Source organism: Candidatus Planktophila sp., assembly GCF_036734405.1.
Classification (GTDB): domain Bacteria; phylum Actinomycetota; class Actinomycetes; order Nanopelagicales; family Nanopelagicaceae; genus Planktophila.
In genome coordinates, this window is the sequence record NZ_DAIMYR010000005.1 from 57672 (window position 1) to 152292 (window position 94621).

The following is a 94621-nucleotide window of genomic DNA, read 5'->3' on the forward strand; positions in this document are numbered from 1 at the left end:
TCTTCAGTCATTTCGCGCGCGTAACCACCGGCTCCTTCTAACGCTTCAAGTTCGAGTTCAATAAATGTTGCACCCATTGAACGAACTTCATCGGCAGAAGCTGGTCGAACATCGTATGCAGAAACAACTGCGCCTAAACGTCTAGCAGTTGCGATTGCTTGCAAACCTGCAACACCTGCACCAAGTACCAATACCTGTGCAGGTGTAACTGTTCCTGCAGCAGTCATAAGCATTGGGAAAAAGCGTGGAGAAAGTTCTGCTCCAATAACAGCTGCGCGGTATCCGGCACACAATGCTTGTGAAGTCAGCGCATCCATTGATTGTGCGCGAGAAATACGTGGAACAAGTTCTAGTGAAAATGCGGTTACACCCGCAGCAGCTGCTGCATCAATGGAATCAACTGCGGTAACGGGGGATAAGAAGGAAATTGTGATCGCGCCTTTTTTCAAGGTAGCCATTTGCTTGGGAGTTAATGGCTGAACTGACAAAACAACATCTGCATCAGAAATAACATCGCCAGGCTTTACCGTTGCACCAGCTGCGGAAAAATCAGCATCTGTTGCTTGCGAATGTGATCCTGCGCCAGATTCGACAGTTACATCCAGACCTAGCCGAGTTAACTTATTGATGATGTCAGGGACAAGCGCAACGCGCTTTTCTCCCTCTTTGATTTCCCGTGGGACGGCTACGCGCATGACGGAAATGTTAGTGCGTATAGCCCTTTAAGTCACCACGAACCAGGTGGTACAGGATGGATTGAATCGTGGTTCTGCGGTGGAAAGCCTCGCGCCAGATGACCGAGCGCGGCCCATCAATGACTGATGCCTCAACTTCTTCACCACGGTGTGCAGGTAAACAATGCATGAACAACGAATCCTTGCTTGCTAACTTCATTAAATTCTCGGTCACTGCAAATGGCGAGAGTGCCAGCACCTTCTCTTTGCGATCACTTTCTGAATCACCCATCGACATCCATACATCTGTGTACAGAACTGATGCATCTTTTGCTGCAGCTTCAGGATCATTTGTGACTTCAACTTTTCCGCCACTTTGTGCTGCAATATTTTTTGCAACAGCGACAACAACTGGATCCGGCGACCACTTACCACTTGGAGTTGCTACAACAACATGTGCGCCCATGATTGCGCCCATGATTAACCACGCATGAGACATATTGTTTCCATCGCCCAAGTAAACAAATTTGCGCCCTGAAATATCAGTTCCAAAGTTTTCGCGAATCGTTAACCAATCAGCTAACAACTGCGTTGGATGATCAACATCGGTTAAGGCGTTAATAACTGGAATAGTTGAATAAGCACCCAATTGATCAACATCAGATTGAGCAAAGGTTCTAATAATTAAGGCACTGCAATATCCGCTGATGATCTTTGCGGTATCTTCGATAGTTTCGCCACGACCTAATTGCAATTCATCGCCACGAATAAAAATTGGAGTACCACCCAAATGGGCAACAGCGGTTTCTGAAGAAAGACGGGTACGGGTCGATGGCTTTGTCATATAGATAGCGACAGTTTTGTTGGCCAAAGCGGTGTTTGAACGCAGTGGATTCTCAGCAAATTCAGCCGCAGTTGATAGCAATAGTTCGACATCAGCACGGCTTAAATGCTCGGTTCGCAGTAAGTCCTTCATTTGTGAATTCTACCCGTAGTTTTGGGCTTCACATAGGTATTCTTATCCACCTCATGGGCATCTTTCGAAAATTAGGAATTGAATCGGAGTCTGATACCGATCTCTTGACTCGCCCGTCCCTGGATGAAGATCTTCAAGAAGATGATGGTGGCCACGATCGTTTTGCGCACTATGTGAAAAAAGAGAAGATTGTTGAATCTGCAGTAACAGGAAAAGCAGTGAAAGCTCTATGTGGAAAAAAGTGGATGCCTTCTCGTGATCCCCAGAAGTATCCAATCTGCCCAACCTGCAAAGAGATTCACGCTGGGTTGAAACCAGATCCTGAAGAAAAGTAACGATGAAGCGCTTTACTGCCTTCGCACTTACATTAATTACAGTTGCAACGCTTACAACTCATATCACGACCGCACATTTAGCAGCTGCCGAGGATAAACCGCCACGCAAAGTTGTAACTGGTTGGCTTCCATATTATTCAGTTCGAACAATCATGCCACTAGTGCGAAAGTTACCAACGGCGCAACCAACAGTTGCTGGCAAGCCACCCGTATGTGACGAATCCCAATACGGCCCAGCAGAAAACCAAGCTATCGAATCTTCGTACCTGTTTAAAAATAAAGATTTAATGAAAGAGGTAATGCCTTTCTGGTTTTCAATTAAATCTCCAACAGTTATTCGAAATGACTATGTAACAGGCAATCCTTCCTGGCCCATGGCAGACACCGTGTGTTTGATTCGTCGCGCAGGAATACAAGTCATACCAACAATGACCGATGGAACGGGAAAATTAGAGCTTTCCAATTACCTAGCAAACCCTGCAACTCGAGCAACTATTGTTAAAACAATTGTCGATCTAGTTCTGACAAATAACTTTGATGGCATTGATCTTGACTATGAAGGTTTTGCTTTTGTTGATGGAAATACAACATGGACAAAGACTGCCCCTCGTTGGGTTGCTTTAGTTAAAGAACTGAGCGTTGCTTTGCGCTCCCACAACAAGTTGCTTTCAATTTCAACACCGTATGTGTATGACCCCAAGGAAAAACAAAAAGGTTACTTTGTGTACGCCTGGGCAGATGTGGCAAGCAGTATTGATCGCTTACGCATCATGACGTATGACTATTCAGTAGCTAAACCAGGTCCTATTGGTCCTATTTCATGGACCGAGAAGACCCTTAAATATGCAGTCAGCATTATGTCTCCTTCAAAGGTGTTCATAGGTTTACCGGGTTATGGTCGTGACTGGATTACATCGGTAAAAGGAAAGTGCCCAGTAAGTGCGCCACCGGGATTAAAAGGTGGTGCAAAAGCTGCAACATTTAAAACAAGTTACGCATTAACAAAAGCTGGTATTGATAAAGCAACACCAGTCTTTGATGAAAAGTTTAGTGAAGCAACATATTCCTATACACAAACGTATAACGGCCTTTCGGAAGCTGGTGCATCAACTGAATGCACAGTAAGCCGAACTGTTTGGTATCAAAATGATCGAAGTTATGCAGAACGAATGGCACTTGTTGCCAAGTATCGTTTAGGAGGCGCGGCGTTGTGGACGCTTGCAATGGAATCTCCTGAAGCAACTTTAGAGTTACGTAAAGCAGCGCTTGCGATTGCACCAGATCCAGTTGTAAACACTTTAAGTATCGAAGGTGCACCACAGAACACAATTAATTATGCCGGATTGTTTACAGTTAAAGGCTTACTAACACTTAAGGATAAAACACCAATTGCGGGGCTAAAAGTTTCACTAGAAATCAAACGCGCCAATGAAACTGTGTGGACCCAGGTAACCGAACTTGTAACAGGGGTTGATGGAGTTGTTTCCACTCCAATGACCCTTGGCGCAAATGCAGCGCTACGTCTGACCACTGTTGGAACGTGGGAACAAGCAGAATCAGTTTCACAACAAGCAGCAATGATCGTGAAGAGCACCCTGCAACTGGATCGCCCGGTATCTGTCTCAAAGGGCGCGCCAATAGTTGTAAAGGCGCAGTTGCTGCCACGTTTGGCAGCAAAGTCTGCGCAATTACAGAAAAACATCAACGGTAAGTGGCAAAATGTAGGTACACCAGTGCTCTCTGATGCAGATGGTTTGTTTACCTTTACTACCGTTGAGCCAAAACGAGGAGTCATAACAATGCGAGTTCAGTTGATCGGCGATATCGCTTCTGAGCAATTTGCAATTGTTGTTCGTTAATCATGCCTAAAATTAAAAGCAAACCTGATGTTAATGAAAAATTGGATGAAGAACTTAAAGCAATCTTTAGTGGCGATATTCCATGGGTAACAATTGTTTGGGATGACCCAGTCAATTTGATGACGTATGTGACATATGTGTTGATGGAGCTTTTTGGATTTAGTAAAGAGAAAGCTCATGAACTGATGATGAAGGTGCACACCGAAGGCAAGGCGGTTGTTTCAACCGGAAGTCGCGAAGAAATGGAACATGATGTTGCCAGACTTCACGAATATGGTTTGTGGGCAACACTGCAACGTGGTGACCAAGCGCTATGAGTGAAATACAACATGGATTCTTCCGACATGGAGACAACGCTTACTTAGCTAACTTCTCTGAATCAGAACGCGAAGTCTTACTTAATCTGACGGAGCAGATCATCGAACTGCTTGCTGAGCGAGTTGATCATCACAACGATGACCCGCTAGCTGCCATGGTGGGCATCACCGCACATGACACGCCTCCCGATGATGATGTGTTGCTGCGGCTACTTCCTAATGCATATGCGGATCAAGTGGATGCATCAGAATTTCGTCGCTATACCGAATCAACTTTGCGCCAAAAAAAGCAAGCACACGCAATGGCGATGCGAATGCACATTAAGACCGCAATCGATGGTGTCATTGAATTAGATCATGATTCAGCAAATGCCTGGTTAGGTGCAATGAATGATGTGCGACTTGCTTTAGGAGTTCGGTTAAAAGTTGCGGAAAATACACATCAAGAGCTAGAACTGTTGGCACCAGATGACCCAATGCGTGGTGTTTATGCTGTTTATAGCTGGCTGGGCTGGCTACAAGAGAGTTTGATTGATGCGCTAATGGATGAAAATCAATAGTTCGTCAACCAGTTAGACCATAAGTGCAAGGTAGGCTTAGCCTGTGAGTGATGCCCCGATTGGAATCTTTGATTCAGGTGTAGGCGGATTAACCGTTGCACGTGCAATTCTTGATCAACTTCCTAACGAGTCAACGCTTTATATTGGCGATACCGCGCGTGGACCTTATGGACCACGACCTCTTGCTGAAGTTCGTGAGTTTGCTTTAGAGACCATGGATTTTCTTGTCTCGCAAGGCGTTAAAGCCATTGTTATTGCATGCAACACCGCATCGGCCGCCATGCTTCGCGATGCACGCGAACGCTATTCAATTCCTGTTATTGAAGTAATCCAACCCGCAGTCCGCCGCGCAGTTGCGGCCACACGAACTGGAAATGTTGGAGTTATTGGAACCCGAGCAACAATTGATTCAAAAGCATATGTAGATGCATTTGCCGCAGCGCCTCAGCTGAACATCACATCGATTGCCTGCCCGCTTTTTGTGGAATTTGTTGAACGTGGTGAAACTTCTGGAACAGAGATTACAAAAGTTGCGCGGCAGTACTTAGCACCAGTTATGGATGCCAAGGTAGACACATTGGTGCTTGGTTGCACGCACTATCCACTGCTAACTGGCGTGATCTCTTATGTAATGGGTGAAGGCGTGACTTTGGTTTCTAGCGCTGAAGAAACCGCTAAAGATTTGTACCGAACTTTGGTTGAAAACGGTTTGCTGCGCAACCAATCAACAACATCTGCCACACATAAGTTCTTAGCTACCGGTGATGCCAAGGCCTTTGAAACCTTAGCCCGTCGTTTTCTAGGCCCAGAAGTAACTAAAGTCGAACACCAAGTTCTATAACTTTCCACTTCAATAACTAACAAAATAGGAGTAAAGATGCCACGCAACGATGGACGTTCTGAGAAAGATCTGCGCGAGATTAAGTTCACTCGTGGTTGGTTAGATCATGCAGAAGGATCAGTCTTAGTTGAGTTTGGCAAGACTCGCGTTTTGTGCGTTGCATCATTTACACCAGGTGTTCCGCGCTGGTTGAAAGATACGGGCAATGGTTGGGTTACATCTGAGTATTCAATGCTTCCACGTGCAACGCACACACGTTCAGATCGTGAAAGTGTTAAGGGCAAGCTAGGCGGACGCACACAAGAGATTTCTCGACTAGTAGGACGCTCGTTGCGCGCTGTAGTAAACATGAAAGAACTTGGCGAAAACACAATTGTTATCGACTGTGATGTTTTACAAGCAGATGGTGGAACACGCACCGCTGCAATTACTGGGGCATATGTTGCGTTAGCTGATGCAATCACTTGGGCAAAAGCACAAGGTCACATTAAGGAAAACGCAAAGCCACTTAATGATTCTGTTGCCGCAGTAAGTGTCGGAATTATTGACGGTGTTCCGATGCTCGATCTTTGCTACGAAGAAGATGTTCGGGCAGGTACTGATATGAATGTTGTTGTCGCAGGTGATGGACGTTTCATTGAGGTTCAAGGAACCGCAGAGGGTGAACCATTTGATCGTGCGCTCCTTAACCAATTACTTGATTTGGCAGTTGCTGGTTGTTCAACATTAAATCAACTGCAGAAAGATGTGCTTGCTGAGTAATGTCCCACACACTTGTTCTTGCAACGCGTAATCAAGGAAAGATCACAGAATTTCGACGAATTCTTGATGAGCTTGCTCCAGGACAGATTGAATTAATTGGTGTTGATCAATTCCCAGATTTGGTCGATGTAGATGAAACCGGTTCCACCTTCGAAGAAAACTCTTTGCTGAAATCCCGCTACACCTGCGCAGCAACAGGGTTGCCTGCGATCGCAGATGATTCGGGATTGTGCGTTGATTTTCTAAACGGTGATCCAGGCATTTTTTCAGCGCGCTGGGCCGGAAACCATGGAAATGATCAAGCAAACATTGAAAAGCTGTTAGAACAACTTAAGGATGTTCCGGATAACAAACGCACAGCGCACTTCACCTGCATCGCTTCGTTAGTTATGCCTGATGGTCGGGAACAGATTGCCGAAGGTCGCTTTGAGGGTCACATTCTCCATGCCCCAGTCGGTGAGAACGGTTTTGGCTACGACCCAATTTTTCAGCCCCTGGGATTGAGTATTTCCTCCGCACAAATGAGCGCGCAGGAAAAGGATTTAGTCAGTCACCGCGGAAAATCGCTTCGTGCTATCGCACCGCATGTCATACAAATGCTCGCGAGCCTGGGGTAACCTTTACCTATACAAGTGCGTTAAAAACGTGCGTACCGCAACCCAAGGAGTTCCACGTGGCCGTTAAGAAGACCGCAAAGAAAGCAGCAAAGAAGTCAGCTGCGAAAAAGTCACCAGCTAAGAAGGCTGTTGCAAAGAAGAAGTCACCAGCAAAACGAGCCGTTGCAAAAAAGGCCGTTGCTAAAAAGAAGACAGCAAAGAAAGCAGTTGTTAAAAAGACTGCAAAGAAGCCTGTTGCTAAAAAAGCTGCAGCAAAGAAAACTGCGGCCAAGAAAAAGGTTGCTAAGAAAGCTCCTGCAAAGCGCGTAGTTAAGAAGGCTGCAGTTGCAGTCACATCTGCACCACGCCCTGTTGCTACGCCAGCACCGGTCAAGGCAGCAGCTCCTACTCCTGTTAAGCCAGTTGCTGCACCAAAGCAATCAACATCTACCCGCACAGCATGGTTAGTAGTAATAGGAATTGCAGCACTCGCAATTATTGTTTGGTCACAATCATCAAGCAGTGATAGCGATGACGCAGCACCTGCCCCTGTTGCTTCACAATCAGCAGAACCATCAGCAGAACCAACTGAGTCTGAAGAACCAGCCGCAGCGGTTGCTGTAGTAGAAGCACCAACAAAGTTTGTTGCACTAAACGCTGAAGGCGGACTAAAGCTTCGCTGGGTAGCACCTATGGCAGTTGAGGGTCTAACTGGATACAACGTCGAAGTCCGTGCAAACGGAACTGGAGATTGGATTGTTATCGCAACGGTTCCAGCAGATCAACTTACACAGAATGTTTCAAAGGCAAGTGATTCAGGATGGACTCAGTTCCGCGTTTCATCTGTTTACTCAGATGGACAAACTGCATCAGCAACAGCTTTTGGAATTCCAGGAGAGTTCAAGTAAATCGTTAATTAGTTAAAAAACCTCTCACCGAATGGTGGGAGGTTTTTTAATGTTCAAAAACAGATTATTGAGAGTCGCTTAGTTGCGCAGCAATCGCATCCACATATGCACGAACACCTGCAGGAACTAGATGAACTCCATCTGGCCCAAAGTATTCGGGATGCTCGGCAGAAATACTGGCCCAGTCGATTAATCTGGCACCGTATTGAGCGGCATACTTTGCGATAAGTGAATTGTTTTCATCGCGCCACCCACGGGGAACAGCGGTGTTTACAACAATTATTCGTGGTTGTTCAGCGATTTCAGCAAAAATAGCCGCCACTTGTTCTTCGGTAAGTTTATTGTTGTTTCCAAGGTTGAAAACGATTGTGGAACCAACCATGTTGGCCTTGTCGTTTTTTATAACCTCCAAAAGCTCTGGTGCTTGGCGGCCAACGCGCGCATTAATCAAACCAATGTTTTCGCGAGCATCTAATTCGAATCTGATTCCTAAAATTACTGAATCTCCAGTTACCCATAAATCACCAAGCACCACCGGTGCGGTTACAGGTGGTTGCTCTAGTTGTTGCTTGAGCTGATTAAGTTGCTTATCTCCTTCGGCTATTGCACTGATTGCAGAAGTTGCAGTGATACCTAAAGTTGAAAGAACAATTAGCACGACGCCAATTTTTTGACGAATCTGAACCCGCTTTGTTCGATACTTCATGCCTTTGAACCAGTAGTCAATAAGGCCAGTTCTTACAGGTAATTCAACAAGTCGCAAGGAAATATCGGCTAAAGCAAAAACAATTAGTACTCGCAAGGTGTAGAGCGCCCAAGGGGAACCCTCTAGATCAAATTCGGGGCGGGTAAGTTGAAAAACAACCCAGTGCCAAAGATAAATGGCGTAAGAGCGTTCTCCAATCCACACAAATGGTTTGCTACTAAGAATTGGTGCAAAGCGAGATGCTGGATGCACAATCGAGGTAATGATTGCGCAACAAAAAAGTCCCGCCAATGGAAAAGCAATTTTGTAAAGAGTTGGATCGCTTTCATCAACAAAGAGAAATGCTGAAATTATTCCGACTAATCCAAAGATTCCAATTCCATCAATAAAGTCTTGGGCTTTTTTTGAAACAGTCTCGCTTAAGTTTTGGGGGATCCATCTAACAGCTAAGGCTGCACCAAGGAATAAGCCAATACTGTGGGTGTCAGTACCAAAGTAAACATGGCTGACTTTTGAGGTATTGGATGCATCGATCTGCAGCGAAACAACAAAAAGGGAAATGCCAGAAAATGCCGCGATTAAGAGCGCTGCTCCAGAGATTCTATTTTTGCCAAAGTAACGCAGAACCAGCAAAAGGATTAATGGCCACACTAAATAGAACTGAGCTTCAACTCCAAGTGACCAAGCGTGTTGCAGCAGTGGTGGGCGACCAATTGCTTCAAAGTAATCTGTCTGGCGGAAAACCAGCCACCAATTCATGCCACCCAGTAATGCAAAAGGTGTATCAATAACAAACCTGCGCATTGTGTCTGGTGCCCACACGTTAATGAAAACCATCGTTACGATGATCATAAACACGAGTGGTGGCAACAAACGTCGAATGCGTGCAGCATAGAAAGCACGCAGATCTAAACCACCACTTCTTTGAATTGAATCAAGAAGCAATCGCGTAATCACATATCCAGAAATGACAAAGAACAGGTCTACACCTAAAAATCCGCCTGGAATCCAATCAAAACCAATGTGATAGAGCATCACCGCAATAACGGCTACGGCACGCAAACCATCAATGGCAGGTATGTAACGAATGCCGCGGGAAGTGGACATGGCTGTTATGAGCTAATTGAAACTAGCGCTTTGCAGTTTTCTTAGCTGCGCTCTTCTTGGCTGGAGCTTTCTTAGCTGTTTTCTTGGCACTCTTTGCGGGAGCAGCAAGTGCTGGACGAGTGCGCTGGCTAGAAACCTTAAGTGGACCTGGGTTAATCAAGGTGTCATCAGCGTTTAGATTTTCAATGACACTCTTTTGTAGCTCTTCTAACCGCTGGAAGGCACCATCAAGCCGGTTACGAGATTGTTGAATTGCAGACTCTGCAGCATCTAGTGATTGTTTTTGAATTCGATACAAACGTTCAGCCTCTGAAATAACACCAGCTAGCCATTGGCGATAACCTGAAACTTCGGTAGTTGCTTCTGCGACGATTCTTTCGCCTTCACGACGTGCTGCGGTCGCAAGCGAAGCAATTTCGCGCTTCTTACTTTCCATCAAACTTTCTGCTTCAGCTTCTGCAATTGCCAGTTTTTCTTCAGCTTCTGCTTCTGCAGTCTGAATGTATTTGCGTCCGCGTGATTCAGCGCCTGAAAGAATTGAGCGGGCTTTGGCATCTGCTGCCTCTAGCTCTTCTTTTGTCGCACGTGTCGTTTCAGCAACTAAGCGCGATGCTGCCGCTTGCGCCTTGCTCTCGCGCGCTTGCGCAGATTTGATCATGGACATTGCTGTCTCAGTTGCAAGAATCTCAAACTCTTCTTTTGTTAAACCTGTGATGTCACGACGGGATTTCAAATCCGCAATCTGTGCTTCTAGTTCGCGAATGCGATCAACAGATGAAGGTTGGTTAGAACTTTCATCCTCGCCAGTAAAGCCCACCCAGTTAAGGAAGCTCTTCTTTTCAGCCATCACGCACCCCGCAGCCAGTTCAAATGTATATAGAAAGTATGTCTAGTTGGGGCTTAGGTTAGAGCAAGGGCCTATTTACTGTAAATCGCCACAGAAATGGCTATGTATTGCGAGATCCACGCGGCTAACACGAAGATATGGAAGAGCTCATGGAAGCCAAAGTACTTGGCCGCGCGACCTGGGCGCTTGAGCGCATAGAAGATTGCGCCCACCGAATAAAAAAGTCCTCCAATGGCGATTGGAAGTAACACCCATAAACCACCCGCCCGATACAGCGCTGGAGTATAAAAAACAGCAACCCAACCCAAGAGCAAGTAGTTAGCAACGTAAAGCCAACGTGGTGCGTTGAGCCAAAAAATTCGCAAGCCAACACCCATTGCCGCGCCGATCCAAACGACCAATAGCAAGATTGTTCGGTCGCGACCTTCTAGTAATGCAACTGCAAATGGTGTGTATGAACCGGCAATCAGCAGATTGATATTGGCATGATCCCAACGGCGCCACAACTTCTTTTTTGTGGGAACCCAAGGAACGCGGTGATAAATCGCAGAGACACTAAAAAGCATGATTGATGTAATGGAAAAGATTGCCACCGCAAACTTCAGCGATGATTCACTCAAGATAAAGAGCACTAGCGATGCGATTATTACCGCCGGAGTAGCACCCAAATGAAACCAACCACGAAGTTTTGGGGGAATTACGGGTGATTGGCTCATTGAGTCAGCCTAGGGCACTAAATTGAATTTAACCGTGGACAAAGACCAAAGCCACTGCCAAACTTGCGCAATGACACATAGATCACCCATATTTGAAATCAGCGATGTATATATCGATCAAGAAGCAGCATTAAGTCCGATGGGTTGTACCTATCTTGGTAATGGTTTAAACCAGGACAAGCTAGATGATTTCTCAATCGCAGCTGCAGAAGTTAGTGCAAACCTAACGCGTGAGACATTAAATAAGTTGGCAGCACTAGAGCCAATCGATGAAATCGATCGCATTGCCAAGGCGGTAATGACCGAACGCCTTGAATCAGGTCTTGCACTACACGATAGCCAAGAGGCATTTGTTTTATGGAATGTTTTAACATCTCCTCCATCAAATGTTCGTTCCATCTTTGAGTTAATGCCAAAGAGCACCGCACAAGATTTCGACAATATCGCTAAGCGTTTGGCGGCAGTAGATGGCGCATATAAATCATGGTGTGAAACCATTTTGACCGTTGCTAAATCGGGAAAGACAACCGCGCAACGTCAAGTAAATGGTGTAATCGCGCAACTAGATAGCTATGCCAATGGCGGTTACAGCGCGATGTGCAAAAACTTTGATGCAGCTGGCAACTACCCCCCAATTCACGAGGCTGCAAAGCTTGCTGAAAAAGCATCTGCTGATGCTGCGCAATTTTTGCGCACGCAGTATCTTCCAATCGCAACTCCGCATGATGCAGTTGGCGCAGAACGTTATGCAGTATGGGCTCGCTACTTCACTGGAGCACAACTAGATCTTCCGGCAACTTATGAATGGGGAAAGCAAGAGCTCAAGGCGATTAACGATCGCATGTGGGAGCTTGCAAAGATTATTAATCCTCAAGCAAAAACTTTGCGCGAAGTCGCAGACACTTTGGATAATGATCCTAAGTACAAAGTTGTTGGCCCTGAAAATGTAGTTAAGTACTTGCAAGATTTCACTGATGCGGCAATGAAGCGCATGAATGGTGAGTTCTTTGAAATCGATCCACGAATCGCAATCTGTGAAGCCCGAATAGCTCCAGAAGGCAGTGCGTCGGCTCCTTATTACAATCCACCATCTGAAGATTTATCTCGTCCAGGTACAACGTGGATTCCGATGTTGGGTAAGAATGAAGTCAGTAACTGGCACCTTGTTTCAACCTGGTATCACGAAGCAGTCCCAGGTCACCATCTTCAAATCGGAACAGCAACCGTTGAAAAGGATCGCTTAAGTCGTTACCAACGCCAAGCTGCGTGGGTGAGCGGATACGGCGAAGGTTGGGCGTTGTATGCAGAACGTTTCATGAATGAACTTGGCGCATTTGATGAGCCAGGAATTGAAATGGGTTACCTATCTGCGCAAGCGCTACGTGCAGCTCGAATCGTTGTAGATATTGGAATGCACCTTGGTTACAAGGACTTTGATGGCAATGTTTGGAATGCTGAAAGTTCCCGTAAATTGCTCAATGAGCAAGCACTCCTTGATGAGGATCATTCACGCAGCGAAACTGATCGTTACTTGGGATGGCCTGGACAGGCAATTTCCTACAAGGTCGGAGAGCGTGTCTGGATGAACTCTCGCGAAGATGCAAAAGCTCGACTTGGCGATAAGTTCAACATGAAGAAGTTTCACAACTACGCATTGAAGTTAGGACCAATGGGTCTTGATCCATTTGCTGCCGAAATGAAAATGTGGGCAGGCCAATAAGTTACTAACAAGTAATTCAAAGAATGGGGCGGTACTGGTCGGTAGACCGATACCGCCCCATTTTCACGCTCAATTTCTAAAAAAATAATTAAAAAATTCGGAAAAAAATGCCGTAGGAAGGTGCAAAAGGCTCGCAAGAGGTTCACACTATGGGTATCGATGGTCAAGGGAGCTCCTCGAGGTCTCCCAGGGTCAACGGTTTGCGAGAGGTCAAAAGGACCTCTCCACATAATCCTCACGGAGGCTAATTAAATGCAACTAGATAGCAACCAATGGCAATTGGTCTATAACGTATTCTCGTTTGGACTAATTTCAATGCTCGCTTGCACGATTTACACACTAGTTTCACAGCAACGTGTTCTACCTAAGTACCGTAACGCTCTAGTTATGTCATCAATGGTTACATTCATCGCTGGCTACCACTACCTACGCATCTTTGATTCATTCAAGCATGCTTCAGAAGGTGGAATGGTCAAGCTTGATGGATCTCAGGATGCATTCAACGAGGCATACCGCTACGTAGACTGGCTACTAACTGTGCCACTACTACTAGTAGAGGTAATTGCAGTACTAGCTCTAACTCGCGAAGTTTCACGCTCACTTATCATGCGTCTGGTCCCAGCTTCAGCTGCGATGATCGCGCTTGGTTACCCAGGTGAGATTTCAAACGATCAGAACACACAGGTTCTATACGGTGTTCTATCAACACTTCCATTCCTTTACATCCTTTACGTTCTATTCGTAGAACTAGGAAAGTCATTGGATCGCCAGCCAGCTGGTGTTGCAGAGACTGTAGGCCGTTTGCGTCTACTTCTTATCGCAACATGGGGTGTTTACCCAATCGCGTACATCTTCAACATCGTTGGTGACGCTTCAGCATCATCATTCGTAACTGTTCAGGTTGGATACACAATCGCTGACGTTCTAGCGAAGTGCGTATTCGGTCTAACAATTCTGAAGATTGCACGTATGAAGTCAATCGCAGAAGGAATGAAGGACGATCACTAATCTTTGATTAGTGGTTTCTTTTAACTAAGAATCCTAAAAACAGGAGTGTCGCGAAAGCGGCACTCCTGTTTGCTTTCATAGACTATTCACATGAGCGCAGCGGATAAAGATAAAGTAAAGTCAGAAAAGTTGGATAAGTACTGGATCAATAACTACCGCATGGGTGGCTACATGCTCTTTGCTTGTGGTCTGATTAATCTGCGCTACCAATGGGGAGAGCCAGACATCATCTCCCGCAGCTTGCTAATTTTTGGCCCAGGAGCAGCAATTCTTGGTGCAACATTTGTGCCATCAATGGTTTCAATCCTTGGACGCCGTGAAGTTAAAGCGCTTATGGCAGTAGCTGGTATTGCATTAATTGCTTACGCATTTAGCAACTAGTTATTCAGTATTTGTTTTTTTGATTACTTTCTAAAGGACAGATCAGCCTTTTTCATTTCTACAGTCAAAATGCGAATCGCATTTGGCCCCATGCCATGTAGCTCTTTAACCGCTGCTAATGAGGTTTTGCGCAGATCTGACAGTTTGAATAAGCCGTCATCAATAAGTGCTCGTCTGGCAGGACCTGCCAGCCCTAATTCACGCCAGACCTGATCAACTGATGCGTAGTAATCCAAGTCCACATCACTGCTTGTTTGATGGATTTCTGATTGGGAATTTAGCCTTTGCATTTTTTTCTCTTCACGGCGAGCAGCAGCGGCACGCTTTATTTCAGCGGCTTCTTTTTTGATTTTGGCTGGTGACTTCTTTGCCATAGCTGAACTCTAACTTTGAATTGGAAACTATTATTAAAAAACTAGTGTGCGGGAGGCGGGACTTGAACCCGCACGTCCGAAGACACAGGTTCCTAAGACCTGCGTGTCTGCCATTTCACCACTCCCGCAAACCCTTACCAAAGCGTTACCGCCTAAGTATGGATAGGGGACAAGATTAGAGGTAAGTTAGCAATGTTCCAAAACGGCCCCTTGGGCCTTCCTAGAGCGAGAGGTTCACGCGCAATGTCACTTAATCCAACCCCTGCAGACAAGTTCACCTTCGGTCTTTGGACTGTTGGTTGGCAGGCACGCGATCCCTTTGGTGATGCCACACGTGATGCGCTCGATCCAGTTCGAACTGTCAACGAGCTTGCAGCACGCGGTGCCTATGGCGTGACCTTCCATGATGATGATCTGATCCCATTTGGAAGTGATGAAAGCGCACGACGTGGACATATTGATCGTTTCAAAAAGGCGTTAGCTGAAACTGGCATGAAAGTTCCAATGGCGACAACAAATTTATTTACGCACCCAGTCTTTAAAGATGGCGCATTTACATCTAACGATAAAGACATCCGTCGCTATGCAATTCGTAAGGTCATGAAAAATATTGAACTTGCTGTAGAACTTGGCGCAACCACATATGTGTGTTGGGGAGGCCGCGAAGGTGCTGAATCAGATGGTGCTAAGGATGCCTACATCGCACTGGATCGTTTCCGCGAAGCTTTTAATACCCTTGGAGAATTCGTAACTGACAACGGTTATGACATTAAGTTTGCAATTGAACCAAAGCCAAATGAGCCACGTGGAGACATCTTCTTACCGACAATTGGTCACGCACTTGCTTTCATTAACTCGTTGGATCGCCCAGAGCTTGTAGGACTTAATCCAGAAGTTGGCCATGAACAAATGGCGGGACTTAACTTTGTGCATGGAATTGCACAAGCTTTGTGGCATAAGAAGTTGTTCCACATCGATCTAAACGGACAACATGGTCCAAAGTTTGATCAAGATTTAGTTTTCGGTCATGGAGATTTGAAATCTGCATTCTTCTTGGTAGATCTGCTCGAACGCTATAACTACAGCGGTCCAAAGCACTTTGATTACAAGCCAGCACGCACTGAAAGCGATAAGGGAGTGTGGGAATCTGCAACGGCAAATATGCGCACATACCTTGCGCTTAAGGAACGCGCAGCAGCCTTCCGCGCAGATTCACGAGTGATTGCAGCGATGAAGGAATCAAACATTCCTGGTCTTGCCGAGCCAACTCTTGCTGCAGGTGAAACGTGGAAGGATCTTGCAAAGGATTCCTTTGATGTGGAAGCTGCGGGCAAGCGCGGTTACGGCTATGAAGCCGTTGATCAACTAGCGCTAGAGCACTTGATGGGTCTAACTAGCTAAGTCGCGTTGGCTCCGCGGCGTGAGATCGCATCAACTCCTGCAGAGATCAGCAATACAAGTCCGGTAACAATGAACTTGATACCTGCTGCATAACCCAAAAGCCCCATGCCGTTATCAATAACGGCAACTACAAGGCCGCCAAGGATTGCATCGCGCATCTTTCCTTTGCCACCAAAGAGTGAAGTTCCGCCAATAACTGCCGCACCTACTGCGTACAAAAGCGTTGAGCTTCCACCTGTAGTTGGTGAAATCGAGTTTTGACGTGAAGCAAAGATCAATCCAGCAATAGCTGCTAAACCAGAACAAATCATGAAGGCATAGATTCGGATTCGCTTTACATCAATGCCTGCACGGCGCGCAGCTTCGGCATTTCCACCGACTGCATAGATGTGGCGACCAAATGCGGTGCGACCTAAAACAAATGTTCCAATGACAAGTAGCAACAAGATAACTGGAACAACATATGGAATTCCCTTAAGACTTACGAGATCTGGGTTGTTGCTTCGTTCCAGGTTTAGTGCGAAGACTGCCAAACCAGTAATCAACAAAAGCCCTACAGTCTTGATAATCCATAACTTCTTAAGTTCGGTCTTTAAGCCAGCTTTGCGACGAGAATTCATGGATGCCAGACCCGAAAGAACATATGCCACCGCAACCACAAGGAAGAAAATCCAACTTATTGTTGGTGACATGTTCGAATTTTGAACCGCCAAAACTGTTGGATCTTCAACACGGATAGTTCCACCTTCGCCGGCAAGCAGCAGAAGAACGCCTTGAAAAGCTAAGAACGCCGCCAAAGTAACAACGAATGATGGAATACCAAGTCGGGCTACCAAAGAACCTAATAAGAAACCAAGGAATACACCGACTGCAATACTTGCAACCAACGCTACATACCAAGGCTGTCCTTCATTTGTAATCAAAATAACCAGCACCGCACCTGTTACACCGGCTGTATATCCAGCTGATAAATCAATCTCGCCTAACAAAAGTACAAAGACCAGACCCATCGCGATAACAATTACTGCAGCTGCCTGGGTAATTAAGTTTGCAAAGTTTCCCGGTGTTAAGAACACATTCGATAGCGAACCAAAGACAAGGCACAGCACAACTAAGCCCAAAACTGCTGGCAAAGAGCCGATATCGCCAGCCTTTACCCGAGCCCAGTAGTCAGCTACAGCGCCCTTAATTGTTGGAGCTTCAACTTCAGTATTCATGCTCATTTGGTTGCTCCTGAATTAGCAGATGGAGCGTCCACTCCAGCAGATTTTCCGGTGGTGATTAGCTCAATAACTTGTCGAGGAATAACCTCATTTTTGTTTACTTGTGCTGCCATGTTTCCTAAATACAAAGCTGCAATGTTGTCGGCAACCTCAAAAACATCGTTGAGGTTGTGGCTGATCAAAACAACAGCCAAACCATTATCTGCAAGTCGACGAACAAGATTCAAGACTTGTTCGGTCTGAGCAACACCCAGAGCTGCAGTTGGCTCATCAAGAATTACTACCTTGCTATTCCACAGAACTGCGCGAGCAATTGCAACGGTTTGACGTTGTCCGCCTGATAAAGATGACACAGTTTGTCGAATTGATTTAACTGTACGCACACTCAAGCCATCCAAAGTTTTGCGGGCGAGTGCTTCCATAGAAGTTTCATTTAAAACAGGTCCGCGCTTTTGTTCGCGACCTAAAAACATGTTGTGGACGATATCCAAGTTATCGCACAGCGCTAGATCCTGGTACACAATTTCAATTCCAAGTGCGGTCGCATCACGAGGTCCGCCAATAGAAACTTTATTTCCTTCAAAGAGAAATTCGCCAGCTTCAGGAGTGTAGATACCAGCGATGCACTTGATCAGCGTGCTCTTACCGGCACCGTTGTCACCAACTAGTGCGGTTACCTGGCCAGCATGAACATCAAAGTTGACATCCTTAAGTACATGAACGGGTCCGAAGGATTTATTAACTCCTCGTAAGGACAGTAGCGGTGTTGTCATGAACTCTCCAATTTTTTAACTAACGATTGGTTCTCTCATTAAATTCTCTGTAAAGAAGTTGCGGCCCGGAGAAACCTCCGAGCCGCAACCCATATCTTTTCCTGGTTTAACTACCGGAAATTAGATTCCGTTAGCTGTGCAGAGCTCTTCGATTCCTTCGCAAACTGCTTCGCGAGTCTGGAATCCATCAGCAATAACGTCCTTGACGTTTGCCTTTGTGATACCAGTTGGAACCAATAGAACTGAAGGAACATCAATTGAACCGTTGTTTACTGATCCAGTTGCTGTTGTTGCTTCTTCACCATTTAGAAGCGCGATTGCAAGTGCTGCTGCAGCTTCTGCTTCAGCCTTGATCGCCTTGTAAACAGTGTTTGATAGGTCGCCTGTCAAGATTGCGCGCAATCCATCAACAGTTGCATCCTGACCAGATACACAGACCTTGCCGTTTAGCTTGTTCTTCTTTAGAACTGCTACAGCTGCAAGTCCAAGACCTTCGTTAGCTGAAACAACTGCATCAAGCTTTCCGCCAGCCTTTGTTAGCTGCTGTTCGAAAATTACGCCACCCTTTGCGTTATCCCAGTCTGGGACAGCTTGGTCATCAACAAGTGTGTAGTTCTTTGAATCAATCAAAGGACGAAGAATTGAATCGTAACCAGCCTTGAATAGTGTTGCGTTGTTGTCAGTTGGTGAACCGTTCAAGTAAACGATACGTGCATTTGTCTTTCCTGCTGCATCAAGACATGCCTTGATACCTTCACCCTGTAGACGACCAACTGCTTCGTTATCGAATGAAACGTAGTATGAAGCTGAACCATTAAGTGTTAGACGGTCGTAGTCGATTGTCTTTACACCCTGTGCTGCAGCCTTGTCCTGAACAGCCTTAGCTGAATCTGAATCTAGGTTTACAAGGATTAGAACTTTTGCACCAGCTGTAAGCATCTGGTCTGCAATTGTTGCGAATTGTTCCTTGTCACCGTTTGCGTTTTGAATATCAACCTTAACTCCGGCTGCATCAAATGCCGCTTGTAGGAATCCGCGGTCAGCAGTTTCCCAACGGTTTGATGACGCTGCATCAGGAAGAATTACACCGACGAAACCATCGCCAGCTGAATCTGATGAGCTTGAGCAACCTGTTAGTACGAGTGCGAATACAGCAACAAGTGCTGTAAGCGCGTAACGAAGCTTCTTCATATATCGAACCTTTCAAAGGTGTCTTACCCCTGGCCGAACGATTTCGACCAGATGTGGAGGGCAATAACGTGTGTAAAAAGTAGTCCGAAAGCCGCGAAAGGTCACTAGGTTTTCCCAGAAATCTCACCCCTTTACCTAACGATTCGGTAACGCCCTTGCGGGGCCGCGATAACCTTGCGCAATGCCCACTCAGGTAGAACAACTAGAGACCGCGCTTATGGCTGCAATCGGCCGTGCGCTGGAATCGGGCTCGCTCAAGGGCGCAGCACCTGAGTCGATCAAGCTAGAACGCCCGAAGGATCGCACCCATGGCGACTATGCATCTTCTATTGCACTGCAGCTAGCAAAGCCTGCAGGGATGAATCCCCGCGAAGTCGCGCAGATAATTGCAGACCAATTAAATGGTGTTGATGGGATTTCCAAGGTTGATATTGCAGGTCCCGGATTTATCAACATCACTTTGAACCGTGCAAGCCAAGCCGCACTGGTGGAAACGATTCTGAAAGCAACCAAGGATTTTGGAAAAGGTAATGCGCTCGCTGGCGTAAAGATCAACCTTGAATTTATCAGCGCTAACCCGACTGGACCTTTGCACCTTGGTCATACTCGTTGGGCAGCAGTGGGTGATGCACTCGGTCGCGTATTAACTGCAGCAGGTGCGCAAGTGACTCGTGAGTTTTATATTAATGATCGCGGGAATCAGATGGATTACTTTGGCCAATCTGTCGAAGCGGTTGCGTTAGGCAATCCAGTTCCTGAAAATGGTTATCAAGGCGAATACATAAAAGATTTAGCAGCCGATGTAGTTGCTCAGAATGCAGCAATTAAAGATCTTCCTGCCGATGAACGCTTTGTTGCATTTAGAGAAGCCGCGTATCAATTGCAGTTAAAGGATCAGCAACGAGTTTTAGATACCTTTAACACCCACTTTGATGTGTGGTTCTCCGAGCGTTCCTTGCATGAACAAGGCGCAGTTGAACATGGCATGGAAAAACTGCGCAAACAAGGGCATGTCTTTGAAGTAGATGGCGCGGTCTGGCTGCGAACAACTGATTTTGGCGATGATAAAGATCGTGTCATGACAAAGAGCGATGGTTCTCTAACTTATTTCTCTTCAGATACCGCCTATTACATCAATAAACGTGAACGTGGTTTTGATATTTGTATCTATATGTTGGGCGCCGATCACCACGGGTACATTGGTCGTTTAAAGGCAACTGCAGCATGTGCTGGAGATGATCCTGAATACAACATTCATGTTTTGATCGGACAGCTTGTAAAGATTATGGAAGGCGGCGAAGAGGTCAAGCTTTCAAAGCGCGCTGGAACAATCATTACGCTGGAAGAGCTAGTTAAAAAAGTTGGCGTTGATGCTGCGCGTTACACCTTGATTCGCTACCCCGTCGACACACCAATGGTGATGGACCTAGATATTCTGAAGCGAAACACTAATGAGAACCCGGTGTATTACGTTCAATATGCGCACGCACGTATTGCTGCGGTGTTACGTAACGCTCAAGAACTAGGTGCGACGTTAGATCTGAAAGTTTTTGATCCAGCTCAACTTTCTCACGACCGCGAAAATGAATTGTTGGGTGCATTAGCCGAATTCCCACGCGTTGTAGCCAGTGCCGCTGAATTCCGCGAACCACACAGAATTGCACGTTACCTAGAAGAGTTAGCGGGCACGTATCACGGCTTTTATAACGACTGTCGCGTTTTGCCGATGGGGGATGAACAATTAACTGCGCTGCATACCGCGCGTCTATTACTGTGTACTGCAACAAAGCAGGTCATCAGCAACGGTCTTGATCTATTGGGTGTTAGCGCACCGGAGAGGATGTAACCCATGTGGTCTTCATCCGTTCAAACCGGAACAGAAATTTCTATTGCAGGAATGACGGCAAAGAATTTGGCTAAAGATTTTGGCACACCAACTTTTTTTGTCGATGAAGCTGATTTTTATTCACGTGCGACAGAATGGAATGCCGCCCTTAAAGAATCCTTTGGGGATAACGCGGGCACGGTGTATTACGCAGCTAAAGCCTTTATTTGCACCGAAGTAGCCCGCTGGATTAAAGATATTGGGATCGGTATTGATGTTTGCACCGGCGGTGAACTAAGTGTCGCCCTTGCTGGTGGAATTGATCCAGCAAAAATTGAATTGCATGGAAACAATAAGTCGGTAGCAGAGATTGAAAAAGCGGTTGCAAGCGGTGTCGGAACAATTGTTCTTGATTCGCTGTATGAAATCGAAAGAGTGGCTACTGCTGCGGCAAAGGCCAATAAAGTCCAGCGCGTTCTTTTGCGTTTGACTCCTGGAATTGAAGCCCACACCCACCAGTCAATTGCGACCGCACATGAAGATGTGAAGTTTGGCTTTTCAATCGCTAGCGGTTCTGCATGGGATGCAATCGCTGCGGTGCGATCACATGCATCACTTGAACTTCGCGGATTTCACGCACATATTGGTTCCCAGATTTTTGGTTACGAATCCTTTGAACTTTCAGCAGAGCGCTTAATTGGTCTGCTTGCAAAGTATCGTGATGAGTACAAGAGTGAGCTGCCAGAACTAGATCTAGGCGGTGGCTACGGCATCGCATACCTGCCAGGTGATGCCACAGTGATTCCAGCAGATGCGATGATAGCTTTGTCTGCCGCAGTAACAAAGAATTGCCAACTACATTCCTTAAAGGTTCCAACTATTTCCATCGAACCAGGACGTGCAATTGTTGGCCCAACCATGTTTACCTTGTATGAAGTTGGCACAGTTAAAGATGTAACTCTAGAAAACGGCACGCATCGTCGTTATGTATCAGTCGATGGCGGCATGAGTGACAATATTCGCCCTTCTTTATACGGCGCCGTGTACACAACTGTTCTGGCTAATCGCACCAGCAGTGCAAAAAACGTTTCTAGCCGACTTGTTGGAAAGCATTGTGAAACCGGAGACATTGTTATTCGCGAAATCGATTTGCCCGATGACATTGTTCCTGGGGATTTATTAGCTGTGCCGGCAACAGGTGCATATGGACGCAGCATGGCGAGCAACTACAACCATGTTCCTCGTCCACCTGTTGTTGCAGTAAAAGATGGAAAAGCTCGTGTAATTGTGCGCCGAGAGACCGAAGATGATCTTCGGATGCTCGATATTTAACGCCGATCAAAGCATCTGTGAAAGAATGGCCCCATGAACTCGGGCTCAAAACAACTCTCTATTGGCATGCTCGGCTGCGGTGTTGTTGGCAGCCAGGTTGCTCGCCTGCTCCAAGATGATGAGCAAGAGTTATCAGAGCGCTCAGGCGCGGTTCTTAAACTATCTAAAGTTGGAGTACGTACTGCTGGTGCACGTGAAGGTGTAGATCCAGCGCTCATCACAACAGATCTTCAATCAATTGTTTCTGATCCAAGTATCAATATTGTTATTGAAGTAATGGGTGGAATCGAGCCCGCTAGAACTTTAATTCTGGAAGCGATTAAAAATGGCAAGTCAGTAATCACTGCCAATAAAGCCTTGCTTGCTACACATGGTCACGAACTCTTTAATGCCGCTGATGCTGCCAAAGTTGATTTGTATTATGAAGCAGCTGTTGCAGGTGCAATTCCAATTATTCGTTCAATGCGCGAATCATTAGCGGGGGATCAAATTACCCGTGTGATGGGAATTGTTAATGGAACTACTAACTACATTCTTACCAAGATGCATGAAGAAGGCCGCGCCTTTGATGAAGTTCTAAAGGAAGCACAAGCCCTTGGCTACGCTGAAGCTGATCCAACTGCAGATATTGAAGGCCATGATGCTGCAGCAAAGGCAGCCTTGCTTGCCAGCCTGGCTTTCCACAGCACAGTAGTCATCGATGAAGTTTATTGCGAAGGTATTTCAAAGATTTCAGCTGATGATGTTGCAGCTGCTAAGTCAATGAACAGTGTTATCAAGTTACTTGCGATCGCTGAGTTAACCGTTAAAGATGAAATTTCTGTTCGTGTTCACCCAGTTATCTTGCCTTTGTCACACCCATTGGCATCAGTGCGTAATGCATTTAACGCCGTCTATGTTGAATCTGAAGCTGCTGGTCAGTTGATGTTCTACGGACGTGGCGCAGGTGGCGCTCCAACAGCATCAGCAATCTTGGGCGATTTGGTTGCAGTTGCCCGCCATGCTGCTTATTCAACTGTTGGTTATGGCGAATCAGATTACGCAGACTTAGATATTGCACCTATTGGCGCAGTTAAATCACAGTTCTTCGTGCGCTTACATGTTGCTGATAAATCAGGTGTTTTGGCATCAATTGCGCAAACTTTTGCCAGCGAAAACGTTTCTATTCAAACAGTTCGCCAAGCTGGACTAGGTGCAGATGCCGAATTAGTAGTTGTTACACACGCAGCATCTGAAGATGCTTTAGATGCCTGTATTGAAAAGTTACGAAAGATGGACATTGTCAGCAAAGTTGAAAGCGTTATTCGCGTTGAAGGAGCACAGAGCTAATGGGTTTGTTTGGTAAGAAAAATAGCGGTGCTCATCAGTGGCGCGGAGTTATTGAGGAATACCGTCACCGTCTTCCGGTAAGTGCCAAGACACCGATTGTTTCTTTGCGCGAAGGTGGCACACCACTTATTTATGCATGCAATCTTTCAGAACTTCTTGGCAACAATGTGTGGATCAAGTACGAAGGCCTTAATCCAACCGGTTCCTTTAAAGACCGTGGCATGACAATGGCGATTTCAAAAGCTGCCGAAGATGGCGCCAAGGCTGTTATCTGTGCATCAACCGGAAATACTTCAGCATCAGCGGCTGCCTATGCGGTCAAAGCAGGAATGCGTCCAGCGGTTCTGATTCCTAAAGGCAAAATCGCCATGGGAAAGCTTGCACAGGCAGTTATTCACGATTCAACAATTTTGCAAGTAAATGGAAACTTTGATGATTGCTTAACTCTTGCTAAAGAACTTTCAGAAAATTATCCAGTTGCACTAGTTAACTCGGTTAACCCATTTCGTATTGAAGGCCAGAAGACTGCAAGTTTTGAAGTTGTAGATATGTTGGGCGATGCACCAGATATTCATGCACTTCCAGTTGGAAATGCTGGAAACATCACTGCATATTGGAAGGGTTACAAGGAGTACAACAAGGATGGGCTTACAACAAAGCTACCGATGATGTACGGCTTCCAAGCTGCAGGTGCTGCTCCTATTGTTAAGGGCAAAGTTGTGAAGAACCCAGAAACAATCGCAACTGCAATTCGCATTGGAAATCCAGCGTCCTGGCAGCAAGCTGTAGAAGCTCGCGATATGTCAGGTGGAGTTATTGATTCAGTAACTGACCGCGAAATCTTGTCTGCATACCGTTTAATTGCGGCTAAGGAAGGAATTTTCGTCGAGCCTTCATCTGCTGCTGGTCTTGCTGGCCTGATCAAGTACAAGAAGGCGGGCAAGTTACCTAGGGACAAGACAATTGTTATTACTGTTACAGGGCATGGTCTAAAGGACATTCCTTACGCACTAGATGCAGCAAAGAAGCCAGTTGTTGTTCCAGTCAACGCAAAAATCGCAGCTAAAGCCTTGGGACTTGCTTAAAATGAAACCAACATTCAAGGCACAACCAATGCAGGTGCAAGTTCCTGCCACTAGTGCCAATTTGGGACCAGGTTTTGATTGTCTTGGTTTAGCGTTAAACCTGCATGATCGTTACATGGCGCAAGTTATGGATGAACCAGGTGTTGATATTGATGTCACCGGAGAAGGTGCAGATTCAGTTCCAACAACTGATAAGAATTTAATCATTAAGGCAATGTACAAAGGTTTTGATTTCTTAGGTGGACGTCCCCGCGGAATTGCGTTGCGTCAATTAAATGTCATTCCTCATGGTCGTGGCCTTGGTTCATCTGCTGCAGCAATTGTTGGTGGGTTAGCTCTTGCTCGCGCCTTGGTTCTTGGTGGTAACGAACGCATGTCACATGAAGATATGTTGAATATCGCCAATCAAATGGAAGGCCATCCTGACAATGTGTCGGCTGCAATTAACGGCAGTGCCAATATCGCGTGGCAAGAAAGCCAACGTGGAAATGTAATTGCGCAATCACTACGCATCGATGTAGATCCACGTATTGGTGCGCTTGCTTTTGTTCCAGCAACTGAGTTGTCTACGTCAAAGGCTCGCAAGATGTTGCCAGAATCAATTCCACATCAGGATGCGGTTCGAAACTCAATTAACACAGCGGTTTTGGTGCAAGCACTGCAGAGTCGTCCAGATCTTCTATTGAGCGCTACTGAAGATTATTTGCATCAGAGTTACCGCAGCGATGCCATGCCACAAAGCTATGCCTTGATGACAAAGCTGCGTAAGGCTGGGGTTGCAGCCTTTATTTCGGGTGCGGGTCCAACTGTTCTAGTTCTTCACACAGGTGGCGATGCTGAAGCTGCCGAATTAGAACGGGCCGCAGGGGATAAGTTCCAGATGATTCCATTGGGGATTTCACGCACAGGTGTTGCGGTCGTTACCGCGTAATTCTGCTCATTTTGCGATTTCCTGCTCAATCCTGCTAACCTTCACTCATCTGAACGGCTCATCTAGCAGCCAGTAACTCATCAGATATTTTCAAAAAAACAAAAATCCCAGGCTCTTTCGGGTTTATAGCCCAGAGCCAATAGCGAAAAGATATACATGACAACAGAAATTGAACCAGTTCGTTCAAACAGTCCAGAGCTTGCTGCAATGACCCTTCCAAAGTTGAAGACGGTAGCTACACAACTAGGTGTTGATGGCGCAGCAAAGATGAAGAAGGACGCACTAGTGGAGGCAATCGCTGATTTACAGGCGAAGAACCGCGAAGCTGCAAAGGCTGAACGCGAAGCACGTCGCGAAGCGCGTAACAACCGCAAGAAGGAATCAAAGCCTTCGAATAACACACAAGATTCAGATGATGACGGCGATGATGATTCAGCGCCGCAGTCAAACAATGATCGTGGCGGCAATGATCGCAACGACCGTGGTGGTCGCTTTGATCGCAACGACCGTGGCCGTGGACGTGACCGCAATCGCGATCGCAACCGTGACCGCGCACCACGTGAAGAGCGTGAGCCAGTAATTGGCGAAGATGATGTTCTAGTTCCAGTTGGTGGCTTACTCGATATTCTAGAAAGCTACGCATTTATCCGCACAGGTGGATACCTGCCCGGACCTAACGATGTTTATGTTTCATTGCAGCAGGTTCGCAAGAACGGTCTGCGCAAGGGTGATGTTGTAACTGGCCAGGTTCGCCAACCTCGCGAAGGTGAAACCAAGCAAAAATTCAACGCTTTGATCACCCTTGAAACCGTTAACGGAATGACTCCTGAAGAGGCACGTAACCGTGTTGAGTTCGGAAAGTTAACTCCGCTTTACCCTCAGGAGCGTTTGCGCCTAGAGACTGAGCCAAATGTTCTTACAACTCGTGTTATCGATTTGATTGCACCAATTGGTAAGGGTCAGCGTGGTCTTATTGTTTCGCCTCCAAAGGCCGGTAAGACAATGGTTCTTCAATCAATTGCTAACGCGATCACAACAAACAATCCAGAGTGTCACTTGATGGTTGTTCTAGTTGATGAGCGTCCAGAAGAAGTTACAGATATGCAGCGATCAGTTAAGGGTGAAGTTATTGCTTCAACATTCGATCGCCCAGCTGATGATCACACAACAATTGCTGAACTTGCTATCGAGCGCGCAAAGCGTCTTGTTGAACTAGGTCACGATGTTGTTGTTCTGCTTGACTCAATTACTCGTCTTGGTCGTGCATACAACATCGCAGCACCTGCATCAGGCCGCATCCTTTCTGGTGGTGTGGATTCAGCTGCGTTGTATCCACCAAAGAAGTTCTTCGGAGCAGCTCGTAACATTGAAGATGGTGGATCACTAACGATTCTTGCAACCGCATTGGTTGATACAGGTTCTCGTATGGATGAAGTTATCTTCGAAGAGTTCAAGGGAACTGGAAACATGGAATTAATCCTTGACCGCCGTATGGCTGACAAGCGAATTTTCCCTGCAGTTAATGTTGTTGCTTCAGGTACACGTAAGGAAGAAATCCTTATGGGTTCAGAAGAGCTCAACATTGTGTGGAAGCTACGTCGTGTATTGCACGCACTAGAGCCACAAGCTGCCCTGGAACTGCTGCTTGAGAAGATGAAGGGCACTAAGTCCAACGTCGAGTTCTTGATGCAGATCCAGAAGACAACTGCGGGACCGGATGACTCAAAGTAAGCGTAAATTTCTCAATTGTGGGCTTATCGCCTACCCTTGAGCTCTGTTAATCGTCCGTTTGGTTCACTTGGAGACAAGACCCAAACATTAAAGAAGGAATAACCATGAAGCCAGATATCCACCCAGAGTACAAAGACACCCAAGTAACTTGTGGTTGCGGCGAGAAGTTTGTAACTCGTTCAACAGTTGCTAGCGGATCTATCTACGTTGAAGTTTGTTCTGTATGCCACCCGTTCTACACAGGTAAGCAGCGCATCCTTGATACTGGTGGTCGCGTGGCTAAGTTCGAAGAGCGCTTCGGTAAGAAGAACTAGCTTTCTAAAGGAACCGCATCGCAGCCCTGGTCGGGTTGCGGTCGCGGTTTTTTTATTTCCCATTCTCAATCTAAATTGACCAGAATCGAAATAGAAAGGAGCAGTCGATGAGCAATGATCGCTTTGCATCAGCACATGAAATGGTGCGCGAGTACGCCGAACTAGAAGAAAAGATGGCTGATCCTTCTATTCACGAGGATCAAGCAAATGCTCGCAAACTTGGACGACGGTACGCCCAACTTGGTCCCGTCGTTTCCGGATTCAAAGCCTGGAAGTCATCAGAGGATGATTTATTGGCTGCAGCAGAATTAGCAGCGGTTGATCCTGAATTTGCTGCAGAGATTCCAGCGCTTGAAGCTGCACGCGATGCGGCAGCTGAAAAGCTAGAAGAGTTGTTGTTGCCACGTGATCCCAATGATGATCGTGATGTTATTTTGGAAGTTAAAGCAGGTGCTGGTGGAGATGAGTCGGCGCTATTTGCAGGCGATCTATTGCGCATGTACATGCGTTATGCAGAAAAGCACAATTGGAAAGTTGAAATTATTGATGCCACCGAAAGTGAAATGGGTGGATACAAAGATATTTCGGTCGCAGTTAAGTCAAAGGGAACTGCAGCACCTGGAGAATCACCGTATGCACGTTTGAAATTCGAAGGCGGAGTGCACCGTGTACAGCGCGTTCCGGAAACTGAAAGCCAGGGGCGTATTCACACATCTGCCGCTGGAGTTTTAATCCTGCCTGAAGCCGAAGAAGTAGATGTCGAGTTAAATATGAATGATGTACGTGTAGATGTCTACCGCTCATCAGGTCCTGGCGGGCAGTCCGTTAATACAACTGACTCTGCTGTGCGTTTAACCCACGTGCCAACCGGCATCGTTGTTTCTTGTCAGAACGAAAAGAGCCAGCTACAAAACAAGGAATCTGCGCTGCGTATTTTGCGCGCACGTTTGTTGGCTGATGCTCAAGAAAAGGCGGAAGCGATTGCATCTGCAGAGCGTAAGAGCCAGGTTCGAACAGTTGATCGTTCGGAGCGAATCCGTACCTACAACTTTCCAGAAAACCGCATCAGTGATCACCGCGTTAATTACAAGGCGAATAACTTGGATGCAGTCCTTAATGGCGATTTGGATGACATGATCCAAACTTTGCTAGATGCAGATAAAGCAGCACGTTTGGCCAACGCTAACTAACATGATCATCAAAGAGATTCTGCGCGATGCTAAATCGCAGTTAGCCGAATCTGGTATTTCTGAAGTTGATGCAGAACACCTGCTTGCACATGTTCTAGGACTATCTCGCATGGATCTTCATAACCCTGTAATGACTGAATCAACTTTGCTCGGTATCGAAGACAAAGGTGTTTTAGAAGAACAGTTTCATGATTTGTTGGATCGTCGCCTTAACTTTGAACCCTTGCAGTACTTAACTGGAACAGCTGGATTTAGATACTTAAACATTGAAGTTGGCCCAGGAGTCTTGGTGCCACGTCCAGAATCTGAACTATTGGTCGAAGCTGTGTTACAACACATCGAAAACTTGCCAGCACCAGTAAGTGTTATCGATCTAGGTGCAGGTTCTGGTGCATTGTCATTAGCAATTGCAACAGAAGCACCAACAACCCGAGTAATTGCAGTAGAAAAAAGTCCAGAAGCACTGGTCTGGCTTAAGAAAAACGTCTCAGTAATCGCTGAAAATGTGCGAGTTGTCGAAGGCGATGTGTCAGATGTGCTGCCAGGTATTAAGTGCGATGTAGTAATTGCAAACCCGCCTTATGTTCCAGATTCACAAGAGTTGCCGAGAGATGTTGCAGGCTTTGAGCCTCACATTGCACTATTTGGTGGCCCCACTGGAATGGAAATTCCGCAACAATTTATTACCGCTGCGGCACGGCTGCTAAAGCCTGGGGGAGTTTTAGTTATTGAACACACAGAAGATCAGGGTTTAGCAATTGCAGCCGCGCTGTCAGTAGATTTTTCAGAGGTTGCCCTGCATGATGACCTAGTAGGCAGACCACGTTGGACGAGTGCGGTGAGGAGTTAGCTATGGCAAAAGATATTGATCTTAAGAAAGGCGAACTTTCTCGTCACGTCAACAAAGCCGCAAAAGCTATCGCTGATGGTTTCATTATCGTTATTCCTATGGAACACAGCTATGCCTATGTGTGCGATGCTTTCAATCAAGATGCGGTTCGCGCGATGCATGTACTGCGCGGAGACCCATTGTTTACCGCAGCTCAAGTAATTGTTGGAAGCGTGAAAACTACTGATGGAATCATTCGCGAAGTAACCCCTGAAATTAAAGCTTTAATGAAAAAGTTTTGGCCAGGAATGTTGTCCTTAAATTTGCGTCCACAACTTGGACTTAGCTGGGATCTTGGTGACAACAATCAACTAGACCGCGTCAGTGTTCGAATTCCAAAAGCTAAATTTGCCAAAGCTTTAGTGACAAAGACTGGTCCACTTGCTGTTGCAAGTGCAGCACGTAAGTCAATGGCAGCACCAAAATCATTGGGTGATGTGTGGGTTCTTGAATCAGATGTCGCGCTGAAGTTTGATAATGGCAATCTTCGCAAGGGCCCAATTTCTACCGTCATTGAGGCCGATGAAACCGGTGTGCGCTACCTGCGCGAGGGGGCAATCTCACTTGCAGAGATTCAAGCCATCGTTCCCGGAGCAACAGGAATTTAACCCGCTTGCCCGATAGGGTTTAGCCATGTCCGAAACCTTCTATGGCCCAGATTTTAACCTTTTAACCTCGCAGGATCCTGAAATCGCCGCGGTTCTTTTATCTGAACTCAAGCGTCAACAGACCAACTTGCAGTTAATCGCATCTGAAAATTTCACATCACGTGCAGTTCTAGCCGCATTGGGTTCGACGTTATCTAACAAGTATGCCGAAGGTTATCCAGGCAAGCGCTACTACGGCGGGTGCGAAGAAGTTGATAAGGCTGAATACCTAGCAATCGATCGCGCAAAATCTTTGTTTGGCGCAGAGCATGCAAATGTTCAGCCACATTCTGGTGCATCGGCAAATGTCGCGGTGTATCAAGCATTTACTAAGCCAGGTGACACCGTACTTGCAATGGACTTGGCACATGGTGGTCACTTAACTCATGGATCGCCAGTTAACTTTTCAGGTAAGTGGTTCAACATTGAATCCTACGGAGTTCGCCAAGACAACGAACTTATTGATTACGACCAATTGCGTGATCAAGCCATTCGCACCAAGCCAAAGATGATTTGTTCGGGAGCAACGGCCTATCCATCACTGGTTGATTTTGCAAAGATTCGCGAGATTTGCGATGAAGTTGGCGCAATCATGTGGGTAGATGCGGCGCACTTTATTGGTTTGGTTGCCGGTAAGGCGATCCCGTCTCCAGTTCCTTATGCAGATGTTGTTTCATTTACAACACACAAAGTTTTGCGCGGTCCACGTGGTGGAATGATTTTGGCTAAAGCACAACATGCTGCAGCAATTGATAAGGCGGTTTTCCCTGGAATGCAGGGCGGACCGATTATGTCTGCAGTTGCAGGCAAGGCGATTGCATTGGCAGAGTGCGCGACACCTGCGTATCAAAAGTACGCCAAGGATGTAATTATCAACGCAAAAGCTTTAGCTGCAGCGCTTGAAGCAGAAGGTATGCGCGCAGTATCTGGCGGCACTGAAACACACTTAGCGTTGATGGATATTCGTAGTACCGGCATTAACGGCAAGGTGGCAGATGAGCGTTGCGGAGCTGCCGGAATTGTTATGAATAAGAATTCGATTCCTTACGATCCAGAAAAGCCAGGAATCACAAGCGGTATTCGTGTGGGTTCACCTGCAACTACAACGCAGGGAATGGGTGTTGAAGAGATGAAGCAAATCGCTTCCTTGATTTCACGGGCAATCAAAACTGATGATGCAGCTGCACATGCTGGGATCAAAACTGAAGTCCATGCACTAACCGCCCGTTTTCCAATTTACCAGGCGTAATTTCCTGTAATGCGCGAGTACTTAATTACCCTGCTGATATCAGCAGCGCTGTGTTATTTAATTACTCCCTTAGTTCGCACCCAAGCAATTCGTTTCGGGGCAGTCGCTGCGATTCGAGATCGCGATATCCATAGCGTTCCAACTGCGCGTTGGGGTGGCGTTGCAATGTGGGCAGCGATGGCACTTACTTTTGCCATTGTTAATCATTTGCCACTTGTTGGTAAATCCTTTGGGCAGGAAACACAAGGTATTTTCTTAGCGTCAACGGCCATTGTTCTATTGGGAATGGCAGATGATCGCTTTCAGTTAGATGCTCTGACAAAACTTGCAGGACAAGTTTTCGTCGCCGGAATTTTGCTTATCTATGGAATTCAGATCTTGTGGTTACCTATCAACGGTGTCATTACATTGCCATCAAGTATTGGTCAGCTAGTAACAGTTTTGATTGTTTTAGTCGTCATAAATGCGGTTAATTTCATTGATGGCATGGATGGATTAGCCGCAGGAATCGTGGCTATTTCAGGTATCGCATTCTTTGCTTTTGCATACTTATTGGCTGTTGAATACGGGTTTAGCCGTGCGGGTGCGCCATCACTAACTACCGCGGTTTTAGTGGGTATTTGCTTAGGTTTCTTGCCCCATAACATCAATCCAGCCAAGATCTTTATGGGCGATAGCGGATCTATGTTGTTGGGACTTCTTCTTTCAGCAGCTGCAATTACTTTAACTGGCCAGGTAGACCCCAACGCAATTTCTGCCGAATCCCTTGGACCGACTTTGCTGCCGTTATTGCTTCCATTTGCAGTTCTTGCAATTCCTTTCTTGGATTTACTGCTTGCAGTTGGTCGCCGTGTAAAAGCTGGACGTTCTCCGTTTGCACCAGACAACCAACATCTTCACCACCGATTGCTCAGTGCTGGTAATTCAACAAATAGAACTGCGGTTATTTTGTATCTATGGACTGCAACGATTGCTTATCCTGTGACTGTTCTTGCATTTGCCCCATGGTGGGTTGCACTTATTACTGTCTTAGTATTAGTAGGAGCTAGTGTTGCAGTTATGAAAAGCAAGAAGAAGGTAGATGCATGAGCAAGTCAAGTAATCCCAGTAATGAAGCGCAGCTGTTGAAAGGTGCGGTAAAGCCAACTGCAATCACCGGCTTAATTTCAATTATTATTTCAGCAATATTTGCCGGCTTACCTGGTCTTTATGGCGCACTTCTTGCACAGTTCATCGTTGTCATATTTTTTGCCGTCACTTTGGGGGTTTCCAAGATCTCAAAAGATCTTGATCCACTTTCTACAATGGGTCTTGCGCTTTTTTCCTACACAACCAAACTTTTGTTTGTTGGCCTTTTCTTATGGGCAATCACCAACTTCACCGAGCGTGAAACCATCAACCGAACCAGCTTTGGAATCGCCGCGATCGTGCTAACCCTGAGCTGGCTAGGCGGGGAGATTGCCAGTTACATGAAGCTGCGCATACATTTACCCCTGCCCGATAGTTCCACGAGCAAGGAGAAGTAATGAGCCGCACTAATGAAGGCGCAGCCTGGACCATTTTGGGGTACCTACTTTCTGGCCCGCTTTTCTGGGGTGGAGTCGGCTATGGCCTCGATGCTTGGCTTGGTACCGGCTACTTCTTAGCCTCTGGGCTTTTGCTGGGAATGGGTGCGGCTTTGTACCTAGTGTGGCTGCGTTTCGGGCGCTAAAAGAGTCCTAATCCACAGATATTCGATTTCGCCCAAAGGCTCATTTACGCATAGGGTATGCCCGAAGAACAAGCCCTTAACCTCATGAGGAGTACGCGTGCGCTCGATGTATAGCTTTCTTGCTGAAGGCGACGAGTTCGTTCCCCCAAGTAGTAAAGACTTCGTTTTACCTCCTATTTTTGGCGAAAACCCGTACACAACAAAACCAATTTTCCTAGTTTTTCTCTCAGTAATAGTTCTTTCAATTTTCTTCTTAATGGCATCTCGCAAAGCGGCAGTTGTTCCTTCTAAGCTTCAATTTGCCGGTGAATCTGTGTATGCATATGTGCGCAATGACCTTGGTAAAGAGATCATCGGTCATGAATTCATGCGCTTCGTGCCATATCTATTCACGCTCTTCACATTTATTTTGGTGAACAACTGGTTCGGAATTATTCCGATGTTGCAGTTCCCAACAATGTCTCGAATCAGTTTTGCTTACGTTCTTGGAATTATTACCTTCGTAGTTTTCCACTACGTGGGTATCCGTCACCACGGAATCATCAAGTACATGAAGGACATCCTCTTCATGCCAGGTGTTCCTAAGCCGGTTTACATTCTTTTGACACCAATTGAAGTTGCGACCTACTTAATTGTTCGTCCTTTGACTATCTCGCTTCGTTTGTTCGCAAACATGTTCGCTGGTCACTTGCTTCTTATGATCTTTATCCTGGGTGGAGAACATCTACTACAGGGTGCTATTGGCTTGAAGTTGGTTAGCCCATTTGCTTTCGCATTTGGAATCGCATTGACCTTCTTCGAGTTCCTTGTTCAATGTCTTCAGGCGTACATCTTTACCCTGTTGACCGCCCTATACATCGGCGGCGCTATTGCTGATGAGCACTAACTAGAGTTCCACAGCAGTAAAAACACGTACCACCTACTAGAAATACCAACGGAAAGGTAAGAAAAATGACAGGCACACTCAACCTCGTCGGTTACGGTCTTGCAGCAATTGGACCAGGACTTGCAGTTGGAATGATCTTCTCTGCGTACATCAATGGCGTTGCACGCCAGCCAGAAGCACGCAGCGTTCTACAGCCAATCGCATTCCTAGGCTTCGCTATGGCTGAAGCTCTAGCGCTATTCGGCCTCGTACTCGCATTCGTTCTCTAATTCATATTCGATAACTAGCTAGAGGAATACAGATGTCATTCTCATTGCTCGCAGCAGCAGGTGCGCCTAATCCGCTTTTACCTGCAACAGCTGAAATTGTTGTCGGATTCGTCGCTTTCGGTTTGCTGTACATGGTTATGCGCCGCAGAGTGGTTCCAATGTTCGAGAAGGCTTTCACTGCTCGCACAGAGGCAATCCAAGGTGGAATCGAGCGTGCTGAAAAAGCACAAGCAGATGCTGCCCAAGCGCTAGTTCAGTACACAGAGCAACTTTCAAAGGCACAAGCAGAATCGCAAACAATTCGCGAAGAAGCACGTGCACAAGGAGCAGCAATTCTTGAAGAGCTTCGCACAAAGGCGCAGGAAGAAGCAGCACGCATTACCGCTGCAGCTCACGCCTCAATCGAAGCAGAACGTCAACAGGCGGTTACATCTCTTCGCAACGAAGTCGGCGCGCTCGCAGTTGAACTAGCTTCAAAGATTGTTGGAGAAGCACTCGATGATCAGGCGCGTCAATCACGCATCGTTGATCGTTTCCTTGATGATCTAGAAAAATCTAAGTAGTAGATAAAAGAAGAAGCAGAGAGAAAAGGTAAATGAGAGCTCAACTCGGAGGCAGTAGTCGTCAGTCACTTGTGGCTGCACGAACAGCACTTGATGCTGCTGTTAAGGGTGTCGATGCACAGACTGCATCGACGTTGAGCGCTGAACTTTTCTTTGTTGCAGATGTCTTGGGTTCCAATATCTCTGTACGTCGCGCCCTTACCGACACATCTCGTGATGCTGCCGCAAAAGGTGTATTTATTAAGGATCTATTAGCTTCAAAGGTAGGAAAAGCAACGGTTGGACTACTAACCGATCTATCTGCACTCCGTTGGTCTGGAGCGAAGGATCTAGTACAAGTTATTGAGCAGTTAGCTATTGAAGCGGAGGCGACAGCAGCTAACATTTCAGGCGAATTAGATCGTGTGGAAAATGAGATGTTCGTTATTTCAAATACGATTTCTAATTCATCAGAGCTACGCAAGGCTTTTAAATCAGATGCACATGTAGCAAAGGCGCAATTGGCAGCCGAGCTGCTCAAGAATGCATCTTCTTCGACAACAAAGTTAGTCTCACAAATGGTAAACGCTTGGCGTGGCCGAAGCATCGAATCAGCATTTGCTGATTTCCAATGGGCATTAGCCGCACGACGCAACCGTGTGATTGCACTTGTTCGAGTTGCAGCACCAATGTCCCAAGCACAGCAGGATCGCTTGGAAGCCGCGCTGAATAAGCAGGTAGGACAACCTGTTCGTATGAATATTGAAATCGATCCAACAGTTTTGGGTGGAGTTTCAGTGAAGTTTGCAGATGAAATGGTTGATGGTTCAGTTTCAAATCGTTTGGCTGGGGCCGCACGTGCCTTGGCTGGAAGCAAATAAAGGGAGAAACACATGGCAGACCTAAAGATCAATCCTGAAGAGATTCAGGGTGCCTTAGCGAACTTCGTTAAGTCATACGATCCAGGCGTTGCGGCTCGCGACGAGGTAGGAACAGTAAGCCAGGCAGGCGATGGCATTGCACGTGTTGAAGGTTTGCCTTCGACAATGGCAAATGAGCTATTGCAATTTGCTAACGGCACACTAGGTCTTGCACTCAACCTAGATGTTCGCGAAATCGGAACAGTTATTTTGGGTGACACAACAGGAATTGAAGAAGGATCATCTGTTCGCCGCACTGGTGAAATTCTCTCCGTACCAGTTGGTGATGGCTTCCTAGGTCGCGTCGTTGATGCACTTGGAAATCCAATTGATGGCAAGGGTGAAATTAAAGCTGAAGCACGTCGTGCACTAGAACTGCAGGCTCCCTCTGTAGTTCAGCGCCAACCTGTTAAGGAGCCTCTTGCAACTGGTATCAAGGCGATCGATGCAATGACAGCGATTGGTCGCGGACAGCGCCAGTTGATCATTGGTGACCGTCAGACCGGAAAGACAGCTGTTGCTGTTGACACAATTATTAACCAGAAAGAAAACTGGAAATCTGGCGATAAGAAGAAGCAAGTTAAGTGTATTTATGTTGCTATTGGTCAGAAGGGTTCAACGATTGCTGCAGTAAAGGGCGCACTCGAAGAAGCTGGCGCAATGGAGTACACAACAATCGTTGCTTCACCTGCATCAGATCCAGCAGGTTTCAAGTACTTAGCTCCTTACACAGGTTCTGCAATTGGCCAGCACTGGATGTACAAGGGCGAGCACGTTCTTATCGTGTTTGATGATCTATCAAAGCAAGCCGAGGCATACCGTTCAGTCTCACTTCTACTTCGTCGTCCACCAGGCCGCGAAGCGTACCCAGGAGATGTTTTCTACTTACACTCACGTTTGCTAGAGCGTTGTGCAAAGCTTTCTGATGAACTAGGTGGCGGTTCTATGACCGGCTTGCCAATCATCGAAACAAAGGGAAATGACGTTTCTGCGTTTATTCCTACAAACGTAATTTCGATTACTGATGGTCAGTGCTTCTTTGAAACAGATCTTTTCAACGCCGGTGTTCGCCCAGCGATCAACGTAGGTGTTTCTGTTTCTCGTGTAGGTAGCTCTGCGCAGACTAAGGCGATGAAGAAGATTGCTGGTCGTCTACGTCTTGACCTAGCTCAGTATCGTGAACTTGAAGCTTTCGCAGCATTTGGTTCAGATCTTGATGCTGCATCAAAGGCACAGCTAGAGCGCGGTGCGCGCATGGTTGAACTTCTCAAGCAAGGTCAGTACTCACCGTACTCATTGGAGCGTCAGATCGTTTCAATTTGGGCGGGTACAACTGGAAAGCTTGATGATGTTGCAGTCGCTGACATCCGTCGCTTTGAAGCGGAACTTCTCGAATTTATCGGCCGCGAACGCAAAGAGATCAACACTGTTATCTCTGAAAGCAAGCAGTTAGATGATGACACCATCGCAAAGATGGAAGAAGCTGTCACAGCATTTAAGAAGCTATTCAAGTCATCTGTTGCTGCGGCACTTAATGAAGCGCCAGCAGATGCTCTAGATGGCGAAGATGCAGAGTCAGTGACTCGTTACGTTCAACCGGCGGTGAAGAAGTAACCCATGGGTGCCCAACTTCGCATATATCGCCGACGGATGCGATCCGTTAAAGCGACCAAAAAGATTACGAAAGCAATGGAGTTAATCTCTGCTTCACGTATCGTTAAGGCGCAGCAACGAGTCGCAGCTTCAACTCCTTATGCAAATGAGTTGACCCGTGCGGTATCTGCAGTTGCAACTTTTTCTACAACAAACCACCCATTGACTACGGCATCAGAGAATCCAAAGCGTGCAGCGGTGTTAATCATCTCTGCAGACCGAGGTATGGCTGGTGCGTACTCAAACAACGCAATCAAGGAAGGGGAGCAGCTCGCAGCCCTTCTTCGTGAGCGCGGTTTGGAAACCAAGTCATACCTAGTTGGCCGTAAAGCGGTTAGCTATTACAAGTTCCGCAATCGCGAGATTGCTGGACAGTGGACAGGTTTTTCTGACAATCCAACTTATGAAGATGCACGTGAAGTTGCCGACGCTTTGATCGAAGCATTCATTCTTGATGCGCAGGTAGATGTCAATGGAGTCGATGAGATTCACATTGTCTTTACTGAGTTCAAGTCAATGCTTACTCAAAATGCGATGGCAAAGCGCATGCTTCCGCTAGAAGTTGTAGAAAGCGAAGCACCAGCACCAGCTGGATTGCTACCAATGTATGAATTCGAACCTAGTTCCGAGGTTGTGCTTAACGCACTGCTACCTCGTTACATTCAGGCTCGAGTATTTAACGCGATGTTGCAATCTGCAGCTTCAGAGCATGCAGCTCGCCGTCGCGCAATGAAGTCAGCAACTGACAATGCTGATGATCTAATCAAGTCGTTAACGCGACTTGCGAACGCGGCTCGTCAGGCCGAAATTACTCAAGAGATCAGTGAAATTGTTGGCGGCGCAGACGCGTTGGCCTCAGCTAGTGCAGGGAGTGAATGATGTCGAACTCAAAAAAGGGCCGCGTAGCTCGCGTAATCGGACCGGTGGTGGATATTGAATTCCCCGCGGATTCAATGCCAGCGATCTTTAACGCGCTACATGTAGAGACAACCATGTCAGGTACTACTCGTACCCTGACACTTGAAGTTGCTCTGCACATCGGAGATAACCTGGTGCGCGCAATCTCAATGCAGCCTACCGACGGTATGGTCCGTGGCGCAGAGGTAACAGATACGGGAACACCGATCTCAGTTCCTGTTGGTGATGTAACAAAGGGTCACGTGTTCAACACACTTGGCGAATCTTTAGATGTACCAACCTCTTCACTCGACATCAAAGAGCGTTGGCCAATTCACCGTAACGCACCAGCATTTGATCAGTTGGAATCAAAGACTGAGATGTTTGAAACCGGAATTAAGGTTATCGATCTACTAACACCGTATGTAAAGGGTGGAAAGATCGGTCTCTTCGGTGGTGCAGGTGTAGGTAAGACAGTTTTGATTCAGGAAATGATTTACCGTGTAGCTGAAAACTTCGGTGGTGTATCTGTATTCGCCGGTGTTGGTGAGCGTACTCGTGAAGGTAATGACTTGTTCCTTGAAATGACCGAGACCGGTGTTATCAATAAGACCGCGTTAGTGTTCGGTCAGATGGATGAACCACCTGGCACGCGTCTACGTGTTGCTTTGTCAGCACTAACAATGGCTGAATACTTCCGCGATGTTCAAAAGCAGGACGTACTTCTGTTCATCGATAACATTTTCCGTTTCACACAGGCAGGTTCTGAGGTTTCAACACTTCTAGGCCGTATGCCATCTGCTGTGGGTTACCAGCCAACTTTGGCTGATGAAATGGGTCAGCTACAAGAGCGCATCACATCAACACGTGGTCACTCAATTACCTCTATGCAGGCAATTTACGTTCCTGCTGACGATATTACCGACCCAGCGCCACACACTACTTTCGCGCACTTAGATGCAACAACAGTGTTGTCTCGTCCGATTTCAGAGCTTGGTATCTACCCAGCTGTGGATCCACTCGATTCATCATCTCGTATCCTCGATCCTCGCTACATCGGCGAGCACCACTTCCGTGTTGCTAACCGCATCAAGCAGATCTTGCAGCGTTACAAGGATCTACAGGACATCATTGCAATTCTTGGTATCGATGAATTGTCAGAGGATGACCGCGTACTCGTAGGCCGCGCACGTCGTATCCAGCGTTTCCTTTCACAGAACACATTCGTAGCGAAGGTGTTTACAGGAATCGACGGATCATTCGTTCCGCTATCAGAGACAATCGAAGCATTCGAAGCACTTGCAGATGGAAAGTACGATCACATTCCAGAGCAGGCATTCTTCATGTGCGGTGGTCTTGCAGATGTAGAGCGCAACGCGGCTGAACTAGCAGCAAGCTTGGCGAAGTAATAGCTCATGACACTTAAAGTCGAACTTGTATCTCCAACAGCGCGTGTATGGTCGGGTGAAGCTACTTCAGTTTCAACCCGTACCATCGAAGGTGACATCGGAATTTTGACCGATCACACTCCGCTGTTTGCAGTACTTGTCGACGGTAAGGTTGTAATTCACGGCACCAACGGTGAAAATACAGAGTTCAACGTCAGCGGAGGTTTTTTGTCTGTCGCTAACAATCGCGTATCAATCCTTACGGAGTCCGTTAACTAATTTTTACTCTCTGGTGACTTGAGCCCCAAGGCTTTGTAATTGCTCGGCAAAGTTTGGGTAACCGCGGTCCACGTGGAAAGCCTGATCTACAGTGGTTTCACCTTCGGCCACTAACGCCGCCAAGATTAATCCTGCACCGGCGCGAATATCGTGTGCTTCAACGGGTGCGCCAGATAGCTCTTCTACGCCTGTAATCGATGCATGATGGCCATCTACGCTCACCTGTGCGCCTAAACGGCTCAGTTCGTTGACGAACATAAAGCGGGATTCAAAGACATTTTCAGTTACCAATGAGTGTCCATCGGCAATTGAGTTCAGGGCGATGACCATTGGTAACAAATCGGTTGGGAATCCTGGGTAGGGAAGTGTTGCCACATCAATTGCCTGTGGTCGTACATCCATCTTTACGCGGATTCCATCTGCAGTAGAAGTAATAATTGCACCAGCTGATGCTAATTTTTCTAAAGGTAATTCAAGATGTTCTGGAACTGCGCCATGAATTGTGATGTCGCCACGAGTCATTGCTGCGGCAAAGGCCCAGGTTCCGGTGATGATGCGATCAGTAATTGTTGTGTGATCAGTTGGTTGCAAGGTTTCAACGCCAGTGATTGTGATTAGCGGAGTACCTAAACCTTCGATCTTTGCACCCATTGAAATAAGGAATTCCCCAAGATCAACGATGTCGGGCTCGCGCGCCGCGTTATCAATTGTTGTTACACCCTTTGCTAAAACCGCAGCGGTCATGATGTTTTCTGTCGCACCTACACTTGGGAAATCAAGTTCAACAGGTGCACCAGTTAACCCATTAGGTGCTTCCGCAATTACATACCCATGTTCAATGTGGGCTTTTGCACCTAGAGATTCAAGACCCTTGATATGAAAATCTAATCCACGTGAACCGATTGCATCTCCACCAGGTAAAGCAACATCGGCTTGACCAACTCGTGCAACCAATGGACCAAGGACATTGATTGATGCACGCATCTTTCGAACTAAATCATAATCAGCGCGATGTGCGGGTTCTTGAGGCACGGTAATTGTGACGGTATCTGCCCCACGAACAACGGTGCAACCAAGCCTGGTCAAAAGGTCAGCCATGATGTCTACATCGGCGATGTCTGGAACGTTTCTAATTGTTGTTGTGCCAGCGGCCAGCAATGAGGCTGCCATAAGCTTTAAAACTGAGTTCTTGGCACCTGTTACAGAGACTTCTCCCCGCAGGGAGGTTCCGCCAACTATGCGGAAGCGGTCGTGAGATGCCATAGCGGCAGTCTACTTATAGGGTAGGCACATGGTTAATTTAACGCGCATTTACACAAAGACTGGCGATGACGGAACTACATCTCTGGGAGACATGAGCCGTACCTCAAAAAATGACCCACGTCTTGAAGCATATGCCACAGTTGATGAGGCGAACTCAAGCATCGGTGTTGTTCTTTCAACTGATGGCTTAACTGAAGATGTCCGCGCATTGCTAGTGCGTATTCAAAATGACCTTTTTGATGTTGGCGCGGATCTGTGTACACCAGTTGTTGATGCTCCAGCTTTTGAACCGCTTCGAGTTTTAGAGTCACAGATTAGCTACTTGGAAGAACAGATTGATAAGTACAACGCAGATCTAGAGTCATTGCGTTCATTTGTACTTCCATCTGGAACTCCAGCTGCTGCTCACTTACATGTGGCACGCACAGTTGTTCGTCGCGCAGAACGTTGTACCTGGGCGGCTATCCATGCATTTGGTGGGGGAGTAAATCCTCTGACTGCAAAGTATTTAAATCGTTGCTCTGATCTTCTCTTTGTGCTTGCACGTTTTGCCAACAAAGAAATTGGCGATCAGCTGTGGGTGCCAGGAGCTAATCGCTAAGGAACAATTGTGTAAGTCGTACCGGGAACCTTTTCCTGCGGCGAATCATTTCTACACACTGCTTTGATGTTTGAAATTGAGTGGTCTAATTCAATTGGCTCTTGGCTGATAATCAAAATAGTCGCATATTTTCTGGCCGCAGTTTTGCCAATGGTTGTACGAACCGTTCCAAATATCTTTTGAGTTTTATCTTCCTCAGATGTTCTACCTTTAAGGTTTGCGGTAACTACCCACCACATGCAACCTACCGCTGAAGCAACAGTTACAGCCCCGCATGAAAACTTCTCACACACCGGAATTCCATCGATTTCTGCTGCCAAAGCAGCGGTGAGTTTTTTGTCATTGGATGCTAACCCAACTAATTCTTTTTGAGTTGGAATCTTGGCAAAGGTATTTCCATCTTTGCTCTTGATAAAGCCTTTAGGTGGCCAAACCGGCGAAGGTGATGGAGTAATTTTTGCCTTCTTTGTTGCAGCGACGTGTGATGTTTGGGCGGCATGTGCACCTGGAGCTAGTACAACTAGCGCCAGAACGAGTGCAATTGCCTTCTTAATCGCGATCCCACTTGAACTTACGAACGCTGAAGAAAATTCCAATAATCAGCCACACGACTAAAACCACAAAGGTAGTTTGGAGTTCCCAAGACTTTGCAACTTCCTGAGATGCAAATGAATCAGGAAGGAAAACTGATCGCATGCCTTGAGTAAGCCACTTCAACGGGAAGATTGCTGCAACCTGTTGCATCCATCCTGGTAATTGCGTGAAGACAAAGAAGACTCCACTGAAGAACTGCAAAATGATGACTATCGGAGACACAACGGCTGAAGCCCCACGGCCGCTTTTTGGAACAATCGAAAATGCGATACCAAGTGCGGTTGAACAGGCACTTCCAAGTAGAACTAACCAGGTAAAGGTCAGCCACTTACTAGTTTCTGTCGGCATATCTAATCCGAAGAAAGCAATTCCAAAACCTAGAAGCAGCAGAATCTGAAGGACCATGCTGGCAAAGATGAGAATAGCTTTGCCAATAAAGTAACTTGATGCCGGCATCGGAGTTCCACGCAAACGCTTAAGCGCACCTAGTTCGCGCTCCATCGGAATAGTGATTGCTAACGCTTGGAAACCAGTGTTAACAAGGCCAGATGCGATCATTCCGGCAACAAAGTACTGCGAAAAGGTGACACCAGGTGCGATCGTGTCTTTGAAAACCGAACCAAAAATCGCCAGCAAAATAACCGGAAATAACAGAGTAAAGACCACTGATTCTCTTTGGCGAGCAAACTGTCGAATCTCTAGGCCACCACGTCTGATGCCTAATTGAAGCGCGCTAGGAATCTTATTCATGTGCGCCGCCAATCATTTCAATGTAAATGTCCTCTAACGATGGACGGGTGACAACTAGTTCTGGGATCTCACCATTAAAGTGTGCAGAAAGAGCGGCAATAACAGCTGTTGGATTATCGGTTTTCTCAGATTTGATCTGATTTCCATCTCGCCATTGAACAGTCGCTTGAGATGTTGCTCTTCCCCCTAATTCAGATGGAGTGGAGATTTCTACAATTACACCCTTGTTGATGACTGCGACTCGATCAGCAAGTGCTTCGGCTTCATCCAAGTAGTGCGTAGTCAGCACAATTGTGGCGCCATCGCTTCGTAAACTCTTGATAAGAGACCAAAAGGCACGGCGAGCTTCAGGATCAAAACCCGTTGTTGGTTCATCCAAGAAAATGAGTTCGGGGTTACCAATGATTCCTAGCGCGACATCTAAGCGCCTGCGCTGCCCACCTGAAAGATTTCGAATGAGTGCATCTTCTTTTTCTTTCAATCCAACTGAATCAATTACTTCATCTACATCGCGTGGATTTGAATAATAACCGTGGAAGTGATTGATGGTTTCAAAGACGGTTAGATCGCCAGCATCACCGGATGTTTGTAAAACTATGCCGATTTGGTTGCGCCACTCTCGAGATTGATGTCCCCGAGTGTTGGGATCAAAACCCAACACTGAAACTGTGCCGGAATCACGAGTTCTAAATCCTTCAAGTATTTCCACGGTGGTCGTCTTACCGGCACCGTTTGGACCCAATATCGAAAAGATCTCTCCTTGTTCGATATTCAGGTCGATGCCACGCACAGCATGGACATCACCGTAACTTTTTGTGAGGCCTTTTACTTCGATGAGGCTCATGTGGTTACTTTACTATGCGAAAATACACCTGTGAGCCCGCGTAGAAATTACCCAAAGAAGCGCCAAAAGCCTGAAGAGCCGCGTGAAATCAATATCGCCTCTACAGGTGAGAGCGTTGAAGAACATAGCGATGGGATCTACATTGTTCGACGTCTAACTGGTTCTGGATCTACAAAGCCATATCGCTGTCCAGGATGCGATCAGATGATTCCGCTAGCAACGCCGCATGTTGTTGCCTGGAAAGATTACGATGAAGATGGACGTCGACATTGGCATACAGCTTGTTGGTCAAAGAAAGATAAGCGTCGTCCAAATACTGAGCGGACCAGAAACGCTCCCCGGTTCTAACCTAGGCGGCCCTTTAACAATCGCGCAGCTCTGACAATCAATCGATCTGTTGCTGCTGTTCGTTTGAAACTCAAAATCTTTAGTGGCAGATTGATTCGGGTTCGTACAACGGTGCGCGCATAGGTGTATTCAAGCAATCCCTCTGGGCCATGGATTCGGCCATATCCACTGTCTTTGACGCCACCAAATGGAACCGATGAAATCGCTGCAAATGAGAAGGTTGAATTAATTGCAACCATTCCGCAATGCAGTTGAGATGCAATCTTTTTCCCTTGACGCTTTGACCAGATGTTTGCGCCCAGTCCATAACGCGAATCATTGGATAAAGCGATGGCTTCCTTCATTGACTTAACGCGATTGATAATGATGATAGGTCCAAAAGTTTCTTCGCGAACCGCTGTGGAATCTTCAGGTACATCCACCAAGATAACTGGTTGCACAAAAGGTTCCTGAATAGATTTCAAACTTCCGTAGGCAAATTTTCCACCATCTTTGATCGCAGCCTTAACGTGAGAGGTAATAACACCAATCTGCGATGGCATTGTTGACGCCCCATAATTTCCGTCACCTGGCGATCCAGCTTTTAGCGTTGAAGCAAGTGCGATTGCTTTTTCGATGAAGATATCTGCAACTTTTTCATCGACATATACGCGTTCTGCACCGATGCAAGATTGACCAGCATTGGCCATAGCAGACCAAATCGTTGCATCTACCGCGCGATCAAGGTTGGCATCAGCTGCCACGATCACAGGATCTTTTCCACCACATTCCAAAACTACCGGCGTCATCTGAGTCGCACAGGCTGCAGCAACTAGCTTCGCGGTTCGAGTTGAGCCTGTAAATGAGAGCTTGTTAATTGCAGAGGTACAAAGCGCGTTACCAGTTTCACCTAAACCTGTAATTGTTGTAAAAACACCGGCAAAGGGAGCAATGGCATTAAAGCTTTCATCCATCCACATACCAACACCAGGGGTATATTCACTTGGTTTAAAGACAACTGTATTTCCTGCAGCTAACGCATATGCGATTGAGCCCATAGGAGTAAAAATCGGATAGTTCCATGGTCCAATTACTCCAACAACTCCAACAGGTGAACGTTCAACAGTTGCCGACATATTGGCCATTAACGCACCTGGCGCACGATGTGAGGTGCGCATAATTTCTTCAGCGTGTCGCGCAGCCCAACCAATGTGATTAACCGTATTTGCAACCTCTAATCGTGCATCGCTAAGTGGCTTACCGGTTTCCAAGGAGATCAATTCTGAAATCGCTTCGACATTGTTAATGATGTGCGTGCTCCAGTTAAGCAATACTTTCTTGCGGCCACCAAAACCTAATCTGCTCCAATCATCTGCTGCCATGCGAGCTTTATCGACTACAAGCCCAACTTCCTTTGCAGTGAAGATCGGATAACGTCCTGCGATCTGACCGTTAGCTGGATTAATGGAAGTAAAGGTTTTTGCCATGTCGTAAAGCCTAGTCGTGTATCGGTAGGATTTACAGCATGAGCCAGACGGTACGTCCGAGCAGTGTTTTCGATGCTAGACGAACTCCATTTCATGTGATGACAGAAGATGGCGTTGATTTGATTGGCGAAGTAGCAGCTCCTATGGGTGCGTCAAGTGGGGCAATTTTATGCTTACACCCATTGCCTACCGCCGGCGGAATGATGGACAGCCACGTCTACAAAAAAGCAGCCAACCGCCTTCCGGCAATGTCTGGTATCACTGTTGTACGTTTCAATACACGGGGAACGACAAGTGAAGCTGGAAGCAGCACAGGTCAATTTGATAACGGCGTTGCAGAGCATTTTGATGTCGAAGCAATGCTGCGGTACTGCTTTAACACTTTGAAGTTAGAAAATGTTTGGGTGACTGGCTGGTCTTTTGGAACTGATCTTGCACTACAACATGCAAAAGATCCGCGACACAAAGGTTTGATTTTACTGAGCCCACCACTTCGCACAACTACAGATGTGCAACTTCAGTATTGGAATACAGATTCTCGCCCGATTACCGCACTGGTTCCAGAGTTAGATGACTATCTAAAGCCAGCACAAGCACGTGAGCGATTTGCAATTGTTCCGACATTGAAAATTATTGCAGTCGATGAAGCTAAGCATTTATGGCTTGGAGAACCTGCAGTTCACCGTGTTCTGTCTGAAATTGCTTCAATCGTCAACGGCGTTCCAACGATACTTCCGCTGGAGTTTTAAGCCTTATTTGCCCTTGGGATAACAACTTCATCCAAGATAAGAATGATTGATGCTGCAATCGGAACCGCAAGTAGTCCGCCAACCAGACCAAGCAAGGATGAACCAATCAAGGCAGCGATGATTGTTACCGCACCTGGGACAGACAGAGTTCGCTTCATAATGCGCGGTGTAAATACATAGTTTTCAACTTGTACATAAACGACATAGGCCACAAAAGCGACGACACCAATTACTAAGGACTGAGACAGCGCGATTAGAGTAAAGATTCCTGCCCCAATAAAGTGTCCAATCAATGGAATAAGAGCTGCAACTAAAACGAACATACCAATCGCGATAGGGGATGGAAGGCCCAGAATTGTTGCAAGAATAGTGACAAATACTGCTGCCATTGCGGCGATCAAAATCTGGCTTCCAACAAAGGATCCAACGCGAGCGATAATCGCATTTGTAAGTAAGCCAACTCGGTCACGGCGACTTGCTGGCACTAGTGAGAGACCAAGATTTACTGCTTGAGGAAGTGAAGTAATGAAGTACAAGGTCAAAACCAAAATTGTTAAAGCGGTGAAAAAGCCTGACAAAACAGATTTTCCTACTCCGATAACTCCACCAAAAGTAGAGATCAATAATGTTCCATCTGATGTGACAGATTTCAATCTCTCTTGCAAAGTGTCAATTAGGCCATATTGGGTATTGAGCTGATTGATTGTTTCATTCTTCATCAAATCCTGAAGAAGCTGAGGTCCAGATTCGATTAGGTTTGTTCCTTGACTAATAACCGGAGGAATCACCACTAAAGAGAAAAACACTACGAAGAGAATTACAGAGGAGAAAATAACTGTAACCGCTGCGTTGCGAGACAAGTTGCGCTTGCGTAACGCTTCAACGGCTGGATTTAAACCCGTGGCTAAAAATAGCGCGATCAAAATCAGGACAAAAATTTGGCTAACACTTGCTAAAGCCCGCATTAACACGATCGCAGTTAGCGCCCCAAGCGTTGCAATAAAACCAAAGTAAAATGGGTGTGCTCGGTTGATTGGTGCCCCCATGGTTCCGTAATCAGCTGATACTTTTTCAGCCTTTGGGGATCGAGCTGCTGCTTTCTTAATGCGCGTTGAAATAGCCATAAGTACATTCTAAAGTGAATAGATCACACTTATAGAGACGTGGTGTTCATGTTCCCGACACATTTATGCGAGAGAATAGTGACCATGGCATTACGCATCACAGGCTTAGGCGAGGAGATCGCAGCTGTAACTGGCCTGCCATGGCACTTGCCCCTGGAAGAGTGGCCTGAAGATCCAGCCCTGGCTGAAAAGCGCGGCATTTCGCGACATGTTGTGCGGTTGGTGCGGGCAAGTAATGATCCCGATGCCGAGGTCTATGCGGTTAAAGAGACGGTCGCAGAATTTGCAAATCGCGAATACAAAATACTGCGCGAGCTGTCGCACCTTAATGCGCCATGTGTAGAGCAAGTTGCAGTTGTCGAAGGTCGAGTCGATGCAAATGGCGAAGAGCTGCCTTGTGCAATTGTTACTCGGTTCTTACCGTATTCATTGCCCTATCGCGTACTTCTATCCGGTGCGGTAACCGCCCAAGAGATTACAACAATGGCAAGTGCCCTAGCCCTACTGCTAGTGCGTTTACATTTATTAGGTTTCTGGTGGGGAGATTGTTCACTTTCTAATACTTTGTTCCGACGCGATGCAGAAGGCTTTGCCGCATACCTAGTTGATGCAGAAACTGGCGAGTTCCAGAAAACGCTCAGTGATGGTCAACGCGAACACGATTTAGATATTGTGCATTTTAATGTTGCCGCAGAACTTGAAGATTTAGCACTATCTGGAGTTTTGTATCCAGGGATGGAACCAGTGCGCGCATCTGATGCAGTTATTAGACGTTACAGAAGAATCTGGGCAGCGCTAAAAGAAAGACAGTTGTTAGATCCAAAGGATCGGCATGCAGTTGAGCGCGCAATGCGCCAGTTGCACGATTTAGGTTTTGCCGTAGAAGAAGTTGCAATCACCATCGATGGCGACACACAGATGATCTCCTTCCAACCAAAGCTGGTTGCTGCTGGTTACCACAGTCAACGTTTGCGAGATTTGACGGGTTTGGAAACCGAAGAGCTGCAAGCTAAGCGACTTCTTGCCTCCTTTGATCGATATAACGCCCGAGAAAATAAACTTGGATTAGCAACCAATGAGATGGCAAAAAAGTGGATCATAGAAGTATTCGAACCCGTAATCAGTAGAGTTCCTGATGACATGAGAGGTCGCGTAGAACGTGCACAAATGTTCCACGAAATCCTTGAAAATCGCTGGTATTTAAGTGAAAAAGTGGGTTATGACGTTGGGTTAGAAGAGGCAACAGATAACTACTGCGCCGAAATTTTGCCAATGCGCCGTGACTCTGGTGTCGACATAGTTGTTCAATAGATAGGATTGCACCATGAGCTTGCCACCTAATTTTGGTCAAGCCTTTGATTTAAGTTCTCTTACTAAGCCAAAGGTGGATCCGACGATCCCCATGCCTGGCATCGAAGTTTCAGTTGAAAATTTAAGCAGTGACATCCTGCCTTTATCGCTAGTGCGTCCAGTGATTGTTTTGATGTGGTCACCACGTTCTGCAGAATCTGTCGAGATGGTAAAGATTTTAGGAAAACTCGAAACTGATTACAAAACAGCTTTTTCTTTAGCACGGGTAGACATCGAAGCGCATCCGCAGGTTGCACAAGCTTTTCAAACTAAATCAATTCCTTACGCAGTTGCAATTATTTCAGAACAAATGGTTCCATTGTTTGAGCAGTCATATCCCGAAGCACAAGTTCGCATGGTGATTGATAAAGTTTTAACGCTCGCTTCAGAGCAAGGAATTGGTCAAGCACCAGTTGAACAGATGGAAGCTGAAGAGATTGAAGCGATGGAGGCACTTGAAGCTGGTGATTACGTTGCCGCAGAAGCAGCCTACAAAAAGTGGTTATCTCGTAAACCCGCAGAAAATCTGGCAAAACTTGGTTTAGCTCAAACACAGTTGCTAATCCGCACCGAAGGGTTGGAACTAGACGCTGTCATTTCTGAATCAACCAAGAACCCAAGTGATATTGCTTTGCAATTAAAGGCAGCTGATGTTGAAATGGTAAATGGTGGCGTCGAGGCCGCCTTTACTCGTTTGCTGCATGCAGTACGTGCAACAGCTGGTGATGATCGCAATAAAGTGAAGGATCATCTGCTCAACCTTTTTGCTCTAGTTGATCCCAGTGACCCACGATTGGTAGCAGCTCGTAAAGAGCTTGCTAGTGCGCTATTTTGAGAAAAACACTCGCTGTCGAGCAAGAACTCAACCTTATAAAGGGGCTTTTCTTTCTCTTTGGGCTCTTGATTATGTCGTGGGTTCCTCGATTCCCCGAAGTGAAAGCAAATCTAAAACTTACCAATGGCGAATTTGGCTCAATCCTAAGTATGGGTGCTGTCGGAAATATTCTTGCTCTTCTGACTGTCGGACATCTAGTCCATAAATACGGCGCACGTTGGATGCTTTATAGCGGTGCAGCCTTGCTAGCAATCAGTCTTTCCTTTTTGACTCACACTACGTCAAGTTTGGTTTTTCTCGTTTCTATAATTATTCAAGGCGCAGCAATTTCTGCTTTCCATATCTCAATTAATACCCAGGGCTTCTTTTATCAAGACAGAACTAAAAAGCAAATAATTACTCTGCTTAGTGGTTTCTGGAGCAGCGGTGCGCTGATTACATCGATTATTGCTGGATTACTTGTTGATCGTGTTGATTTAGGAACATATTCAAACTTCTTGGCATTTTTCTGCTTCGTTCTTATGGCTTCTATTATTCATAGAATCACTCCTAACTTAGTGAAGGCTAATACAAATCCGGAATCAGATCATCGAGCTCGAGACATGTTCAAAGGCTTTAAAATCGATAAGCAAGTATCAATAACTCTGCTATTAGTTATCATGCTCGAATATGCTGTCAGCGACTGGTCAGCTATCTTTGTAAAAGAGGATATGAAGATTGCCGGCGGAATTCATACTCTGCCATATATTCTTTTTACCCTTGCCATGATTGTTGGACGTTTGAATCTGCATAATTTATTGCCGCGCTACACCATTGACTATCTTGTCGTACGAGCCTCATTGCTTTCAGGGCTTTCATTTATTGCGGGAATAATCGGGGTTAGTTTGGTCGGAACATCCAATGAAACTTTAGTGATTGTGATTCTCTCAATCAGCTTTACTGTTGCAGGCCTAGGGTCATCATTTTTGGGGCCTTCGGTGATGAACGCAGCAAACACACGCTCTAAGTTCCCATCCAGCGTAGTTATCGGCCAAATCGGTGTCATTAACATTACTTTGGTATTTGTAGTCCGTTGGGTTGTTGCATGGACGGCTCAAGCCACCACGCTATCGATTGCATTATTGATTCCAGCAGTTATGTTGTTAACAGTTCCATACTTTGCAAAGATTTTTAAGAGCGCTTAAACCAAACCGTCGCTAGAGGTGGAATACGCACTGATGCAATTTGGGAAGCCCCAACGATTAATTGCTCGTTACTGACTCCACCGCCACCGAAAGAAAGATCGTCAGTGTTTAAAACTTCACGCCAAATTCCTGCGCTAGGAAAGGGAAGTTGGTAACTCTCATGGGGGACGGGTGAAAAGTTAGTAACACTTACCAGTGCCGATGCATATTCATCCCAGCGCGCAAAGGCGACGATATTTGCTGCGCCATCGTTTCCAACTAGCCAAGTAAAGCCTTCTGGATTTGTATCTTTCTCCCATAGTGCTGGCGTTGATCTATAAACACTATTTAGTTCAGCAACTGTTTTTTGAACACCTTGGTGTTCGGCATACTCTGTTAAGTACCACTGCAGACCAGCGCTTTCATTCCACTCATCATTTTGAGCAAATTCGCTACCCATAAACAATAACTTCTTACCAGGATGAGCCCACATGAAACCGTATAAAGCACGCAGAGTTGCTAGCTTTTGCCAGCGATCACCAGGAAATTTGTTGACTAGCTGACCCTTGCCATGAACAACTTCATCATGTGACAAAGGCAGCATGAAGTTCTCACTCCACGCGTACAAGATAGAAAAAGTAATCTCATTGTGGTGATAGACACGATGGATTGGTTCTTGTGACAAGTACTGCAACGTGTCATGCATCCAGCCCATGTTCCACTTGAAACCAAAGCCAAGTCCGCCACCTGTTGTATCTGCAGTAACGCCAGACCAAGCGGTAGATTCTTCGGCGATCATCATGATGCCGGGATGGGTTTTGTAGGCTGTAGATGTTGCTTCTTGAAGTAGCTGAACCGCTTCCAGATTTTCACGGCCTCCATTTACATTCGGTAGCCACTGGCCCTCTTCACGTGAATAATCCAAATACAGCATGGATGCAACCGCATCGACTCGTAAACCATCAATGTGGAACTCGGTTAGCCAGTACAAAGCACTTGCAACGAGAAAATTTCTTACCTCGTTTCGACCAAAGTTAAAGATCAGTGTTCCCCAGTCAGGGTGCTCACCTAAACGTGGATCTGCATGTTCATACAATGCGGTTCCATCAAACTTTGCCAGCGCCCATTCATCCTTAGGAAAGTGCGCAGGAACCCAATCCAAAATTACGCCAATACCTGCGTTGTGTAATGCATCAACTAAGAATCTGAATTCATCAGGGGAACCAAAGCGAGAAGTAGGTGCAAAGAAAGAGGTAACTTGGTAACCCCACGATGGACCATAAGGGTGTTCGGTTACTGGCAGAAATTCCACATGAGTGAAACCTTGCTGCTGAATGTAGCCAACTAATTCCACTGCTAGTTTTTTGTACGTTAAACCAATTTTCCATGAACCAAGATGTACTTCATACACCGATACCGCTGATCGCCATGATTGAAATTGTGAACGTTGGGTAAGCCAGGCCTGGTCGTTCCATTGATATGTGGATTCTTCGACAACAGATGCGGTCAAAGGAGGTATCTCTGTTGCGCGTGCCATTGGATCTGCGTGATCAACCCAGCGGCCATCAATCCCGCAAATTGCAAATTTATATCTGGTTCCTGCGCTGATATCTGCAACAAAGATTTCCCAAATTCCAGAAGATCCTATTCGGTGCATTTGATGCGAATTACGATCCCAATAATTGTGATCACCGATCAGTGAAACCGCTTGGGCATTTGGAGCCCAGACTGAAAAAGCGGTACCCAGCAATGCTCCGGTTTCATCGCGTTTAACTTGCGCGCCTAGGGCTTTCCAGAGCTGTTCGTGCCGACCTTCTGCGATTAGGTACAGATCTAATTCACCCAATGATGAATGCGGATTAAGAAATGACACAGGTCGATTGTTTTCTTGCCCCTGGCCCTTAAAGAACTTCGAAAATACGCCCACCTTAGATTTTTACCGAAACTATGTGAGCAACTTTTCCAACTGGACGGGTTGGGTTGAGAGATACATAGGTATGTGGGCTCCAGGTCATTGCCGATCCATCTAGTAAATCCTTGACCTCAAATTCATTGCTTGAAAAGCCCAACGCCTCCATGTTCCAGTGAACAGTTGTTCCTTGCGCAAAACTTGGATCTAAATTAACAACCACAAGAATCAAATCTTTACCTTCACGCTTTGAGTACGCGATGATTGCATCAGAATCAGTGTCATGGAAAGTTAAATTGCGAAGAAGTTGCAAAGCTGGATGCGCCTTACGAATAGCATTTAATTGAGCAATAAATGGTGCAAGGGTTAAACCCTTCTTGGCAGCGCCATCCCAGTCCCGGACTTTAATTTCATACTTTTCAGAGTCCAAGTATTCCTCGCCACCTTCTTTGAAGGCGCGATGTTCATATAATTCATATCCTGCATACATTCCCCAAGAGGGACTTAGTGTCGAAGCCAATACTGCGCGCAGGGCAAACATCGCAGGGTTTCCGCTTTGTAAGTGAAAAGGATTAATATCTGGAGTATTAACCCAAAAGTTTGGCCTAAAGAATGCACTTGTTCCTTGTGCAACTTCTCGGCCGTAGTCAACTATTTCATTCTTACTTGTGCGCCACGTGAAGTAGGTATATGACTGATGGAATCCAGCTTTACCAAGTGCGTGCATCATTGCAGGACGAGTAAATGCTTCAGCTAGAAAAACAACTTCTGGGCTTTGTTTTTGGACCGTTGTAAGTACGTCCTGCCAAAAATGTACTGGTTTTGTGTGGGGGTTATCGACACGGAAGATCTTTACGCCCTTTGAAACCCACAAGCCGATGATGCGAAGGACTTCATTACGGATTCCTTGATAATCATCATCAAAGTTAATGGGGTAGATGTCTTGGTACTTCTTTGGAGGATTCTCGGCGTATGCGATGGTTCCATCTGCTCGCTTGTTAAACCATTCTGGATTGCTTTTTACCCAAGGATGATCCGGTGAAGTTTGCAGCGCTAAATCCATTGCAATTTCTAGTCCTTGCTTACCTGCTGCCTTAACAAAATCTTCAAAATCCTTCATTGTTCCAAGAGCTGGATTGATCGCATCGTGCCCACCATCAGAATTGCCGATGGCCCACGGGACACCGCAATCATCTGGCTGTGCATCGAGCGTATTATTTTTGCCTTTACGGTGCGCGATTCCAATTGGATGAACCGGAGGCAGGTACAGAACATCAAAACCCATAGCAGCTACACCGGCTAAACGTTTTGTGGCTGTCGCAAATGTTCCGCTAGTTACTGTTCCGTCTGCGTTTCTAATTGCACCTTCGCTGCGGGGAAAAAATTCATACCAAGATCCAACTAAAGCGCGATCGCGATCTGCGCGAACTGGGTACTTTTCAGATTCCCCGGTGACGGTTCGATACTGCGAGGTACTGGATGCTTTGATGACAAAGTAAAAATCACCTTCGGCTGGAACAGTGAACTGGCCTTCATATCGATCGGTTCCTTGCCATTTTTGAACAAGTGGCTGACAGTCGACCATTTTTTCTTTTGCGTTATAGAGACAAACTTCGGCGGTAAGGGTTTCATGACCTTCAATAATGATTGTTGCTGAAACAGAAATGCTCTCTTTTGGTATTGCCTTTACCGCAACAAATTCTCCCCCGAAGAAAACCGCGGGGGAGATATCTGTGATTGGAATTCTAGAGATCAACCCGATCCTTCTGTATTGCCAGCATCTGCAGCTGAGACATCATGGATACGATACTTATCCATTGCCTGCGTGACAATGCTTTGCTTGATTTCACCTTGGTTACAGAGTTGCTGCAACACGGCCACGGCGATTGATTCAGCATCCACCTTGAAGTGACGACGAAGCGCGCCACGGGTATCTGATAAACCAAAGCCATCGGTTCCTAGTGAATAGAAAGGACGATCAACCCAAGGCGAAACTTGATCCTGCACAGCTCGCATGAAATCGCTAACCGCAATAACTGGACCCTTTGTATGAGCCAGCTTCTTGGTGATGTAAGCACTGCGACGATCCGTTGGATTGAGCAAGTTGTGACGATCGGTTTCAAGACCATCGCGACGTAGTTCGTTCCAAGAAGTTACTGACCAAACTGCAGCGTTAACGCCCCAATCATCAGCAAGAAGTTGTTGCGCCTTTACCGCCCAGTTAACACCAACACCTGAAGCCAGAATTTGTGCGTTCTTTTTACGTGAACTCTTTGTCGGCGAGTACAGATAAATTCCCTTAAGTAATCCATCAACATCTAGATTTTCTGGCTCTGCAGGATGCACATATGGCTCGTTGTAAACAGTCAGGTAGTAATAAACATTCTCGCTGTTTTCACCATACATGCGACGTAGACCATCTTTAACGATGTGACCTAGTTCGTATGCAAATGCTGGATCGTAAGCAACGACTGCAGGGTTAGTTGCCGCAAGAAGGTGCGAATGACCATCCTCATGTTGCAGACCTTCACCATTGAGCGTTGTGCGTCCGGCTGTTGCACCAATAACAAATCCACGTACTAATTGATCAGAGGCTGCCCAGAAAGCATCTCCTGTGCGCTGGAAACCAAACATTGAATAGAAAATGTACATAGGAATCATTGGTTCATCATGCGTTGAATACGAAGATCCAACTGCGGTAAATGAAGCAACAGAACCGGCTTCATTGATACCTTCATGAAGAATCACGCCAGATGTTGATTCTTTGTAAGACAACATCAATTCACGGTCTACCGCGGTGTATTGCTGTCCATGTGGTGAGTAAATCTTCATCGTTGGGAACAATGAATCCATACCAAAGGTACGAGCTTCATCAGGAATGATTGGAACAATGCGATTGCCCAAACCTGGATCCTTAACAAGATCCTTCAGCATACGAACAAAAGCCATCGTTGTCGCAATTTCTTGATGACCCGAGCCACGCTTTACAGATTCGTAAACAGAATCATCCGGCATCGTTAATGGACGAGACTTAGCACGACGACGTGGAATTGAGCCACCAAGTGCTGCACGACGTTCTGCCAGGTACTTAGCTTCGGCAGAATCTGCTGCTGGCTTGTAATAAGGAGGTAAGTACTTATCTAACTTCTCATCAGGAATATCTAGATGCAATGTGTCGCGGAACTTTTGAATATCTTCCAGTGTCATCTTCTTCATCTGGTGCGTTGAGTTACGACCTTCGAAGTGCGAACCAAGAGTCCAACCCTTAACTGTCTTAGCCAAAATAACTGTTGGGCGGCCATTCTTTTGTGTTGCCGCTGTGTATGCCGCAAAGAGTTTCTGATAATCATGTCCACCGCGCTTTAAGTTCCAAATCTGATCATCAGACCAATTAGCAACCATCGCAGCAGCACGAGGATCACGACCAAAGAAGTTATCGCGAACATACTTGCCAGATTCAGCCTTAAAGGTTTGATAATCACCATCAAGGGTTTCATTCATAATCTTTACCAGCGCACCTTCGCGATCCTGCGCTAGAAGTGGATCCCAACCGCGGCCCCATACGACCTTAATAACGTTCCAACCCGCACCACCAAAGATGGATTCAAGCTCTTGGATGATTTTTCCATTTCCACGAACCGGACCATCAAGGCGTTGCAAGTTACAGTTAATAACAAAAGTTAAGTTGTCTAACTTTTCACGAGTAGCAAGACCAATTGCTCCCAAAGTATCTACTTCATCAACTTCACCATCACCAAGGAATGCCCAAACATTCTGATCACTTGTGTCCTTGATTCCACGGTTATGTAAGTAACGGTTGTAACGCGCTTGATAAATCGCATTCAATGGTCCGATACCCATAGACACAGTTGGGAATTGCCAGAAGTCAGGCATCAAACGTGGATGAGGGTAAGAAGAAAGTCCGCCACCTTCATGTGAAAGTTCTTGACGGAAACCATCAAGTTGGTTTTCTGTTAAGCGACCTTCAAGAAATGCACGTGCATACATTCCAGGACTTGCATGTCCCTGGAAGAAAATCTGATCTCCACCACCTGGGTGATCCTGTCCGCGGAAGAAGTGGTTGAAACCAACTTCATAGAGCGCAGCAGATGATGCGTACGTCGAAATATGTCCACCAACTCCAACACCTGGACGTTGTGCACGGTGAACCATCATCGCTGCATTCCAACGGTTGATGCGACGAATCTTTCGTTCTAAATCTTCATCACCTGGAAACTTTGCTTCATGCTCTGGTGGAATTGTGTTGATGTAATCCGTTGCACGAAGTGCTGAAATTCCAACATTGCGTTCTTGGGCATGGTTTAAGAGATTGAGCATTAAGTAGCGAGCGCGTACTGGACCAGCAGCCTTTAGGGCGGCATCAAAAGAGGCTCGCCATTCAGCGGACTCAGTCGGGTCGGTGTCTACTAACTGCTCAATATTGAGATCGGGCGCCTCGAAGTTTTCGCTCATGTGCCTATTCTTGTCGGTACTACCCCGTAAGTCGAAATTCAAAAGGTGTGAAATTGAGCCCGTCTTCCCCTTGCGCTCAGGCTCGGCAAAGTGTGGACTTAGCCCGTGCCTACACGGATGGGATTGGCCAAGGATGACCTCGTTTTGGAGGTTGGCCGCGATAGTGACTGTGATTCCACACTTCGAGATGAACTCATGTCAATTACTGGGACCACATTCTTAGAGGGCTCTACTAGTGAAGTTGTCGATGCGGTCATCATTTGGTGGCGAGAAGGCGATGGAGATTTAGTTGATGAATTAATGGATGCGCTGACTTACTTGGTTGAAAATGGCGCTATTTGGGTGATGACACCAAAAGCTGGACGAGATGGCCATGTCGAACCAAGTGATATCCAAGATGCTGCACCAATTGCTGGTCTCAGTGTTACTTCCACAATTGCGCTCGCTAAGGATTGGACCGCAACTCGCTTAGTGGCACGTAAAGCGGGCAAGAGGTAAGTTTGGGCGCATGACTTTAACAATTGGACAAGCCGCACCAGATTTTGAAATTGCAAATCAACATGGAGAAAAGGTTTCACTCTCTTCATTTAAGGGCCAGAAGAATGTCTTGCTGATGTTCTATCCTTTTTCATTTACTGGAACATGTACCGGTGAACTATGTGCGCTGCGCGATGACCTTTCATCATTCCAAAACGATGATCTACAACTTCTTGCAATCTCATGTGATTCACCATTTACGCAACGAGTATTTGCAGAACAAGAGAATTATCAATTTCCAGTACTTTCAGATTTCTGGCCACATGGTGGCGTAGCAAAAACCTATGGAGTCTTTGAAGAATCAAAGGGCTGCGCACTTCGCGGAAGCTTCTTGATCGATAAAGAAGGAATCCTTCGTTGGGAAGTTAAGAATGGCTGGGCTGCCCGTGAAAATGCTGATTACAAGGCGGCTATTGCAGCGCTATAAGCGTGATTTAGGAAATTGCGGGCTCGTGAGTTAAGATTCGAACCTGCAATACCGGGTGGTTAGCTCAGTGGTAGAGCGTCTCGTTTACACCGAGAATGTCGGGGGTTCGAAACCCTCACCGCCCACAGTTAAGTTTTCTTTACTTTCTCAAGCTCCATTTCCTGAAAACGAATCAAGGTGAATTCAGCCTGTGTTCGAACTGTTTCATCTGCTGATTGTGCAGCTTGCGTCAATGGAGCAACTATCGATTCGCCGATAGCGCAGAGAAATCTAGTCAGGCCAAATTGGGTATCCGAATCTCCTCGCCCTAATTGAGAAATCAAGATTTCAATCAAAGCTGGCTTTTCTTTATCTGGGACAAGAACAGATGCCGATCTCCAGGCAGTTGATGCAACAAAATCATCCTCATCCAGAAGTAGATCGCGCGTTATCAATGAGTAGTTTGCTTTGTCGCCAATTTTTGAAAGTGTATGAAGAGCTTGACTGCGTGATTGCGAATTTGTCGACTTCAATTCAGGAATCAGGCGTTGCACAACTGCTTCTCGATCCTGTCTCATCAGCGCCCAGGAAAGGGTGTCTCGCACGAAAAAATCAGATTCACTGGCACATTGCCTAATGAGAATTTCAATGTAATCCAGATTTGGATAAGTGCCAGCGGCAAGTGCGGCCTTAAGTCGTACAGATTGATCGGGCGACTTCAGAAGTTCTTCTAAGGTCGGCATGCGGAAACGTTACCAGTGCCTAAGGCGCTGAACTTTGGAGGCTTCTCATCCAGAAAGAAGGTAAACTTTGAGCATGTCTGAGACTGGAACAATTGAGCGCTTACGTGCTTATCGCAAGACCTACATTGCGATGTTGGTCTCCTCAGCCCTTAGCCTTTTTGCCTCTCTTGTACTCTCAATCGATGCCATTAAGTTAGCTGCCCAGCCAACAGGTCAGCTTTCTTGCAATATCAATTCGGTTCTATCGTGTGGCACCGTTGCAAAATCTTGGCAATCCCAACTTCTGGGTTTCCCAAATTCATTTATTGGATTAATGACTGAGCCGGTTGTCATAACTGTTGCAATTGCCGGTCTAGGTCTTGTCACCTTCCCGCGCTGGTTTATGCGCGTGGCACATGTTGTATATGGACTTGGTTTAGTTTTCGCTCTCTGGCTGCTTTCCCAATCATTCTTTGTTATCAACGCACTTTGTCCATGGTGTCTCTTAGTTACTGGATCGACAATTACAGTTTTCGCAACAATTACTCGGGTGGTCCTTTTAGAAAATACCTGGAATTTTGCCCATGAGCGTCAAGAAAAGATTGTTGCATTTCTGGAAAATGGTTGGGGACGTGTGATCTACACCGGAGCTTTCGCCACCATCATTATCGCCATCATTGTTAAGTATGGAAATAAGCTGTTCTCATGAAAGCATCCCCAACTGATCAACGTTCAATTTTAGATATTGCTCGATTTGATCAACAGACAAACTCTTTGCGTCACAAGGCAGCAAACCTTCCTGAACTTGCAGAATTAGCCAGCACCACAATTAAGTCAAATAATGCTCGCGATCTTCGAATTGCAGCTGAGACTGAATTAAACGATGTTAAGCGCGAATTACTGCGCGCCGAAGGTGATGTCGAGCAGATTGTTTCTCGAATTACTCGTGATGAAGCACGACTGATTAGCGGATCTGCAACTCCCAAAGAATTAGAGCAGTTGCAGCACGAAGTCGGAACTCTTGGTGCTAGACGTGCCGAGCTTGAAGAAGTCGAGCTAGAGATAATGATGCGTGTAGATGCGATCAATGAGCGCATCACAACCCTTAAGGCAGAAGAAGCAGAACATGCTGCAGTAATTGCTGATCTTGAGATTCGCAAGGAAAATGCCTTAACCGTTATTCATCGCGATCTAGATGCAATTACGAAAGATCGAGCCGAAACGGTTCAAGGAATTGAAAAAGCTTTGGTTGATCTCTACGACAAAATCAGAGAAACAACAGGAGGGGCAGGAGCAGCAGCGCTTTCTGCTGGTTCATGCATGGGCTGCAACCTTTCAGTCAACGCCGTGGAAATAAAGCGAATGTCAGATTTAGCTGAAGATGAAGTTGTCCGATGCGAAGAGTGCCGCTGCATTTTGGTACGAGGCGTTTAATTGGCACGACATTTTCTGTTAACTGCTGATGGCGGATCTAGAGGCAATCCTGGTCCTGCTGGGTACGGCTCGGTTATTACAGAAAATGGAAAGATCATTGCCGAACTTTTTGACTTTATTGGCGTGGCAACAAACAACGTTGCCGAATACAGCGGATTAATCGCTGGTTTAACCACCATCAATCAAATCGATTCAACTGCAACCATTGAAGTAAAGATGGATAGCAAACTTGTTGTCGAACAAATGTCTGGACGTTGGCAGATTAAGCATGCAGATATGCGAGTTCTTGCCCAATCTGCCCGATCTGCACACAATCCGTCATTGGTTACATATTCATGGATTCCACGTGATGAAAATTCACACGCTGACCGTCTTGCAAATAAAGCACTTGATCAACAAGCAGGTGGCGGCGAAGTTGTACAGGTTCAGCAGAATTATCTTACTGAGCGTCTGTTGTCAGCAGAAAAAGCAACAACTGTTTTTCTGATTCGCCACGGTGAAACAATCTTGACTCCCTTTAAAAAGTTTTCAGGCGATGGCCCCTTAAATCCCGAGCTAACGCACATTGGCTTGGAGCAAGCGGAAAAAGTTGCCGATGCTGTTGCTAAGTTGAACCCAGAAGTAATCATTGCCTCACCGCTAAAGCGCACTACTCAAACTGCAGAAGCTCTTTCTAGAAAAACTGGATTGCCAATAGTTTTTGAAGAGGCTTGGATCGAGTGTTCTTTTGGTATCTGGGATGGTCTTTCCATTGATGAAGTTAAAGAAAAGTATCCGGCTGATTACCAGGCGTGGATTTCATCAACAGGGTTTACACCTCCACAAGGCGAGTCATATGACAACGTTGCTTTGCGTATTGATGCAGCCCTAAGTCAGATTGCCGCCGAATACCCAGGCCAACGTGTTGCAGTCATAACACATAACGGCACAATCAAATCGGCAGCTAAGGTCGTAGTTGGTGGACCAGCGGAAAGTATTTTCCATATTGATGTTTCACCGTGTTCAATCACGACAATAAGCATTTGGCCAAGTGATGGTTTAAGAGCTCTTCGAACCCTGAATGAGCAGGGCCATCTTCACTGAGTTATTTAATTACTCGGTATGTTGCAAGGGTCGGGTCGCTTGCATAGGCAATTCGCACACCAGCTTTTTGTGTCACAGATAAGCCAGTAACGATCTGTTCTGTTAAGACTTCTCCCGGTGCAACAACTGCAACACCTGGGGGATATGGAGCGATTAAGTCAGCACTTATGCGCCCAATCGCTTGGCTAGCTGAAACAAATTCGGTATCTGCAAAATAAGCATCGCGCATAGACACCGCAACTGTCGGAACAATTGACCAACTCAGTGATGTTTGAGTTGGACGAGGTGCTCCCTGCAGAGACTTAAGAATTGGCACCAACACATTTGATAAAACTGAAAAATCATTAGCATTGTCAGCCAGGGTCGCAAGAAAAACAATCGTGTCTTGATCAGCCATCTCAACTCGGATGTTTACTTTTTGCAATTCCTTTTCAACATCTACTCCTGAAACACCAAGAACATTTGCGCGCAAGACAATCTTGACTGGATCAAAGCGATCGGCGGCAAAGTTGTCAGCATTTAAAAAGATTTGTTGATCAAAATGTGATTGCACCTGGTTCTTGAAATCTATGGCGTGCTTTAAGAGATCCCCAGTTAATTGTTCGCCACGGATTTCAAGTAAGGCGCGGCAACCATCAATGGATGCTAGGGGTGCACCAGCCGGTGAAGTTGTGTGCGTAGTTTCAAAACTTTGCTCAATACGGGCAAGATTTAGCAAGTTTCCTTGGGCAAGTAGCAGTGAAGATGCGCTGTAACCAGGTAGTGCTTTGTGGACACTTGTAATCAGAGCATCTGCTCCAAGTTGTAATACATGGTGTGGAAGCCGCGAATTAAATCCAAAGTGTGCGCCCCATGCAGCATCAACGACTACCGGAATCGAATGCTCATGTGCTTTTGAAATCAACGCAGGTAGTTCGGAAATTGTTCCAAGATAGCCAGGTTCGGTAAGCAAAAGCGCAATTGGTTTTTGATCCAACACTCTTTCAAGTTCAGAAACCGGAATACCTGTTGGAATACCTGTTGCTTGATCAATTTCAGGAGTTAACCAAATTGGCTCCAAACCAGTAAGTACAAGTGCGCTTAAGACAGAGCGGTGAGCTGTTCGGGTGATCGCAACTTTGTCACCTGGTTTACCAAGTGCCAAAATAATTGCTTGATTTGCATGCGTGGATCCGCCGGTGGAAAAGCGCGCGTAGTCAGCGCCCCACAATGATGCGGCTAACTCTTCGGCTTTCTTAAGAGTCCCCTCAGTAAGTTTTATCTCATCTAATCCGCCATACAGCGGAGTATCTGAATCAACTACCGCGCCTAAGCCTGCATCTAAGCGATACGCCTTCTGTTTGTGACCTGGCACGGTAAATGCAGTCCGTGGGGTTTCGAAATAGCTCAAATAAGCATCCAATAGCGGTGCGCTATTTCTTAACTCAGAGTTCATTGTGTAAGCCTAACCAATGGACTGGCCAGTACGAAATGATGGCTTAGACTTTACCCATGACAACACTTACCGCATTGACTCAAGAGCGTCGGTTGGTTACCGCTATTCCGGGACCAAAATCTCTCGAGGCGCTACAGCGCCGCAGTGAGGCGACATCTGGGGGACTAGGCCTTGCCTTTCCTGCGGTAATTGAACGCGCAAGTGATGCAATTCTTTTGGATATCGATGGCAATCAGATCATTGATCTTGGTTCAGGTATCGGAGTAACTGGTGTTGGTAATGCTGCACAACGTGTTGTTGATCGTGTAATCGATCAGGTTCAGGCATTTACTCATACCTGCTTCACAGTTGCTCCTTACTTGGGCTACATCGAAGTATGCGAAAAGTTAAATGCAATGACTCCTGGATCATTTAAGAAGAAGTCATTACTTGTTAATTCAGGTGCTGAAGCCGTAGAAAACGCAATCAAGATTGCACGTCACTACACAAAGCGCCAAGCAATTGTTGTTTTTGAACATAGCTACCACGGACGTACCAATCTAACTATGGCAATGACTGCAAAAAACATGCCATACAAGGAAGGCTTTGGTCCCTTTGCTCCTGAAATTTATCGCGTACCAATGCCATATGCCTTCCACTGGGTTGGCGATCAAGCAACTATTACGCAAGATGCAATTGACATGGTCACTCACAAGATTGATAAGGAAATCGGTGCGCACAACGTTGCCGCAATTATTATCGAACCTATTCAGGGCGAAGGTGGATTTATCGTTCCACCAAAGGGTTTCTTGCCGGCGCTGTCTAAGTACTCAACAGATAACGGAATCATCTTCATAGCTGATGAAGTTCAAACAGGCTTTGCTCGTACAGGCAACATGTTTGCAGTCGAGCACGAAGGTGTTGTGCCAGACATGATCGTGACAGCTAAGGGAATTGCAGGTGGGTTACCACTAGCTGGCGTAACAGGTCGCGCAGAGATTATGGATTCAGTGCATGTTTCCGGTCTTGGTGGTACCTATGGTGGAAATCCGGTTGCTTGTGCTGCAGCCCTTGGCGCAATCGAAACCATGCTTGAAGAAAACCTTGTTGCACGTGCAAACCACATCGGTCAGATCCTTACCGATTCACTTCGCGCGTTGCAGGCTAAATACCCTGTGATTGGTGAAGTTCGCGGTCGCGGGGCAATGCAGGCAATTGAACTTGTAGAGCCAGGTACAAAGACACCTAACACTGCTGCAATGGGTGCAGTTGTTAAGTACTGCCAGAGCAAGGGTGTTCTAATTTTGACAGCTGGAACATACTCAAACGTTGTTCGCTTCTTGCCACCAATTGTTATCACAGATGAGCTACTAAAGGATGCCTTAAGCGTTCTTGATGAAGCGCTAGCGTCTCTTTAAAAACTTGCCATCACTCTAAATTCCGGAAGCGTGACCTTCACAACGAGGGTCTGATCCAAATGCAAAGGTTCCATTAGCAAGAACCTCCATCATTTGAACGGAAGAACCATGGCCCCATGCCGAAAGTGCATTAACTTCATGCCCCTTTACGCGCAATTGTTCGAAGACTTGATCTGAAACTCGGTTTTCAATCTCTAGGACACCTAGTCCCTTTTCTTCCTCTGAACTTTGTCCTGAAGCATTTAGATGTTGCCAACGCGGAGCTTCAGTTGCCTCTTGTACATTCATCTTCAAATCAATGACATTAACAAGTAACTGCAAGTTACTTTGGACTTGAATATTTGCACCAGGTGTTCCACCTACGAGATACAAAGAACCATCTGGCTTAACTGCAGTAAATGCATTCAAGGTATGTGCCGGTCGCTTACCCGGAGCAATGACGTTAGGCGATTGCGGATCTAGTAAAAATCCTGTCAAACGATTGTTAAGAATGATTCCTGTTTCTGGAATCACCCATGAACTTCCGAAACCATGGAAAACGGATTGAATCCAGGAAACAGCATTACCTTCGGAATCTGCGACTAAAAAGTAGGTGGTATCGCTACCTTCGCTGACAGGTGCAACATCGTGCCCGGCAGAATCCATCGATATCTGCGCTGCGCGTTGATCTATGTGTGCTTTAGACAAAATCTTTTGCGTGTTAACAGCAATGAATTCTGGATCTCCAAGAATTGCGTTGCGATCGGCAAAACCAATCTTTTTAGACTCAACTCCTACATGGATTCGATCCGCCTCTGATAACGACGCAATATCAAAGCGCTCATTGAGTAGCAGTTCTTCCATCAAAATCATTCCCTGCGTTGGGGGAGGTTGGCCGTAAACGGTGATATCGCGGTACTTAACAGAGAGCGGATCAAGGACCCGAGTTGTGTGAGCCTTTAAATCCTCTTCATTAAACCATCCATCAGAACCCTTAATCAGTTGCTGGGCGATTCGACCTTCGTAAAAAGCTGCACGGCCACCTTGTGCGATTTCTCGAAGCGAGCGGGCTAAATCTTTTTGGACAACTAATTCGCCAACTTTCACGTTTACATCGACACCCATGTCTTTAAACAGTTGTGTTTCAGGTGTTAATTTTAAATGTCCTGCGATGCGACGAACAAAACCAGTATTTGCCGGAAAACCATTTTCTGCATATTCAATGGCTTGCTCTAACAAGGTTGCAATTGGCAATTTTCCGTAACGCTGATGTGCTTCAAACCAGGTCGATACTAAACCAGGCACAGTTGCTGATTTGTATCCATGCATCGGAATTCCATCTTTATAGTTTTCTAGTATCGCAGCGTGCGATCCTTCGCCGCTGCCATTAAAAGCCAGATTGGTTTTGGTTGGCGCATGATGGGTAACAAGAAATGCATCTCCACCTAAATGAGATGCGCCAGGTTCTACGACACACAAAACTGAACTTAGGGCGATCGCCGCATCAATAAATGAGCCACCTTGGTTCAGGATGGAAATTGCAGCACTAACGGCCAAAGGCTGACTTGCAGCCGCTCCACCATTTCGCGCATAAACAACACTTCTACCGGTTTGCATTCGTGAACTGTGGCCTATTCGTACGCTTAATACAAGATAAAAACCGACATTTGCAGGTTTCAATTTGCATGCAGATTTCTGCCAACCTACTATTCACCTACGTTAAGGGGAGTACCTTGTTCGGCATCTTCGTCAATACGGATAGAAATATCCCGGAGCTGCGACCGTCTAGTTAGCTAGCGGTTGAGGGAGACCTTGGCACCTTGTCCCTTTAACGAAAATAGGTGTATTCATGGATGTAACCCTGCTTACCTGGGCACTCGTAGTCGGTGCGATTCTGGCTCTGATTGTTGTCGATTTACTAACTGTCAGCCGCAAGCCTCATGACGTTATGTTCAAAGAGGCAGCAATCTGGTCGATTTTTTACATCGGCGTTGCAATCGCCTTTGGCGTGTGGGTCTGGCAAACGGCCGGTTCACAATTTGGAACCGAATACTTTGCAGCGTACTTAGTTGAAAAGTCATTGTCGGTCGACAATCTCTTCGTCTTTATTATTATCTTGGCGCAATTTAAAGTGCCATCTATTTACCACCAACGCGTCCTGATGTTTGGTGTCATTCTGGCGTTGGTCTTGCGTGCGATTTTCATCGCAGTTGGCGCAGCAGCTCTTGCCGCATTTAGCTTCACCTTCGTAATCTTCGGAGCAATCTTGATCTGGACTGGTGTGGGTCTGTTTAAGCACTGGGATGAAGATCCTTCACCTGAAGACAACAAGCTTGTAAAGCTCATCAGAAAGCGCGTTGCGATGACGGATGAATACGATGGTTCAAAAATCTTTACTCGTATAAATGGAAAGCGCATTGCAACGCCAATGTTCCTGGTAATGATTGCAATTGCTTCAACCGACTTGTTATTCGCTCTGGATTCAATTCCTGCAACTTTTGGCGTGACTCAAGAACCATTCTTAGTCTTTGCAGCTAACGCGTTTGCTCTGCTGGGACTTCGAGCGCTGTACTTCTTGCTCAAGGGCTTACTCGATAAGTTGGTTTACTTGTCACTTGGTCTTTCAATCATCTTGATGTTTATCGGTGTTAAGTTGATCATGACTTACGTACACGAAATTTGGTATGAAGTTCCTAAGATCCCAACGCTTGTTAGCTTGGCAGTTATTGCACTGATTTTGATTGTTTCCACCGTAGCAAGTTTGATCAAGGTTAAGAAGGATCCTTCAGCCCACGCACACGCTGGACGCATTACCGGCGGGGACCACGAAGAAAAGTAATCTCAGATTGTTGATCTGTGGGTCCGGGTTTAGTTACCCGGGCTCACAGTCGACATATTGAAATCTTTGATAACCATCGGCGGTACAGACATGCTTGTCATGTCCCCAGCCCATTCGCGTGGCTGAGTCCATTCAGTAGCACCAGCGTGTGCAATACGAGATAGCGCACTAACGGGCGAATCATTCCAACGGAAGTTGTTTGTTGTTCCTTGGACTTCGCCGTTTTTAACATAGTAAACGCCATCGCGTGTAAGCCCTGTTAGAAGCAAAGAATTTGGATCAACCATGCGGATGTACCACAGCGTTGTCAGAAGTAATCCGTTATCAACCTTCTTCACTAGATCTTCTAGATTTCCACTTCCACCATCAACGCTCATAATCAAATTGTCGCCAAATGGCGTGTATGGAAGAGATGTCAGTTGTGCACTTGCTCGAGTCTGAACTAGAGATTGCAGAACACCATCTTTAATCCAATCAACTTGAGACTGCTTCTGCCCGTTATCAAAGACTGAAGTAAATGAGCTACTAGCTGATGCAGAAACAAAGGGGGAACCCGCAAGCACAGGGTGATTTGGAGTACTAAATAGTTGCAGACCTACGTTGGATAGTTTTTCGCCAACTCGTGTTCCGCCACCCTTTTTCGAAAAGACGCTTTGGCCTTCAAACGCGTCTCGACCACCAGCAACCCACATCATGTAAACATAGATATCGGCTACAGATCCTGAAGGAAAAATAGTGTCATAACGTCCGGCAGGAAGATCGATCTTCTTTCCTTGCCACGCTAAACGCTGACGGATGTTTGCATCAATCTTTGCAACAGAAACATCTTTAAAGTCATGGGTTTCAATTCCATCCCAGGTCGAACGCGATCGTTGATGAGACTTTCCTGTCATTTCTACACGACCGACTGGTGAATCATGACGCAATCGCATTCCACCCTTTGAACCTACCCAAATACTTTCGTGGGTATGTTCGGCGTAGCCAAATAGTTCAATTGCATCAGCCTTAGAGCGGCGCATCATGTCACCGAGCTCTGGCGCAAATCCAGCGAAAACTTCAGGGCCGGTTGGAACATGTGGAGCGTTCCAATTTCCGAAAGACACATCGCGTGCAAGTGGAGCGAAATCTTCTGCGGCCCCTGCTGCCTTTGCCGCAGCGGTAGCTTCAGAGAGAATTGCATCAATATCGCTTTCATCAACGTTGGTGCGAGTAACTGCGCCAGATGCCATAGAGCTACCGACGGCAACAAATGCGATAACTGTGACATTGCGTTGTGCAATCACACCGTTAGTTGTCAATGTGCTGCTAGCCCAACGAAGGTTGGCTTGTGTGCTGTCTTGGACAACAACGATGCAGTCATCTGTTGTAGAGCGGGCAAGAATCTTTTCAACCAGATCTTGTGCTGAAATCATTTGCTTGCCTCCGCAACTGTGTTGAGAACATTAACTTTGTCGAACACCGCAGCTGGACAACCATGGCTAACCGCCGCAATTTGTCCGGGTTGTGCTTTACCGCAGTTAAATGCACCACCTAGAACATATGTAGATGGTCCACCAACTGTCTTCATGGAACCCCAGAAATCTGTAGTTGTTGCTTGATAAGCAACATCCTTTAACTGGCCGACAATCTTTCCATTCTTGATTCGATGGAACTGTTGACCAGTAAATTGGAAGTTATAACGCTGCATATCAATGGACCAGGACTTGTCTCCCAGAATGTAAATACCGTCTTCTACTGATTCGATTAACTTTTCAAGGGTAGGCCCCGTTGGGTTTGCCTGCAGTGAAACATTTGGCATGCGCTGGATTGGTACATGTGCTGGTGAATCAGCAAAAGCACAACCGTTGCTGCGCTCTTTATCAACCGCTGCGGCAATTCTGCGATCTAGTTGGTATCCAACCAAAACTCCATCTTTGACGATATCCCAGCGTTGGGCGGCAACACCTTCATCATCCCAACCGACCGTACTTAAACCGTGTTCAGTATTGCGATCACCAGTCACATTCATCAAGGAAGAGCCATACTTAAGCGTTCCAAGCTTGTCTGGTGTAGCAAAAGAAGTTCCAGCGTAGTTTGCTTCATATCCAATCGCGCGATCAAGTTCAGTGGCATGACCAATTGACTCGTGAATCGTCAGCCAAAGATTTGATGGGTGGATCAAAAGGTCATAACGACCTGGTTCTACAGAAGGTGCTGCAACCTTTTCAGCCAACAATGTTGGAAGCTGCTCAATTTCTGCATCCCAATTCCAGATTGAATTACCCATCCATTCCCAGCCATAGCCGGCAGGTTGAGCAAGTGTGCGCATTGATTCAAAACCATGATCGCCAGTTGAAATTGCTTCTATCTGAGTTTGAACTCGTACACGTTGTTGAGTCGTACTTGTTCCAGCAGAATCTGCGTAATGCTTTTGTTCTTTTACATACATAGTGTGTGCGCTGCTGTGATTAACGCCCTTTGCTGCAAGTAACTTTGAACTTAATTCTGCCAGGCGATCTTTTTTGTCGGAATCTGAAACAGAGAATGGATCAATTTCATAAGCAGATACCCAACTCTTCTTGGCATAGACAGGTTCTGGTACAAGTGAAATCTCATCAGTTGATAGCGGCTTTGATGTCTTTGCCATCGCAACCGCAGTTGCCGCAAGTTTCTGCGCAGACTCAACACTGACATCTGGCGATGAGGCAAAACCCCACGCACCATTAACGATTACTCGGACACCGATACCAAAATTGGTTTCATCAGATTGGGTTTCAGGCTTTGCATCGCGCAGTGAAAGCAAACCTGTTCGGGTTCGTTCGATTCGAACATCTGCATGAGACGCACCTGCGCCAGTGGCTGCACTGAGTGCTACATCAGAGACTTTTTCAAGTGGGAGAGCTAGGAAATCCGCATCAACTGTCGTAATCATGGGACACACCCTAAAGGAACTGATTACATCCTGCCACTATGCATTTCCGGCAGTCCCGATATTGTTCACCCCATGACTAGCACTCCACGAATTTTGCACGCGGCAACAGGTTCGACCTTGAGCGCTAAAGGTTGGGGACAAGAGGCGGCAATCCGCATGCTTCATAACAACTTGGATCCAGCTGTTGCAGAACACCCTGAAAACTTAGTTGTCTATGGCGGAACCGGTAAAGCCGCTCGCAACTGGCCTTCCTTTGATGCAATTGTTAAGAGTCTTACAAACTTAAAAAATGATGAAACGCTGCTTGTGCAATCAGGTAAACCTGTAGGAGTTTTTCAAACCCATGAATGGGCACCACGAGTATTACTTGCAAACTCTAACCTTGTAGGGGACTGGGCTAATTGGCCAGAGTTTCGCAGGTTAGAGCAGCTTGGTTTAACGATGTATGGGCAGATGACAGCAGGTTCTTGGATCTACATCGGCACGCAAGGAATTTTGCAAGGAACATATGAAACATTTGCTGCAGTTGCACAAAAGCGCTTTAATGGAACTCTGCAAGGAACACTGACCTTGACTGGTGGTTGCGGTGGCATGGGTGGAGCGCAACCACTTGCTGTAACAATGAATGGTGGAGTCTGTCTAGTAATTGACATCGACAAGTCACGATTAGAAAAGCGAATTGAAACTAGATACCTAGATGAAATTGCAGATAATGTTGATGATGCAGTTGAGCGTGTACTAAAGGCCAAGAATGCTCGTGTTCCACTTTCTGTTGGTTTAGAAGGAAACGCTGCTGAACTATTCCCACTGCTTCTTTCAATGGATGTACCAATCGACATCGTTACCGATCAGACTTCAGCCCACGATCCTTTTTCCTATGTTCCCGTGGGAGTCAATGTTCATGAAGCTGCGCAGATGGCAAGAGATAACCCCGAAGATTTCACCAAACGCTCTCAAGCATCTATGGCGAAACATGTTGAAGCGATGGTTGGCTTTATGGATAAAGGCGCCGAAGTTTTTGATTACGGTAATTCCATCCGAGATGAAGCTCGTCAGGGCGGTTTTACTCGAGCTTTTGCTTTCCCAGGCTTTGTTCCCGCCTATATTCGCCCACTCTTCTGCGAAGGAAAAGGCCCATTTCGCTGGGTGGCACTTTCTGGAGATCCAAAAGATATTTACCGCACGGACAAAGCAGTTCTTGATTTGTTTCCAGAAAACGAACATTTAAATCGTTGGATAACTATGGCGCAAGAGAAAGTTGCATTCCAAGGTTTGCCTGCACGCATCTGTTGGTTGGGTTACGGCGAACGCGACAAAGCTGGACTTGCATTTAATGATCTAGTCGCACGAGGTGAAGTATCTGCTCCTATTGTTATTGGACGTGACCACTTGGATTGTGGCTCTGTTGCATCGCCTTATCGTGAAACCGAAGCGATGCTAGATGGTTCTGATGCAATTGCTGACTGGCCGTTGTTAAATGCAATGGTCAACATTTCTTCGGGTGCTTCATGGGTTTCAATTCACCATGGTGGCGGCGTTGGCATGGGTCGTTCTATTCACTCAGGACAAGTTTCTGTTGCTGATGGCACCAAGCTTGCAGCACAAAAATTAGAGCGAGTTTTAACTAATGATCCTGGTATGGGAGTAATTCGACATGCTGATGCTGGCTATGACTTAGCTGTTGATACAGCAAAGCATCGCCATGTGCATGTTCCTATGTTGGATACTGAATGACAAGCACGCTTGTTCACAACATTGGTCAGTTAGTTACCAATGATCCTCAACATGATGGAACAAAGCTGGGAATAATTAAAAATGCTGCTTTACTGATTGAGGATGGCGTCGTTGCTTGGGCCGGTCCAGATTCAGATGCACCAACACATCACATCAAGCGACGTTTAGATGCCAAGGGTCGCGCAGTTATTCCAGGTTTTGTTGACAGCCATACTCACATGATCTTTGCCGGTGATCGCAGTCAAGAGTTTCGAGCACGGATGTTAGGTGAAAGTTATAGCGCTGGCGGCATTGCTCACACAGTGCAAAAAACTCGAGAAGCAAGTAATGATGTTTTGCGCGCTAACGCGCAATCTCTCTTAAATGAGGCATATTCGACAGGCACAACAACTATTGAAATCAAGTCGGGCTATGGCTTAACCGTTGAAGATGAGCGCAGATCGCTAGAAATTGCAGCATCTTTCACTGATGAAACAACATTTCTGGGTGCCCATGTCGTGCCAGTTGAGTACAAAAAGAATCCTAAAGATTATGTTGATTTAGTTACTGGGCCAATGTTGGATGCAGCTCTTCCTTTTTCAAAATGGATTGATGTTTTTTGTGACAAAGGTGCATTCTCAGTTGATGATGCCCGAACAATTTTAAAGGCGGGCATGGCGAAAGGTTTGTTGCCACGAATTCATGCCAATCAACTGCAAGAAGGTCAAGGCGTACGTTTAGGTGTAGAACTTGATGCGGCATCTGTAGATCATGTTTCACACCTGAGCGAGAAAGATATTCAAGCGCTATCAACTTCAAAGACCGTAGCAACTCTTTTGCCGGGCGCTGAATTTTCGACTCGCTCTGCCTATCCTGATGTTCGCCCATTGCTAGAGGCCAGCATTACTGTGGCCTTGGCATCAGATTGCAATCCAGGTTCTTCCTACACAACCAGCATGCCTTTCATCATTGCAGTAGCTGTTCGTGAAATGCATTTTTCACCAGAGCAAGCTCTGTGGTCGGCAACCATGGGTGGTGCAAAAGCGCTGCGCCGTGATGACATTGGACATCTCTTTGAAGGTGCTCGCGCTAACTTTTCTATTCTCAATGCAGATTCATACATTCACTTGGCATATCGTCCAGGTGTTCAATTAGTAGAACAGGTGTGGCGAGATGGCCTCCAAATCAAATAAGACAGTAACGCTTTCAACATCTGGCACGACATTTGCCGATGTTATTGATGTGGCGCGCCATGGCGTACTGGTAGAACTTTCAGCTGCGTCCATTGATGCAATGAATGCATCTAGAAAATACATCGAAGACTACGCCGCAGGCGGAGTTCCTGTTTATGGCGTTTCAACTGGATTTGGCGCACTTGCTAATCGCCATATCGACGTTGCAGATCGAGCTCAATTACAGAAATCTCTTATTCGATCACACGCTGCAGGTGTTGGACCTGCCATAGAACGCGAAGTAGTGCGGGCATTGATGTTTTTGCGCCTACGCACCATGGCATCTGGTCGCACAGGTGTCCGCGTGGCACTTGCGCAGAGTTATGTTGATTTCTTGAACAATGGAATTACACCTGTCGTTCCAGAATTTGGTTCACTAGGGTGCAGCGGAGATTTAGCACCACTTTCACATTGCGCACTTGCTTTGATGGGAGAAGGCCGAGTTCACGATGCCAATGGCGTCGAAATGGAAACAATGCAAGCGCTAAACGCTGCTGGCATTAAGCCAATCGAACTTGAAGCAAAAGAAGGTTTGGCACTTATCAATGGCACCGATGGCATGCTCGGTATGTTGATCATGGCATGTGCTGATCTTGAACAGCTGTGCATGGTTGCAGACATTACAACTGCAATGAGTATTGAAGGATTGCTCGGAACAGATCGTGTATTTGCACCAGATCTGCATGCTCCACTTCGTCCACAAATTGGACAGGCAATCAGTGCGGCAAATATCTATGCCTTGCTTAAAGACTCAGCCATTGTTGCATCACACCGCGAAAATGATTCACGTGTGCAAGACGCGTATTCATTGCGATGTGCTCCACAAGTTGCAGGTGCGGTCCGTGACACAGTTGCTTATGCATCAACAATTGCTGCTCGCGAACTAGCAAGTTCTATTGATAATCCAGTTGTCTTGCCTGATGGCCGTGTGGAATCAAATGGAAACTTCCACGGTGCACCTGTCGGTTATGTTCTAGATTTCCTCGCAATTGCTGCGACGGATTTAGGTTCAATTGCAGAACGCCGCACAGATAGAGCACTTGATCAATACCGCTCTGCTGGCCTGCCACCGTTCTTGGCACATGATCCGGGTGTTGATTCAGGTCTAATGATTGCGCAATACACCCAAGCTGGTCTTGTTAGTGAAAACAAGCGTCTTTCAACTCCGGCAAGTGTTGATTCAATTCCATCATCTGCCATGCAAGAAGATCATGTTTCAATGGGTTGGTCAGCTGCGCGCAAACTGCGCAAAGTTGTTGATAATTTAGCTCGCATCTTGGCTATCGAGTTAGTAACTGCAGCTCGGGCAATTGAATTTAGAACTGGTTTAGAACCAGCACCAGCAACTGCCCGCGTCGTTAAAGAGTTACGGACAGTTGTAGGGGGAGTCGGACCAGATCGTTTCCTATCGCCAGAATTAGAAGCTGCAACAACGCTTGTTAACTCTGGCGCAGTTGTTGCTGCAGCAAAGGAAGTTGTTAAGCAACTTATCTAGAAGCTAGTCCAGCAGCAGCTTCTAGAACCAGGAGAGCGGCTAGACGAACTGTCCGCTGATCATCTGAATCAATAGCTGCATCAATTTCAGTTATATCTAAAGCACGCACGCGCTTATCTGACGCAACAAGTCGGACCGCATGTCGTAATTCATCTGCTGAAATTCCACCAGGAAGTGAAGCAGGACAGGCCGGTGCAACTGATCTATCGCAAACATCTACATCAACATCGACATAAATATCACGACCTTGCATGCCAGCAATTTCAAGTGCCTTGCGAATTAACTCAGCCATAGATGCAGATCTCATATCAGCCCGAGTGATAACAGAAACTCCGTTCTCTTTCGCTCTTTGGGCATACTCTGAACTATTGGCAAAATCTGCAATACCAATCTGAACAATGTTTTTTCCTGGCAGACCAGCCTGGATTAGTCTCCAAATTGGAGAACCATTTGATTCACCATCACGAAGATCATGGTGGGCATCAAAAGTAATTACTCCGATGTTTTTCACATCGTTCCATAAGCCTTTAGCAAGTGAGTAAGTAATTGAATTATCACCACCAAGAGCAACGATTAACTTGTGTTTGTTCAATAAATTAGCTACAAAATTAGCAACACGACTTTCTCCATCTGCAAAGTCGGGAGAATCGATATCGCCTAAATCAATCATTGAAACACTGCGCAGATCGGTATCTGTAGATTCGGCAAATGTTGAATACCTAGCAAGTGCATCGCGCACCGCCGCAGGAGTTAAGTGTGAAGAGGTAGGCGAAAGAGATGTTTTATGTGCGGGGATACCTAACAGAGCAAAATCAGCATTATCCAAGCTGCTATCAAAGAGAGTACTTGCGCGCGGCCATTTCTCATCTTTTGATAATCCCTGAACTGACATGCGGTAATCCTACGGCTCAAAGCCATAAACCTGACTAACTCCATTACGTCACCAAGGCGTATCATCTGTGGTTGAAGAGTCGCCCGGATCACCGCGTTGCAGCAATGCACCGAGGAAAGTCCGGACTTCGCAGAGCAAGGCGGTGGGTAACTCCCACCCGGAGCAATCCGCGGGAACAGTGCAACAGAAAGTAAACCGCCAACGAAAGTTGGTAAGGGTGAAACGGTGGTGTAAGAGACCACCAGTAATTGCAGTAATGCAGTTAGCTATGTAAACCCCGCCTGAAGCAAGACCACGCAGTTGGCGTTTGAGAGCTGCTCGCTCGAGTCAACGGGTAGGTTGCTTGAATCTGTAAGCAATTACAGATCTAGATGGATGGTGATCCGTTCGCAAGAACGACAGGATCCGGCTTATAGGGCGACTCTTCTTCTAATTAGGTGGGCGTGGGTTAAAACTACGCTCACCTTTTTACATTTTGCTTGTACAAGTGCTTACATAACCTGTCGCAGATTTACTGATTTTTATGGGGAAACGATGGGCAAATATGGGCAGTTTTATGGGCAGATTCACCACTCTGATGAGTCGAAAAGCATCAACCTATTGGTAAGTTATGGCCATGGCTACAGTCACTCAGGTTAGGAAAGTCGCTCGAGATTGCTCCCTGATTTTTAACGCCCTTGGAGACCCCAATCGCCAAGATATTTTGATCATGTTGGAGACCGAGGGACCTCTTAATGTTCTCCAAATAACCGAGCATTTAAACCTTGCTCGTCCGACAATATCCCATCATTTGAAGATACTCATGAATGCAGGGTTACTTAAATCCACTAAAAAATCTCGAGAGACCTATTACGAATCTGAGTGGGCCGAAGCTTCAAAGAACCTGAAGAAATTCATGAAGCTTTTGTGGGATTGCTAATTGACAGCACAATAATAGGTTGATATGTTTAAACCTATCAACCTATATTTCACAAGGAGTGCCATGAAATTCTCTGTTCAATCTAGCCCATCCCTAAAGGGAAAGGTAGCCCTTGTAACAGGCGGAAATATCGGCCTCGGATATGAAACGGTAAAAGCCATTGCCTCCCGCGGGGCTCATGTTGTTTTAGCAGCCAGAAGTGAAGAAAAGGGTCGAAAAGCTGTCGACGCTTTGATAAAAGAAAACCCAAGCGCTTCAATTGAATACCTTCAATTAGATCTTGCCTCACTGGAGAGCATTAAGAATGCTGCAGAGGAGTTCAACAAAAACCATAAAGTTTTAGATATCTTAGTAAATAACGCTGGAATTATGGCGATGCCTGAGATGAAGACTAAAGATGGTTTTGAGAGCCAATTCGGCGTCAATCACCTCGGTCACTGGAGTCTGACGGCTTTACTAATGCCAAGTATTTTGCGATCTAGCTCAGCTCGTATTGTTACTGTTACAAGTTCTGCCCATCATATGATTGGCAGAATTAGATTTAATGATCCTCATCTTCGTAAGAAGTATTCGCCATGGACTGCATACAGTCAGTCAAAGTTGGCAAACTATTACTTTGCTCTCGGTCTCCATAACGAATTCAAGAAGAAGGGCTTAAATGTCAAGAGTATGTTGGCCCATCCAGGTTTATCTCACACAAATCTTCAAGTAGAGACATTTGAAAAAGGCGCTGCAGGTGCTGCTGGAACTATCTCAAAGTCACTAGCAGCGAACATCGGTATGGAGCCCGAAGTTGGTGCCCTACCTCAAATCAGGGCTGCTTTGGATCCCAAAGCTAAGTCTCGAGAGTTTTATGCCCCGAGGTATTTTGTTAAAGGCGTTCCAGTTACTCGTCCCTTTTTAAGACCACTAGCCAATCGTGCGATTAAGAAGCTTTGGGCCCTTTCGGAAAAGGAAACCGGCCTGAAGATAAAAATATAATTATTCCGGCTTATAGGGCGACTCTTCTTCTTATTAGGTGGGCGTAGATTAAAACATTTAGCTTACGCAGAATTCACAGGGAACAATTCAGCGTGTTCGAGCCCGAATTCAAAAACTGCCATATAACCTCTTCCTTTGGTCAGCAAAAAAACACCTTCAAATTCACAGATAGGTATTCAACTCTTGATTCTTGATGTCGAAAGAGCGCTATCAGTTTCTGAACTTGGCGAGCTTGCTCGAGGAGTAATCATTGCCTCGCTGCTCATCTCAATGATCGCAGCCCTATTTTTGTTTTCCTTCAAGCGTATTGCAGGAGGTGAGACTCAAGCGCAAAAGTCAACTCAGTTGATTCGGGTGGTTGCTAATGCCTCTTTAATCACAGGAATTCTTGCTGTGTTTATTGGTCTCTTCGCTACCTATCTCAATCAAAGCACTTTAAAGGGATCACAGTTTGTTGGGATTTTTGCGACGGGCCTTGGGCTCTGGTTAATTTTCATCTTGTTATTTCAGTTCTTGGCAATACTCCTAATCAATAAACCAAGAAAGTCGGCCGCAACTGTTGGCGTAAAGAATCCACTAACTGTTTCACTATTGTTGGTGTTGACTGCAAGCCTGTTGCTTCCGCTAGAGCTACCAAGACCTAGCCGAAACGTTGAAGCTGTTGGTAAGACAACGAGCGGTGTAACAGTGACCGTGGTGATGAGCCCTGGAGCAGCTGGTTCAAATACCATGAAGTTGGGTCTAACAGGAGCTGATTTTGAGGTTGCAAAAGTTTTCTCATATGTGATTGATGGAAAAGCTCAAATTTCATTAACTACTGGTGAGAGTGATTCAGACAATCAACCGATCAAACTTAAGATGAATGAAGAGGGATCTTTGGTAGCAGAGGAAGTTATCGCTAAGTTTTCTGGAAAATCAAAGATTCGTTTTAAATGGAGTAAGAGCGAAAACCCTTTGACGATGCCAATTAATCTACAAGAAAATCCAGGATATAACCCATGACTATGAGAGTTGAATCAGAACGCATCTCTATTGTTGAAAGCGCACCATCTCGTAATTTCCCTCGAATTCCAGTGGCATTGCTTTCAATGTTTTTCACTCTATTTTTGGGCTCGATTATTTGGCTTTTCGCACCTTCTGATACTGGCGAGGCAAAACCTCCGCCAGGGCTTGAATCATTTAGATATGTAGATGGCGTCATGAGCAAAGTGGATCTGCCGCTTCTGGTCATGAAGGCATATGACGAAGTAGATGGAAAGAAAAATCTAGAGTTCAAAGTGCCTGAAAGTAGTCTTCGATTTTTCGATGTTGTTCATATGCGTGCACACTCTTCAATTGGACTGCCAACCAGAATCTATTTCAAGGTGGTTAATGGGGAGTTCATCGCCGTCTATAAGACAGATGCTCCTGCAAACAGTGGGAGTGGAAAGTGATGATTAGTCAGTTCAAATTGATTACATACTCCTTTGCAGGACTCTTACTGAGTGCACTTTTTGCAACATCGGCAAATGCTCATGGCGTACAAGGAAGAGCTGATACACCGATCCCAATCGCGGCATTCTTTTTAGTAGCAGCAGTGGTATTGGTGGTGTCTTTTGTTGGTTTAAGTTTTGGGTGGTCCAAGCCGAAACTTTCCACATACACATGGGTGCAGGCTCCCCGATTCATGCAGACCCTTGTTCTCTCACAAGCCACACTCTGGATCTTTAGATTGATCACACTTCTTATTTTCACTGTCGTACTTTTTGCAGCAATGTTTGGCTCCACAACGCTTGGTTCAAATATTGCACCGCTAGTAGTTTTTGTAGTTTGGTGGATCGCTTTGGTCCCAATCGCAGGATTATTTGGAAATGCGTGGCGATCTATCAACCCATGGATTTCTATCGCCAAGTTGTTGAATTTCAAGGCTGAGACTGCAAGCAAACTGCCGAGCTGGGTTGGTGTTTGGCCTTCGGCAGTGATCCTTCTCATCTTTGCGTGGCTTGAACTAGTCTTTCCAACACCTGCAGAGCCAAGATTGATTGCCTTTATTCTTATTGCATATTCTCTTTTTACTCTTTGGGGAATGAAGAAGTACGGCACAGAGCGATGGCTGGACTCTGGCGAAGGATTCTCTGTCTATAGCGGATTACTTGCACTTATCTCACCCATTGAGGTCAGAGGTGGAAAGCTAGGTTTCAGAGCTCCATTTATTGCTGCAACTCGAATGCGAATTGAGCCAGGTGTAGTTGGTTTGATTGCGGTTTTAATTGCCACGGTTACATACGATGGATTATCAACTAGCTCATTCTGGAAGCTACGAGATATTGCCGCCAGTGAGCGTTTAATTGACCTGGGTCTCAACGACTTTCAGGCAGGTGTATTGATCGGAACCTTTGGACTTCTGGGCTCATTGTTCGTCTTTTCATTGCTATTTGAGATTTGCTCTTATCTTTCTGGCGCTATTGCAAATTGGAAATACACGAATGTAGGAAGAGTTGCTGTGGCCTTTTCTCATTCGATGATTCCGATTGCTTTTGCATACTTTGTTGCTCACTACTTCACACTCTTTGTATTCCAAAGTCAGGATTTATTGAGATTAGCCTCAGATCCATTTGGTTTTGGATGGGACCTTTTTGGCACATCTGAACGAAGGATCAACTTCCAAGCGGTTTCTGCTGAATTGATTTGGGGAGTTCAAACAATTGCAATTGTTGTTGGGCACGTCCTTGGACTCGGTTACGCCCATGACCGTGCCCTTGAAATTGGTAGAACTCATAAAGAAGCTCTTAAGTCACAGTATCCAATGCTCGTTCTCATGGTGCTACTGACCGTTGCTGGATTGTGGTCCTTGTCGGCAGGGATGAATTCTTAGCCGTCTCGCATCCGGCTTATAGGGCGACTCTTCTTTAAAACGTGTAGGCCCCGCATGGAAACAAGCGGGGCTTGCTCCTTTAAACGCTGAAAATTTTTATAAGTCTTACCAAAACCTGACAAAAATTAATATCAAATTTGGGGTAATTCTTGGGGCACATAGGGCAATAATTGGGGCAAGAGCATCTTTGTCAGTCATCAACTTTAAACTCAAGGAATGAAAACTAAGGCTGGAGGGAAAGCTTGAAATTCGAAGAACTCTTCGGCAGCTTATCTTCTGAGTCACATGTCAAAGGTAAGTCATTTGAAAACATCTCGAAATGGTGGCTATTAAATGATGAACTTTGGTCAAGTCTAATTCGACAAGTATGGCTCTGGGATGAATGGCCCAATAGAAATACCCGAGACCTAGGCATTGATCTAGTTGCAGAAGGGTTTGATGGAACTCTATGGGCAATTCAATGTAAGGCTTATGACCCAGAATCCAGTCTGAAGAAATCTGATATCGACAGTTTTCTAAGTGCGTCTAGTCAAAAACAATTTACCAATCGCCTTCTGATTACAACCACGAAGTCCATTGGAGAGAATGCACGGAACACGATTTCAGATCAGGAGAAACCAGTTCAAATAGTTGATTGGATTCGACTAAATGACTCTACGGTCGACTGGTCTCTGGCTGAAAAGGGCTTGAAATCTAAAAGCCATTCACCTAGATCTCTTAGGCCCCACCAAACGGATGCTCTCCATTCAGTAATTCAAGGGTTTTCAAGTTCAGATCGTGGTCAGCTGATTATGGCCTGTGGCACTGGAAAAACACTTACAGGTCTCCGCATTAACGAAGCCATGGGAAGCGATCTGACAATCATGCTCGTTCCTTCTTTAACTTTGCTGTCCCAAACGCTAAAAGATTGGCTTACAGACAAGAAATCTGAATTCAAGTGGCTTGCAGTATGTTCTGATGATTCTGTCACAAGTGATCCTCAAGACAATGCCAGACTTGTGGATTATGACATTCCTGCAACAACCGACTCTAAAGTTATTCAAAAGTTTCTCGAGATCCCAGGTAAGAAAGTCATTTTTAGTACCTATCACTCCTCTGACATTCTAAAGTCGGCTGTCTTGAAATCAAATGCCAAAGTTGATTTGGTAATTGCGGATGAGGCGCATCGCCTTGCAGGGAAAGTGGGTCGAGAGTTTGCATCATTCCTAGACCCTGACTTGCCCGTATCAAAACGGCTTTTTATGACCGCAACACCACGTGTTTACTCAAATTCAATTAAGCAAATGTCAGAAAGCCTTGATCTTCAAATTCTCTCCATGGACGACAAGGAAGTCTTCGGAGAAGTTTTCCATCGATACTCATTTTCGAAAGCCATTTCTGAAGGAATACTTTCTGACTATCGAGTTGTTGTCATTGGTATTGATGATGTAATTACCAAAGATCTATTTAATAAGAGAGCGATTCTAAAAGCAGGGGTAGTAGAAACAGATAGTGAGTCACTTGCACTCCATGTCGCACTTTCTAAAGCAATGCAAAAATGGAATCTCAGAAGAGTTATTTCCTTTCATTCTCGAGTCGCTAAGGCAAGAAAATTTGCAAGCGACCAAGTTTTATTGAATGAGTGGATGCCCAAGGAGTATGCGGTTTCAGGAAAAATCAATGCCACAACAATTTCATCATCCATGCCTACGAACAAGCGCCGACAAATTCTTGATGTATTGAAGAACCTAAATGATGGTGAAACTGGCTTAGTCTCAAATGCTCGTTGCCTAACAGAAGGAATTGACGTACCGACATTAGATGCTGTGGTGTTTGTTGATCCAAAAACTTCGCAAGTGGATATTATTCAAGCAATAGGCAGAGCAATTCGACTAGGAGGCGCAAACAAGACTCACGGAACGGTTGTTGTACCTGTTCATGTACCAAATGAAAAATCTTCAAAAGATTCATTCGATTCTTCAAATTTTAAGAAAATAGGAGACGTTCTAAATGCTCTTCGTGCTCATGACGAGGATTTTGGTGAAGAACTCGATAAACTAAGAACCGAACTTGGTCATAGAGGTTCTCTTGGAGATATGCCCGAAAAATTGATTTGGGATATGCCCACTAGCATTACACAGGACTTCGTAAGTCGAATCCAAGCTATTAGCGTTGAGTTTGCAACTAATAATTGGGATTTCATGTTTGGCCGGCTCCTTAACTTGATCGAAAAAGAGGGCCATGCAAGGCCATCAAGAAGTGATAATCCCGAGGATAGAAAACTAGCTGATTGGGCTACAAAGCAAAGAGGTGCATACCGAGCCGGAACCCTCGTAGAAAGCAGACGGATCGCTCTAGAAGAGTGTCATCCCACATGGAGTTGGGATCCAATTGAAGAAACCTGGAGTGAGTATTTTGAGGAATTAAAAGACTTTATTCTGAAACACGGCCATGCTAGACCAAACTCCTCAAGAAAGGATTCGGCAAAACTTGGGGAATGGGTTATAAATCAAAGGGAAAGTTTTAATTCGGGGAAACTTCCTAAGGATCGAATTCTGGCACTTGAGAATTCTCACCCAACTTGGTCTTGGAATCCTTTAGTTGATGATTGGAATTTTATGTTCAATCTACTCAGAGAATTTGAGATCAAACACGGCCATACACGTGTCATCGCAACTCACAGAGTCGATGGATATGGGCTAGGTAACTGGGTTCATATGCAGAGAGGCAAGAAATTCAACAAACGCCAACGAGCCGCAGATTTAAGTGAAGAGCAACAGGCAAAGCTTGAAAGTCTAACTAGCTGGCATTGGAATCCTGCTGAAGAAGATTTTCAAATCCATTTCGCAGCAGTACAAAAATATTTTGATGAGTTCGGGAATTCTCGAGTCCCAATTTCATACAAATCAGGAGAAATAAATTTGGGCAAGTGGGTATCTCATAAACGAGAGAAATACGGCAAGGGAAAATTGCCTAAAGATGAGGTTCTTGTGTTCGAGAATTCATTTCCGGACTGGTCTTGGAATCCGATACAAGAGGATTGGGAAAAGAATTTCCAAGCTTTTCTGAAATACGTTGAGAAAAATGGACATGCGAGAGTTCCCTACGACGCAATTGAGGATAGTCAAAAAATTGGGATCTGGCTTTCAAATGTCAAGAGTCGCTATAAATCTGGAAAGGTGTCCAAAGAAAATATTGAGAGATTGGAGAATTCTCACCCAACTTGGACTTGGAATCTTCTCGACCAGCAGTGGGAAGAATTTTTCGCCATGCTTGAAACTTTTAGAGCGCAGAACGGCCACTGCAATGTTGGCTCTAAAGGAAAATCTAAGGATGAACAAGCATTGTATGAATGGGTGAACACTCAAAGAAAGAGATTCAAGCAGGGAAAGCTCCCAGACGTTCGCAAAATACGCTTAGAGGCTATTGGATTCTCATTCGAGCCAGTAGACCCATGGGTTGAGTCTTATGAGATGTTGGTGGATTATGTAAAAAGAGAAGGGGATGCCGATATCCCAACCAATCATATTGAAAATGATTTCTATCTAGGTCGTTGGGCATCAACCCAGCGTGGAAAGTACAGAAATAGCGAACTCACAAAGCAACAAATAATGCTCTTAGAAAAACTCAAAGGATGGACTTGGGAACGAAAAACGACAAAGAAGTAGGTCAGAATTTCGCAAAATGTTAATTCTGAATTCTGACGCACTGATACACAATTTTAAGATATTTCGAATTTAGATAGTGCGCCCATAAATGTAGTACTAAACATTAAGTTATTCATTTTGCTTGACTGAAATCATGCCTATAAAAGAATCATTAAATCTGTAGTAAATGCATACAAATCGATAGTAATTCTTGAAATCAAAACCCTTGAGTATTGAATTGGATAGTTCTTGGCTTTAGTAGATCAAGAGCAGATCTCTTTGGCCCAAATGGATTTCGGCCATACGGATTGAATTTTACCCAAGCAATCATTTGACCAGAATCCTTTAGGCCTCTGGGCTCGCATGAATATTTATCTGCAAATCCAAAATTATTCTTTTCCAAGACTTTCTGACTTGCTATGTTTGAAGCATCTGTATGGCATTCAATGTGCCAATAACCAAGTTGAAAAGCATGCTCAGTTGCTTGATTAACCATTTTTGTGGCAACTCCTTGACCCATGTGCTCTTTATCAACCCAATAAATAAGCTCTGCCGAAAATGATGTGTACCCTGGACAAATTACGACCATGCTTATACAAGTGTCTTTGTAAAACCCGCCAAAATATTCGTATGGTCTTTCATTTGCGACATAGGTTCTAAACAGATGCCTGAACTCAAAATCAGAGAATCCCTTAAAGAATCTCCCTTCTCCAAGATAATTAGCCATATTGTCTAAGTTACTTTTAATTAAGGAGAGGAAACTAGGGAAGTCTTCATTCCTAAAGTGCCTAATTTCTACAAATCTACTTTCAAATTTAGTGTTAAAAACCATCGATCCTCCAATTTCTTTTAGTCAACTAAAAACTTTTTAGTTACTTTTCAATTTTTAATTCTTACTTTTTCTACTTGCAATCTATTTTTTGGCAGCTTGCAGGTAGATATTGGAATAATTTTTTAAATTACCTTTGGAGAAACTTTCCTGTTGGGGCTCTGGGAATCAGCCAGATAGCCTTTTCAACATTCTGCAGGTGTCTTACTTCCTGCACCCTTGCTGCTCACGCTCCGTGATACATCCTTCTGTATGTTTGGGTGTTGTTCCCCCTGATTTCTCAGGTTCTCCTAATGCTGGTTTGTGGCAAAACTCCAGACAAAGTAGACGAAAGCAAAAAGGTCCTGATACTTGTTAGCACCAGGACCTTCGTATTTGAAATTGAGATGGTTAGTCTCAAAATTCATTTTCGGGTGTACACCTTAAAGATGGATGAAAATTAACCGTCAATCTCAAATACGAGCAATGATGCCTTATTCAAGCTTATTTTCTTACTCCCACATCCCTAGCTATTTTAGTCAATCGGGAGTGACAAGATAATCTGATCGTGCATTGAATAACTTACTTGCCTTCATTTCCTATTATAACAAATGAAAAATTCTAAAGCAAGAGAAATATTTTTTAGAATTACAAAAATAATTTATTTAATTTTCTTTTTTATATTTTTGTATTTGATCCTGGATTGTTTCAGAAAGCTTTTCTGCAGCGGCTCTTCGCTCCTCGGAGTCCATTTCGCCTATCGGCTTATCCAATTTAGTAATTCTAAAATCTAGTTTATTTTCTTGAATTCTTTTTTCTGTCAATTTAGCTTCTTTTCTTGAATTCAATTTGTTTAGAATCAATCCACGTACCCAGTTCAGAGGCATTGAAATGATCCATGCTACAAAAATGCTATTTGCGAATTCAAAAAGAAGTGGAACAAGTCTTGAAGAATCTCCATAATCATAAAACTCATTGAGATCCTGTTTCATCTCCGTAAAGGAGATGTATAAGAAAGCGTAGAAAACCAGATCCGTGTAAATAGGTTTTTCAAAGGGAAAAAACTTTGATGGCTTATTTCTCATTTCAGAACTATCTCAGAGACGTGTGACGAGTAGTAGGCCCGGTAAAAAGTCACCCCTAGACGAATTGAACGCTGCTTGCTTTTGAGTTTATTGACCCGCCAGCCTTGCCGCTAAGAGCTTGAGGCTTCAATTGGGACTCCCATTCCTGAATGTCTTCTAAGTCGAAGTACCACCGGCCGCCTATCCGGTAGCCACGCAGCCCAATAGAGCGATGTTTGCTAGTTATCCATGAGTAGGAATGGCCAAGGTATTGGGCCGCTTCTCTCATCGTGAGCCGCTTATTCGTAATTTCGATCATTAACCCTCCTTATAGGTTTGTTTTTGGCTTGATAGCCTATTTTACCATTCTTGACAGGTTTGTGTCAATCCTGTAAAATAAGGGTATAAGAAATGAGGTCAAAATGGATAAAGGAATCATCTGGGACACCTCCAAGGGCTATCCGGCACATGTCTTGAGTTGGCACGAAATGGATGTTCCCAAATTGGGAAATGTAAGAGTTTGGATTCATTCCAAAGGTGAGTCGTCTAAATCAGACTTCACATATGGAAAAGACAACAGGGCTAGGGTCACGTTTTCCTTTGGTTCAATTGATATTCAGATCCAGGGAGAAAATTTCTCGCCGGTTACTGAAAATGAGAAACAACTGAGATTAGAGCTCGCAAGATGCGCTCCAACAAATACAAACGGGTCTGTCAAATCTTCAAACTTTCGGTTCATACCTGTTGGTCAGCTGGAGGTTGACCACATGCAGTGCATAAAGGCCTGCTACGACAAAAATAAATTTGCAATTTCAGCTGGGATTAGAATAGTTAAATCGGACAAAACTCCAACACTATTATTCAAAGATGGGATTATCCAGAAAGATGCTTCTATATCACCGTCAGAGAAGAAATCGATAACTTTTCGTTCTACGCAAAATTTTGCAATTGCTATTGCAAAAATGTATTCAGATCTCTCTCAAATTGGCACTCAAAAAATCATCAAACAAATCTCAGTAGATACAGGTCTTTCTAGTGAAAACATCTACACCTCGCTAAGAGTTGCCAGAGGTCAAGGTTGGCTTACAAGTAATGGCGTGGGGAAAGCAGGAGGATCTCTTTCTCCTGCAGGATTAGAGGCATTTAGAAACTTAGAGGGAGAGAAAACTCTTCAGCACATCCTGAATCCGGGGCTGGGGGATAACTAATGGCTTATGCACGTCAGCGAGGAAAGACTTTTTCAGCTCGATGGACAACTCGGGATGGAAGACCTGCTGAAAAAGGCGGTTTTACTACTAGGAAAATGGCTTTGAATTTTGCACAAGAACAAGAGGCTTTAGAGCGTAAAGAAAAGAACACTCGTCCTTCAGACCTAAATATGACTATGAACGTATATGTAGAAAAGCACTGGGGACCATCTTTAGATGTAGCCAAGCAAACAAAGCTTGATTATCAATTACAGTACAACTGTCATATTGCTCCATATTTTGGCCAACGTCCAATGACTTCCATAAAGCCAGAAGATATTCTCAGGTGGCGTGTCCAATTGAAGGAAAAGCCAGCCACAACTGGATATCAATTGAGTCCCAATACAGTTGAAAAGCTGACCAATCTTCTAGGAGCAATTCTGAAAGATGCTCACGCCAATGACCGGATTCACAACAATCCCATGCAAATGATTAAACGTAAAAAACCAAAACAAGAGAAAAGAATTGTTCCACTCACTTTCGAAACAATTCAAAAGTTGGCTGCAGGATTTGCGCCACGTTGGCAGATCGTTGTTTGGATCGGTTTCTTCACAGGCCTTCGGCCATCGGAGATATTGGGACTTACTTGGGATCGGCTAGATTTCCATAATTCAACCATCACAGTTGACCGCCAATTGAGTAGGTTCTCAAACCAGGTATTTGAAAAGCATCTAAAAACGGCAAAGACCTACCGAACAATTCCATTTCCTGTTGGATTGCAGGACCTAATCAATGATCATGTGAATCGATTTGGATTGGGACCACATGGATTGCTACTTCAAAATCGTTCTGGAAAGATTTGGCGCTATAAAGATGCGAGCGCCATGTTTCGTGAAGTTGCCAGACCTCTCGGGCTAGATAAAGGCGAAGGCTTGCACCAACTCCGCCACACTTTTGTCTCCGTCCTGATTCAATTGAATTTAAACGCAAAGCAGATACAGGAATGGCTAGGGCACGAATCAATTCTCGAAACAATGGATCGCTATGGCCATCTATTTCCAAACAGTCTGAACCAAGCGAGCCAACTTCTAGATTCCCATGTGATCGTTGAACTTAAAAACAGAACTGATGACAGGATGCTTGCCTAAGTGGACATTTTCGCAACGTTAAACTGGCCTGTATTTGGTCATTTGAGTCCAAAATGTAATCAATTGGGACTTTTCGTGACACTTGTCGGAGGCACTAGATATCGTTTGTCCATGTCCAATGGAGGGGTTGCGAGTGTCTGAAGCCAATAATGCCGGTAGCGGCACCCTCGCTTTCTTCCGTGAGGTCACCAAGTACTTCATGGACTTCCTGGAGACTGATTTTCATAAAGCTACCCTTCCCAAGCGGGCGATAAAGGGCAGAAATTCAAATGGGTTACTCGTAAGCTTCAACCTAAAGAAGTACGAGTCCTTCAGCACCGTTATTGAAAAACACTTAATCCAATGTTTTCCTTCTGAGACCACAATTCAGATCAAAAAAGGCCAGCACAAAACAAAGTTGCCCAAGAATGTCCTAGATCTCATACAGCTCCAAATATCCAAAATAGAAGAGTCTGGATTCCGAGAATTACTCAGCGGCATAGCCATCAGGGTGGAACAGGAATCTGCGCTCAATAAAGATGATTTTGATCTTGCTTTGATTAATACGACAGATCAAGCAAGCATCGATTACTACACCAAAATAATCCACCCATTCATTGTTTCTCTCACCAAACCTCTCACCAATAAAGAGCTAGGTGATGACGGCGATATCTACATGATGGAACAAGAGCTTGTGGATACTTTTGTAGAAATTTTGAGGAGCAAGCTGTCAGAACTCCTACGCAGACTTATGGCTGGAGAAAAAGTCGATACCAATTCTGAGCTCTCTCAAACAATTGGTCTAAGAGAACTTCAGGATGGGCTTCAAAGTCACTTCGCAAATATGGGAGTTGCCGATATTTTTGATGAAGTTAAAGATTTGGATAACAACAAGTCAATCTTGGACAAGCAAGATTTTTACCTTTATTTCGGGGATATAAGTTACAAGAATAACAAGTACCCACTTTTCTATATACCAATTAATTTAGTTCGAGTTCAAGAGTCGTACCAACTTGAATTCGATTCTCAGGTTTACCTAAACAAAAAAGCTCTTGAATTCATAGCGCAGGAATTCAACAAGGAACGCCAAACTAGAGGAACTCTAAAGACAGTTTCGGAGCGAATCATCTATCTTTCTCAGCACACAGAAGATTTGCACGAAGTGCTGGGAAATGTCATTTCAGAAATTCAAGCATTCTTTGAGCTGAAAGGGACCATTAATTTTCATCAAGGTGAAGCAATGCAAGCAAAAGGAGTAGAAGTTTCTATCTCCAATAGCCTCAATTTTGCTCTTTTTGATAAGTCAGATGAAGCTCTAGTTAATGACTATGAAGAGATTCTCACTGAAATAGATGAAGATGGTGGAGAACTGTCGAATGCATTCCATCAGCTCCTCGCAGATTTCCTTCAGAACAACCCAGAGTCCGTTGGTCAAGAAGTTGAGAAGGAATGGGATGAGTCTGACACCCCGAGCAAATTAGTCGCTCAGAGTCCAATCCCGCTAAATGCTGAGCAGCTCCAGATCCTAAAGGCCATTAATAAAGATAAATCCAAATACATCATCGTTGAAGGGCCTCCTGGGACCGGTAAGAGCCACACCATTACTGCAATTATTTTTGATGCAATTTTGAACGCAAAGTCAGTTCTTGTCTTGTCTGACAAGAAGGAAGCACTTGATGTTGTCGAAAAGAACATCACCGAGACCATGAACAAAGTCAGATTTGATCAAGATTTCCAGAATCCAATCTTGAGACTTGGGAAAACAGGAAATACGTATAGCCAAATCCTCTCGAAGACTTCAATCTCTGCAATTAAAACGCAACACCGTGCTGCAAAAGCGTTGATGGAAGACATAGATACCAATATTGAAAAATCAACTAATTCACTTCGGGATGATATTGAGCTTGAAACAATTTCCTACGGAGATATTGATATAAATGAAGTCAAAGAATTTATCGAACTCGAAAGTAAGTATTCCAACACAAAGAAGTTCCTTTTCGATTTTGAAGAAGTGACATCAAGCCCTCTCGGAGGATTTGGAGTGGGCTCAATAAGAGATGCGGCTATTGCCTTTGATCAGATTTCATCAAGCAAAGAATTTTCCAAAATCTGTAAGATTCTTCGTCACAAACCAGTAACTTTCGAAGAATTCTCCGACGAAATAGAGTCCCTGGCTCTCGTTTCCAAAGCTATAGCTAATCTAGAAAAACATTCAGGTTTCAAGAAAGATGTCTTGGAAACTTTTGCAGAACTAAATAAGGATTCATTAATAAGTTTTCAAAACTATTTGACCGAATATCGAAATCAAAAGAAGTTTATCTTTGGCTATACATTTTCAAAGTCTAAGCTTGCAGAGATTGACACCAGAATGACTTCTGAGTTTCCTCTCCGCCACGAATCTCCATTGACTTTGATGAGATTGGCGGAAGATGCGATAGCAAGTTTGAAGCTGATTGAAATTGCGTCGAAGCAGATTAATACCGAACTAGATACCAAATTAGACTTCGTAGCTCTAATTCACCAGGTGATGATTCTTCCCGACCTTAGCTCCTGGATTGTTCAGATAGGGGAAGTGGCAGAACTTTGCTTGCAGCTTGAATCGATGGCAAATCAATACCCAAAGACTATGAAGAAATTTGGTATTGACTTGTCCAACGTCGAGACGCTTTCTGACAACAAGTTGTTGAAGTCAGATCAAACGGAGTTTGATCAACAGATCAGATTTATTCAACTGAAAGAGACTATTAGTAAAGAATTTAGTGACATACCAAATCTGGACTATGCAGGAGTCAAGAAATCCATTGAACAGTTACTGATTACCAAAGTGGCACACCAGTTGGATGGAAGAGTCATTCAATTTTATGAAAATAACAAGAATGATGCCGAAACACTTAAAAACATTATTAAACAAAAGCAGAAATTCCCTAAAGAACAATTTGGTAAATTGAGTAATGCATTTCCTTGCATATTGGCGGGAATTCGAGATTTTGCGGAATATATTCCGCTTCATCATCAAATGTTTGATCTGCTCATCATCGATGAAGCTTCTCAAGTGAGCTTAGCCCAAGCTTTCCCTGCACTCATAAGAGCAAGAAAAGTTTTAATTCTTGGTGATAGAAAACAGTTCAGCAATATAAAGGCCAATCAAGCTCGATCTGACACAAATCGTGATTACCTTTCACGACTTGAAAATTCTTTCAAATCGAATGTTTCTAAGGATCCGGCACAACTAATTAGACTTGGTAAGTTCAATATCAAGACCTCAGTGCTTGATTTCTTCGAATTTATTAGCAACTACAGCATGCAGTTAACTAAGCATTTCCGTGGGTACAAAGAAATCATTTCCTACAGCAACAAGTTCTTCTATCGTGGGAGTCTCCAAGTTATGAAGATTCGTGCCAAGAATATTGAGGAAGTAATCAAATTTTCTTTTGTTCAACCATCAAAGCAGGATGAGGCATTTGCAAACACAAACATGGCGGAGATTGAATTCATAAAGAATGAGTTACTCCGCTTAAAGGCTGAAAAAAATGAGATGTCTGTTGGCATTATCACGCCGCATACCAATCAACAAAAACTTCTAGTTGAACAAATTGGCAAGATGCCTGAGAGAGATTATTTTGTTGATAACTTCAAATTAAAGATTATGACTTTTGATACTTGCCAGGGTGAAGAACGAGACATTATTTATTACTCAATGGTTGCGACCGAAAAGAGCGACAAGCTTTGGGGCGTTTTCATCAAGGACCTGAATAATGTTGATATTGAAGAAGATGGGCAAATAAAAGCTCAAAGACTTAATGTTGGATTTAGCCGTGGAAAAGAGCAGATTCACTTTGTACTTAGTAAACCATTAGATAAGTTTTCGGGATCAATTGGTGAGGCGCTTCGCCACTATGCCTTTGAATTAGAGGAGGCAAAGAGAGAGCGTTCCGTTGCTGAAACGGACCAAAGTTCAAAGATGGAACCTGAAGTACTTAATTGGTTCTACCAAACAGATTTTTGGATCAAGAATAAGAAACAGATTAATTTTGTACCACAGTTCGAAATCGGAAAATACCTGAAGCAACTTGATTCTTCCTACTCTCATCCGTTCTATAAAGTGGATTTTCTTGTTGCCTTCTCAGATGCAACCGGTAGAGAGCAAAAAATAGTTCTTGAATATGATGGTTTTTCAGAGCATTTCCAAACGTCAGATTGGGTAAACGAATTCAACTTTGAAAGTTACCAGAATGAAGGCGACGTCTATCGTCAGAAAGTATTAGAGAGTTACGGATATAAATTCATTCGAATCAATAAGTTCAATTCTGGGGAGAATCCAGTCCAAACTTTGAATGATCGCCTCATGATGGCCATCAAGCCAGAGCCTAAGCAAAACCCCCTGATGAACAAGATTTATAGCAATATAGAAGATCTTCAGAGTGGGGATATGAAGGAATGCCCTAAATGCAAAGATGTTAAGGCGATCTCGGAGTTCAAAGATGACTCACTTGTAAAGGGAGTTGGAAGGTTTTGCCAGTCTTGCAAGGGAATGAGTTCATCTTCAGCAAGATCCCAAAGTAAGAGCTACGGATCTGCCAGCTCGTTATGTCCAAAGTGTGGCTCAAACATGATTAGACGGACTGGTAAATACGGCAGCTTCTATGGATGCAGCAAGTACCCGTATTGCAAAGGAACTCGCTGATAAATGCCTGCTGCACGATCTTCATTATTGACGGAGGTCCTAAAGGAATACCAAAATCCTGAAGCTACTGACTGGAGCTCATCTCTAGAATCACTACAAAAACTACTGGGACAGTTCGAATTTGAAAGTGCTGCCCTAAAGAACCCAATGGATGAAGAAGAAGACTTGGGTGATCTTGCTCAACAAATGTTGAAATTCATGGGAATGTGGGCTGGGGCTGCAAAGCGAGAATTAATCAAGTCGGGGATAACCAAGTCTGAGGGCGAAGATCTAGTCGCATTAGATCCTGAGACTGGATTTGGAACCATGTCTAGGCGCTTCCATCTGATACATGAATTAGTTCAACTAGACAAGGAATACGGTTTTGTTGAAAATCCACGGAGATTTTCAGCGGAGGAATACAAGCCGGTCCTTAGTAAGTTTCAATCTCGTTACGCAGATTTCATAGCTAAGTTAATTGATGAGGAATTTAATCGTTCAATTGTCTATCGTCCCGAAGGATTCCAACCTTCTTTGGACAGAATCTTAGGGAACGTTATTTTTGATGGATTTGCAAAATATCTTTCTGAAGAAGAAATTCAAGTTGGGAACATCGCTGCCTTTTCCCATTATTCAGCGAAACTAATCAAGTATTGGGGAGCTGAAGAACCATTTAGAGATGCGGCACGAGGCAGAGGCGAATACGAGTAGTTCTAATCTTTAGTAATTTTTTGGGGCAATATTTAGGGCAATTGCATTTGTTGAGCGTGAACTCACGCATAACAGCAGTATCTCCGGCTTATAGGGCGACTCTTCTTTATTTTTATAGTTTGTGCACTCAATTCGCGCTTACTTTACCCAAAAATGTTTGTACAAGTTGTTACATAACCTGTCGCAGATTTAGAAGTTTTTATGGGGAAACGATGGGCAAATATGGGCAGTCTTATGGGCAGATTTCTGACTACAAACAACTTCGCTTGTGACAGGAAATCCTCAGAATTTACGAGTATGTTTGAGTAGAGATTAGGTGGTGGGTCATGCAAATCAATATCGACAAGAAAACTGGAATTTTATCAGGGGTCATAGCAGTACTCATTGGCGTCATTATTTTCTTAATGGGCACTCAAAATAGCTCTTCAGGTTTGTTTGGGATGAACCACTCAGCCATGGATGGAGAAAACAACTCAACGAACTCCAGTTTGATTGGTTCAGATGCAATGTTCTTTGAAATGATGATCCCTCACCACCAACAAGCCGTTGATATTTCTGATCTGGCCATCTCTCGTTCCAAAGACACCGAACTTATTGAATTGGCTAAGAAAATTAGAAATGGACAAGCCGCCGAGATTATTCAAATGAAAAATTGGCTTGCAGATGCGGGCGATAGTTCAATGATGGGCCACGGCATGAATCACGGAATGAACCACTCGATGGGTGATGGGATGGGTGGAATGCTCACTGAGTCTGAATTAAGTACCCTCAACTCTCTCAGCGGCTCAAAATTTG

General features: G+C 45.3%; 88 protein-coding genes, 2 tRNA genes and 1 other RNA gene (1 of these 91 running past the window's edge). 63 read left to right on the plus strand and 28 right to left on the minus strand.

The window, feature by feature from the left end; genetic code table 11:
* Together AC9UC2_RS06635 and argF are read right to left on the minus strand one after the other, a co-directional pair.
* Positions 1-695: the 5' portion of a Re/Si-specific NAD(P)(+) transhydrogenase subunit alpha gene (locus AC9UC2_RS06635; RefSeq protein WP_509526693.1), read on the minus strand. The gene continues 427 nt to the left of window position 1, outside the view; 695 of the gene's 1122 nt are visible here — the first part of the coding sequence; its start codon is at positions 693-695; its stop codon lies beyond the left edge, outside the window.
* 10 nt (positions 696-705) lie between these two features.
* Positions 706-1650, minus strand: a complete 945-nt coding sequence (gene argF, locus AC9UC2_RS06640; RefSeq protein WP_509526695.1) for an ornithine carbamoyltransferase — start codon at positions 1648-1650, stop codon at positions 706-708.
* A 53-nt stretch (positions 1651-1703) separates the two neighbouring features.
* Here argF and AC9UC2_RS06645 point away from each other — a divergent pair, with 53 nt between their 5' ends.
* From AC9UC2_RS06645 to AC9UC2_RS06680, 8 genes are read left to right on the plus strand one after another with little or no spacing between them, the layout of a single operon-like run.
* Positions 1704-1985 (plus strand): DUF3039 domain-containing protein, encoded by a 282-nt coding sequence (locus AC9UC2_RS06645; protein ID WP_509526697.1) that lies wholly within the window; start codon positions 1704-1706, stop codon positions 1983-1985.
* Positions 1986-1987: 2 nt separating this feature from the next.
* Positions 1988-3844, plus strand: coding sequence for a glycosyl hydrolase family 18 protein (locus AC9UC2_RS06650; RefSeq protein ID WP_509526699.1), 1857 nt, complete (start codon positions 1988-1990; stop codon positions 3842-3844).
* A gap of 2 nt (positions 3845-3846) precedes the next feature.
* A complete protein-coding gene (clpS, locus tag AC9UC2_RS06655) occupies positions 3847-4161 on the plus strand; it encodes an ATP-dependent Clp protease adapter ClpS (protein ID WP_509526701.1) in 315 nt (104 codons plus the stop codon).
* Positions 4158-4721, plus strand: coding sequence for a DUF2017 domain-containing protein (locus AC9UC2_RS06660; RefSeq protein ID WP_509526703.1), 564 nt, complete (start codon positions 4158-4160; stop codon positions 4719-4721). The genes clpS and AC9UC2_RS06660 overlap by 4 nt, the downstream gene beginning before the upstream one ends.
* Positions 4722-4764: 43 nt before the next feature.
* A complete protein-coding gene (murI, locus tag AC9UC2_RS06665; protein WP_509526705.1) occupies positions 4765-5562 on the plus strand; it encodes a glutamate racemase in 798 nt (265 codons plus the stop codon).
* Between the two features lie 36 nt (positions 5563-5598).
* Positions 5599-6324: a ribonuclease PH gene (gene rph, locus AC9UC2_RS06670; RefSeq protein ID WP_509526707.1), complete on the plus strand. Its 726-nt coding sequence runs from the start codon at positions 5599-5601 to the stop codon at positions 6322-6324.
* Positions 6324-6941, plus strand: coding sequence for an RdgB/HAM1 family non-canonical purine NTP pyrophosphatase (gene rdgB / locus AC9UC2_RS06675; protein WP_509526709.1), 618 nt, complete (start codon positions 6324-6326; stop codon positions 6939-6941). The genes rph and rdgB overlap by 1 nt, the downstream gene beginning before the upstream one ends.
* 56 nt (positions 6942-6997) lie before the next feature.
* On the plus strand, positions 6998-7828 hold the full coding sequence (locus AC9UC2_RS06680) for a hypothetical protein (RefSeq protein WP_509526711.1): 831 nt from the start codon (positions 6998-7000) through the stop codon (positions 7826-7828).
* 64 nt (positions 7829-7892) lie between these two features.
* Here AC9UC2_RS06680 and AC9UC2_RS06685 read toward each other — a convergent pair whose 3' ends face one another.
* From AC9UC2_RS06685 to trhA, 3 genes are all read right to left on the minus strand, one after another.
* Positions 7893-9641 carry an acyltransferase family protein gene (locus AC9UC2_RS06685; RefSeq protein ID WP_509526713.1) on the minus strand — a complete coding sequence of 583 codons (1749 nt, stop codon included), beginning with the start codon at positions 9639-9641 and terminating at the stop codon, positions 7893-7895.
* 22 nt (positions 9642-9663) lie between these two features.
* Entirely contained in the window at positions 9664-10488 is an 825-nt protein-coding gene (locus tag AC9UC2_RS06690; RefSeq protein ID WP_509526715.1) for a hypothetical protein, read from the minus strand.
* A gap of 71 nt (positions 10489-10559) precedes the next feature.
* Entirely contained in the window at positions 10560-11204 is a 645-nt protein-coding gene (gene trhA / locus AC9UC2_RS06695) for a PAQR family membrane homeostasis protein TrhA (protein ID WP_509526717.1), read from the minus strand.
* 70 nt (positions 11205-11274) lie between these two features.
* Here trhA and AC9UC2_RS06700 point away from each other — a divergent pair, with 70 nt between their 5' ends.
* The 3 genes from AC9UC2_RS06700 to AC9UC2_RS06710 all read left to right on the plus strand — a co-directional run bounded on the left by AC9UC2_RS06700 (position 11275) and on the right by AC9UC2_RS06710 (position 14313).
* Positions 11275-12924, plus strand: coding sequence for a DUF885 domain-containing protein (locus AC9UC2_RS06700; RefSeq protein ID WP_509526718.1), 1650 nt, complete (start codon positions 11275-11277; stop codon positions 12922-12924).
* A gap of 252 nt (positions 12925-13176) precedes the next feature.
* Positions 13177-13932 (plus strand): bacteriorhodopsin-like, encoded by a 756-nt coding sequence (locus tag AC9UC2_RS06705; protein WP_509526720.1) that lies wholly within the window; start codon positions 13177-13179, stop codon positions 13930-13932.
* Between the two features lie 90 nt (positions 13933-14022).
* Positions 14023-14313: a hypothetical protein gene (locus AC9UC2_RS06710; RefSeq protein WP_509526722.1), complete on the plus strand. Its 291-nt coding sequence runs from the start codon at positions 14023-14025 to the stop codon at positions 14311-14313.
* Between the two features lie 23 nt (positions 14314-14336).
* Here the strand turns inward: AC9UC2_RS06710 and AC9UC2_RS06715 are convergent, their stop codons facing one another.
* Entirely contained in the window at positions 14337-14687 is a 351-nt protein-coding gene (locus AC9UC2_RS06715; protein WP_509526724.1) for a helix-hairpin-helix domain-containing protein, read from the minus strand.
* A 47-nt stretch (positions 14688-14734) separates the two neighbouring features.
* Positions 14735-14815, minus strand: a tRNA-Leu gene (locus tag AC9UC2_RS06720).
* 115 nt (positions 14816-14930) lie between these two features.
* Between AC9UC2_RS06720 and xylA the strand changes: the two genes are divergently transcribed.
* The gene (gene xylA / locus AC9UC2_RS06725) at positions 14931-16088 is read left to right on the plus strand and encodes a xylose isomerase (RefSeq protein WP_509526726.1); all 1158 of its coding nucleotides are present in this window, start codon (positions 14931-14933) and stop codon (positions 16086-16088) included.
* Here xylA and AC9UC2_RS06730 read toward each other — a convergent pair.
* From AC9UC2_RS06730 to AC9UC2_RS06740, 3 genes are all read right to left on the minus strand, one after another.
* Entirely contained in the window at positions 16085-17311 is a 1227-nt protein-coding gene (locus tag AC9UC2_RS06730) for a sugar ABC transporter permease (RefSeq protein WP_509526728.1), read from the minus strand. The genes xylA and AC9UC2_RS06730 overlap by 4 nt on opposite strands.
* Positions 17308-18084, minus strand: a complete 777-nt coding sequence (locus AC9UC2_RS06735; protein WP_509526730.1) for an ATP-binding cassette domain-containing protein — start codon at positions 18082-18084, stop codon at positions 17308-17310. Before AC9UC2_RS06735 ends, AC9UC2_RS06730 begins: the two co-directional genes overlap by 4 nt.
* Positions 18085-18204: 120 nt before the next feature.
* Positions 18205-19275 (minus strand): sugar ABC transporter substrate-binding protein, encoded by a 1071-nt coding sequence (locus AC9UC2_RS06740; protein WP_509526732.1) that lies wholly within the window; start codon positions 19273-19275, stop codon positions 18205-18207.
* A 181-nt stretch (positions 19276-19456) separates the two neighbouring features.
* Between AC9UC2_RS06740 and argS the strand changes: the two genes are divergently transcribed.
* From argS to AC9UC2_RS06850, 22 genes are all read left to right on the plus strand, one after another.
* Positions 19457-21121, plus strand: a complete 1665-nt coding sequence (argS, locus tag AC9UC2_RS06745) for an arginine--tRNA ligase (protein WP_509526734.1) — start codon at positions 19457-19459, stop codon at positions 21119-21121.
* A 3-nt stretch (positions 21122-21124) separates the two neighbouring features.
* The gene (gene lysA / locus AC9UC2_RS06750; protein ID WP_509526736.1) at positions 21125-22432 is read left to right on the plus strand and encodes a diaminopimelate decarboxylase; all 1308 of its coding nucleotides are present in this window, start codon (positions 21125-21127) and stop codon (positions 22430-22432) included.
* A 33-nt stretch (positions 22433-22465) separates the two neighbouring features.
* Positions 22466-23761 carry a homoserine dehydrogenase gene (locus tag AC9UC2_RS06755; protein ID WP_509526738.1) on the plus strand — a complete coding sequence of 432 codons (1296 nt, stop codon included), beginning with the start codon at positions 22466-22468 and terminating at the stop codon, positions 23759-23761.
* Complete coding sequence (gene thrC, locus AC9UC2_RS06760; RefSeq protein WP_509526740.1) at positions 23761-24846, plus strand: threonine synthase; 1086 nt, start codon at positions 23761-23763, stop codon at positions 24844-24846. The genes AC9UC2_RS06755 and thrC overlap by 1 nt, the downstream gene beginning before the upstream one ends.
* Before the next feature lies 1 nt (position 24847).
* Entirely contained in the window at positions 24848-25777 is a 930-nt protein-coding gene (gene thrB / locus AC9UC2_RS06765) for a homoserine kinase (protein WP_509526742.1), read from the plus strand.
* A 156-nt stretch (positions 25778-25933) separates the two neighbouring features.
* Positions 25934-27508: a transcription termination factor Rho gene (rho, locus tag AC9UC2_RS06770; protein ID WP_509526744.1), complete on the plus strand. Its 1575-nt coding sequence runs from the start codon at positions 25934-25936 to the stop codon at positions 27506-27508.
* A 104-nt stretch (positions 27509-27612) separates the two neighbouring features.
* Positions 27613-27822 (plus strand): 50S ribosomal protein L31, encoded by a 210-nt coding sequence (gene rpmE / locus AC9UC2_RS06775; RefSeq protein WP_509526746.1) that lies wholly within the window; start codon positions 27613-27615, stop codon positions 27820-27822.
* Between the two features lie 107 nt (positions 27823-27929).
* Positions 27930-29012, plus strand: a complete 1083-nt coding sequence (prfA, locus tag AC9UC2_RS06780; RefSeq protein WP_509526748.1) for a peptide chain release factor 1 — start codon at positions 27930-27932, stop codon at positions 29010-29012.
* Complete coding sequence (prmC, locus tag AC9UC2_RS06785) at positions 28975-29862, plus strand: peptide chain release factor N(5)-glutamine methyltransferase (protein ID WP_509526750.1); 888 nt, start codon at positions 28975-28977, stop codon at positions 29860-29862. The genes prfA and prmC overlap by 38 nt, the downstream gene beginning before the upstream one ends.
* Before the next feature lie 2 nt (positions 29863-29864).
* A complete protein-coding gene (locus tag AC9UC2_RS06790) occupies positions 29865-30509 on the plus strand; it encodes an L-threonylcarbamoyladenylate synthase (RefSeq protein ID WP_509526752.1) in 645 nt (214 codons plus the stop codon).
* Positions 30510-30534: 25 nt separating this feature from the next.
* On the plus strand, positions 30535-31797 hold the full coding sequence (glyA, locus tag AC9UC2_RS06795) for a serine hydroxymethyltransferase (protein ID WP_509526754.1): 1263 nt from the start codon (positions 30535-30537) through the stop codon (positions 31795-31797).
* A gap of 9 nt (positions 31798-31806) precedes the next feature.
* A complete protein-coding gene (locus tag AC9UC2_RS06800) occupies positions 31807-32886 on the plus strand; it encodes a glycosyltransferase family 4 protein (protein ID WP_509526756.1) in 1080 nt (359 codons plus the stop codon).
* On the plus strand, positions 32883-33323 hold the full coding sequence (locus tag AC9UC2_RS06805; RefSeq protein WP_509526758.1) for a Cg1360 family ATP-synthase-associated protein: 441 nt from the start codon (positions 32883-32885) through the stop codon (positions 33321-33323). Before AC9UC2_RS06800 ends, AC9UC2_RS06805 begins: the two co-directional genes overlap by 4 nt.
* Positions 33323-33508, plus strand: coding sequence for a hypothetical protein (locus tag AC9UC2_RS06810; RefSeq protein ID WP_509526760.1), 186 nt, complete (start codon positions 33323-33325; stop codon positions 33506-33508). The genes AC9UC2_RS06805 and AC9UC2_RS06810 overlap by 1 nt, the downstream gene beginning before the upstream one ends.
* A gap of 106 nt (positions 33509-33614) precedes the next feature.
* Positions 33615-34394 carry a F0F1 ATP synthase subunit A gene (atpB, locus tag AC9UC2_RS06815; RefSeq protein ID WP_509526762.1) on the plus strand — a complete coding sequence of 260 codons (780 nt, stop codon included), beginning with the start codon at positions 33615-33617 and terminating at the stop codon, positions 34392-34394.
* Between the two features lie 65 nt (positions 34395-34459).
* Positions 34460-34663: an ATP synthase F0 subunit C gene (locus tag AC9UC2_RS06820; protein WP_445821085.1), complete on the plus strand. Its 204-nt coding sequence runs from the start codon at positions 34460-34462 to the stop codon at positions 34661-34663.
* Positions 34664-34695: 32 nt separating this feature from the next.
* Positions 34696-35226, plus strand: coding sequence for a F0F1 ATP synthase subunit B (locus AC9UC2_RS06825; RefSeq protein WP_509526764.1), 531 nt, complete (start codon positions 34696-34698; stop codon positions 35224-35226).
* A 32-nt stretch (positions 35227-35258) separates the two neighbouring features.
* Positions 35259-36086, plus strand: coding sequence for a F0F1 ATP synthase subunit delta (locus AC9UC2_RS06830; RefSeq protein ID WP_509526766.1), 828 nt, complete (start codon positions 35259-35261; stop codon positions 36084-36086).
* Between the two features lie 12 nt (positions 36087-36098).
* Positions 36099-37739, plus strand: coding sequence for a F0F1 ATP synthase subunit alpha (gene atpA / locus AC9UC2_RS06835; protein ID WP_509526768.1), 1641 nt, complete (start codon positions 36099-36101; stop codon positions 37737-37739).
* Between the two features lie 3 nt (positions 37740-37742).
* Entirely contained in the window at positions 37743-38657 is a 915-nt protein-coding gene (locus tag AC9UC2_RS06840; RefSeq protein ID WP_509526770.1) for a F0F1 ATP synthase subunit gamma, read from the plus strand.
* Complete coding sequence (gene atpD, locus AC9UC2_RS06845) at positions 38657-40084, plus strand: F0F1 ATP synthase subunit beta (RefSeq protein WP_445821401.1); 1428 nt, start codon at positions 38657-38659, stop codon at positions 40082-40084. The genes AC9UC2_RS06840 and atpD overlap by 1 nt, the downstream gene beginning before the upstream one ends.
* Before the next feature lie 6 nt (positions 40085-40090).
* Complete coding sequence (locus AC9UC2_RS06850; RefSeq protein ID WP_509526772.1) at positions 40091-40342, plus strand: F0F1 ATP synthase subunit epsilon; 252 nt, start codon at positions 40091-40093, stop codon at positions 40340-40342.
* A 3-nt stretch (positions 40343-40345) separates the two neighbouring features.
* On the opposite strand, the gene murA is transcribed toward AC9UC2_RS06850, so the two are convergent.
* The gene (murA, locus tag AC9UC2_RS06855) at positions 40346-41605 is read right to left on the minus strand and encodes a UDP-N-acetylglucosamine 1-carboxyvinyltransferase (RefSeq protein ID WP_509526774.1); all 1260 of its coding nucleotides are present in this window, start codon (positions 41603-41605) and stop codon (positions 40346-40348) included.
* 28 nt (positions 41606-41633) lie between these two features.
* Here murA and AC9UC2_RS06860 point away from each other — a divergent pair, with 28 nt between their 5' ends.
* On the plus strand, positions 41634-42206 hold the full coding sequence (locus AC9UC2_RS06860; RefSeq protein WP_509526776.1) for a cob(I)yrinic acid a,c-diamide adenosyltransferase: 573 nt from the start codon (positions 41634-41636) through the stop codon (positions 42204-42206).
* Here the strand turns inward: AC9UC2_RS06860 and AC9UC2_RS06865 are convergent.
* From AC9UC2_RS06865 to AC9UC2_RS06875, 3 genes are read right to left on the minus strand one after another with little or no spacing between them, the layout of a single operon-like run.
* Positions 42203-42802 carry a hypothetical protein gene (locus AC9UC2_RS06865; protein ID WP_509526778.1) on the minus strand — a complete coding sequence of 200 codons (600 nt, stop codon included), beginning with the start codon at positions 42800-42802 and terminating at the stop codon, positions 42203-42205. The genes AC9UC2_RS06860 and AC9UC2_RS06865 overlap by 4 nt on opposite strands.
* Entirely contained in the window at positions 42756-43550 is a 795-nt protein-coding gene (locus AC9UC2_RS06870) for an ABC transporter permease (protein WP_509526780.1), read from the minus strand. Before AC9UC2_RS06870 ends, AC9UC2_RS06865 begins: the two co-directional genes overlap by 47 nt.
* A complete protein-coding gene (locus AC9UC2_RS06875; RefSeq protein WP_509526782.1) occupies positions 43543-44394 on the minus strand; it encodes an ABC transporter ATP-binding protein in 852 nt (283 codons plus the stop codon). Before AC9UC2_RS06875 ends, AC9UC2_RS06870 begins: the two co-directional genes overlap by 8 nt.
* Before the next feature lie 30 nt (positions 44395-44424).
* Here AC9UC2_RS06875 and AC9UC2_RS06880 point away from each other — a divergent pair, with 30 nt between their 5' ends.
* Positions 44425-44742, plus strand: a complete 318-nt coding sequence (locus AC9UC2_RS06880; protein ID WP_509526784.1) for an Rv1322 family protein — start codon at positions 44425-44427, stop codon at positions 44740-44742.
* On the opposite strand, the gene AC9UC2_RS06885 is transcribed toward AC9UC2_RS06880, so the two are convergent.
* Positions 44739-46208, minus strand: coding sequence for an aldehyde dehydrogenase family protein (locus tag AC9UC2_RS06885; RefSeq protein ID WP_509526786.1), 1470 nt, complete (start codon positions 46206-46208; stop codon positions 44739-44741). The two genes, AC9UC2_RS06880 and AC9UC2_RS06885, sit on opposite strands and share 4 nt — an antisense overlap.
* A gap of 38 nt (positions 46209-46246) precedes the next feature.
* On the opposite strand from AC9UC2_RS06885, the gene AC9UC2_RS06890 reads away from it, so the two are divergent.
* Positions 46247-46957: an alpha/beta hydrolase gene (locus tag AC9UC2_RS06890; RefSeq protein ID WP_509526788.1), complete on the plus strand. Its 711-nt coding sequence runs from the start codon at positions 46247-46249 to the stop codon at positions 46955-46957.
* Here AC9UC2_RS06890 and AC9UC2_RS06895 read toward each other — a convergent pair.
* Positions 46954-48081, minus strand: a complete 1128-nt coding sequence (locus AC9UC2_RS06895) for an AI-2E family transporter (RefSeq protein WP_509526790.1) — start codon at positions 48079-48081, stop codon at positions 46954-46956. The two genes, AC9UC2_RS06890 and AC9UC2_RS06895, sit on opposite strands and share 4 nt — an antisense overlap.
* An 84-nt stretch (positions 48082-48165) precedes the next feature.
* On the opposite strand from AC9UC2_RS06895, the gene AC9UC2_RS06900 reads away from it, so the two are divergent.
* From AC9UC2_RS06900 to AC9UC2_RS06910, 3 genes are read left to right on the plus strand one after another with little or no spacing between them, the layout of a single operon-like run.
* A complete protein-coding gene (locus AC9UC2_RS06900; protein ID WP_509526792.1) occupies positions 48166-49392 on the plus strand; it encodes a DUF4032 domain-containing protein in 1227 nt (408 codons plus the stop codon).
* A 13-nt stretch (positions 49393-49405) separates the two neighbouring features.
* Complete coding sequence (locus tag AC9UC2_RS06905) at positions 49406-50266, plus strand: co-chaperone YbbN (protein ID WP_509526794.1); 861 nt, start codon at positions 49406-49408, stop codon at positions 50264-50266.
* Positions 50263-51450, plus strand: a complete 1188-nt coding sequence (locus AC9UC2_RS06910) for an MFS transporter (protein ID WP_509526796.1) — start codon at positions 50263-50265, stop codon at positions 51448-51450. Before AC9UC2_RS06905 ends, AC9UC2_RS06910 begins: the two co-directional genes overlap by 4 nt.
* Here AC9UC2_RS06910 and glgB read toward each other — a convergent pair.
* From glgB to aceE, 3 genes are read right to left on the minus strand one after another with little or no spacing between them, the layout of a single operon-like run.
* Entirely contained in the window at positions 51437-53302 is a 1866-nt protein-coding gene (gene glgB / locus AC9UC2_RS06915; protein ID WP_509526798.1) for a 1,4-alpha-glucan branching protein GlgB, read from the minus strand. The genes AC9UC2_RS06910 and glgB overlap by 14 nt on opposite strands.
* 55 nt (positions 53303-53357) lie before the next feature.
* Entirely contained in the window at positions 53358-55094 is a 1737-nt protein-coding gene (locus AC9UC2_RS06920; RefSeq protein ID WP_509526800.1) for an alpha-1,4-glucan--maltose-1-phosphate maltosyltransferase, read from the minus strand.
* Entirely contained in the window at positions 55091-57811 is a 2721-nt protein-coding gene (gene aceE, locus AC9UC2_RS06925) for a pyruvate dehydrogenase (acetyl-transferring), homodimeric type (RefSeq protein ID WP_509526802.1), read from the minus strand. The genes AC9UC2_RS06920 and aceE overlap by 4 nt, the downstream gene beginning before the upstream one ends.
* A gap of 117 nt (positions 57812-57928) precedes the next feature.
* Here aceE and AC9UC2_RS06930 point away from each other — a divergent pair, with 117 nt between their 5' ends.
* From AC9UC2_RS06930 to AC9UC2_RS06940, 3 genes are all read left to right on the plus strand, one after another.
* Positions 57929-58309 (plus strand): DUF3052 domain-containing protein, encoded by a 381-nt coding sequence (locus AC9UC2_RS06930; RefSeq protein ID WP_509526865.1) that lies wholly within the window; start codon positions 57929-57931, stop codon positions 58307-58309.
* A 10-nt stretch (positions 58310-58319) separates the two neighbouring features.
* Positions 58320-58775: a peroxiredoxin gene (locus tag AC9UC2_RS06935; protein ID WP_509526804.1), complete on the plus strand. Its 456-nt coding sequence runs from the start codon at positions 58320-58322 to the stop codon at positions 58773-58775.
* A 53-nt stretch (positions 58776-58828) separates the two neighbouring features.
* Positions 58829-58900, plus strand: a tRNA-Val gene (locus tag AC9UC2_RS06940).
* Between the two features lie 3 nt (positions 58901-58903).
* Here the strand turns inward: AC9UC2_RS06940 and AC9UC2_RS06945 are convergent.
* Complete coding sequence (locus AC9UC2_RS06945; RefSeq protein WP_509526806.1) at positions 58904-59497, minus strand: HEAT repeat domain-containing protein; 594 nt, start codon at positions 59495-59497, stop codon at positions 58904-58906.
* A 73-nt stretch (positions 59498-59570) separates the two neighbouring features.
* Between AC9UC2_RS06945 and AC9UC2_RS06950 the strand changes: the two genes are divergently transcribed.
* From AC9UC2_RS06950 to AC9UC2_RS06960, 3 genes are read left to right on the plus strand one after another with little or no spacing between them, the layout of a single operon-like run.
* Positions 59571-60185, plus strand: a complete 615-nt coding sequence (locus tag AC9UC2_RS06950; protein WP_509526808.1) for a vitamin K epoxide reductase family protein — start codon at positions 59571-59573, stop codon at positions 60183-60185.
* Positions 60182-60910, plus strand: a complete 729-nt coding sequence (locus AC9UC2_RS06955; protein ID WP_509526810.1) for a zinc ribbon domain-containing protein — start codon at positions 60182-60184, stop codon at positions 60908-60910. Before AC9UC2_RS06950 ends, AC9UC2_RS06955 begins: the two co-directional genes overlap by 4 nt.
* Positions 60911-61993 (plus strand): histidine phosphatase family protein, encoded by a 1083-nt coding sequence (locus AC9UC2_RS06960; protein ID WP_509526812.1) that lies wholly within the window; start codon positions 60911-60913, stop codon positions 61991-61993.
* 1 nt (position 61994) lies between these two features.
* On the opposite strand, the gene AC9UC2_RS06965 is transcribed toward AC9UC2_RS06960, so the two are convergent.
* On the minus strand, positions 61995-63428 hold the full coding sequence (locus AC9UC2_RS06965) for an aminotransferase class I/II-fold pyridoxal phosphate-dependent enzyme (RefSeq protein ID WP_509526814.1): 1434 nt from the start codon (positions 63426-63428) through the stop codon (positions 61995-61997).
* 56 nt (positions 63429-63484) lie between these two features.
* Between AC9UC2_RS06965 and gabT the strand changes: the two genes are divergently transcribed.
* On the plus strand, positions 63485-64825 hold the full coding sequence (gene gabT / locus AC9UC2_RS06970) for a 4-aminobutyrate--2-oxoglutarate transaminase (RefSeq protein WP_509526816.1): 1341 nt from the start codon (positions 63485-63487) through the stop codon (positions 64823-64825).
* Between the two features lie 15 nt (positions 64826-64840).
* Here gabT and AC9UC2_RS06975 read toward each other — a convergent pair whose 3' ends face one another.
* Complete coding sequence (locus tag AC9UC2_RS06975; RefSeq protein ID WP_509526818.1) at positions 64841-66421, minus strand: gamma-glutamyltransferase family protein; 1581 nt, start codon at positions 66419-66421, stop codon at positions 64841-64843.
* A gap of 232 nt (positions 66422-66653) precedes the next feature.
* Here AC9UC2_RS06975 and AC9UC2_RS06980 point away from each other — a divergent pair, with 232 nt between their 5' ends.
* The gene (locus AC9UC2_RS06980) at positions 66654-67643 is read left to right on the plus strand and encodes a TerC family protein (RefSeq protein ID WP_509526820.1); all 990 of its coding nucleotides are present in this window, start codon (positions 66654-66656) and stop codon (positions 67641-67643) included.
* A gap of 29 nt (positions 67644-67672) precedes the next feature.
* Here AC9UC2_RS06980 and AC9UC2_RS06985 read toward each other — a convergent pair whose 3' ends face one another.
* Positions 67673-69055, minus strand: coding sequence for a metallopeptidase TldD-related protein (locus AC9UC2_RS06985; RefSeq protein ID WP_509526822.1), 1383 nt, complete (start codon positions 69053-69055; stop codon positions 67673-67675).
* Positions 69052-70554, minus strand: coding sequence for a TldD/PmbA family protein (locus AC9UC2_RS06990; protein WP_509526824.1), 1503 nt, complete (start codon positions 70552-70554; stop codon positions 69052-69054). The genes AC9UC2_RS06985 and AC9UC2_RS06990 overlap by 4 nt, the downstream gene beginning before the upstream one ends.
* Before the next feature lie 72 nt (positions 70555-70626).
* Between AC9UC2_RS06990 and hutU the strand changes: the two genes are divergently transcribed.
* Genes hutU through hutH form a run of 3 tightly spaced genes read left to right on the plus strand, consistent with a single transcriptional unit; the run spans position 70627 to position 74994 of the window.
* Positions 70627-72288 carry a urocanate hydratase gene (hutU, locus tag AC9UC2_RS06995; protein ID WP_509526826.1) on the plus strand — a complete coding sequence of 554 codons (1662 nt, stop codon included), beginning with the start codon at positions 70627-70629 and terminating at the stop codon, positions 72286-72288.
* Complete coding sequence (gene hutI / locus AC9UC2_RS07000; protein WP_509526828.1) at positions 72285-73460, plus strand: imidazolonepropionase; 1176 nt, start codon at positions 72285-72287, stop codon at positions 73458-73460. The genes hutU and hutI overlap by 4 nt, the downstream gene beginning before the upstream one ends.
* Positions 73441-74994 (plus strand): histidine ammonia-lyase, encoded by a 1554-nt coding sequence (gene hutH, locus AC9UC2_RS07005; RefSeq protein WP_509526830.1) that lies wholly within the window; start codon positions 73441-73443, stop codon positions 74992-74994. The genes hutI and hutH overlap by 20 nt, the downstream gene beginning before the upstream one ends.
* Here the strand turns inward: hutH and AC9UC2_RS07010 are convergent.
* Positions 74987-75886: an arginase family protein gene (locus AC9UC2_RS07010; RefSeq protein WP_509526832.1), complete on the minus strand. Its 900-nt coding sequence runs from the start codon at positions 75884-75886 to the stop codon at positions 74987-74989. The genes hutH and AC9UC2_RS07010 overlap by 8 nt on opposite strands.
* A gap of 75 nt (positions 75887-75961) precedes the next feature.
* On the opposite strand from AC9UC2_RS07010, the gene rnpB reads away from it, so the two are divergent.
* From rnpB to AC9UC2_RS07045, 7 genes are all read left to right on the plus strand, one after another.
* Positions 75962-76315: RNase P RNA component class A (gene rnpB, locus AC9UC2_RS07015), an RNA gene on the plus strand.
* Between the two features lie 187 nt (positions 76316-76502).
* Positions 76503-76805, plus strand: coding sequence for an ArsR/SmtB family transcription factor (locus AC9UC2_RS07020; RefSeq protein WP_509526834.1), 303 nt, complete (start codon positions 76503-76505; stop codon positions 76803-76805).
* Between the two features lie 63 nt (positions 76806-76868).
* On the plus strand, positions 76869-77786 hold the full coding sequence (locus AC9UC2_RS07025; protein WP_509526836.1) for an oxidoreductase: 918 nt from the start codon (positions 76869-76871) through the stop codon (positions 77784-77786).
* A gap of 135 nt (positions 77787-77921) precedes the next feature.
* Entirely contained in the window at positions 77922-78788 is an 867-nt protein-coding gene (locus tag AC9UC2_RS07030) for a hypothetical protein (protein WP_509526838.1), read from the plus strand.
* The gene (locus AC9UC2_RS07035; RefSeq protein ID WP_509526840.1) at positions 78785-79219 is read left to right on the plus strand and encodes a hypothetical protein; all 435 of its coding nucleotides are present in this window, start codon (positions 78785-78787) and stop codon (positions 79217-79219) included. The genes AC9UC2_RS07030 and AC9UC2_RS07035 overlap by 4 nt, the downstream gene beginning before the upstream one ends.
* Positions 79216-80640, plus strand: a complete 1425-nt coding sequence (locus tag AC9UC2_RS07040; RefSeq protein WP_509526842.1) for a hypothetical protein — start codon at positions 79216-79218, stop codon at positions 80638-80640. The genes AC9UC2_RS07035 and AC9UC2_RS07040 overlap by 4 nt, the downstream gene beginning before the upstream one ends.
* A gap of 242 nt (positions 80641-80882) precedes the next feature.
* Positions 80883-84287: a DEAD/DEAH box helicase gene (locus AC9UC2_RS07045; RefSeq protein ID WP_509526844.1), complete on the plus strand. Its 3405-nt coding sequence runs from the start codon at positions 80883-80885 to the stop codon at positions 84285-84287.
* A 196-nt stretch (positions 84288-84483) separates the two neighbouring features.
* Here AC9UC2_RS07045 and AC9UC2_RS07050 read toward each other — a convergent pair whose 3' ends face one another.
* The 3 genes from AC9UC2_RS07050 to AC9UC2_RS07060 form a co-directional block, all read right to left on the minus strand.
* A complete protein-coding gene (locus AC9UC2_RS07050) occupies positions 84484-85098 on the minus strand; it encodes a GNAT family N-acetyltransferase (protein ID WP_509526846.1) in 615 nt (204 codons plus the stop codon).
* 641 nt (positions 85099-85739) lie between these two features.
* A complete protein-coding gene (locus AC9UC2_RS07055) occupies positions 85740-86159 on the minus strand; it encodes a hypothetical protein (RefSeq protein ID WP_509526848.1) in 420 nt (139 codons plus the stop codon).
* Positions 86160-86214: 55 nt separating this feature from the next.
* A complete protein-coding gene (locus AC9UC2_RS07060; protein ID WP_509526849.1) occupies positions 86215-86457 on the minus strand; it encodes a helix-turn-helix domain-containing protein in 243 nt (80 codons plus the stop codon).
* Between the two features lie 103 nt (positions 86458-86560).
* Between AC9UC2_RS07060 and AC9UC2_RS07065 the strand changes: the two genes are divergently transcribed.
* From AC9UC2_RS07065 to AC9UC2_RS07085, 5 genes are all read left to right on the plus strand, one after another.
* Positions 86561-87346, plus strand: a complete 786-nt coding sequence (locus AC9UC2_RS07065) for a hypothetical protein (RefSeq protein ID WP_509526851.1) — start codon at positions 86561-86563, stop codon at positions 87344-87346.
* Positions 87346-88473, plus strand: a complete 1128-nt coding sequence (locus tag AC9UC2_RS07070; RefSeq protein WP_509526853.1) for a site-specific integrase — start codon at positions 87346-87348, stop codon at positions 88471-88473. Before AC9UC2_RS07065 ends, AC9UC2_RS07070 begins: the two co-directional genes overlap by 1 nt.
* A gap of 133 nt (positions 88474-88606) precedes the next feature.
* The gene (locus AC9UC2_RS07075) at positions 88607-93136 is read left to right on the plus strand and encodes an AAA domain-containing protein (RefSeq protein WP_509526855.1); all 4530 of its coding nucleotides are present in this window, start codon (positions 88607-88609) and stop codon (positions 93134-93136) included.
* Between the two features lie 3 nt (positions 93137-93139).
* The gene (locus AC9UC2_RS07080; protein WP_509526857.1) at positions 93140-93826 is read left to right on the plus strand and encodes a hypothetical protein; all 687 of its coding nucleotides are present in this window, start codon (positions 93140-93142) and stop codon (positions 93824-93826) included.
* 326 nt (positions 93827-94152) lie between these two features.
* On the plus strand, positions 94153-94621 hold a 469-nt coding region (locus tag AC9UC2_RS07085), incomplete at its 3' end, for a DUF305 domain-containing protein (protein WP_509526859.1).

Excerpts from the sequence above, each read along its gene's own strand:
- argF (WP_509526695.1), bottom strand. The coding sequence starts at position 1,650 with ATGAAGGACTTACTGCGAACCGAGCATTTAAGCCGTGCTGATGTCGAA.
- AC9UC2_RS06645 (WP_509526697.1), top strand. The coding sequence starts at position 1,704 with ATGGGCATCTTTCGAAAATTAGGAATTGAATCGGAGTCTGATACCGAT.
- AC9UC2_RS06650 (WP_509526699.1), top strand. The coding sequence starts at position 1,988 with ATGAAGCGCTTTACTGCCTTCGCACTTACATTAATTACAGTTGCAACG.
- clpS (WP_509526701.1), top strand. The coding sequence starts at position 3,847 with ATGCCTAAAATTAAAAGCAAACCTGATGTTAATGAAAAATTGGATGAA.
- AC9UC2_RS06660 (WP_509526703.1), top strand. The coding sequence starts at position 4,158 with ATGAGTGAAATACAACATGGATTCTTCCGACATGGAGACAACGCTTAC.
- rph (WP_509526707.1), top strand. The coding sequence starts at position 5,599 with ATGCCACGCAACGATGGACGTTCTGAGAAAGATCTGCGCGAGATTAAG.
- rdgB (WP_509526709.1), top strand. The coding sequence starts at position 6,324 with ATGTCCCACACACTTGTTCTTGCAACGCGTAATCAAGGAAAGATCACA.
- AC9UC2_RS06685 (WP_509526713.1), bottom strand. The coding sequence starts at position 9,641 with ATGTCCACTTCCCGCGGCATTCGTTACATACCTGCCATTGATGGTTTG.
- AC9UC2_RS06690 (WP_509526715.1), bottom strand. The coding sequence starts at position 10,488 with ATGGCTGAAAAGAAGAGCTTCCTTAACTGGGTGGGCTTTACTGGCGAG.
- trhA (WP_509526717.1), bottom strand. The coding sequence starts at position 11,204 with ATGAGCCAATCACCCGTAATTCCCCCAAAACTTCGTGGTTGGTTTCAT.
- AC9UC2_RS06700 (WP_509526718.1), top strand. The coding sequence starts at position 11,275 with ATGACACATAGATCACCCATATTTGAAATCAGCGATGTATATATCGAT.
- AC9UC2_RS06705 (WP_509526720.1), top strand. The coding sequence starts at position 13,177 with ATGCAACTAGATAGCAACCAATGGCAATTGGTCTATAACGTATTCTCG.
- AC9UC2_RS06710 (WP_509526722.1), top strand. The coding sequence starts at position 14,023 with ATGAGCGCAGCGGATAAAGATAAAGTAAAGTCAGAAAAGTTGGATAAG.
- AC9UC2_RS06715 (WP_509526724.1), bottom strand. The coding sequence starts at position 14,687 with ATGGCAAAGAAGTCACCAGCCAAAATCAAAAAAGAAGCCGCTGAAATA.
- xylA (WP_509526726.1), top strand. The coding sequence starts at position 14,931 with ATGTCACTTAATCCAACCCCTGCAGACAAGTTCACCTTCGGTCTTTGG.
- AC9UC2_RS06730 (WP_509526728.1), bottom strand. The coding sequence starts at position 17,311 with ATGAGCATGAATACTGAAGTTGAAGCTCCAACAATTAAGGGCGCTGTA.
- AC9UC2_RS06735 (WP_509526730.1), bottom strand. The coding sequence starts at position 18,084 with ATGACAACACCGCTACTGTCCTTACGAGGAGTTAATAAATCCTTCGGA.
- AC9UC2_RS06740 (WP_509526732.1), bottom strand. The coding sequence starts at position 19,275 with ATGAAGAAGCTTCGTTACGCGCTTACAGCACTTGTTGCTGTATTCGCA.
- argS (WP_509526734.1), top strand. The coding sequence starts at position 19,457 with ATGCCCACTCAGGTAGAACAACTAGAGACCGCGCTTATGGCTGCAATC.
- lysA (WP_509526736.1), top strand. The coding sequence starts at position 21,125 with ATGTGGTCTTCATCCGTTCAAACCGGAACAGAAATTTCTATTGCAGGA.
- AC9UC2_RS06755 (WP_509526738.1), top strand. The coding sequence starts at position 22,466 with ATGAACTCGGGCTCAAAACAACTCTCTATTGGCATGCTCGGCTGCGGT.
- thrC (WP_509526740.1), top strand. The coding sequence starts at position 23,761 with ATGGGTTTGTTTGGTAAGAAAAATAGCGGTGCTCATCAGTGGCGCGGA.
- thrB (WP_509526742.1), top strand. The coding sequence starts at position 24,848 with ATGAAACCAACATTCAAGGCACAACCAATGCAGGTGCAAGTTCCTGCC.
- rho (WP_509526744.1), top strand. The coding sequence starts at position 25,934 with ATGACAACAGAAATTGAACCAGTTCGTTCAAACAGTCCAGAGCTTGCT.
- rpmE (WP_509526746.1), top strand. The coding sequence starts at position 27,613 with ATGAAGCCAGATATCCACCCAGAGTACAAAGACACCCAAGTAACTTGT.
- prfA (WP_509526748.1), top strand. The coding sequence starts at position 27,930 with ATGAGCAATGATCGCTTTGCATCAGCACATGAAATGGTGCGCGAGTAC.
- prmC (WP_509526750.1), top strand. The coding sequence starts at position 28,975 with ATGCAGATAAAGCAGCACGTTTGGCCAACGCTAACTAACATGATCATC.
- AC9UC2_RS06790 (WP_509526752.1), top strand. The coding sequence starts at position 29,865 with ATGGCAAAAGATATTGATCTTAAGAAAGGCGAACTTTCTCGTCACGTC.
- glyA (WP_509526754.1), top strand. The coding sequence starts at position 30,535 with ATGTCCGAAACCTTCTATGGCCCAGATTTTAACCTTTTAACCTCGCAG.
- AC9UC2_RS06800 (WP_509526756.1), top strand. The coding sequence starts at position 31,807 with ATGCGCGAGTACTTAATTACCCTGCTGATATCAGCAGCGCTGTGTTAT.
- AC9UC2_RS06805 (WP_509526758.1), top strand. The coding sequence starts at position 32,883 with ATGAGCAAGTCAAGTAATCCCAGTAATGAAGCGCAGCTGTTGAAAGGT.
- AC9UC2_RS06810 (WP_509526760.1), top strand. The coding sequence starts at position 33,323 with ATGAGCCGCACTAATGAAGGCGCAGCCTGGACCATTTTGGGGTACCTA.
- atpB (WP_509526762.1), top strand. The coding sequence starts at position 33,615 with ATGTATAGCTTTCTTGCTGAAGGCGACGAGTTCGTTCCCCCAAGTAGT.
- AC9UC2_RS06820 (WP_445821085.1), top strand. The coding sequence starts at position 34,460 with ATGACAGGCACACTCAACCTCGTCGGTTACGGTCTTGCAGCAATTGGA.
- AC9UC2_RS06825 (WP_509526764.1), top strand. The coding sequence starts at position 34,696 with ATGTCATTCTCATTGCTCGCAGCAGCAGGTGCGCCTAATCCGCTTTTA.
- AC9UC2_RS06830 (WP_509526766.1), top strand. The coding sequence starts at position 35,259 with ATGAGAGCTCAACTCGGAGGCAGTAGTCGTCAGTCACTTGTGGCTGCA.
- atpA (WP_509526768.1), top strand. The coding sequence starts at position 36,099 with ATGGCAGACCTAAAGATCAATCCTGAAGAGATTCAGGGTGCCTTAGCG.
- AC9UC2_RS06840 (WP_509526770.1), top strand. The coding sequence starts at position 37,743 with ATGGGTGCCCAACTTCGCATATATCGCCGACGGATGCGATCCGTTAAA.
- atpD (WP_445821401.1), top strand. The coding sequence starts at position 38,657 with ATGTCGAACTCAAAAAAGGGCCGCGTAGCTCGCGTAATCGGACCGGTG.
- AC9UC2_RS06850 (WP_509526772.1), top strand. The coding sequence starts at position 40,091 with ATGACACTTAAAGTCGAACTTGTATCTCCAACAGCGCGTGTATGGTCG.
- murA (WP_509526774.1), bottom strand. The coding sequence starts at position 41,605 with ATGGCATCTCACGACCGCTTCCGCATAGTTGGCGGAACCTCCCTGCGG.
- AC9UC2_RS06860 (WP_509526776.1), top strand. The coding sequence starts at position 41,634 with ATGGTTAATTTAACGCGCATTTACACAAAGACTGGCGATGACGGAACT.
- AC9UC2_RS06870 (WP_509526780.1), bottom strand. The coding sequence starts at position 43,550 with ATGAATAAGATTCCTAGCGCGCTTCAATTAGGCATCAGACGTGGTGGC.
- AC9UC2_RS06875 (WP_509526782.1), bottom strand. The coding sequence starts at position 44,394 with ATGAGCCTCATCGAAGTAAAAGGCCTCACAAAAAGTTACGGTGATGTC.
- AC9UC2_RS06885 (WP_509526786.1), bottom strand. The coding sequence starts at position 46,208 with ATGGCAAAAACCTTTACTTCCATTAATCCAGCTAACGGTCAGATCGCA.
- AC9UC2_RS06890 (WP_509526788.1), top strand. The coding sequence starts at position 46,247 with ATGAGCCAGACGGTACGTCCGAGCAGTGTTTTCGATGCTAGACGAACT.
- AC9UC2_RS06895 (WP_509526790.1), bottom strand. The coding sequence starts at position 48,081 with ATGGCTATTTCAACGCGCATTAAGAAAGCAGCAGCTCGATCCCCAAAG.
- AC9UC2_RS06900 (WP_509526792.1), top strand. The coding sequence starts at position 48,166 with ATGGCATTACGCATCACAGGCTTAGGCGAGGAGATCGCAGCTGTAACT.
- AC9UC2_RS06905 (WP_509526794.1), top strand. The coding sequence starts at position 49,406 with ATGAGCTTGCCACCTAATTTTGGTCAAGCCTTTGATTTAAGTTCTCTT.
- aceE (WP_509526802.1), bottom strand. The coding sequence starts at position 57,811 with ATGAGCGAAAACTTCGAGGCGCCCGATCTCAATATTGAGCAGTTAGTA.
- AC9UC2_RS06930 (WP_509526865.1), top strand. The coding sequence starts at position 57,929 with ATGGGATTGGCCAAGGATGACCTCGTTTTGGAGGTTGGCCGCGATAGT.
- AC9UC2_RS06935 (WP_509526804.1), top strand. The coding sequence starts at position 58,320 with ATGACTTTAACAATTGGACAAGCCGCACCAGATTTTGAAATTGCAAAT.
- AC9UC2_RS06945 (WP_509526806.1), bottom strand. The coding sequence starts at position 59,497 with ATGCCGACCTTAGAAGAACTTCTGAAGTCGCCCGATCAATCTGTACGA.
- AC9UC2_RS06950 (WP_509526808.1), top strand. The coding sequence starts at position 59,571 with ATGTCTGAGACTGGAACAATTGAGCGCTTACGTGCTTATCGCAAGACC.
- AC9UC2_RS06955 (WP_509526810.1), top strand. The coding sequence starts at position 60,182 with ATGAAAGCATCCCCAACTGATCAACGTTCAATTTTAGATATTGCTCGA.
- AC9UC2_RS06965 (WP_509526814.1), bottom strand. The coding sequence starts at position 63,428 with ATGAACTCTGAGTTAAGAAATAGCGCACCGCTATTGGATGCTTATTTG.
- gabT (WP_509526816.1), top strand. The coding sequence starts at position 63,485 with ATGACAACACTTACCGCATTGACTCAAGAGCGTCGGTTGGTTACCGCT.
- AC9UC2_RS06975 (WP_509526818.1), bottom strand. The coding sequence starts at position 66,421 with ATGCAAACCGGTAGAAGTGTTGTTTATGCGCGAAATGGTGGAGCGGCT.
- AC9UC2_RS06980 (WP_509526820.1), top strand. The coding sequence starts at position 66,654 with ATGGATGTAACCCTGCTTACCTGGGCACTCGTAGTCGGTGCGATTCTG.
- AC9UC2_RS06985 (WP_509526822.1), bottom strand. The coding sequence starts at position 69,055 with ATGATTTCAGCACAAGATCTGGTTGAAAAGATTCTTGCCCGCTCTACA.
- AC9UC2_RS06990 (WP_509526824.1), bottom strand. The coding sequence starts at position 70,554 with ATGATTACGACAGTTGATGCGGATTTCCTAGCTCTCCCACTTGAAAAA.
- hutU (WP_509526826.1), top strand. The coding sequence starts at position 70,627 with ATGACTAGCACTCCACGAATTTTGCACGCGGCAACAGGTTCGACCTTG.
- hutI (WP_509526828.1), top strand. The coding sequence starts at position 72,285 with ATGACAAGCACGCTTGTTCACAACATTGGTCAGTTAGTTACCAATGAT.
- hutH (WP_509526830.1), top strand. The coding sequence starts at position 73,441 with ATGGCCTCCAAATCAAATAAGACAGTAACGCTTTCAACATCTGGCACG.
- AC9UC2_RS07010 (WP_509526832.1), bottom strand. The coding sequence starts at position 75,886 with ATGTCAGTTCAGGGATTATCAAAAGATGAGAAATGGCCGCGCGCAAGT.
- AC9UC2_RS07020 (WP_509526834.1), top strand. The coding sequence starts at position 76,503 with ATGGCTACAGTCACTCAGGTTAGGAAAGTCGCTCGAGATTGCTCCCTG.
- AC9UC2_RS07025 (WP_509526836.1), top strand. The coding sequence starts at position 76,869 with ATGAAATTCTCTGTTCAATCTAGCCCATCCCTAAAGGGAAAGGTAGCC.
- AC9UC2_RS07035 (WP_509526840.1), top strand. The coding sequence starts at position 78,785 with ATGACTATGAGAGTTGAATCAGAACGCATCTCTATTGTTGAAAGCGCA.
- AC9UC2_RS07050 (WP_509526846.1), bottom strand. The coding sequence starts at position 85,098 with ATGGTTTTTAACACTAAATTTGAAAGTAGATTTGTAGAAATTAGGCAC.
- AC9UC2_RS07055 (WP_509526848.1), bottom strand. The coding sequence starts at position 86,159 with ATGAGAAATAAGCCATCAAAGTTTTTTCCCTTTGAAAAACCTATTTAC.
- AC9UC2_RS07060 (WP_509526849.1), bottom strand. The coding sequence starts at position 86,457 with ATGATCGAAATTACGAATAAGCGGCTCACGATGAGAGAAGCGGCCCAA.
- AC9UC2_RS07065 (WP_509526851.1), top strand. The coding sequence starts at position 86,561 with ATGGATAAAGGAATCATCTGGGACACCTCCAAGGGCTATCCGGCACAT.
- AC9UC2_RS07070 (WP_509526853.1), top strand. The coding sequence starts at position 87,346 with ATGGCTTATGCACGTCAGCGAGGAAAGACTTTTTCAGCTCGATGGACA.
- AC9UC2_RS07080 (WP_509526857.1), top strand. The coding sequence starts at position 93,140 with ATGCCTGCTGCACGATCTTCATTATTGACGGAGGTCCTAAAGGAATAC.